Below are 115,343 nucleotides of genomic sequence, written 5' to 3'. Positions count from 1 at the left end.
CGGATGCTCGGCGACGATCGGGTCGACCGAGGCTTCCCGTGGGGCGAGCTGGCCGACGCCGGAGCCTCGCTCGTGATCGGCTCGGACGCCCCGACCGCGCCGTATGCCCCGCTGCCCAACCTCTACGTGGCCGCGACACGCAGGTCGGCGATCGACACCGACCTCCCCGCCAACATCCCGGACAGCGCGATGCGCCTCGGGGACGCGTTGGTTCGTGCCACCCGGGATGCCGCTCGCTCGGCCCGGTGGGAGGACGTGACGGGTCGGCTCGATCCCGGGCTCAGTGCCGACTTCGTCGTCATCGACGCCGACCCGTTCAGGGACGGGCTCGAGTCTCTGTTGAGTGCCCGGGTTCGGCTGACCGTACTGGCCGGCCGGACGGCATACGACGCGGGCTCCGGGAGCGTGGCCCTGTCCTAGCCGCCCGACGCCGAGGACAGCTGACGACTCCGGAGTCGCAGCTGCACCCTCGCGCCGCGCAGCGCGACAGCGCCGGCATACCCCGCCCCGACAGGGAGCTCGGCCAGGGACCATCCCTGGTCGGTCCGGGGGTGCGCACCGTCGGTGACGTCGTGGTCGGTCAATCCATGAGCGAGGCCGGTTCCGATCCCCTTGAGGAGGGCCTCCTTGCGGGTCCACATCCGCGTGAAGTCGGCACTGCGTCTGGTCAGGGGCGCTGCGAGCACGGCATCCCGCTCGCGCGGATGAAGCGTCTCGAGCACGGCCGAGACCACCTCGACCCCGGGAACGGGCTCCACGTCGATCCCGACCGGAGCCGAGGCCACCGCCACGGCAACAAGTCCGCCCGCATGGGAGAGCGAAAAGTGCAGAGACGCAGCGGAATCCATGAGCGTGGGTCGGCCGTTCGGGCCGCCGCACACAGGACATGGATCTCGGCCGAACCGGAGGCACTCAGGGGCGACGCCGAGGCGGGCGCCCAGAATGACTCGGAGTGAGGCATGGGCCACCGTGTAACGCCGGCGGTCGTCGTCGCGGTGAAAGCGCTCCGCCTGCTGCCGTTCGTCCTCGTCGAGGATGCGTTCAGCCGATGGTCCGAGCAGGCCCGAGGTCACAGGAGCCAGCCAGACGTCCACGACGTCACTCAAGCCCTCACTGACGGCCACGATCACCTCGAACCCTATACAGTCGTCTCGAACCCAGAACGTCGAGCCAGGCGAGGTGGGCGATGCCAGACTACGAGAACCAGCCCCACCGAGTCTGCGCGGCCGACGTGGCCGGCCGCTGGTCCTTCTGCGACGACGGCTGGCTCGCCTCTCTCACGCTGGAGCCGGGCAGCCAGGACTCGCACACCGAGGTCAACGGACTCCTCCACAGCGAGCGCTTCGATGACGACTACGTGGTCACCGGACGCGTCGGCGTTGGCGGTCCACGGGCGGTCGAACTGACGATCCACGACTACAACTGGCTCGAGCGTCAGGTCTTCTCCGGCTACCTGACGACCGCCGGCGAGCGCTCCATCTCCGGTGCCAGCCTGTGGCAGGGCACGCCCTACGGTTTCTTCGCCTCCCGCGCCGCCCGAATCCTTCTCGGGACGTACCGCGACGGTCCCGCGACCGCGTCGGACTTCGCCGGCCGATGGTCTGCGGACGTGGAGGGCCTGACGGCCATGGTGACGATCGCGGCGGCCGCAGACGGCGAGTCCTTCAGTGGCACGGGAGTTCTCGGGCCCGATCGCACGGCCTTCCGCATCGACGGTCACCCCATCGCAGGCATCCCTCACGGTGCGACATTGACGTTCACCCATGAGGACGGCACGGTGCGCGAAGGACCTGGCTACCTGGCGTCGCGTCCCAAGGGCGTTGTCTGCGGCTGGACGGCGCGCCCGGGTGACCAGCCGGATCAGTCGGATCAGTCGGACCAGTGGGGTCTGGTGATGGTGCGGTCGTCCTGACCGCGTGGAGGATTGGCGGTGAAGCGACAATGACCTACTTGCAGTTCAATGACGACGAGCACTCGATCTTGGTCGAGGTGACGCCTGCAGACGTGCAGGCCCGCCCGGGCGTGGTCAAGGCGGGGGTGGCGGATCGCATCAACGATGGTCTGGTCAAGGCGCAGACGTCGTTGCAGGCGGCGTTCGGCGCCCTGCTCGAGCAGACGGCCGGATCGTTCGTGCAGGCCGTTCGCCGTCTCGAGGACCCACCGGACAACATCGAGCTCCAGTTCTCGGTCAAGGCGACCGGCGAGCTCGGGAACCTCGCGATCGGCAAGCTGAGCGGCGAGTCGAACTACGCCGTCAAGCTGACCTGGACGCGGCCAGTTCCGTGAGCCCTTCGGTGCCGGGACCGGCGCCGATCTCCGCGGCGCGAGCGTCGGTGGTTCGCGTCCCGTCGGCGACCGAGACGGCTGGTACGGGGTTCATCGTCAGCGAGCGGGAGCGCCTTGTCCTGACCTGCGCGCACGTCGTTGAGTACGCTGGCGGGGGCCCGGGCAGCACCCTCTCCCTCGTGCATCACGCGAGCCGGCAGCTGCTGGAGGCCACGGTCCTGCCGGAGCATTGGCACAAGGATGAGGACGTGGCCGTCCTGCAAGTGTCCCCGGACTCACCGTGGCCGGACGGCACAGACACCGTGCCGTTCTCGATGTCGACCAGCCCGGTCGGTCATGAGGCCTGGACGTTCGGATACCCGCCGGCGAAGCCCGTCGAAGGACTCGTCGGTACCGCTCAGATCGCCGCCGAGATCGCCGACGAGGGCGGCCTGCCGGTGCTTCAGCTGTCCCGTGCTGACGAGATCGTCCCTGGTTTCAGCGGTGCGCCGCTCGTCGACGTCGTTTCGGGCAGGCTGGCGGGCATGGTTGTCGCGATCACGAGCGGGGACCACGGCCGCCAGCTCCGGACGGCCTTTGCGATCCCGGCCAGCACCATCCTCCGGCTGGTTCCCGGACTCGCGGCATCGGACGTCCAGCCGTACTTCGCGCTCGAGACGTTCACTGAGACCCAGAAGGACCTCTACTTCGGCCGTGAAGAGACCGTCGCCCGGCTCGTGACTGCCATCCGCAGACCAGGAACCCGCTTTCTGGCCGTCCTCGGTCCCTCCGGAAGCGGCAAGTCGTCGCTTGTCCGTGCGGGCCTGGTGCCGGCGCTCGCGTCAGCGAATGGCGGGGCCAGCGCGCGCCCGCGGGTCATCGTGACTCGTCCAGCCGACCTGCTGGGGCATCCGTCCGACCCCGCGTCGGACGACGCGAGCGTCATGAGCGAACTGGACCGAGTAGTGCCCATGGGCGACTCACCCGTGCTGCTCACCCTGGACCAGTTCGAAGAGACTTTCGTCGTCCTGCCGCCTGCACAGCGTCGTGCGGTCCTGCAGTGGTTGGCGTCCTTGGTGACCTCGACCCGGCCGGTGACCGTCGTGCTCGTGATGCGTGACGAGTTCTTCGCCGCTCTGGTGCATGAAGCACCCGGGCTCACGCGCGCGTTGGAGGAGGGGCTCCGCACGATCCCTCCGACCCTTGGCCGCACCGATCTGAGTGCCATCGTCACCGGCCCCGCCCGGGCGGTCGGCCTGCGTTTCGAGGAGGGTCTTGCCAAACGAATCGTCGACGATGCGATCGATGCGGCTCCGAGCGCCGACGAGGACACGGCCGCAAGCACCGTCCTGCCGCTGCTGGAGTTCGCTCTGACCCAGCTGTGGGAGCGTCGGGTCGACGGGCTCCTCACCCATCAGGCCTACGAGCAGATCGGGAAGGTCTCTGGCGGCATCGCGGGATGGGCCGAGGAAGCCCTCGCGCGTTTCGACGAGTCGGACCTCCCGCAGGTGCGTCGCGTCTTCCTCGACCTGGTCCACCTCGGCGACGAACGGCACTCAACCCCGGACAGCCGGCGGCGACGAGATCTGACCGAGCTGGCACGTACGCCGGACGAGCTGCCCGACGTGACCGCGATCGTGTACCGGCTCGCAGACGAACGACTGCTGGTCACCCGGCTCGACTCCCAGACGGCCGACGTGCTCGTCGAGCTCGTGCACGACTCCCTCCTGCGCGAGTGGCAACGCCTGCGTGAGTGGCTCGATGACGACCGCAGCTTCCTGATCTGGCGGCAGGACCTGGACCGCGCCCGGGAGAGGTGGGAGTCCTCGGGGCAGATCGGGAACCGGGACTCGGGAGCGCTCCTGCGCGGCCGGACCCTCGAGGCCGCGAAACGCCTCGACCCCATCCAGCTGGACCGCCTGAGCGATGCTCAGCGTGAGTTCATCACCGCGAGCGACGACGCCTGGGTCGCCGAGCAGCAGCGGCTGCAGCGGGCCTTGAGCGAGGCCGAGCAACAGCGCGCCCGGGCGGAGGAAGAACTCGTTCGTGCGGGGCTGCGCGAACAAGCGTTGAGAGTCCGTCTGCTCCTGGACGTCGAGCCCGTAGCGGCCCTCGCCGTGGCCGCCGACACGGTGCTCACCAACCTCGCCGAGCTACCGGACGACCTCATCGACCTCCCGCAGGTGAGCCTGCACGCTGCGCTCCTGACTGCCCGCGAGCTGACCGTGGTGGGCGCTCACCATGCACCGGTGACCTGCATCGCCGCGAGCCCAGACGGTCGCCTCGTGGTGTCGGCCTCGGTGGACACGACCCTGCGCGCCTGGTCTCCGACGGGCCAACCGCTGGGTCAGCCCTGGCAGGGCCACGACGGCGCGGTCACTGCCGTCGCGGTGGATCCGCTCGGCCGGTTCGTCATCTCCGGCTCCGCCGACACGACCCTGCGCGCCTGGTCTCCGACCGGCCAACCGCTGGGTCAGCCCTGGCAGGGCCACGACGGCGCGGTCACTGCCGTCGCGGTGGATCCGCTCGGCCGGTTCGTCATCTCCGGGTCCGCGGACAGGACCCTGCGCGCCTGGTCTCCCACCGGCGAGCCGGTAGGGGCACCCTGGCACGGCCACGACGACGAGATCACCACCATCGGCATCCTGCCCGAGAGAATCGTGTCCGGCTCCGCGGACAGCACCCTGCGCGCGTGGGCGGAGAACGGTGACCCGATCGGGCCGCCGTGGCGAGGACACGACGGTGTCGTCCTGAGCATGGCCGTGAACGTCCCCGGCGGCCTGGTGATCTCGGGCGGTGCCGACCGGAGCATCCGTGTCTGGTCCCGCGACGGCCGCGCCGTCGGGCGGCCGTGGCAGGCGCACGTCGGCGGGGTCAGCGCGTTGACCGTATCGCGGGACGGCCTCGTCCTGGTGTCAGCAGGCGGGGACGGTGTCGTGCGCACGTGGGATCTGTCGGGCCGCGCCATCCGGCCGGACCTCGTCGGACACCAGGGCGCCGTGACGGCACTCGCGCTCGTCGACGACGACCGCCTCGTGGTGAGTGCCGGCGCCGACTCCACCGTGCGCACCTGGGCCCGCGACGGGCATGGTCCGTATGCCGTGTTGTCGGGTGGCGGCACGGACGTGAACGGCGTCATCGTGCTCGACGACGCACGGCAGCTGGTCAGTGCCGGCGCCGACATGCTCCTTCGACGATGGAGCACCTCCGGCGAACCCATCGGCGACCCGTGGGTCGGCCACGACGGCTACGTCTACTCGCTGGCACGCGATGCCGCCGGTGCCCGAATCGCCTCCGCCGCAGCGGATGCGACCGCCCGCGTGTGGGATGCCTCGACCGGCCGGTGCGAGACGGTGCTGAGGGGTCATCGAGGCGCCGTGTATGCCGTTGATGTCAGCGCGGACGGTCAGCTGGTCGCCACCGGCGGCGCAGACGCGACGGTGGTGCTGTGGCGGCCGGACGGCGCCGTGGTCGCCGGACCGCTGACGGGACACCGCGACGAGGTGTGGTCGGCGGTGTTCACTCCTGACGCACGCCTGCTCGCCACCGGGAGCAACGACGGCACAATCCGGCTCTGGCGCCCCGACGGGTCATCCGTCGGCAAGCCGCTGGAGGGACACGAGGCCGGCGTCCGCGACCTGGCGTTCTTTCCCGATGGGACGACACTCGTCAGTGCCGGGCTGGACCGCACGGTGCGACTGTGGGACGTCACGACCGGGGACGCCGTCGCCGAGCCGATGCATGGGCACAAGGGTCCGGTGCACTGTGTCGCCGTCGCACCCGACGGGCAGTCCATCGTCAGTGGCTCGGCCGACGGCACGCTGCGGATCTGGGACAGCGTGGGCAGAGCGGTGAGCGAGCCAGTTCACAGCCATGACGGCGGTGTCTGGCGTGTGTCGCTTGCCCGTGACCGTGGGCTGGTTGCGAGCGCCGGAGCCGACGGCCGGGTGCGGCTGTGGAGGCTGGGCTGGCGAACCTTCCTCGAGATGGCGTGCCTGCGCATCGACGGCCACCCAGCGATCGACGGCAGCTATGGAGCGACGATGGAGCGCGTCAGGGCTCAGGTGCCGCAGCGGCCGTGGGGGGTCTGAGGAACGAGGCCAGCGTTGCCGCCCAGTCGGTATGCCGCGGTCTGAAACCGCGGGCCAGCATCCGTTCCGTGGCGTACCAACGGACCCGGGTGTGGAGGTCGCCCGGAGGCACGTCTCCCGTTCGCACGGTGACGTCGCGACCGGTGAGCTGCGACATCTGGGCGTAGAAGTCGGACCACGCGATCCGGCCAGTGGCCGCGTTCAAGGCACGGCCGGCCGGCTCCTCGACGCAGTCGGCGACGAGGACGGCGAGGTCACGTGCGTCGATCCAGCTGAGGGCCACCTCGGACGGATCGCCCTGCGGAATCGTGAGGGCCTCCCCTGCGGCGGCGGTCCGGTAGAACGCATGACCGGCGCCGGTGCGCAGCTGCCAGCGACAGTACGGGTGCGGCCCCCAGACGAAGGGCGATCTCAGGATCGTCACGCGATCGGGTGCGCCCGAGCCGACTGCCTCGTGTAGCAGTCGTTCCGCGCGCAGCTTTCCACGGACGTAGTCGCCGGCCGACACCTCGGGCTGAAGGACAGCGTCTTCGTCGATCGGTCCCGGCGCCGACCATGGGTAGACGTCCGTGCTGCTCATCAGCACGAACGGCCCGCCAGCCCAGCTGGCGACGAGCTGCGCGACGGCATACGCGTCGTGGTTCCAGTCCCGGAAGGTACAGGCCAGGTGCACGACGCCACGGGTGCCGCGAGCGGCGGCGTCGAGACTCCCGGCATCGGCCAGGTCACCGATGGCCAGCTCGTCGTCGGTGGGCAGCTCCACCAGCATCGAGGTGTCGCGGACGAAAAGCCGCAGCCGGTGACCGCGACGGCGCAGCTCGCGAACGACGAAGGAGCCGATCATTCCTGAGGCGCCGGTGACCAGCAGTGGTGTTGTCGTCTTGCGGACGGGCGCCGCAGTGGATCGGCTCGGCCCGGCAGCCGCAGTGGATCGGCTCGGCCCGGCCGCTGCACGGGAGCGGTCCCGGAGCGTGGACATGACGCCGGCCACGGTCGGATCGTGCAGGAAGGATCGCAGCGTGAGCTGCAGCCCCAGCTCGGCGCGCAGTCGTGCCACCGCTTGTGCAGCCAGGAGGCTGTGCCCACCTGCGTCGAAGAAGTCCTCCGTCCGACCGAGCCGGGGGACGTCCAGCACCTCGCACAGGAGCGTCGCGACGCCCTGCTCCCTGCCCGAGATGTGATCCTCGGTGCCCTCCTCGGTGCCTCCGTCGGCGGGTTCCCGCTGGTGGCCGGAGGTGTCGGGGGCGACAGCCGGCGGAGGCGCCAGCGCGGCGTAGTCGAGCTTGCCGCTGGCCGTGAGGCGGATGTCGGTGCACAGAACTATCCGATGCGGAACCATGACGCGTGGCAGCCGCGACGCGAGATGCGCACGAAGGTCGCCGGGCGTTGCTGATGTGTCCCCGACGACGTAGGCGACCAGCCGCCCAGCCGAATCGCCCTCCTGCTCCAACCGGACCGCGGCTGACCGCACGGCCGGATGGGCGCGGAGCACGGCCTCGATCTCTCCAGGTTCGACCCGTTCGCCCCGGAGCTTGAGCTGCCTGTCGATGCGTCCGAGGAAGAGGAGCGCGCCGTCCTCACGGCGCACCACCCGGTCACCGGTGCGGTACATCCGGGATCCCGCGGTGGGGGTGAAGGGGTCCGGCACGAAGACACGCGCGGTCGGCCCAGGCGAAGCGAGGTACCCGAGCGCCAGCTGGACGCCTCCGATGTAGAGCTCGCCCGCCACGCCCGGTGGAACGGGCTGCAACAGTGCGTCCAGGACGTACAGGCTGCAGCCGGGCATCGGCTGCCCGATGGGCACCGTCTCCCGGTCGTCCGGCTGCACGCGCCAGCCGGCGACCTCGACCGCCGCCTCGGTGGGTCCGTAGAGGTTGTGCACCTGCGCCATCGGGAACGTTCGGGCGGCCTGGTGGGCCAGCCCGGGCCCGAGGGCCTCGCCACTGCAGAAGAGCCGCCGCAGCCGATCCACGCCGGGTGCGCCCGTCGGTGCGCTGCGCACGTGAGTGACCGCGTCCAGGAAGGGTCCGAGGACGGATGGGACGAAGTGGGCGATGGTGACCTCTTGCTCGAGGACCAGCTGTGCCAGGGCATCCGGATCGCGGTGTGACCCCGGGGCTGCCACCACGAGGACGGCCCCTGACACCAGCCCTGCGAACAGCTCCCCGAGAGCGACGTCGAAGGTGAGCGGGGTCTTCAGGAGCACCCGATCCGACGGCCCGATCCGGTGGAGCCGAAGCATCCAGCCAACGCGGTGTTCGATGGCCCGCAGCGGGACCACCACTCCCTTCGGTCTGCCGGTCGAACCGGAGGTGTACATCACGTACGCGGGCCGGTCACCCGGGTCGCTGACCACCGGGTGTCGCAGGCCGTCCGGCCCGTCGAAAGGTGCGAGCGAAGGGGTGAGCAGCGGCATACCGAGCGGGCGCAGCGCTTCCGCGCCGTCGGGCGGGACCAGGACGAGTATGCCGCCTGCCTCGGACAGGTGTCCGCGAAGGCGTTCCAGGGGCTGTTCCGGGTCCAGAGGCAGAAAAGCCGCTCCGGCAGCCAGGACCGACAGCACTCCGATGACGGTGTGGAAGGACGGCCGCGAGCTGATGCCCACGACGCTCCCGGGCCCCACTCCGGCGCTGCGGAGCCGGTCGGCGCATGCGTCGACGGACGCGACGAGCTGTCCTCGGGTCAGGTCTTCGGCGCCGAAACGGATCGCCACGCGATGTGGGTCCGCAGCGGCGAGATGGCGGACCGTCTCGAGGATTCCGGGCGGTGCGCCCGGGTCAGGTCCGTGGGACGCCGCCTGCAGCTTTCGGGCATCCTCGGGTGCCGCGATGTCGAGCCGCTCTACGGTCGTGTCGGGCTCGGCCACGGCGTGCTGCACGAGCCGGACCCACGAGTCGAGCAACCGCCGCGCCGACCCCGACGGGATCACGTCAGTCGCCGTCGAGAGTCTGACTTCGGCCGTCCTGGAGTCGATCCGAAATCCCCAGCACAGATCGAACTTCGTCGTTCCTGTGGCGATCGACCGCTGCCTGAGCGTCGTCCCGCCCAGCCGTGGTTCGAGTGGCTCCATCAGGTCAGCGAGCACCTGGAACAGCGGCGAATGCGAGGGTGACCGGAGTGGGACCGCATCCTCCACCATCCACTCGAGGGGCACCTCCTGGTGCTCGAGAGCGGCGATGACTGCGTCCCGAGTCTGCCGGACGAGCTCGCGGAAGGAGCGGCGGAGGTCCACCATGATCCGCGTCGGGACGGTGTTGACGAACAGACCCACTGCGGAGTCGAGCTGAGGATGGACTCGACCAGACATGGGGACGCCGATGAGCAGGTCCCGCTGCTCCGTGACCCGGGCCAGCAGGGCAGCAGTGGCGGCGAGCAGAACCATGAACGGCGTAGCCCGTTCGGCGCGGGCCAGATCGGAGCAGCGTCCCGAGACCTCCACCCCCAGCTCGTGCGTGGTCTCGGTGCCGAAGGAGGTGCGAGTCGGAGGCCGGGCGCCTCCGTCGGGGAGTGGGAGGACGGTCGGTGCTCCGGCCAAGGTCTCACGCCACCAGCGACGGTGCCCCTCGAGCTGGTCACCTCCGAGACGCTCGGCCTGCCATCGGACGTAGTCCGCGTAGAGCGCCGTCGAGGCCGGAAGCTCCGCGTGGATGTCGCCCCCGCTGCGAGCCAGGTCGTAGGCGAGCGCCAGTGCGTCGAACAATGGCCCGATCGAGCCCGCGTCCGCTACGAGGTGGTGCACGCACACGAGCAGGGCGTCGGAGCCGCCGTCGGAGCTGAGGTCGGAGTGGATGAGCCTCACCCGCAACAGGGGTCCTCGCGCGAGGTCGAAGGGCGCTGTCGCCTCGCGCGACAGAGTCGCATCGATGTCCTTGAACCCCGTCGCCGCGATGACAGCGAAGTCCGGCTCGTCGTACTGCTGCGGGAAACACCACGGCACGCCGTCCACGTCGCGGAAGCTGCTCCGGAGCACCGGCCAGAGCTGCATCACGGCCCGCACCGCCTCACGGAGGGACTCTGGGTGCAGACGAGCCGGGACATCGAAAGCAAGGGCGATCGTGTACGTCGGCGCGCCGGGCTCCAGCTGCTCCAGGTACCACATTCGCTGCTGGGCGGCCGACAGCGGCAGCCGTGCCTGCGGGGCAACACGAGCGATCGGGGGCACGGTTGCCCCGATGCCCGAGAGCCGCCTGCGCAGCTGGTCGAGCTGCCCCGCCGTGAGCCTCGCCCGGAGCTGCTCCAGCTCGTCGCGCGACTCGTCACGGTCAGGCGTGGTCGACATCGCTCCGGCTCCTCGTCGTGGAGGTACCAGTCCAGATTGACAGGTCCTGAGCACGATGCCCAGACTCGTAGCACGAGTCGTCAACCGACGGGGAGGTCGTGTGCGATCGCTTCCCATGCGGGCCGACATCGACGCCGGGCTCGGCGGAAGATGGTCATCGCTGGTGGGTCGCAGCGGCCGGGAATGGTTGTGGCGCAACGATGTTCCGGCTCGGCGAACTGTTCGTCCCGGAGACCCGTTCGTGGACGCGGGTGGTCTCGAGGAGTGCCTCCCCACGATCGGCGGGAGTCCTGACCACGGGGATGTGTGGTGTCGGCGGTGGCACCCAGAAGGCGATGGGCTCATGGTCTCGGCCGACCCATTCACCCTCCGCAGAAGCATCGACGCCGGCGCCTCCGGGATCACGGCGCGCTATCGGTTGCAGGGTCCGCCCGGTGCGCGTTTCGTCTGGGCGGCACACGCAGCGATCGACCTCGCTCGCGGCGCTCGGCTTCTTGTCCCCAACGGACGCGATATGTGGGTCAACGACGAGCACGGCACATCGGACGCCTCGTGGCCCAGCTTTCGGGGCACGGACCTGAGCCGGTTGGACGATGACGACGGCACCGCCCTCATGATCATCGTGCCCGAGCTGCGGACGGTATCGGTTCTGGATGGCGACGACGTTCTCGTCATGACGCTCGGGGTGGAGGAGCAGCCTGCCGGCATCGCGATGTGGCGAAACCTTGGCGGGTGGCCCTCGGACGACCCCTATCGCTCGGTCGTCCTCGAGCCGATGCTCGGCTACTCACCGACCCTGTCGTTGGCTCGTGACGGTGAGGCAGCGGTGGTGCCGCCGTCGGGCGAAGTGACGTGGATTCTGAGCATCGATGGCTGACCTGGAGAGAAGATGATCTGGTGGGAGCGTGACCCGGAGGCGCCGAACTGCCGCGTGGTGGTCAACGACGAGGAGCAGTATGCGCTGTGGCCGCATGACGCCGCCGTGCCGGCGGGATGGCGCGACACCGGCATGACCGGCACTGCTGACGAGTGTGCCGACTACGTCGATCGGGTGTGGACCGACCTGACGCCTGCGAGCATGCGAGCTGACCGCACCGCCGCTGGCAACGCCGGCGTCACGAAGGACCCGTCAGGAGCTGGTTGATCACCGCCTCCTCGATGCGGGCCGCGAGCGCTCGCACTGTCGGGTTGGTGAACACCAGCTCCAGCGTGACATTGCAGTCGAAGTCTGCCGACGCGCGAGCGGACACGCGAACAGCGAGCAGGCTGTGCCCCCCGAGATCGAAGAAGTCGTCGTCGATGCCCACCTGCCCGGCTCCCAGGACGTCGCCGACGATGCCAGCAAGCCGGCGCTCGACGTCGGTCCGCGCGGGAGCGAAGGCGGCCGCGAGCGATGGACGGGTGCCCGACGGCTCGGGAAGCGCAGCCGTGTCGACCTTGCCGTTCGGTGTCAGCGGGAAAGCATCCAGCACGATGATGGTCTCCGGCACGAGGTAGCCGGGCAGCACTCGGGAAACCTGACGCCGTAGCTCTTCTGGAGCGATCGGTGCGACCGCGACGACGTAGGCGACGAGCCGGTCCGGCGCGCGCTCTCCGTGGCCCACGACCAGGGCTTGCCCCACGGCGGGGTGATCGGCCAGGGCTGCCTCGACCTCGGCGGGCTCGACGCGGAACCCGCGGACCTTGAGCTGACGATCGACGCGACGAAGGTATTCCAAGGTCCCGTCGCGACGTCGGCGCCCCCAGTCTCCAGTCCGATACAGGCGGCCCCCATTCGCGCCGTCACCGGAGGCGAAGGGAAGAGGCAGAAACCGCTGGGCCGTGAGCCCCGGCCGCCCGCGGTAGCCGCGAGCCACTCCTGCGCCGGCGATATAGATCTCTCCATGCACCCCTGGCGGAACCGGTTGGAGCCGTTCGTCGAGGACGACCACGGTGGTGCCGGCGAGCGGGCGGCCGATGGCGACCGTCTCGGGTTCGGGCCCGATGCGTGAGATCGTCGACCAGATGGTCGTCTCAGTGGGCCCGTAGAGGTTGTAGACATCGTCGGCAAGGGGCACCAGTCGCTCGGCGAGGCTGCGTGACAGCTTCTCGCCCCCACACATGGCCACTCTCAGGTGCGGCAGCTCCGGACGGAGCACCAGACCCTCCCACGTGGCCGGCGTCGCCTGCAGGATCGTGGCTCCCTGGCGCCGCACGAGCTCGGCAAGCGCTATGGGATCCTGCGCCGTCGCACGATCAGAGACCACGAGTCGTGCACCGGCCAGCAACGGGAGGAACAGCTCGAGGGCCGCGATGTCGAACGACACGGTGGTGACCGCGACGAGGACATCGTCAGGGGCGACGGCCAGCCGCACCAACACGTCAGCGAGCAGGTTGAACAGTGCAGCCTGCGTGATCTCCACACACTTGGGCTCCCCGGTGGATCCGGACGTGTGGATCAGGTAGGCGAGATCCTGGGAGTCGACCCAGCCATCCACCTCAGGCAGCGCCGCATCCGCCGACGGGTCAAGCCGCTCGTCCACGACGACCACAGGTATGCCGTCCGGGACGCCCCACGCGGAGTCGGCCGTGAGGAGGGCGGCCGCGCCGACGCCGCGGACCAGGTTGCACAGTCTGGCGGGCGGCTGCGTGGGGTCGAGCGGCGAGTAGGCGCATCCGGCGAGGTGAACGCCGAGCAGCGCGGCGACCAGATGCGGGCCCCGCTCCAAGCAGACCGCGACCACGGACCCTGGCATTACACCCGCCGTCCTGAGCGCCAGAGCGTGGTCGGCTGCCGCTGCCAACAGCTGACGGTAGGTCCATGAACGTTCGCCGCTCGTGAGCGCGACGGCGTCCGCACGCTGCACCGCCGCCTTCACGAACTCTGCGATGAGCGTGCCTTCTCGGCCGGGCGGTGCTTGCGCGTCGGTCACCTCCGCGAGCTCGGTGGCTCCCACGAGAGGGAGGGCGTCCACAGGCGTGTCAGGCTCGGCGCAGGCCTCGGTGAGGAGCAGCTCCAGGCCGTCGGCCAAGGACTCGATCGTGGCCGGGTCGAACAGGTCCGTGTCATAGGTGAACGCTGCCTCGAGGTGGCTTCCTCGATGGGCGAACGACACCGACACGTCGAAACGGGCGGTGCCGGAGTCGACCCGTTCTGGCTGGGCGACCATCCCGCTCCACGCCGGCATCCGAGGCGCCTGCAGGTCAGCCAGCACCTGGAAGATGGGGCTGTACGCGAGCTCGCGGTCGGGGCGGAGAGACTCCACCAGCTTCTCGAACGGCAGGTCTCGGTGCTCCAGAACTCGCAGCAGAGTGTCGCGCACCCGGCTGACGAGCGCGCGGAACCCGGGCCGACCCGTGAGGCGGATCCGCACCGGCAGCATGTTGACGTAGAGGCCGAAGGACCTCTCGTGCTCGACCGACTCCCGGCCCGAGGACGGCACACCGACGACGACGTCCTCCTGGCCGGTGTACCGGCCCAGCAGGGACGCCCAGCCGGCCAGCAACACCATGAACGTGCTCGCCGAACCCGTCCGCGCGAGCTCCTCCAGGTCGCGGGACAGCGATGTCGGGAAGGTCCGGTAGAGCTTCGCGCCGCAATGACGCTGGACGGATGGACGGGGACGGTCGCACGGCAGCGCGATGAGGGCAGGAGCACCGTCGAGCTCGGAGCGCCAGAAGGCGAGATGGCTCTCCACGATCGCGGGCGAGAGCTCGGCCCGCTGCCGCGCCGCGTGGGCCGCGTAGTCCGCTCCCGTCGACACGGGCGGCGGACGTGGGCCCTGGATTCCGGTGCCGTGGGGCACCGCGTCGTAGGCCTCGCTGAGCTCGTCCCAGAAAAGGTTCACCGACCAGGCATCCGCTACGAGATGGTGGACGCGGAGTAGGAGCACGTGTTCTGTGACGCCGCGGCGAAGACAGGCGAGACGCATCAGCGGCACCTGGTCCAGCGGCACCGGCTCCGCGGCGAGAGCCCGTAGCTGCCGTGAAAGGTCGGCCTCGCTGGGTGATTCGATGAGCTCGACGATGTCGCCGGGGACATCGAGGCACGCGCCCGGCACCCCTTGGTCCATGGTGTAGCGCGTCCGAAGTGCATCGTGGCGGGAGATCACGATGGAGGTGGCTGCCACGAGGGACTCGAAACGCACGTCGCCGTGCACGCGAACAGCGACGGGAATCGTGTTGAGCGGTGTGCCTGGCAGCAGCTGCTCGAAGAACCACAGGCGCTCTTCCGCGAACGACAGAGATCGGGTCTCCGAGCCGGTGGTGGACGTCCCCGGGTCGACGCTCGGCCCCGGGTCGACGCTCGGCCCCGGGTCGACGCTCGGCCCCGGGTCGGCGCGCGGCCCCGGGCGAGCCTCACCCTCCGGCGATCGGTCCCTCACGCGGGCGCTCAGGAGCGCTGGTGTCGGCGCGGCGAACAGCTCTCTGAGCGTCAGCCGAACACCCCACAGCTCGTGAACACGAGCCAGGAGGGCCATGCCGCTGATCGAGTCACCCCCGACGTCGATGAAGTCGTCGTCCATGCCGACGTGGGCGCCGAGGACCTTCTTCCAGCACACGAGCATGTCGTGCGCGTCAGTGGCGGTGTCGAGCTCGTTCGAGGAGTCCGCTCCTCTGTGTCTGGACACTCGCTCAGGATCGGGAAGCCGGGCCCGATCCAGCTTTCCCGTGACCGTGCGCGGGAGTGCTGCGAGCCGGACCACGCGATGCGGGACGAGGGGCTCCGGAACGTGATTGCGCACGTGGGACATCAGCTGGCTGTCCGAGACTCGGCGCCCCGGAGGATCGACGACGTAAGCCACCAGCAATGGTGAGGCGCGACCCCGGTCGACCAGCCGGACTGCTGCGTCGGCGACGTCGGGGTGAGCAAGCAGGATGCCGTCAAGCTCGGCGGCCTCGAACCGAAACCCATGGAGCTTGAGCTGCTCGTCGACGCGTCCCAGCAGATCCAGCCGACCGTCGTCCCAGCGACCAAGGTCGCCCGTGCGGTACATCCGCGCACCCGGGGTCGGGCTGTACGGGTCGGGCATGAAGCTCCGCGCCGTGAGCGAGGGCTGGTTGAGATAGCCGCGAGTGACCCCAGCACCGCCGATCCAGACCTCGCCCGGCTGGCCTGACCGCACTGGGCGGAGCGCATGGTCCAGCACGTGGATGTCGGTGGCAGGCAACGGCATACCCACCGGAATCCGATCGCCGTCAACTGACTCGACCGGGTGGAACGTGCTCGTCATGGTGCACTCGGTGGGTCCGTAGTGGTTCACCACCTCGGCGCAGGGGAAGACGCGGAACGCGCGAGACACGGTCTCCGGGGGGAGGCGCTCGCCACTCACCATGAGCAACCGAACCGTCGAAGCCCAGTGTTCGTCCGGCCCCGGCTGCGCGCACAGCAGCCGGAGAGTGGCGGGCACCAGGCTGGGGAGCAGCGTCACGCCCTCTCCAGCGATCAGCGCGTGCAGCGTCGAGGTCACGAACTGTTGGCCCAGCGGTGGAATCACGCTGCGGCCGCCGACGGTCAGCGGGCCGAACAGGTCGCGGATCGAGGCGTCAAAGGTCATCGCTGCCATCTGAAGGGCGACATCGCCCGACGTCAGGTAGCCCGCGTCGATCAGCCCACGCAGGTATGAGACGGCATTGCGGTGTTCCGTCCCGACCGCTTTGGGCCGCCCCGACGATCCGGACGTGTACGTGATGTATGCCAGCCGGGACGCGTTCCGGGCATCACCCACCGCGTCACTCACAACAACTGCGTGCATGTCTCGTGAGCCGATGAGCCCGTCGGCCGCAGCGTCGTGCCGCCGGACGTGGAGCTGGTCCTTCCTGCTGTGCACCACCACGAGGGCACCTGCCTCGCGCACCATGAGCTCGCGGCGCGCACGTGGTAGGGCCGGGTCGACAGGCAGGTAGACACCGCCGGCCTTCCACACCGCGATCATCGCGACGACGAGATCGACGCCGCGAGGGAGCAGGACCGCAACGACCGGCTCAGGGCCCGCGATGAGCTCCCGCAGCCGTCGAGCCAGGCGTTCCGCACTCTCGTTCAGCGTTGCGTAGCGCAGCCGCCGGTCACCACAGATCACGGCCTCGTCGTCGGGGTGGGCGCTCGCCGCGTGCTCGAACAGCTCGTGCAGGAGGGTCTGCTCGTTCACTGCGGTGCCCCCAGCAGCCGATCCCACTCGTCGTCGGTGATGCTTCCCCCGGACACCACGACACCGACCCGGCTGTTCGCCGGTTCGCCGAGCCGCTCGGACAGGGCGCCGGCCAGGGCGACCGCACCACTCGGTTCGGCGTGGACGCCAAATCGGTCGTGAAGCAGGCGCATCGCAGCGAGGATCTCGGCGTCCTCGACGACGATGATGCGGTCCACGAGCCGACGCACGATGGGAAAGGTCAGCTCTCCCGGCGTGCGGTGCCGCAGCCCGTCGGCGATCGTTGTCGGCACAGGGATCCGCACTCGCGAACCGCGGATCATCGACCGGCGAGTGTCGTCGCCGGTGCGCGGTTCGACACCCACCACACGGCAGCCGGGGCACAGGAGGTGGGCGGCGATGCCAGTTCCGGCCGCGAGACCGCCACCCCCGACAGGGACCACGATGACGTCGAGCCCGCCCGCCTGCTCGAACAGCTCGCTCGCGACGGTTGCCGCACCGCAGACGACACGCATGTCATCCGCGGACCGCACGACGGTCCGCGCTTCCTGACGCGCCACCCGGGCGACGACCTCGTCGCGGTCCTCAGTCTGAGGGTCGTACTCAACGATCCGGGCCCCGGCGTCGGCGATCGCCGTTCGCTTTCCCATCGGGCAGTCGTCGGGGAGAACGACGACGGCACTCGTGCCGACTGCGGCCGCTGCCGTTGCCAGCGCGTAGCCGTGGTTGCCCGACGACGCCGCCACGACGCCGCTGCGCATGGCGCGGGGATCAAGACACAGGACCGCGTTCCATGCCCCCCGGGACTTGAACGACCCACACACCTGCTCGTGTTCGGCCTTCAGGAAGAACTCGGTGCCCTGTCTCTTCAGCCTCAACACGCGAGTCAGCGTGATCGCCGGCTCCAGGCGGCGACACGTGGACGCGAGGTCGGAAGCGTGGATCATGGCACCTGCCGAGCTGATCGGTTGCACCAAGCCTCCCGCGAACGACGCTCCGCGACAATCCGCCACCGGACCGACCCCGCTCAGCCGGTATGGACTCCGACCGCAACACACCCGGTTATCGCAACTCCTGCCGGTTGTAACCGTGTTCAGCTTGCGACTGCTCGGTGTGTTGCCGGCCTATGCCGGCCACCCGGCATACGGCGCGGTCGTGTCGGTCGGGTCGTGTCAGGTCGTGTGGGTCGTGTCATGTCGTGTCTAGAGCATCGGCGGCGCTTCGTGGCCGGTGCGGTGGCCGTCGGCGCGTTCGAGCCGTCCACGGTGGTGCCGGACGACCAGCTCGCGCGCCGTCACGGCAGGGAAGGCGTGGACACGCCGCACCCCGACCGACTCTCCCCGGGCGACGACACGCTCGCCCAGCAGCACCTCGTGTCGGCCGATGAGCTGGCCGTCGACCAGGTCCTCTGCGAGGTCCAGGTGGTCAATCGTCGTCTCCCGCGCCCAGGTGAGGCGAGTTCCGCCCGGGAATGAGTGCGGGGTCGCCGGAAAGGGCGTGCCGAAGCGGCGTCGCAGCTCGGTCGAGGTCGCCAGCAGCCGCTCGCAGTCTGCCGCGTCGAGCTGTCCACGGCGGTCGGGAGGGACGTTGAGCAGCAGGCCCGCTCCCAGCCCGACGGAGCGGTACCAGATCGCCAGGAGGTGTTCGCCGCTCTTGAGGGTCGCGAGGTCGTCGGGCTGCCAGAACCAGTTGGCACGGATGGGCACGTCGCACTCCGGCGGCAGGTAGATCTCGTCCGTCAGGGCGTCCTCGTCCGTGGCGTAGATGCTGCGCGTCGTGGCCCGGGTGACATAGCTGCATGGGTCGCTTGCGAGACCGTCCTCGTTGCCGATCCAGCGGATGGTCGGGCGTCCGAGGTTGAAGACCATCGCCCCGGGCTGATGCCGATCCACGATGTCCATGAACCGGTCCCAGTCGTAGCTGCGCCCCTCTGAGCCGGCGCCGTCGAACCACAGCTCGACGAGATCGCCGTAACGCGTGCACAGCTCGGTCAGCTGGGTCGCGTAGAAGGCGTCGTATGCCGTCGGGTCGGCATAGCATGCCGCGTTTCGATCCCATGGGGACAGGTAGAGACCAGCCCCGAGCCCGGCCGCGCGGCAGGCCTCGGTGAAGTCGCGCACCACGTCCCCTCGCCCACCGCGCCAGGACGACGAGGCGACGGAGTATGCCGTGGTGGCCGTCGGCCACAGGCAGAAGCCGTCGTGGTGCTTGGCCGTCAGGACGGCATAGCGCGCTCCCGCCCTGGCCGCGGTCTCGACCCACTGGTGTGCGTCGTAGTCGGACGGCTGGAAGGTGTCCGGGTGGAGTGTCCCGTCGCTCCACTCGACGCCGTTGAACGTGTTGATCCCGAAATGGAAGAAGAGCCCGAAGCCGGCGCGTTGCCATGCGAGCTGGCCTGGGGTCGGTCGCGGCCTCATGACGCGACGCCCGGCATCACGCGGCCCCTGATGTTCCACTTTCCATGCCTCCCGCCGCTCGGATGCCTTTCACCGATCTTGCCCGCGTCCGGCCTCGACGCTGGGAGACTCGAGGTGGCGCCGGGCGGGCTCGCAACCGGCCAGCTCGCGTCAAGGCGCTCCTCAGGCACACTCCCGGGGAGGGGACAGATGGCCGAGAACAATCTTGCCAAGCCGACGGACATCGGCTTCACGACATTCCAGCACGCGTCTGGGACTTTCACCGCGTGCATCTGCTTGGCCGCGTGGCTCCCGTTCGCCGAGGAGCTCGGGCTGGCCAGGGGCCTCATCCAGCACAACCTCGACATCATCCAGCTGACCGGTGATGCGCAAGCGGCTGCGGGAACCCACCGCCGAGGTGGCGCCTTCGACGTGCGGCAGGACAGCGACGAGTGGGTCGAGCTCTTCCGCGAGATGGGAGCGCCGGCGTCCTGGCGGCGAAACAGCGGCGCGTTCGAACACAGCCCACATGCGCACGGGGTCCTCAATGGATGCCCGCACAACGGCCTCGTGGCCTATCAGCTCAAGGCGCAGGAGGAAGGCTTCAACGGACTCGGCCCGGAAGGCCACGGCGGTCCGGACCCGCACCCGGCGCCAACCGTCCGCCGGTCATGGATCGAGGGCATCACCTGGGCCCAGGAGCAGCTCGCCGGGCTCGCCCAGGGCGGTGGAGGGATGTAGCGGTGGAGGGATGTAGCGGTGGAGGGATGTAGCGATCGCCATTGTCGCTGAGCTCCCCGTCGACGGTCCGAGAGCTCCGCGCGACCGCGTGACAGAACACCGGTCGGGTATGCCGTTCGGCTAGGCCGGCCGGCGGCCGATGACGTACAGCCGCTGGGTCGTCTCACCACGGTCTGGGATGGGCCCACGGACGTACCACTCGACGTCGACGAGCCCGGCGCTCTCGGCTACACGGACCACGAATGCGGGCTCGTGCAGCACAAAGTCGAGCTGGACCTCGTGACCGAACCAGTCGTCGAGATGGCGGACGTCAGCGCCCGCATGCATGCCCAGCACCAGCCATCCATCCGGGGCCAGCGGGCGCACCAGGGCGCCGACCGCGTCCGGGAGCTCGGAAGGTGCCAGGTGGATGAGGGAGTACCAGCCCAGCACTGCCGCCCACCCGGCACTCGTTGCGGGGCGGATCAGGCGCCGAAGGTCGCCGATCTCGAAGCTCCGTCCGGGGAAACGCCGGCGCGCCTCGGCAACCATGACCGGCGAAAGGTCGATCCCCACGGCGTCGGCTCCACCGTCGCCCAGGTATGCCGTCACGTGTCCCGGGCCTGCGCCGACCTCCACCACGGGCCGCCCGTCCGCGTGGGCGATCACGCGGTCCAGCAACCAGCGCTCGAACGGCAGTCCACGCAGCTCGTCGACGAGCCGGTCGGCATACGTGGCGGCAACGGCGTCGTACGACGTCCGGACGCGCGCGTCGCGCGCGTCGGCGCCGTCGACCAGCACTGTCTCGCGGTCGACGGTGGCCGCCGGGGCGGCCTCGGCGTGGTCCGGGACCGGCCCGAGAAGATGGACCCAGCGCCGGTCCTTCTGCCCAGGTCGGCGGTCGAGCTCCTGCACGAGGGGTTCGGAACGGGCCGCCATCCTGCGAAGGGACTCCTCGACCTCGCCCCGGTCAGCGAAGGTGTGCAGCCGTTCGGTGCGGGTGCGCAGCTCACCGGGCGCTTGGGCGCCGCGCAGCAGGAGCACTGTGAGGATGGCTCGTTCGTCCGGCTCGAGTCCGAGCTGCTCGTCGAGGATCTGGTGGTACTTGAGCGTCCGGCGGCCCGTGTCGGACCACACGACGCGGACCAGCCCTCGCTCCCTGAGGTCGCGCGCCGTCCGCTCGACCGTCTCCTCGTCGAGGTCGACGACGGGCTCTCGGTTGCTGGTCTGGTTGCATGCGGCGCGCAGCGCGTTGGCGGTCAGGGGATACGAGGCCGGCACGGTGGCTTGCTTCTCCAGGAGACTGCCCAGGACGCGCTGGTCCGTGGGATCGAGAACAGGGAGCTCGCTCACCCCAACGACTCTAGGGCGATGTCCTCCACGGTCGGATGGGAAGTAGGGGTGGGCTGACGTGTGTGGCTAGATCGGCAGGTCTGAGTTGAGCGGATTGTGCTCGCGCGTCGCCGATTCCGACATCAGCAGCTGTTCGACGATGAGCAGGGTCTGCTCGTCCTCGGTGCTCATCCGTCGACCGAACGGTCCCCGCGCCCGCGCGAACGCCTGCCCGAGCTCGAGCAACGTCGACCGGGCCCGCTCGGCGTCATGCGGACCGGCCCGGTCGAGCAGCCCGACCACGGCGATGAGCCCCGACGCGGTCGGTCGGCCATCGAGGTAGAACTCATCGAGGAGCCATCTGCGATCTGACGCCATAGCCTCCAGGATCCGCCTGCTCAGACCCTCAGCTCTCAACGCGCAGTCGGACACGCAGTCCCAGAAGGCGTTCCGCTCGTCGTCGTCGAATCTCGTGCGGCCCACCAGAGCGCTGAGGATCCACACTCCACCCTGACGCACGGTGAGCCACTCCGACTCGGACCATTGTGTCTCATGCCCTGGCATATCGGTCCGCCTTCTCCCAGTCCGGCCGACGCGCCGGGCCGAACACAGGCCGAGACGTCACTGGCCACCGCCAGGCCGCTCCTTCCCACTATGCCACCGGGAAGCGCCATCCACGACGGCACACCTCAGAGCTGCTGGGCCAGGCCCACCACGTGACCCTGCGGGTCGGCAATGAGCGCGAACGACACTCCCGGGACGGTGACGGGCTCCTGCACAACGCGGCCGCCGAGCCGCGTCGTGTTCGTGATCGCATCGGACATGTCCTCGACGCCGACGAAGAACGTGACCAGGTCGCTGTCGCCCTGAAGTGGGCTGATCGCGGTGTACAGCGCACCAGGGACACCGGTCTCGACGAAGGTGTAGCCGGGAAAGGCTCCTTCGGTGGGGTAGGTCCAGCCGAAGAGCTCACCGAAGAACGCTCGGGTTGCGTCTGGGTCGCTGGAGCGGATCTCGGCGTGCACGATGGGGTGACTCATGATGACCTCCTTGGTTCGCGGGCCACCGGATCGTGAGCTCGCAACACCTTGACGAACAAGCGCCTCCAAAATCGACATGCGTCGGGTTCAGGGCGCGGCGCGGCGGACCGCGAGGCAGCCGAGCCCAGCGCAGGCCACGGCGTGAGCGAGCCGCGTAGGCTTCCCGTATGCCGCAGGAGCCGACCCGCCGCGCGCCTGCAGGCGCCCGCGTCCTCTGGGTCGATGCCTCGGCGGGAGTCGCGGGGGACATGCTCCTCGGCGCACTCGTCGATGCTGGCGTGCCGCTCGAGGTGGTCGTCGCGGCTGTCGAGGCCGTCCTGCCCGATACCGTTGAGATCACTGCCGGCTCGGTCCTTCGGGCCGGCCTCCGTGCGACGAAGGTCGACGTCACGCTGCGGGACTCAGATCGCCGCCACCTGCATCATCACGGGCGCTGGGCGGAGATCAGGGCGCGCCTCGAAGTCTCCGACCTACGGGCCCGCGTCCGCGACCGCGCCATCCGGGTGTTCACGGCGCTGGCGCAGGTCGAGGCACGTGCGCACGGTGTGGCCGAGGACGACGTCCACTTCCACGAGGTCGGCGCGTGGGACTCGATCGGCGACGTGGTGGGGGTCTGTGCGGCAGTCGACCACATGGACATCGACGACATCGTCGTCAGCCGAATCGCCTTGGGATCAGGGACAGTCGGCGCGGCGCACGGCATACTTCCTGTCCCCGTCCCTGCCGTCCTGAGCTTGGCGGCGGGCTGGGAGGTCGCCGCCGTGGGGGACGGCGAGCTGGCGACGCCGACGGGGATGGCGCTCGTGACCAGCCTCGCCGGGAGCCAGGGCCCGCTTCCTGCGCTGCGGGTCGAGGCGGTCGGCGTCGGTGCCGGCACCAAGGACGTGCCCGAGAGGGCCAACGTCGTGCGCGTGGTCGTGGGCGCGCGGGCCGATGCGCTGGGATCGCCGAGCGCGCAGACCTCGGCCGGCGAGGAGCAGGACGGCGACGACCTGCTCGAGGAGGCTCTCGTCGTCATCGAGTCGAACGTCGACGACCTCGACCCGCGCGTCTGGCCCTCGGTCGTCGACGTTCTCATCGACGCCGGGGCGGCCGATGTGTGGCTCACCCCCATAGTCATGAAGAAGGGCCGACCCGCCCACACGCTCAGCGTCCTCGCGCGACCCGAGGACATGCCTGCCCTGCGTGACCTCATGTTTGAGCACACGAGCACCATCGGCGTCCGTGAGCTGGCCGTATGCCGCTGGGCCCTGCCCCGCTCATGGGTGACGGTCTCCGTCGGCGGCCAGGACGTCCGCGTCAAGGTGGCGCACCGCAGCGGTCGGATCGTCCACGTCACACCGGAGTTCCGTGATGTCGAGGCCGCGGCGTCGGCGACCGGACGACCGGTGCGGGAAGTGCTGGAGGGCGCGATTGCGGCGGCCGCGGCCGCCGGCCTCGAGCCGGGAGCGCCCACGCCCTGAGGCCCGTTCCCGGCCAGCGTGGCTGGTGGGACGGGGCGCCCACTCGACGCAAGGGGGCGCGGCCCCGGCGGCACAGACCGCCAGCCCGTCAAGCCCGGAGACCCCGGTCGAGTGGGCGCCTGTTCCCACCGGTAGCAGGCGGGTGGGGTCCGTTGCGCTGTGACGCGTGGGACGGGGCGCCCACTCGACGGCAAGGGGGCGCGGCCCCGGCGGCACAGACCGCCTGCCCGTCAACCCCGGAGACCCCGGTCGAGTGGGCGCCTGTTCCCACCGGTAGCAGGCGGGTGGGGTCCGTTGCGCTGTGACGCGTGGGACGGGGCGCCCACTCGACGGCAAGAGGGGCGCGGCCCCGGCGGCACAGACCGCCTGCCCGTCAACCCCGGAGACCCCGGTCGAGTGGGCGCGCGTTCCCACCGGTAACAGGCGGGTGGGGCCGTTGCGCTGTGACGCGTGGGACGGGGCGCTCACTCGACGGCACGGGGCGCGCGCTCAGCGGCGCGCTTGGTCGCGGGGGGCCGCGATCTGCGCCGCGAGATGCCCGCCGCCGTACCCGTTGTCGATGTTGACCACACCGACGCCCGGTGCGCACGCATTGAGCATCGTCAGCAGCGGGGCGATCCCGCCGAAGGCCGCGCCGTAGCCGACGGACGTGGGAACCGCGACGACCGGGGCGCTCGCGAGACCGGCGACGACGCTCGCGAGAGCACCGTCCATGCCAGCCACGACGACGAGGGCCCCGGCCCGGTCGATCAGCTCACGCCGCGCCAGGACGCGGTGGATCCCGGCGACGCCGATGTCGACGACGAGCTCGACAGGGCGCCCGAGGTGGCGCGCCGTGAGCATGGCCTCCCGGGCGACCGGTAGGTCCGACGTCCCGGCACAGAGGACGACCACGAGCTCGCCTGTGGGAGAAGGCGGTTCGGCAGGCCAGACAACCAGTCTCGCAGTCTCGTCGTAGGCGGCCTCGGCGAAAACCTCGACGACCGCAGCCGCGTGCTCGGCGGACGCGCGGGTGAAAAGCACTGTCCCCGAAGTCTCGCCGGCCGCGTGCGCGGCTCGAAGGCGTCGCGCGATGGCCCGCACCTGATCGGCCGTCTTGCCCTCGCAATAGACAGCCTCTGGATAGCCCCGTCGAGCGCCGCGCTCGAGGTCCAGCTCGGCGACCCCGTCGAGTTGGGTGCCCGGCTCATCGGCCATGGGTCGTCCCGACCAGCGGGAGCGTGAAGGCGCCGGACTGCACGCCGGCGAGGTCGAGGGCGACGAAGCGGAAGCCGGCCGCCTTGACGTCCGCGACCAGTCGTCCGCGAACTTCGGGCGACACCGCGCGGGGCAGGTCGTCCGGGTCCAGCTCGACCCGGGCCACGTCGCCGTGGTGCCGGACCCTGCTGTCCGCGAACCCCAGCCCGCGCAGCGCGTGCTCGGCCGCCTCGACCTGCGCAAGCCGCACAGGATCGACCTCGGTGAAGTGCGGGATCCGCGACGCGAGGCAGGGCGCGGCCGGCTTGTCGGCGTTGGGCAGCCCGAGGGCGCGGGCGAGCGAGCGCACGTCACTCTTGGTGAGGCCCGCGTCGGCGAGCGGTCGAAGCACCGCGTGGTTCGTCGCAGCCCGTGAGCCCGGCCGGTCCGGCCGTCGCGCGTCGTCGGCGTTTTCGCCGTAGGCGAGGACGGACAGATCGTGCCGCTCGGCGACCTCGTCCGAGATCCGGGTGAAGAGCTCGTCCTTGCAGTGGAAGCAGCGGTCGGGGCCGTTGCGGCGGTATGCCGGGTTGTCCCCTTCGTGGGTCGCCACCTCCACGAGCGGGACGCCGAGGTGGGCAGCCACGTCGTGCGCCCCGCGCCGTTCGTCGGCCGCCAGGCTCGGGGAGACCCCGAGCACGGCGACGACCCGGCTGGCGCCGAGAGCCCGGAGCGCGAGCGCGAGCAGGAGGCTCGAGTCGACGCCACCGGAGAAGGCGACGCCGAGCCGCTCGGCCGAGCCGGGCGGCATACGGCGACGGATGGAGTCGGTCACCTGCTCGGCGAGCGAGCCCAGAGGTTCGGGCAGGTCGGCACTGACACTCTGGGGCCCACGCGCGGGAGTGGTCATCTCCCCATCCTTACGCCTCGACCTCGCTTCGGTCACCCGACCACAGCGTGTGGAAGGCACCGGGGCGGTCGACGCGGCCGTAGGTGTGCGCGCCGAAGTTGTCGCGCAGACCTTGGACGAGGGCGGCGGGCAGCCGCGCGGCTCGCACGGTGTCGTAGTAGCCGAGCGCGCTGGAGAATCCGGGCACCGGCACGCCCGCCGCCGTCGCGAGCCCGATGACGCGGCGCCAGGCGTCCTGACGGCCTGCCAGGCCCGCGGCGATGCTCGGTGCGACGAGGAGCGTGCGGAGACCACCGGCGGCGTACTCGTCGCTGATCTGCGCGAGCAGGCGAGCCCGGATGATGCAGCCGCCGCGCCAGATGCGAGCGACCGTGGCGATGTCGACGCCCCAGTCGTACTCCTCGCTCGCTTTGCGGATCTGCTCGAGCCCCTGGGCGTACGCGACGACCTTCGAGGACCACAGTGCGTCGCGGACGTCGTCGACCAGCCGCTGCCGATCTGTCACGGGGACAAGGCGATCCGGCCCGGTGAGCACCCCGCGAGCAGCGTCGCGCACGGCCGTGTCACCGGACGCCGACCGTGCGAAGACCGACTCCGCGATCACCGAGACGGGCACGCCGAGCTCCAGGGCGGTCTGGACGGTCCAGCGCCCGGTGCCCTTCTGCTCGGCGGCGTCGACGATGACCTCGACGAGGGGTCGTCCGGTGGCCGCGTCGACCTGGGAGAGCACGTCCGCGGTGATCTCGACGAGGAAGGAGTCGAGCTCGCCGGTGTTCCACTCGCGGAACACGTCGGCGACCTCGGCTGCCGTGAGACCGGCGGCCGACAGCACGTCGTAGGCCTCGGCGATGAACTGCATGTCGGCGTACTCGATGCCGTTGTGCACCATCTTGACGAAGTGCCCCGCACCGTCCGGCCCCATCCAGGCGCAACAGGGCTCGCCGTCGACCTGCGCGGCGATCGACTCGAGGATCGGCCCCAGCGCGGCATACGACTCCTTCGAGCCGCCCGGCATGATGGAGGGCCCCTCGAGCGCCCCGACCTCCCCACCGGAGATGCCGGTGCCTACGAAGTGCAGGCCGTGCTCACGCAGCGCGGCCTCGCGGCGCCGGGTGTCCTCGAAGTGCGCGTTGCCACCGTCGACGACGATGTCGCCCTCCTCGAGCAGCGGGACGAGCTCGTCGATCACGGCGTCGGTCGGACCGCCGGCCTTGACCATGATGATGATCCGCCGGGGGCGCGCGAGCGAGGCGACGAAGTCCTTGGTCGCCTCCGACGGCAGGAACGTGCCTTCCGAGCCGTGCTGCTCGACGAGCACGCGGGTCCGCTCGGGCGAGCGGTTGTGCAGCGCGACGGCGTGGCCATGACGGGCGAGATTGCGGGCCAGGTTGCTGCCCATGACGGCGAGGCCGGTTACTCCGATGTCGGCAAGATTGCTCACGATGGGCTCCTTTGGAGGAGAAGGACTTTGACGGTGTGCCGGTTGGATGAAGTATGCCGTGTCGCTGCGGGGGCCGTCAGGCGTCCTTACGCCAGCGGCGGCGGAGCGCGAAGGCGGCGGCCTTAGGCCGTCGGTCGCGGGTGAAGACGCCCTTCTTGTTGCCGTCCACCCGCATGATCCCGGAGGTTGTCGCGAAGTCGGCGAAGTTCCAGACCTGCTCGCCCACGACGGCATCGCAGGCGTCGAAGACCCGGTGGTTCATCTCGAGGTAGCCGACCTGGTACTCCTCGCTCCACGGCTGCGGCGTCAGCGAGTGGTTGCCGGCCAGCGTGTCGGCGCCGTACTCGGTGATGATGATCGGCTTGCCCTCGGAGGCCCAGCCCGCGAGCTCGGCCGTCCACGCGAGCTCGGCGCCGGTGAGGTCGCCGGTGTTGACGTACCACCCGTAGTAGCGGTTGAGCATGAGGACGTCCGCGAACTGCGAGACGCGGCAGGTCCCGTGGGGCGAGAGCATGACGTTGACGAAACCGACCGGCCTCGTCGGGTCGGCCTGACGCGCGACATCGAACAACGGGCGGAAGTAGTCCTCGGCGCCCTGCGTGTCGGACTCCGGCTCGTTCGCGATCGACCATACGACGACACTGGGGTGGTTCTTGTCCCGGGCGACCAGCTCTCGGATCGCTTGGGCGTGCACCTCGCGGGTGGTGTCGTTGACAGTCTCCGGCGAGAAGGTCTGGTAGCCCTGCCCGCCGAAGATCCCGCCGCCGAGACCCATGTTGAGCCCGACCGCAGCCGTCTCGTCGATGACGACGATGCCGTGGCGGTCGGCGTAGTCCAGGACGTCCTCGGAGTAGGGGTAGTGCGACGTGCGGAACGAGTTGGCACCGATCCACTCGAGCAGCTCGAAGTCCTGGACGAGGTGGGCGGGGCTGTGCGCCTTGCCGATGGTCGCGTGGTCCTCGTGCATGCCGAATCCCTTGAAGTAGAAGGGGTCTCCGTTGATGAGGAACTCCGCGCCGCGGACCTCGACGGTGCGGATCCCGACGGGCTGGTGGTAGCTGTCGACGATAACGCCCGCAGCGTCGACGAGGCGGACCTCGAGGTCGTAGAGGTAGCCGTGGCCCGGCGCCCACAGGTGGACGTCAGGGACACTGAGAGACCCGGTCGAGCCGCGTCCGGAGGCCACCTCACGTCCGAGGGCGTCGACGAGCGCGACGGAGACCTCGAGCCCGTCGGCTTCCGCAGCCTCGACGCGGTAGTCGACGGAACCGGTTGTCCCCTCGAAGCCGGTGACGACCGTGACGTCCTCGATCCGGGCCGAAGGGGTGGCGACGAGCCACACCGAGCGGTGGATGCCGGCGAAGTTGAAGAAGTCGTGCCAGTAGCGCTGCGCCGGTCCAGACGGGGTCTGCTCGATCACCCCTGGCGGGATGGACTGGAAGCTCAGCGTGTTGTTGACGAGCGCCGTGATGCGGACCGGCTGCCCGGGCGCGACGAACTCCGTGATGTCGGCCTCGAACGGTGTGTAACCGCCCTCGTGGCTCGCCACCTCGTGGTCGTCGACCCACACGATCGCGCGGTGGGTGGCCGACTCGAGGTGGAGCACGACACGCTGGCCGGCCCAGCCACGCGGCACGTGCACCGTGCGCTGGTACCAGATGTCGCCGACGAAGTCCCTGACCGCGGCGTCGGCGGTGAGGTCGTTGAAGCTGGCCGGGACGGCCATGTCGCGCGGCGAGGGGAGGGCTCCGCGGTACCAGCCGGCCTCGCGGCCCTCCGCGCCGACGTCGAGCCGGAAGGCCCAGATGCCGTCGAGGCGCTTGGTCTCTCGGGTGGTCGTGTCCTGGGGGCGCAGCATCGGAGGCCTTTCGTGAAGCGGTCGGGGTTCTTTCCATTGAGTCACCCATCCGCGCACGGGGGCGAGCGATTGCCACCAGTTGCCATGGTTCCTAGATTGGCGAGATGGACCGTCGTCCCACGATCTACGACGTGGCGCAGGCTGCCGGGGTGGCGGCCTCGACGGTGTCACGGGCTTTCGCGAGGCCGGGCCGGGTCAACGCGGAGACGGCGGCCCGGATCTTCGAGGCAGCCGAGGCGCTGGGCTACCGCTCCGGCGCACTCCCGGGGTTGGTCACCTCGCGGACCAGGTCGCTGGCCCTGGTCGTCACCGACATCACGAACCCCTTCTACGCCGACATCATCCGCGGTGCGCACGAGGCGGCCGGGGAGCTCGGCTACACGGTCCTTCTCTCCCACACGCAGGAGGACGCACAGCTCGAGCGCGAGTGGACCGAGCGCGAGCTCCGCGCGGTCGAGGGGGTCCTGCTCGCGAGCTCGCGCATGTCCGACCAGGCGATCCGGATGATGGCCAAGCAGAAGCCCGTCGTCGTGCTCAACCGCCGCCTGCCCGAGGTGCCGAGCATCCTCGTCGACAACGCCCGAGGTGTGCGCCGCGCCGTCGAGCATCTGACAGAGCTCGGCCATGACTCCATCACGTACGTCGCCGGGCCGGAGGCGAGCTGGACGGACGGGACGCGCTGGCAGGCGCTGCGCGAGGCGGCATACGAGCTCGACATCCGGCTGCGGCGGGTCGGACCGTCCAACACCCCGACTGTCCAGGCCGGCTTCGGCAAGGCCCGCGAGGTCGCAGAACAGGGCGCCACCGCCGTCATCGCCTACAACGACGTCATCGCCATCGGCGTCCTCAAGGGGCTGCTCCGGCTGGGGGTCGCGGTGCCCGGCGAGGTCAGCATCGTCGGGTTCGACAACACGCTTCTCGCCGAGATCACCGAGCCGGAGCTCACCACGGTCGCGGCACCCCTGCACGCGATGGGCACGACCGGCGTGCGGAACCTCGTCGCCATGGTCGGTGGCGCCGTGCCGAGCCGGGAGCCGATCGTCATGCCGGTCCGGCTGGTCGTGCGCCGCTCGACCGGTCAGCGGAGCCGGAAGAGGACCTCGCCCGCGTCGGGCACGACGAACGACCCGGCCTCGGCCTCGGCAGCGACGTCGATCGAGTCCGGGTCGACGTAACCAAGGTTTGCGGCACGGCACACGTCCTCGGGGATCCGCGTCGCCAGCGTCACCCTGACCCGCATCCGCTCCTCGCCCGTCTCGGCGTCGTACGTGCCGGCGCCCCCGAGGTGGGTCGAGTGCGCGAGCGTTCCCCAGTGGATGTGCTTGAAGCGGTCCCACTGCTTCACGAAGTAGTCACGGCAGTGGTAGCCGATCTCGTTGATCTCCGGGTGGCTCGTCGAGATCTCGGTGATGTGCGGGGCGTAGAGGATGACCTCGCCGCCGTCTGCGACCGCGGGCTCGAGCTTGTAGAAGCCCTTCGCGCCCGTCCAGATGTCCTCGTACATCGCCGGGATGATCGAGATCACTCGGCGGACCGGCTCGTCGAGGTAGTGGACGTGGGTCGCGGCGCACACCCGGGCCGCGCTGGCCCACGAGGCGACGGTGTCCCCGAACGAGATCGAGTGCAGGTCGAGCGAGCCGCTGGCACCGACGACGCAGAAGGCGAGCTTCTCCGCCGGCACGAGAGCGGCGCCCTCGTTGATGAGGGCCCGCACCGGGGTCACGGCAGTGGTACCGATGATCTCGGCTGACGTGATGAGCGCGCCGATCCAGTGCGAGACGTCGATGATCTCCTGCCCGGCGACGCCGGGGAAGAAGTACTTGTTCCCGCCCGAGATGCCCACGACCTCGTGCGGCAGCACCGGCCCGACGACAAGCGCGACGTCGTGCTCGACGACAGCGCGGTTCAGCAGCACGCGGACGTCCTGGCTCAGGCGCCCCTCGGACAGCTCGGCCAGGCGCGCGGCCGGGATCGTGCCGAGGTCGGCGAACGTCTCGGGCTTCCACCACTCGTGGTTGACCACGGTCATGCCGGGGTAGGTCTCCTCGAGCCGCCCCGGCTCGTAGCCGAGGTGCTTCCCGAGGGCCTCCTCGCTCATCGGCTGGTGCGTACCGAGCGCGACCAGGGTCGTCAGGCGGCTGACCCTGCCGTGCAGGGCCTCGTGGACGGCGCCGACGAGGAGCGGCATCGGGCAGGTGCGGGTGCCGTCGGGCACGAGGATGCACACGCTCTTGCCATCGACATCGGTTGCCGCGAGCTGCGTCGCGATGAAGCCGCGTACCTGCTCCGAGGTCAGGACGCCGTGCTCGTCGCCGAGCCGCGCCGCTCGCCGGGCCGACTGCTCGGGCGCCTCATCGAGCGCCGGCGCCGTCGTCGGCCCGGTCTGCTGGGTCGTGGTCATGCGCCCCACTGTCCGCCCAGCCCTGCGACGTGACAAGGCGCCCGGGCAACTCGTGGCAACACGTGGCGTCTCAGAGGCGTGCCGGTCGACCATGGAGCGCATGACGACCGTCGCAGCAGCCCCACCCCTCGTCCTCGACCCGGACCGGCTCTTCCCCGCCGACCCCGCGACTCGTGCCATCGCGCGCCGGCTGTATGCGGTCGTGCGGGACCTGCCGATCGTCTCCCCGCACGGGCACGTGCCGGCCGAGTGGCTCGCCGACGACCTGCGCTTCCACGACCCGACCTCGCTGCTGGTGTCGCCCGACCACTATGTCTTCCGGCTGCTGCACGCTCAGGGCGTCTCGCTCGAGGATCTCGGCGTCGGCAGCCCCCTCGACGAGGCCGGCTCACGCCGGGCCTGGCGGCTGCTCGGCGAGCACTGGGCTGCCTTCCGCGGCACGCCCAGCCGTTTCTGGATGGAGGCGGTGCTCGGTGACGTCTTCGGCGTGACCCAGCGGCTGACGGCCGAGACGGCCGACCAGATCTACGACGCGATCGCCGAACGCCTTGCCGCCCCGGAGCTCCGCCCACGTGCTTTGATGCGTCGCTTCGGCATCGACGTCCTCGCCACGACGGACGACCCCGCGGACGACCTGCACCACCACCGTCGCCTCCTGGACGACCCGAGCTTCGGCCACCGGGTCGTGCCCACCTTCCGGCCGGACCGGTACCTCGAGCCGGCCCGCCCCGACTTCCCCGGCGTGATGACCGACCTGGCCCGGGCGAGCGGCATCGACACCGGGTCGTATGCCGGGTACCTCGCCGCGCTCGAGGACCGGCGCCGCTTCTTCATCGAGCAGGGCGGGGTGTCGGCAGACCACAGCCACGCCGACGCCGTGACTCTCGAGCTCGCCGCCTCGGATGCGGCCGCCATCTACGACCGGGCCTTGCGCGGCGTCGCCAGCCCGCGGGAGGCGACCGCGTTCCGCCGGCACATGCTGCTCGAGATGGCGCGCATGTCGGTCGAGGACGGCCTTGTCATGACGCTTCACCCGGGCGTGCACCGCGACCACCATGGCCCGACCGCGCGCCGTCTCGGCTCCGACACGGGCCACGACATCCCGGTCGCTGCCGAGTTCACGCGAGGCCTGCAGCCCCTCCTCGACCGCTACGGGACCGAGCCGGGCTTTCATCTCGTCCTCTTCACCCTCGACGAGACCGTCTTCTCGCGGGAGCTGGCGCCGCTGGCCGGCTTCTACCCGAGCGTCTTCGTCGGCGCCCCGTGGTGGTTCCTCGACGCTCCGGAGGCGGTGCGCCGGTTCCGTGGTGCCGTCACCGAGACGGCGGGCTTCTACCGGACGTCGGGGTTCATCGACGACACCAGGGCGTTCCTGTCCATCCCGGCACGGCACGACATGTCGCGACGGCTCGACGCGGCATACCTCGCGCAGCTCGTCGTCGAGCACCGGCTGGAGGAGGACGAGGCGGCCGAGACTGCGGTCGACCTGGTGACGAGCATCCCGCGGAAGGCGTTCAAGCTGTGACCGGCTCCACGAGCTCCGAGGCGTCGTATGCCGCGGCACCCGAGCGCGGCGAACCCGCGCTGTCCGCTGGGGCCCCTCACGCGCTGAGCCGCTCGGTCGCCGGGCGCCCGGCGGCGCCGGTGCGCCAGGTGCACCTCGGGGTCGGCAACTTCTTCCGCGCGCACGCGGCCTGGTACACGGAGCATGCCTCGGACGCGGGGGAGTGGGGGATCGCTGCCTTCACCGGCCGGTCCGCCGACGTTGCCGACGCGCTCTCTGCCCAGGACGGGCTCTACACGCTGCTCGTCAAGGGGCCGCAGGGGACCCGTGCCGAAGTCGTGTCCAGCCTGAGTGCGGTCCACCCCGGTGCCGATCTGGCGGAGCTGCGCGCCTACTTCGCCGACCCGCTGGTCAGCGTGGTCACGTTGACGGTCACGGAGGCAGGCTACCGTCGCCGAGCCGACGGGTCCCTGGACGTCGACTCGACGGATGTGGCCACGGATATCGCTGCGCTGCAGGCAGATCCAGTCAACGGCGTGGTCACGACCACACCCGGTCGGCTCGTCGCAGGGCTGCTCGCGCGACGTGCGGCACTCGCGGGCGCCATCGCGGTCGTGCCCAACGACAACGTGCCCGAGAACGGCGCCATGGTCTCACGGATCGTGAGCGACCTTGCGGCCCAGGTCGACCCGTCCGTCGCGGCGTGGATCGACGAGCACGTGTCCTTCGTGACGACGATGGTCGACCGCATCACGCCGCGGACGACCGCGTCCGACCGACAGGAGGCCGCGGCGCAGACCGGCCACAACGACGCGGCTCCGGTGCCGACCGAGCCATTCTCCGAGTGGGTGCTGGCGGGTGACTTCCCGGCCGGCCGACCGCGCTGGGAGGATGCTGGCGCGAGGTTCGTCGACGACGTGCGGCCCTTCGAGCAGCGAAAACTGTGGCTGCTCAACGGCTCCCATTCGCTCATGGCCTACGCGGGGTCAGTGTTGGGGCACGAGACCGTCGCTGACGCGATCGACGACCCCACGGTGCGGTCGTGGGTCGAGCAATGGTGGGACGCAGCGACACCGCATCTGGAGCTGCCGGCCCACGAGATCATCGACTACCGATCGGCGCTTCTCGACCGCTTCCGCAACAAGAGCATTCGCCACCTGCTCGCCCAGATAGCCGCCGACGGCTCGCAGAAGGTCAGGATCCGCGCCGTCCCGGTCATCCGAGCCGAGCTCGCCGCCGGCCGGTCGGCCTCAGGCGCCACGCGGCTCGTCGCCGCGTGGGTCGCACACCTGCGCGGACACGGGGCACCGGTGACCGACGCGCTGGCTGAAGAGGTCCGGGCACTGGCCGGAGGGTCGGTCGACGAGGCTGTTACTACTGTCCTCGGTTGGCTCGGCATCGACCCGTCGCTCGCGACCGTGGTGGCCGGCCAGGTCGAGGACATCGAGCGCCGGGCAGCACTGTGACACAGCCGGATTCCGTCGTCGCCGGCGGATCACCGGCAACAAGCGGCAACTGATTGCCGCACGCGGCCCAGGGGCCCTGTACTTGAGGCACTACCCGGCAGAAATGCCTTGGCCCACAAAGGAGTTCGGCTGATGGCCACCATCACCACAGAGCAGATCGCTCAGAAGTTCATCGACGAGCGGCTGCCCAAGCGCTCGGTCGCGGGCTATGGTTTCGGCGACTTCGCCAACAACCTGGCCTTCTCCCTCAGCACCGCGTTCCTGCTCTACTACTACACCGATGTCGCCGGGCTCTCGGCCGCGGCGGTAGCCACGATGTTCTTCGTCGTGCGGCTCTGGGACGCCTTCGCCGACGTCTTCGCCGGGCGCCTCGTCGACCGCACCATGACGCGCTTCGGCAAGTTCCGCCCCTTCCTGCTCTTCGGCGCGGTGCCGCTGCTGTTCCTCAGCTTCCTCACCTTCCACATGCCCGAGTCGATCGACGACGGCGCGAAGCTGCTCTACGCGTACGTCACGTATGCCGCTCTGGGACTGGTCTACTCGCTCGTCAACATCCCCTACGGCTCCCTCGCCTCGGCGATGACCCAGTCGGTCAAGGAGCGCGCCAAGCTCGTGGCATCGCGATTCTTCGGCGGTGCGGTCGGCGGCGTCGTACTGACGTACATCATCGCGCCCCAGATCTCCGACCTGAAGGCGCAGCGGAAGACGATCTCGCCCGCGGAGTACCGGGAGCAGGCCCAGGCGATCTTCACCCAGACGACGCTGCTCTTCGTCGCCGTGGGGACGGCGGCATACCTCATCACGTTCTTCCTCTGTCGCGAGCAGGTCGTCAGGACCCAGCCGCGGGTGTCCTTGCGCGACACCTGGGAGACGCTGCGGCACAACCGCCCACTCGGCTACCTCTGCGCCTCGAGCTTCTTCTACCTCGTCGGGCTGTTCGCGGTCGGCGGCGCCTCGGCGTTCTACGCGCAGTACGTCATGGGCGACATCATGTGGCTCGGCCCGGTCACGCTCGTCAACAGCGGCATCTCCATCGTCGCGGCTCCCTTCATCCCGAAGCTGGTCGACCGGTTCGGCAAGAAGGCGCTCTTCCAGTGGTGTGGCCTGTTCACGGTCGGCGGTGGCCTGGCTCTCTTCTTCACTCCCACGGGTGCCATCGCGCCGGCGCTGATCTTCATGGGAGTCAAGGGAATCGGTGCCGCCCTCATCAACACCGTGATGTTCGGCCTGGAGGCCGACACGGTCGAGTACGGCGAGTGGAGGTCCGGCTCGCGCTCCGAGGGAGCGACGTATGCGGTGTTCTCCTTCACGCGCAAGATCACCCAGTCGATCGGTGGCGCGGTGGGCGCCGCGGCCCTCGCCTTCGGTGGCTACGTCTCGGCGTCGGCCGCAGTGCCCAACCCGGATCAGCCCGACTCGGCGATCCTGGCGATCCGGGTGACCATCGGTCTCCTGCCCGCCCTCGCTGCCGCCATCGCGATGCTGATCTTCTGGAAGTACCCGCTCACCGACCAGCGCTTCCGCGAGATCCGGAACGAGACCGAGCTGCGCAAGGCCCGGCAGGGCCACCTCATCGCACCCGACGGACAGGTCATCGAGTAGCGAGCAGGTCCCTCGCCGTGCCCTCTGATTCTGCTCTGTAATGCGGAGCAGAATCAGAGGGCCGCGACGGCGTCCACCTGGGCTGAGGTGTCTCGCGGGTGTCGCGGGTCTGGCGGGTGTGACGGCCAGACGGGTCAGAAGGGCATCGAGATGAACGGCGATGCGTAGGCCTCGTCGCCGACCAGCTGGCTTTCGGCCTCCGGAACCGGGACGCGGTTCATTTCGGCCTCGAGGGTCATGCCGAGAAGACCGACGTCGCCAGCAGTGGCGATGCCCGTCACCTCCGTGTGGGACAGGACCCAGGACACTGTCGCCGTGATGCGCTCCTGGTCGTGGTAGGGCTCGTACCAGGTCGTGTGCGAGTGATCGGCGCCGTCCGGCCAGTTGCGACGCGAGACGGTCTTGATCGTCATCAGACCCGCGTCCTGGCGGCGGACCTCCTCGACGAGGGCCGTGTAGTCGGTGCGGAACTGCTCGGTGCGCCAGAGCACCGGGTTCAGCGGCGTCAGCACCGTCGCGAAGGGGTAGCGACGTAAGGCCTCTCGGTGGGTTGCGGCCGCATCACGACCGTGACCGGTGATGCCGACCGCGCCGACCAGGCCCTCGCTCTGTGCGCGCACCGCCGCCTCGAGCGCCCCATCGGGCCCGGTGGCAGCGTCGAGCTCGGCCAGGTCGCCGATCGCGTGCAGCTGCAGCAGGTCGACGCGGTCCGTCTGGAGCCGTTCCAACGAGGCGTTGATCTCCTGCCAGGCGGCGTCCTTGGCGCGCTGGCCCGTCTTGGTCGCCAGGAAGATCCGGTCCCGGATCTGCGGCATCCACGGTCCGAGGCGCAGCTCGGCATCGCCATAGCTGGCCGCCACGTCGAAGTGGTTGATGCCGCCGTCGAGTGCCTCCTGGATCGACCGGTCGGCCACGTCCTGGGACACCTCGCCCAGAGCCGCCGCGCCGTAGATGAGTACCGAGCTCTGGTGTCCGAGGCGTCCGAGCCTACGCATCTCCATGAGCACCAGCCTCGACCTCCGAGGCGAGCCAGGCAACCCGGCCACCCTCATCCTCGAGACCGCTCCGCCTGATACGAGGCCGCAGACTTCGAGCTGATCTGATGAGGTCTTGATCATGGGCATTTCGTCCCTGGCGCGCTCAACCGACGCCCAGCAGCCTGGTGAGCAGGAGGCACTCATGACGATCACGGCTGACAGCGAGCACATCGACCGGCTGTACCGCGCCACGACCACACCACGGCTGGTGCGGGTGCCACGCCTCACGTTCTTGTGCCTCGACGGGCACGGCGACCCGAACACCAGCCCGGCCTATGCCGCGGCGGTCCAGGCGTTGTACTCGGTGTCCTATGCAGCCAAGTTCGCCGTCAAGAAGGCCGGCGGCCCGGACGTCAAGGTCTCCCCGCTCGAAGGGCTCTGGTGGGCCGAGGACATGAGCACGTTTCTGACAGGTGACAAGTCGGCGTGGGACTGGACCATGATGATCCGCCAACCCGACGCCGTGACCGCTGACCTCGTTGCACGCCTCGCGCAGGAGGCTGTGGCTACGAAGTCCATCGCCGCTGCCGCGGAGCTGAGGCTGGTCTCCTTCGAGGAAGGCGCCGCCGCGCAGGTGCTGCACGTAGGGCCGTACGCCACCGAGGCGCCCACGATCGCCCGACTGCACGAGTTCATCCGAGAGCAGGGGTTCACCTTCGATGGCCCGGGCCACAGCCACAAGCACCACGAGATCTACATCGGAGATCCCCGCCGGTCGGCGCCGGAGAGGCTGCGCACCATCATCAGGCAGCCGTATGCCGTGAGCTGACCGAACGCTGGGTCCCAGGCCCTACCGCGTCCGGCAGGGTGGCCCTGGGGCACCTGGCCTACGGAATCCAGCCGAGGGTGGGTTTCGTCGGCAGATCATGGAGTCATGCCTACGCGATCCCGTCGGGGCTGGATCTCGTAGGCCGATCTGATGTGTGGAGGCTCCGCCGGGGCCGGCGGAGCCTCTCGCTGTCGTCGGACGCGTCCGACGCGTCAGGCGCGTCGGCGCATCATCGGCATCGGCATCGACATGACCGCCATTCCACTCGCGACCACGACTGCACCCACGATCACGTTGCTGAGGATCATCGCCGTCGTGGTGCTGACACCTGCGACGACCCAGGGCGAGATGATCAGCCACACACCGAGCAGCGGGGTCACCCAGCTGAGCACGTGCGTGCGGGCGTAGTTGGTCGCGAACCCGAACGCCAGCATCGTGATCGCGATGCCGACGACCAGGTTGGTGGCCGTCAGTGAGGATGCCGTGGCGTTGAACCCGATGATCCACGCCGAGATCGCCGCATACGCGCCGGCGAGGAAGGTGAGCCCTTCCGCCAGCCATGCCAGCGACGTCTCGGACGCGACCTCGTAGCGCTCACGGAGCGCAACGATGTCGGGGTGCCGTGCCATCGACAGCTGTTCTTCTTCGGTCCTCTCGATCGACATACAGAACACCTCCTGCACGAGAAGACACCATCAGTATGCGCTGGTCGGGGGCGCATGGAACCGGCCGTTATGCGACATCCATGACGTGCTGATCCCGGCTCCGTCGACGGCATGCTTCTGAGGCCGCACCCCGGACGCCGAGGCCGCGCTGCAAGCCGAATCCGCGTACGGCCGCGCCGTCCCCGGGCTATCTTTCGTCTCAACCGGACCTTATGGAACCTCGTCATGACGGCGAGTCGCCGGTCGGAGGCGTGTTGGACAGTCCCACGGTGCAGGCGGCTGAGGCACAACGCCAGTTGCCTGCCGGGATTGTCACGTTCGTCATGACTGACATCGAGTCGTCCACGCGGCTCTTCCGGGAGCTGGGCGATGACTACGTCGGCCTTCTCGCCATCCACACGGGCCTGCTCAGAGAGGCCTTCGCTGCCCATCGGGGCGTCGAGGTCGCCACCGAAGGCGACGCTCTCGTGATGGCCTTCGACGACGCCGCCGAGGCTCTGCGCGGGTGTGTCGACGGCCAGCGCGCGCTGTGGGCCCACCCGTGGCCGCCTGGTGCCGAGATCCGCGTGCGGATGGGGCTGCACACCGCGGAGGCGGCGCCGACGGGGGACAACTACGTCTCGCTCGGGCTCCATCAGGCCGCGCGGATCTGCGCGGCGGCGCACGGCGGCCAGATCCTGCTGTCGGAGGCCACGGCAACCGCGGTGGCGGCGGACCTGCCGGCGGACGTGACGCTGTCAGTGCTCGGGTCCTTCCAGCTCCGAGGCTTCACGGCGCCTGCCCGCCTGCTCCAGGTGTGCCATCCCGAGCTTCAACGCGAGTTCCCGGCGCTGCGGGTCCACGGCGTGGTCCAGCACAACCTGCCGTTCCACAGGGCGGCCTTCGTGGGCCGTGACGACGAGCGGCGCGGCCTGGCCGACCTCATTCGCCAGACGGGGGTCGTGACCGTCGTCGGGCTGGGCGGGGTGGGCAAGACGCGCCTGGCGGTGCAGGTCGCGTTCGACGTGATGGACGAGTTCGACGATGGCGCCTGGCTGGTGGAGCTGGCCGCAGCGACGGATCGGCAGGCCGTAGCCAGCGCGATCGCTGCCGTCCGCCAGGTTTCGGAGGTGCCGGGGCGCAGCCTCGAGGACCTGGTGATCGATGACCTCTCGGGGAAGTCCGCCATCCTGGTGCTGGACAACTGCGAGCAGGTGCTCGACGCGGTCGCGGCCCTCACCGAAGAGCTGACTCAGCGGAGCCCGCACCTCGCAGTCCTTGCCACGAGCCGGGAGCCCCTTGCTATCGACGGCGAAGTCGTCTGGCGGCTGAACCCGCTTCCCGTTCCCGACCCCGCAGCCGCGAACACGGCGAAGGATGTGGGGGCGGACGCCGCTGTCCGCCTGTTCGAGCAGCGAGCGGCACTGGTACGCCCCGGTTTTCGCGTCTCCGACGCGAACGCGGCCGACGTCGCAACGATCGTGCGGCACGTCGACGGCCTACCGCTGGCCATCGAGCTCGCGGCGGCAGCGCTGGCGGACACCTCCCTCACCGGGGTCCTCGAGGGGCTGTCGGACCGCTTCTCGCTGCTCACCTACGGTCGCCGCACCGCGCCAGGTCGTCACCAGACCCTTCGAGCAGCTCTCGAGTGGAGCCTGGACCTGCTCGGTCCCGACGAGCGCCTGCTCTTCGCCCGCCTGGCCGCCTTCGCGCGCACCGGCACGATCGAGGCAGCCGGAGCCGTATGCGGTGTGCCACCTCTGAGCGAACGGTCCGTCCCGCAGCTGCTGCGACGGCTGCGTCGCGGCTCCCTGCTGTCCTCCGGCGACGACATGGAGCGGTGGACGATGCTCGACTCGGTGCATGAGCTGGCCGGCCTAGAGCTGACCGGGTCGGGGGAGGCCGACGAGCTGGCCGCGCGCCACCGTGAGTGGTTCGCCCGCCGCGCCGAGACCCTCGGCCACGACCTCGGCCTGCGCGGGCACGCTCAGGCGAGAGCCGACCTGCTGGCAGACCTGGACAACATCCGTCAGGCCCTGGCCACCGCCGTGAGCGCGGGGGACACCGACGGCGCGATCCGCACTGCTGCGGCCATGGCGCCGTTCTGGGTCTCGCACGGGGACTGGAGCGCTGGGGTCGCCCACCTGCGTCAGGCTCTCGACCTGCCCGATGGGTCCGAGCCCCTCCACGAACCGCTCCGCGGACCGGCCCTGGCCGCCCTCGGGAACCTCCTGATCCTCAAGGGCGAGACGACCGCCGCGAAGGAGTGTCTCCAGCGCGCGGTCGAGATCGCAACCCGTCACAACGACGAGGTCACCCTCGCGCGCTCTCGTTCCGGGCTGGGGTATGTCGCCTTCCGGGGATCCGACCTCGACGGCGCGCAGGAGCTCTGGCAGGAAGCCCTGGGACATGCCGAGCGAGCGGGCGACGAGAGGGTGGCTGCCGGCATACTGCGCAGCCTCGCGATCGCGTCGGGCAGCCGCGGTCGGCAGGACGAGGCGGGTGACCTGCTCGACCGAGCGATCCTCTCCGCGGAGCACGCCCAGGACGACCAGCTGCTGCGCCTGTTGTTCGGCTCGCGTGCGGAGATCGACCTGTGGGTCGGCCGCTACGAGCAGGCGATGGATCTCTATGGCCGGGCGCTCGGTCTCGCCTCGACGATCGGCGACCTGTCGGCCCGGCCCCTGCTGCTGTGCGAGCTCGGCTGGGTCTCCCTCCTCTCCGGCGACCTGGCCACTGCCGAGCGGCTCGCCTCGGAGGCGGTGGAGCTGGCCGAGGACCTCGGCAACCGCAGGACACTGTCCAGCTCGCTGCGCCTGCGGGCGGAGAGCCTCCTTCGGCAGAGCCGCTTCCCGGAGGCGGACGTGGACGTGCACCGGGCCCTCGTCGTCGCACAAGGGCTGGCGGCACCTGCCGAGATCGCGGGTGTGCTCTGCACGCAGGCCTGCATCGCTCTGGAGCGGCGGGACCACGCCGCGGCCGAACGGCTGGCGGAGTCCGCGCTGGCGATGACCACCCTCGGGCATGCCATGCGATCGACCTTTCCGCGATGGGTCCTGGGCGTGGTGGCCCTGGCCCGCGGCCGGCTGGAGACGGCTGCTGACCAGTTCCGCGCGGGTGAGGAGCACCCCGTGACGGAGGCCGCCCCCCGCCATCGCGCCAACAGCATGTGGGGGCTGGCGTGCGTGAGCCTGGCCGCGGGCCGGGTCCCGGAGGCGGCCCGGCTGCACCGCGTCGCGCTCGAGCTCCGACGCGACATGGGGGACCACCTGGGTGTCGCCGAGTCGCTCGTCGGGGCCGCCGCCGTCCTGGCTGAGGCCGACCCGCGTGCCGCCGCCGTCCTGCTCCGCGAGGCCGCGAGGCTGCGCAGCTCATGCGGAGCCGTGACGACCCCGCGTCAGGCCGACGACCTCGCGGCCGTTCGGTCGGCCTCGGGAGGACCTGAACATCTCCTGGAGGCGGATGAGCCTCTCCTGGAGGCAGACCCGGTGGCGCTGGCTCTGCGTGCACTCGAGGTGGTCGAAGGCTCAGCCGGCGCGCTGCCGGCGGACGACAAGGGAGGACAGTATGGGCTGGCTGGAAGGTGACGTGGCGCTCATCTCGGGCGCCGGGTCGGGGCTCGGGCGTGCCCTGGTGGACCGGTTCGTCGCAGAGGGCGCACGGGTGCTCGCGTTCGACCGGAACCCGGAGCGGGTCGCCGCCGTGGAGTCCGCCCACGGCGGCAGCGTGGTGGGAGTAGTGGGCGATGTCACCGTTGCTGCCGACAACGAGCGTGCCGTCGCCGCGGCTCTGTCAGCGTTCGGCCGGCTCGACACGTTCGTGGGCAACGCGGGCCTGTTCGACTATGGCGCTCGCCTGGTCGACACTCCGATGGAGGCCCTCGGCCGCGGCTTCGACGAGCTGTTCGCGGTGAACGTCAAGGCCTACATCCTCGGCATCAAGGCCGCGGTGGACGCCCTCATCGCATCAGGCGGCAGCGTCGTGCTGACGGCCTCGTTGGCAGTCCGAAACGCCGGCATCGGCGGTGTCGTCTACACCGCCTCGAAGCACGCCGTGGTCGGCCTGGTCGAACAGCTGGCCTTCGAGCTCGCACCCCACGTCCGCGTCAACGGCGTCGCACCGGGCTTCATGCGCACCGACATCCGCGGGCCCGGCGCGATGGGCATGGCCGACCGCACTCTGGACTCGATGCCTGACCTCGACCAGCTGGCGCGCGCCCTGCTGCCGCTGCAGTTCCTGCCCGAGCCGGCGGACTACACAGGCCACTTCGTCCAGCTCGCATCGCGCGTCAACGCCGCCGCGACCACGGGAGCCGTGGTCGAGTGCGACGGCGGCTTCTCGGTGCGAGGCATGATGCCTCCTCCCAGCGCGCCGTGAGTGGACGGACCTCTCCCGTCGGAACCTCGTAACGTCGGTCCATGGCGGGAGCGCAGATCAGCTCGCCTTGCGATACGAGGCGAGGACGGCGGCGCGCAGCGACAGGGCCGGTGAGCCGAGCGCCGAAAGGATCCCCGGAACGGTGCCTTCCTGCATTGCAAGCACACCGAGGGTGAGGTGCTCGACGCCGATGTAGTTGTCGTGCAGCGCTTTCGCCTCACGGAGCGCGAGCTCCAGGCTCTGTTTCGACCGCGAGGTGAACCGCAGGTGAGCGCAGGAGGCCGAGCCAGCGACCAGGGGCTCGTCGCTGCGGCGCCGTCTGCGGCGGGCGCGGCGGGCAATCTCGGCCAGCGGCCCCTTACCTCGCGCGGGTCGCCTGCCGCGTCGGGCGGCGAGGTGGTCTCGGGTGAGATCGTCCTGACCGAAGGCCGCTTCGATCCTGGCTCGGACGACGTCCAGGTCGATGCCGATGAAGGCCAGCGCCTCCCGGTCGAGTCCACTCAGCGGGTCGGCTGCCGGGCCTCGCCCGACGGTGCGCAGGATCTCCGCCTCGACGCTCTCGGGCGTGATGCCCGAGCCGCGCAGGACGGCGCCGGCCGGCTCGTCGGCCGCCGCTACCGCGAGGAGCAGGTGCTCGCACCCGATGAAGTCGTGCCCGAGCCGGCGCGCATCCTCCTGGGCCCGGACGACGATGCCGCGGGCCGTGTCGGTGAAGCGTTCGAACATCATCAGCCCCCGATCACACGGCCGTACTTGCGGTGGATGGTCTGCTTGGTGACGCCGAGGCGCGTGGCGATCTCCTGCCACGACCAGCCGAGCTCCCGCGCCTGCCGGACCTGAAGCAGCTCCAAGCGCTCGGCGAGGGCGCGAAGCGCGGCGACCGCGCGCAGTCCGACCTCAGGATCGTTGCTGGCAGCGCCCTCTGCTACCTGGAGTGAGGATTCCATGGTGTCAGCATATGCTGACACGGGATGGTCGTCAACATATGCTGACGGCACGGAGCGTGGCCGGCGCATGGCTCGTGCGGCCAGCCGATACGCCACGGCGCCCAGCCCCAGTCGTGGAGCAGGCCCCCGGTCACCCGCACTCGGAGGCAGGCTGGGTGGTCGCTGTCCGGCTCGGGGGCTTCGTTGCCGAGGGCGCGGACGTGGAGGGTGACGACGTGGACGTCGTCGATGGAGAAGGCGAGGACGGCTTGGGTGAGGCCGGCGCCGTGATGCCCTTGTCGACGAGTCGACGGATCCGGGCATAGTCGGGGTCGCTGCTGTCGATGCCCTGCGCCGCAGTGAGTGCGACACTCGTGATCGTCGACTTCTGGACGCGCTCGATGAGGTCGACGAATGCCGGCAGGCTCTGAGCCGGGATGTCCGTGTAGATGTTGTCCTTGGCGATCTGAAGCAGCCTCGGGTACTCGCCGAGCATGCGAGCAGGGTTGACCTGATTGACAATCGCCTTGATGACGCAGCGCTGACGCTGCTGCCGGAAGTAGTCGTCGTCCGCGGCACGGGTGCGGGCGTACCAGAGCGCGTAGTAGCCGGTGAGGTGCTGGTAGCCGGTCTTGAAGAAGCCCGTCTCGCCGACGACGCCCCCGTGGCCGTCGCTGTGGCCTTCGATCGGCAGGGGCAGGCCGGTGCCGCTGGGCTTCACGTCGATGTAGATGCCACCCATGGCGTCGACGAGCTGCTCGAAGCCTTTGAGGTCGATGACGACGAGGTGGTCGATCCTCAGGCCGACGATCTCCTGGATGACGTCACGGATCTCCCGTCGTCCCGGCACCCGGACGCCGGCGTAGGAGCCCGGGTGGTCGGCGTGCCATTGGTCGGCCTCGGTCCAGACCGCGTTGAGCGAGCAGTAGTCGGAATGGCTCGGGTCACGCTGGAGCCGGTAGCAGCTCGGGGCGCCGTAGATGCCGCTCGGATAGAGCCCCCGCAGCGGGCTGTTCTTGGGCAGCGGTGCGCGAAGGAGGTTGCGCGGCAGCGAGATCAGTGCCGTCCGGCCGGTCTTGGTGTCGATGCTGGCCACGATCATCGAGTCGGTGCGGGTGCCGGTCCGGCCCACGCCGGCGTCGGAGCCGAGCAGCAGGATGTTGACGCGGGACTGGGCGGCCCACGGGTCCTCATTCTCGGCGGCGGGGGTGCCGTGGCCAGGCAGGACAGGCAGTTCGGGCGTGGTGTCGAAGACAGTCGTGATGGTGCTCTGGGTCATCGCGGCATACTCGGCGACCTTGAAGCAGCCCGCGGCGACCGCGGAGACCATGACCGTCGTGAAGCCCGCGAGGATGACGGTGCGGGTGCGGTCGAGCCTCGCCGGCCGCGACCGGACCGCGGTGAGGATGATCGAGGAGCACCACAGCAGGCCGCCGGCGATGGCGCCGATGGTCAGCGCCTGCAGGGCCGTGGGCCGAGCGAGGAGGGACAGCGCCACGTTCGTCACGCCGGTGGTGAAGACGTAGTACGCCGCGGCGGCGATCCCGAGGATCGTCAGGACGAGCAGAGTCCATCCGGCCTTACGGCTGCGGGTCTGCGTGAGGCCCGCGCCCGGAAGGATGGTGCCGAGAGCGGTCAGCCCGAGCGCGCGACGGAAGTCCGCAATCGACTGACGGCGCAGGGCATTCCGAGTCTGCGGCGCCGGATCGTGCGCGTCTGGTTGGGTCATCGCGGCCTCTCATCGGCTCGCACACACGAACCGAGGGACATCCTGACACCCTCCCCTGATAGTCAACTCACGAATTGGTGGAACCTGCCTCACAGCGAGCCGGAAGACGACCGGGAAGCGGGCCCCACCGGTCAGCGCATCGTGCCGTGGAACGGCTTGCCGGGGCAAGCCCCGGTGGTCGCGCCCGCCTCACGTGGACCCAGCCAGCAGCTCGGTCATCGTCACCGCGGAAAGCCCGCGTTGCTGCAGGCCGTCGAGGATGCCGGGCAGGGCCGCCGCCGTCCCGGCATGTCCGAGGTGCAGGCTGACGATGCTCCCGGGGCGGACGGCGGCCAGGGTCCGGTCTTGGACCGCCGCCGCGCCCGGGTCGAGGTAGTCGAGCGGGTCGACGTCGTACGAGATGCACCGGTGGTAGCCCGCTGCGAGCGCGGCCGCGCGGATCGTGCCGGTGCTCAGCTGGGTGCCGGACGGCCGGAAGAGCAGGCCCGCGCTGCCGCGGACCGCTGCCACCGCAGCCGCGCCACGGCTCACCTCGAGGTCGGCCTCGGCGGGCGTGAGGCGTCTCATGGGCCGGTGGCTGTACGTGTGGTTGCCCAGGTCGTGACCGCCCGCGAGGATCGCCCGGCCGAGGCTCGGGCTCGCCTGCAACCACGTGCCGACGGCGAACACGGTCACCTTCGCGCCGTGCGCTCGCGTGATGTCCAGCACGCGGAGCGTGAGCTCGGCCGGACCTGCCCCGTGGAACGTGAGCGCGACGCGGGGCGCGCCGGCGGGTCCCGCCTGGATGTCGGGTCCGGTCGACTCGAGCACCGCGGGCGCGCCCGCGCTCGACCCGGGCGGTATGCCGGAGGGCGAGCCGGGTGCGCTCGGTGCGGTCGTCGTCGGGTGGCCGGCGGTCGTCGTCGGGGCTGACGGCGAGGCCGATGGCGACGGCGACGGCGACGGGGTCTGCGACGACGAGGGGGTGTCGCACGCGTCGAGGCCGACCGACCCGAGTGCCACCGCGGCCGCCGTCATGACGGCGCGGCGCGTGGGGCGGGGTCCGGCGGCCATGCCCGAGTCATACTCCTCGACGCTGGCTTCACCCTGAGAGGTCAGCACGAAGGACGCGGACGAACCACCCAGCCCCGCGGACAGCGCCCGGCGAGCCCTGCGGCATACGAAGCCTGCTTGCGGACGGGCCCGGCCGTGCTCATGCTGAAGGCATGGCCACGGACCTGAACCAGCAGTGGTTCAGCGGGCTCACCGAGCTTCGCTACACCGCCACCCCGAAGCGACTGCGCGCGCTCCTCGACGGTCAGACGGTCATGGACACCCGCGACGCCGTCCTCGTCTACGAGCCGCGTCGCGTCGTCCCCTGGTATGCCGTGCCGCCGGGTGATCTTCACCTGGCGCTGACCGAGCACGACCCGTCCCCGGTGCCCGAGGTCTCCGCTCCGGTGCTGCCGCCTCTGAACAACGACTGGCACACGGTGCCGGGCCGGTCACTCCATCTGGAGGGCCACGGTGAGGTGGCCTTCCGGCCTGATGATCCCGACCTCGATGGCCGGATCCTGGTGCGCTGGGAGCCCTTCACTTGGATGGAGGAGGACGAGCCGGTGATGGGCCATCCGCACGACCCGTTCAAACGGATCGACGTCTTGCGCAGTGACCGCCACGTCCAGGTCCAGGTCGGCGGGGACACCGTCGCGGAGTCGACTCGGCCCGTGATGCTGATCGAGACGCAGCTGCCGGTGCGGTGGTACCTACCGCGCGAGGACATCCGGATGGACCTGCTGACGCCCTCGGACACGCACACGGTCTGCGCCTACAAGGGAGTCGCCTCGTACCTCAGTGCGGACGGCGCCCCTGACGTGGCCTGGTTCTACCCCGAACCGCTCCACGATGCGCTCCCGGTCAAGGACCTCGTCTGCTTCTGGAAACCCGCGACCGTTTTCGTCGACGGTGAGCCCGTGGACACCTCGATGCCTGGCCGTCCCTGACCAGGATCCACCTCGCCTGGAGCAGCTCACGCAGGCCGCGCACCGCGGCCGCAGTTCCAGATCGGTGAGGCAAGGAGATCCAATGGGAAACTGGCAGCTGGACCCGTTCCACACGCCCTCCGAGGCCGGGAGGCGGCATACGTGAGCGGAATTCCTGGGCACCGGGTCATCGTGTTTCTCCAGGAGAACAAGACGACGGACTTCTACTTCGCGACGATGGCGGCGTGGGGCGCCGTCGTCGCAAACACCGGGGCGCTGCTCGCCAACCCTCCGGACTTCGACCAGCCTCATGACCGCAACGCGTGGGTGCACTACTCGATGGGCAACTACCCGGCGCTTCCGGCGCAGGTGGACACCGACGTCGTGATCCCGTTCTACGCCTGGCTGGCCAAGCAGTTCGTCTTCTGCGACCACCATTTCGGGTCGGGGTCGAACTCGACGCCGGGTCACATGCTCGCGGTCGGCGGGCAGATGCCGACGTTGAAGAACCCGCCGTTCACCGGCCCGCACCCGGTCTGGGACCTGCCGTCGATCTTCACCGTCGCGCAGACCGCCGGGGTCGGGTGGGCGGCCTTCCCCGACCAGTCCGGCTACCCCACCAAGTTCTACGCCTCGTTGACCACGGCGCCCGGCAACGCCAACGTGCTCCCGCCCAGCCAGTTCGTCCCGATGGCCAAGGCCGGCACCCTTCCACAGGTCTGCTACGTGTGGAGCCCGGCGGGGTACGACGAGCACCCTCCCTTCGTCAGCCACCCCGACTACGTCACCAAAGGCCATGACCTCGTGTGGCGGCGGGTCCAGGCTGTCATCGACGGCGATGGCTGGCAGGACACCACCTTCGTGCTCACCTGGGACGACTGGGGCGGCTACGCCGACTCGGTTCCGACCCCGGCCATCGAGACGGTCCCCGACGCGCTGCACCCGGACGGGTATGCCGCGATCGGAGGTTCACGCATCCCGCTGGTCATGTTCGGCGGCAAGGTCGGCCAGCACATCGACGCCCAGTGGCACTCGCACGCCAGCATTCCCAAGACGATCATCGACCTGCTCGGCCTGCCGCCGATGCAGGTCCCACGCGTCGACGATGCCCCGTCGCTGGCGCACCTCGTCGACCCTGGCCTGGATCGGCCGGTCCCGCCGGCGCCCGGCGACGTCGTCACCCAGCCCACGCCACCGGACCCGCTGCCCGAGCCCGATCCCACCGCGCCGTGGGCGGGCCCGTTGGGCGAGCCGATGCCGCCGCTGGTCACGCTCGACGGAAGCGTCGTGCCGGCTCCCACCGACGGTCTGGTCCACCGAAGGCCGCCAAGGCCACACAAGCCCCTGTAACGGGCGTCCGACTTGTCCACTCGACAGGCGATTGGACAAGTTTGTTGCGCCGTGCCGCAAATGTTGCCGCCCTTCCAGGCCCGGTCAATACTGGCCGCTCCAGGTTTGCTCCTTTGCGCCGAAGGGAAGTGGCCCATGAAACATCCTCCACGCCTCGTCTCCATGCTGGTCGCTGGAGCCCTTGTCGCCGGGCTCGCGCCCGCACTGGCGACCGGCTCCGCGTTCGCAGACACCTCCGCCAGCCAGCCGGCTGACACGGTGAGTGACGAGCCCGCCGAGGCCTCCCTCCTCAAGGTCGTCGTCCCGGACGGAGCCGCCATCGACCGGCTCGCCGGCCTCGGGTTCGACCTCACCGAGTACACCCGTCCCGTCGATGGTGGGGTCGAGATCCACGTGGTCGCGGATCCCACTGAGGCACAAGAGATCAGCCAGCTCGGCTATCGCGTCGGGGACGCGATCACGACTCCGTCGGACGTCGCTGGTCTGCGGACCCAGCGATCCGCCGCGATCGCCGCCGAGGCTCAGGCCCTGGCCAGCACCGACACACTGACGGTGCTGCGGTCCGAGTGGTTCACCTCCCTGGACGACCAGCGGTTCATCTCGGTTGAGGTCAAGACCGACGCCCCGACGGCCGAGAACATCCTGACGGTGCAATGGGACTCGGGCCCGGGCACCGCCATGGGATCCGGTGGCAGCGCGACCATGTCCCGCTTCGTCGACGCCGGCCAGTACATGTACCACCGCTTCAACGCGCCCATCCCCATCTCCGTCGAGCCGTCGCAGGTCCGCATCACGAGCACCGAGGGCGGCACGGCCACGGCCGCCGTCACGCAGTGGCTCGGTGCGGCGCGGAAGGCGCCGAGCCCGCACTACGTCACCGACTTCGTCGACCACTACATGGACCCGACCGAGGTCTACGGCCGGATCAAGGCGCTCGCCGCCGAGTTCCCGTCGCTGACCGAGCTCGTCGACCTGCCGAACAAGACGAACGGCTACCGCCGGGCGGCGCAGGCCCAGTTCGGGACGGCGACCGCCAGCACCTTCTACGTCACCTCGAAGGCCTACGGATCCGAGGGTGGCAACGACCTCAGCATCGCCCTCGTCAACCCGGGTGCAGCGAGCTCGCCGCTCAGCGTCTCCGTCACCGGCAAGGCCGTCACGGTCACCCTGGCCACCAACGGCTCCGGTGCGCTCAGCTCGACCGCGGCGCAGGTCGTCAGTGCGATCAACGCCAACCCGAGCGCCAACGCGCTGATGGTCGCGAGCACCTACCGCGGCAACGCGGGCGCAGGAGTCGTGGCCGCCGCCGCGAGCACCCGCCTGACTGACAACCTCAACGCGCCGGCATCGGTCTCGCGAGAGCCGTTCCAGATGCAGGCTCTTCGGATCGGCAAGACCCGCAACGGTTCGAAGACCGGTGTCTTCCTCTACTGCCAGGAGCACGCCCGCGAGTGGGTCACTCCGCTCGTCTGTGTCGAGGCGGCGGAGCGGCTGCTGCGCAACTACCAGCTCGACCCGACGACTCGCAAGCTCGTCGACAACCTCGACATCTTCATCGTGCCGTCCATGAACCCCGATGGCGCGCACTACAGCATGTATGACTTCGCCTCCCAGCGGAAGAACATGACGAACTACTGCGACGCGGCCAACTCCGACCCCGCGCGTCGCACCTCGTGGGGTGTCGACATCAACCGCAACTTCTCGGTCGGGTCGGCGTTCGACGGCTACACGGGCGCGTCCACGACGAGCTGCACGTCGGGCACCTACTCCGGCCCAGCTGAGCTCTCGGAGCCGGAGGCCCGCAACGAGGTGTGGCTCGCGGAGACCTTCCCGAACATCAAGTTCGCGATGAACACGCATTCCTACGGCGGCTACTTCATGTGGCCTCCGGGCGCCTACAAGGCCGCCGGCCGCATCCCGCTGCCGCCGGTCGAGCTCGGCACCGAGGAGTTCTTCTGGGCCGCCTCCGACCACATCCTCAGCGCGGTCAAGGCTTGGCGCGGCACCGCGATCTGGCCCGGCCAGACCGGCCCGGTCATCGACGTCCTCTACTCCGCCGCGGGCAACTCCGCCGATGAGCTCTGGTACAACCACGGCATCATCGGCTGGGACTTCGAGGTCGGGGCGGACATGTGGGACCCGCAGACGAAGAGCTACCGGTCCGTCGGCTTCCAGCCACCGTTCGCCGAAGGGCACCAGGAGGCAATGGAGTTCGCCAACGGCCAGATCGGCATCCTCGAGGTGGCGCTGGCCCACGAGACCGACACGACACCGCCCAAGTCGAAGCTCGTGGTGACCAAGCAGGCGGCCGGCCAGACCAGCTTCACCTTCAGCACGAGCGAGCCGTCCACCGTCTACTACACGCTCGACGGGAGCCGCCCCACCCTGAGCTCGCCGAAGCTCGCATCGTCGGGGCTCCGTGAAGGCGCCGGCGCGGTGACCGTCAACGCTCGGACCGAGGTGCGGTGGTTCTCCACCGACATCGCCGGCAACACCGAGTCGCGATACCGGCCTGACGGCAGCTCGCAGAACTTCAACCACCAGCTCGTGGCAGTCAGCTAGGCGCCACCTTTCGTGAATGGTTCCGCCCCCCGGGCGGGGCCGGCCACACACCCGAGGACGGTATGCCGCTGCGCCACCCGAGCGGCATACCGTCCTCTTCTGTGCCATCGGCGTGACAACCTCTCGGCCCTCATGTGCGTCTACCTATTGGTGCAGTCCGACACAAGGGGAGGGGATTGGGCAATGGAGCCTATTCGTCGGAAGGTGGCCGTCGCCGGGGTCGTGGCCCTCGCGGTGGCCGGAGTCGCCCAGGGCGTCGGCGCCCTGGCAGCCAGCGGCGACCCGCAGGTGAGCCTGCGCGTCGCGTCGGCGACGGTCGAGGTCGAGCGGATCGAGGGCGACCCGTTCATCTGGGCGCCACTGGGCACTTATGTCGGGGTTACGGGTGGGCCGCTTCTGGTCGAGGCCCTGCCCGGTGCGGACGGCAACGCCGATCTGTGGCGGGTGCGTCGTGACAGCGCGGGCGGGATACACCGCATCAGCCGGATCCAGACGCCCACACGGGGGTTGATGTTCCTCGGACTGCCCGACTTCGTGAACGTCACGCTCAAGAGCCCCTCGGGCGCGGTCGTCTCGCAACAGAGCCTTGCCTTCTGCCCAGCGGGTGGGTTCTTCGGCGGTGCGTCGATGGCTCGCCTGGACACCAGCGGGCCCGACGAGCCGACCCTGCCGAACAGCTGCGGCTCCGAGCTGACCCGCCATATCGTCTTCGGCCTCGACCAGGGCTGGGCGTCCTCTGTCGGCAACGAGCTCCTGTCGAACTTCACCGGCCCGGATGGGGACTACCGGGTCGACCTGGCGATCGCGCCGACGTATGTCGAGCAGCTCGCCATCCCGGCGGCCCAGGCCCACGGGTCGCTGACCCTGACGGTCACGACGATCCCGTGCCCGTACGACCCTGAGTTCTGCCCGGGCGGCGGCGGGGGTGGTGGAGGCGGCGTCGGGGTCGGCTTGGCCGGCGCAGGCCCGGGCGGGGTCGACACTCTCGTCCGGTCGGCCGCCGCGGACGTCAACGCTCGCGCGGCGCGCACCGCCACGCTCGCGTCCTCGCCTGCACTGCGGACCCTGTCCGATCGCGCCAACCCGACGCGCACCGGCCAGCCCGATGCGAACAACGGCCGCCGCGCCAAAGGGCTCCCCGACCTGGTGCCGCTGCCGGCGTTCGGGATCTCGGTCCGCACGGACGAGACGGGCCGCGACCAGCTCGGCTTCGGCGCCAACCTTGCGAACCTCGGCGCCGGACCGCTCGTCGTCGAGGGTTACCGGCAGGGTGCGGAGCACATGGTGGCCAAGCAGTTCGAGTACCGCGACGGGACGCCGGTGAAGGTCTTCCCCGTCGGTGAGTTCGAGTGGGACGAGCGCGAAGGGCACCACCACTGGCACTTCGAGGATGCGGCGCAGTATGACCTGGTCGCCGCTGACGGTTCGCTGCAGCGCAGCGGCAAGCAGTCGTTCTGCCTGGCACCGACCGACCCGATCGACCTGACCAGGCCGGGTGCGGTGCAGCAGGTCGACTCCGACCGGATGTGGTCGATGTGCGGTGGCTCGGAGGCGATCTGGATCCGTGAGGTGCTCCCGGCGGGGTGGGGCGACACGTACTACCAGGGCGTCGCCGGGCAGGCGTTCGACATCACTGACCTGGCCAACGGCGTCTACACCATCCGCATCACGTCGAACGTCAGCGGTCGCCTGCACGAGAGCAGCACGAGCAACAACGTCTCGACGAAGAAGGTGGAGCTCGGTGGCACCCCGGGTGCGCGTACGGTGACCGAGCTCGGCTGAGCGACGTCGCTGCGAGCCCTCCCCTGACCAGCGGCATACGACGCGTCCCCATCAGGGCCTTCCGGCCCCGGGTCGTATGCCGCTGGGCGTCGTGCGAGCGCGGAGCCCGGCCGCTCGTGGGCCGCTCGTGGGTTGGGCTGTGCTGCGGCGGGACGGGTCGGATGAGCGGAACGGCCTCCGGACGTCTTCCGTCCGGATTCGGTGCGAGTATGCGGAAATGACCTCAGCGATCGACGCCACGGCCACGTGGCCGCAGGCACTGGCATGGCGGATGGAGCGGCACCTGCTCGACCCGCTCGGGCCCGCGTCGGCGGCCGACGTCGTGCGACGGCTCGGTGCGGTGCTGTCGATGGACGAGTCGCTCGCCGATCTCGCTGTCGGCACCCGGAGCACGACGACGCGTCCCGGCGATCTCGCGAAGGCACTGGGGGACGGGTCGGTGATCAAGGCTTTCGCGTTCCGGGGGTCGATGCACTACCTCTCGCCCGAGGACGGCGGTATCTACCTCGCGCTTCGATCGGCAGGTCGGCAGTGGGAGCTGTCGAGCTGGGTGGAGTTCTATCGCCTTGCGCCGCAGGACTGGCCGGACTTCCGGGCTGCGGTGCGGGACGCGCTGAGCGACGGGCCACTGACCATCGCCGAGCTCGGCGGCGCGCTGGCGCGGCGTCGAGAGTACCGGCACCTGAAACCGGTCTTCGACGATGGTGCGGGCACGCTGATCAAGCCGTTGACGTGGCAAGGGGACATGAGCTTCGGTCCACCGCGCGACGGCCAGCACACCTTTCAGCGGCTCGACGGCAACCCGCGGTGGGCCGGCATCCCCGACCTCGAGGACGCGGGCCCGCGCGCCATCAGCGCGTATCTGCGGACCTACGGGCCGGCGACGCTGGACCACCTGCACTACTGGCTCGGCAACGGGCTGAGCGCCGGCCGCAAGCGGCTCGACCGGTGGATCTCGGGACTCGGCGATCGGCTGGTGGGTGTCGATGTCGGGGGCACGACGGCATACGTCGTGTCTGAGGACGTCGAGTCGCTCACTGCGGCGCGGCCGTCGGAGGCCGTGCGGTTCCTTCCGGGGCACGACCAGTGGGTGATGGGTGCCGGCACCAAGGACGTGCGTGTTACCCCTGCCCCGCTTCGGGACGCCATGACCCGCAAGGCCAACCCGATCGTCGCCGGCGGTGTGGTCAGTGGAACGTGGGCGCGCAAGGGCGACTCGCTCGCGATCTCCTGGCAGAGCGGTCGGAAGCGACCCGACGAGGCCATTCAGCAGGAGGCGGAGCGACTGGGTGGCATCCTCGGCATGGACCTTCAGGTGAGACTTGGCTAGAAGTCGGTGAGGTCGGCGTAGATGGCCGCGTGGTCGGACGCCTCCTGCTCCTTCTTCTCCAGTGTCGGGAAGACGTCCCACGGGTCCTTGGTGCGTGGCCCGCGATAGACACCTTTGCGGAACACGCCCCCTCCGGTGACCTTGGCGAAGAGCGGGGGCGACATCAGGATGTAGTCGATCTTGTCCTTCTCGTTTCCGGAGCCGTAGGTCCCCTTGCGGTGGTTCCAGTCGAATGCGGGGTGCTCGCTGACATCAGTGAGGTCTTTGTTGTTGACCAGCGGACGCAGAGCGGGACTGGAGGGGTCGTCGTTGAGATCGCCCGTGATGGCGATGAACTCGATGCCCTCGGCGCGCAGACGCTTGTAGATTGCCGCAACGCGTGTGGCTTGGCGCTTGCGCCGCTTCGCGCCGATGGGGTCGCCTTTGGAGGCGTAGCCCTTGGACTTGAAATGGTTGGCGAGGACGACGAGACGGTTCTTCTGGGGCGTCTCGAAGTGGTACTCGCAGCAGTCGCGCGAGAAGACCGGCCCCACCGCGTCGGTGTCGAAGATGTGCGTACGGAGCTGCACGAGGTTGTACCCATCGGCGGCCATGCAGCCCACGTCGATGCCGCGGGTGTCGTTGCCTTCGACGACCATCACCTCGGGGTATGCCGTGCCGCCGACCGCCGGCAGCATGGCGACGGAGAACATGTCGAGTCCCGGGCGGTTGTCGGCTTCGACGACGGTCAGCACGTGCGCCCCGAGCTCGGTGATGACGCGGGCGGTGTTCTCGGTGGCCTGCACGTTCACCGCCACCGTCTTCAGCTCGACCCATCCAACCCAGCTGGCGCGTCCTGTGGCCACCAGGGTCACCGGCCCGCTCATCGGCCGACGCAGTAGCGAGCCCCGCAGCTTGCGCAACCGGACGAACGTGCCCTCGTCGTCGTTGAGTACTCCCAGACTGTCGAGCTCCGACAGGATCTCGGACTCGAGTCCGGCATAGGACTCGTGCTCGAAGAGCTCGGAGATCCTCGCGTGTGCACCGAGGATCTTCTTCCGGGTTGCGTCGTCCGCCTCCTGGGCGTCCATCGCTTTCGGCCTGGCGAAGAGATTCTCGACGTTGAACGATGCGATCCTCATGGTCTGCTGTCTTCCTTGTCGTCCTGCCCGGTCGTTGGTCGCGCTTTTGGAGTCCTCGCACCTGGTGCGATGCGAAGTGTGGGAGCGGGACTCGGCGCCTTGACGCTCAGGTCGACGTTCTCTCCGTGCGCACTGGCCTTCTCGATCGCCTGTGCCAGCTCGCCGAGCCCCGCCATGAAGGACTTGGCAAGGGCCTGCTGGCTCTGGTTCGTGAACGGATAGCTGGGTGCGGCGTTCAGCGGGCCGTCAAGGTCTTTGGCGTACGACTCGTCGAAGCGCTTGGACAGCGACACGATCGCACCGGACATGAGGGCAATCGAGGTGCGCAGTCGGATCCGGCGATGGTTCTCCCAGGACACAACCCGTCTCCCGGGACCGGCTGAGGGCGGGTCCGGCGGGTTCGTGTAGTAGCTGACGAGCCGCTCGCCGGCGCAACGTCCTCGTTCGGACAGCTTGGTCAGCACCTCCGGCGGCATTGCCAGGTTCATGCCACCCTCTTTGTCGGTGTGCGAGATGTGCACGACGCGGTCGCGGTATCCGGGGACTCGCATCTGGCTGTTGTCGACCCAGTTCTGCATGGCATCGAGGATGCTGTGCAGGAACCATGCGACCCTGCGCAGCCCATGACCTTCCGGCGGGCGTGACCATGACTCGAGCAGTCCGCTGCTGTTCGTCCGCGGCATCCACACGTTCGCGCATTCGTCGTCGTCGTTGACCGGGTGCGCGGGATGGAAGAGGCGCAGGTTGATCCCGAACGTGGGGCGCGACGGCAGCATCGAGTCGAAGTACGAGATCGGGAAGTTCGAGGTGATGCCGCCGTCTGAGAACCATGACGGCTCGAAGACCTCCTCGGTGCCCTGCTGCATGGATCGGTCGACGCTGTGCAGCGGCACGGCGGAGATGAGGATCGGAAAGCTCAGGCTCATGCGCGTGGCCACCACCACCGGAAGATCGTGGGCCGGAGGAAGGGGCACCAACCCCTGCGCGTTCATGTCGCCGCCCTTGTCGATCAAGTGCTTCACCACCCGATCTGGGAACAGCTGCCCGAACTCCTTCGGGTCGAACCAGAAACGGTCGCCCAGGTCGTTAGGCAGCCGATACGGCCGACCCTCTGTCACGTTGGTCGTCTGCATCTCCAGGTTCACCGCCGGCTGCTCGCCTTCTGGTGCCTCCCAGAGATCCCCGAACGTCAACGGCCCCGTGGCCGAGTCGTGCCCGGCGAGCGCATCCAGCCTGTCGGCAAGCCAGTCCGAGAGCGAGTCGCCGCCGTCATAGGCCTTGGATCCGGAGACCAGGCCGAACATGTTCCCCTCGATCGCCTCGCCCCCATCCAGCGCCACCGCGAGCGCCGCACCGACCACCAACCCGATGACGGCCAGCAGCAGCGCGACAACCACACCGATCCAGGTGAGAGGCGACGTCGCGTCGGCAACAAGAAGAGCCGTCACGAGCAGCGCACCCGGCAGCAGACCTCCGACCGGCATCCACCACCGCCGCGACCGGAAGGAAGCAGCGACCGCCCCGACGAGCAGGCCGAGCCGGCTCGCACCGGGCTTGACCGCACGTAGCAGCAAGCCATGGAGGCGGCGCGTGCTGCTGGGCGGTCGGAACAGGTTCACGAGGTTGTCGTCGGCGCCGAGCCAGTCCGGCAGGGCGGCCAGGCCGGGGAATCCGCTGCCTGGGCGCTGGGACGAACGCCCATGCTCGGCAGCGGCGGCCGCCGCGGCTGCGATGGCTCCCGCCGACGTGCCTCCGACATTGCGAAGTCGATAGGCAGTTGCCAGCTCACACACCGCGAGGGGATACAGCACCCCGCTGGTGATGCCGCCTTTCATGATGACGTCGCACTCGCGAGCCGCTTCCTGATAGGCCGCAGCATCCAACAAACGGGCCCTCTTGCTGCCTTCGGCGACCTGGCTTGACACGGTGGACTCCTCGATACGAACGGTCCTTCCCCTCTAAAGAGTCCTCTCGACGCCCATTACGTACATCGGAATCGGCAAGAAAGTCACCATCTCTCTTGCCGGCCCGATGCCGCTCGACCGCGGCGTTCGCCCTCGCGTTGCCGACCCGCAACGGTCGCGTAGAGTCGAGGGGTACCGCGGATCGACGGGCTTCCTTACCGGACATGCTCCCCCGCACGCCAGTCGTGCTGCCCAGGAGTCGGTCTTTGTCCGCGTTGCTGCGTCACACCGCTGACGGGTTCGCCGTCGTCGAGGCCGGGCTGGAAGAAATGCTTGCACGCCAGATGCTGCATCAGACCGGACAGCGTCCTTCCCCGGGCGAACGAACCTCCTGGCGAATGAGTCTCCCTGTACTTGCAGCGGATCTGGTCGGCGCCGGACGCGGCGGCGTCGAGATGCTCATCGAGTACCGGCTGCCGTTGACAAGCAAGCGTGCTGACGTGGTCCTGGCGGGAATGTCGTCTCGTACCGGAGAACCCGCGTACCTCGTCGTCGAGATGAAACAGTGGAGCGAGGCGCACCGGTACGAGGACAGCGATGTCCTCGTGACCGTCCCCAGCTACGGCAAGCGGCCCGTGAGCCACCCGCTGGACCAGGTGCTGGGCTACTGCGAGTACTTGACCGACTTCGTCGCGACTCTGTCACAGCATGACCGTCAGGTCGCTGGAGTCGCGTATCTGCACAACGCGAGCGACGGCGGGGTCCGCGACCTCCTGAGCGGCCAGTTCGACACCCGCGTAAGGATGTTCACTGGACAGCGTCGTGGCGAATGGGTGGCGTTTCTGCAGTCGTTCTTTGCTGCCGGCGATGGGGCAGCCGCGGCCGACGAGCTGCTGTCAAGTCGGGTCGCGCCCTCCAAGCAGTTGATGCGCCTCGCAGCGGAAGAGGTGCAGAAGCGCGAGATGTTTGTGCTTCTGGACGAGCAGCGGGACGCATACAACACGGTCCTGCATGCTGTTGCCAGGGCGAGAGAGGGCAACACAAAGACAGCGGTCGTCGTTGAAGGTGGTCCAGGAAGCGGCAAGAGTGTCATCGCGCTCTCGCTCCTGGGCGAGCTCGCAAGGCAGGGTCGTACTGTTGTCCACGCGACTGGGTCGCAGTCGTTCACCACGACCCTGCGAAAGGTCGCTGCACGTGGCGCCCCGCGGGTTCGGCGGGCATTCCAGTACTTCAACTCGTTCATGGCCGCATCACCCAACGAGATCGAGTGCCTCATCATGGACGAGGCACATCGGATCCGGGAGACCTCGGCCAATAGGTTCACTCGAGCGTCATTGCGCAGCGGCCGTCCTCAGATCGACGAGCTGCTGTCCGCCGCGCGCGTTCCGGTGTTTCTTCTCGACGAGAACCAGGTCGTCCGGCCGGGCGAAATGGGGACCGTCCGCGATATCACGGCCGCGGCGCAGGAGAGGGGCATTGCGGTGACGCACATCGATCTCGACGCGCAGTTCCGCTGCGGCGGGTCGCTGGAGTTCGTCGACTGGGTGGAGCGCCTTCTGGAACTCCGTCCCCGAGGGCCCCGGCCGTGGCAGGACGAGGAGCACGGCTACGCGGTTGAGCTGATGGATTCTCCTGAAGAGCTGGAAGGGTGGCTGAGCAGCCGTCGAGCGGAGGGATATGGCGCTCGAATCACTGCTGGATACTGCTGGAGGTGGAGCGATCCTCGGCAGGACGGTTCCCTGGTCAACGACGTGAAAGTCGGCGACTGGTCGCGACCTTGGAACGTCAAGGGTGACCGCGCCACAGGTGGTGCGCCCCCATCCGCCCTCTGGGCGAGCGACCCTGCCGGATTCGGCCAGGTTGGCTGCATCTATACCGCGCAGGGATTCGAGTACGACTATGGAGGCGTCATCCTTGGTCCCGACTTCGTGCGTAGGGGCGACCGCTGGGTGGCGGACCAGTCGGCCAGCAAGGATCCGGTCCTGACTCGTCGAGGGCAGGTGACAGAGTCCGACTTCGACCGCCTGGTCCGCAACGTGTACAAGGTCCTGCTGACACGGGGAATGCTGGGCGTCGGAATCTACTCGACCGATCGGGAAACGCGAGAGTTCATCGCCAGGTTCGTCTGACACTGCCCTCGCCACTGGAACAGCGTCTACTGGTCGACGGGATCGGTGAACGAGACCGGCTTGCCGGTGGCGTGGGCGTATGCGATCTCCCTGCTCGTGGACTCGCCGATATACCCGCCCGGGTTGACGACCAGAACCCGGTCGGCCAGGTCGATCTTGCGCAGGTGGAGGGCACCCAGCGCGGTCTTCTGCTCGTCCGTGATCAACTCGTCTGCTTGGTGATCCTCGGCGCGCAGGAAGATGGCTGGCGCGACGACGATGACACCCGCGAAGGTCAGATCACGGCTCGCCGCGCTCATCTCGTCCACGAACCGGGTAGAGCCGCAGATGCAGACGATCTCAGGTCGGTCGGGCACGGCTCGGTCCTTCGGGTCGAACGGGAAACCGTCAGTGTGCGCGGAGCCATCACCACGGGCGAACGAGCCAACAGTCTACGTAGGCAGGTGGACACCACGCGGCCGCACCGTCGCAGGCGAGAGGGCCTGGCCCGTGCTGGGAATGACGCTGCTCGACGCCGAAGTCCGGGGTGCACCAGGCTCACCAGCTTCCTTTGGCAACCCGGCCTAGCGGCTCGGGTCGGGCGCCGGTGCCGAGATGGTTCTGCGAACACGCAGCTCGCGCAGGATCGCCTCCTCGCGCGAAGCGAGCTCGATGATCTCGGTGTTGACGGTCCCGACGAAGCCGTAGGGCAGTGAGGTGTTCGCCCTAGTGCCGGGCCGGTGCAGGGGAGTGTGCCGGAGGGCGTCCTCGACCTGCGCGAGCTCGATCATGAGCTCGCTGACAGTGCGGGTCATACCTAGGAGATACCCCTCGCGCCCGCCCCAAGACCGCTGCCCCGCCAGGAAACCCAGGGAGCCGTGCCGTTGCCCTCGGACAAGGACCGGTGGGACCGGTGGGACTGCGCGCTCACTCGACGGTTGGGTCGTCTGTCGTCTGAGGTGGGCGGGCTGCGCCGCGGCCATAGGCTGGGGGGTGTCCGTGTTCGCGAGCACGAATGCTCTGGACCTGTTCACGGCGTGGGTCCCGCTGGCCGCCGCGGCGGTCGTGCCTGCGTACCGCCTGACCCTGGCCCCGCGGCTGGCATCGGGGCGGCTCCGCAGGGGTCGGCCGGTCCGCATTCCCGTGTCGCGCGGCGCGCGGCATGGCGACGATGGCTCCGAGGGGGCGCGCATCTCACGCGTCGAGGGCGACGGCCACATCTTCGGTCCGCGCTTCCACTGGGTCGTGCCGATCTCGGGACTGTCGCTGGTCGACCCGGCGAAGTCCTTCCGGGTCACGGACGAGCGGGACAACGTGGACCGCGTCCACGTCCCCGACCGATGGGGTGCCCCCTTCGGCGCCGCCATGAGCGAGAGCGGTCCGACGTGGTCCGCCAGATCGTGGAGGACGCGCTGGCTCGCAGCGCCGACCTGGACCATGGCGGTGGTCGGCTACTTCGCCGCCATGGCTGCTCTGGCCGGACTGTTGGCCTTCACGAGCACGCAGCACGTGGGAACCGTCCAGGACACGGCCGACAGTGACTGCAGAGTCGCAGTCGTGGATGGTGGCGCCGCGTACACGCAGTGGATGCGATGTGGGTTCGACTTCGGGCCCGGCGATGACCTGACGTTCTACGCGCTGGGCCGCCCGTTCGAGGGGGAGGCCTACCTCCCAGAGATGCTGGTCGCGATGGTCGCCGCTCCCGCCGGGCTGGCCCTCGCCTTCGGGGTCGGGCATGTTGCCTTCGCGGAAGTGCGCCGCCGCCGCATCGCCGAGCGCCGCTACGTCGTCGACGAGGTGCCGGCCACCGCCTTCGACCGCGACAACCTCTGGCTCGACACCTACCTCCCCGAGACGGCCATCCTGCTCGAATGGCCCGACCGCCCGGATGCGCTGGTCGACCCTGAGGAGGTCGACGGGCTAGCGGAGACGGATCGCGCGGAGATTGACGAGACCGAGACGTCCGCCGACGACTCACTCTGGTGGCGGTTCCACGCCGTGCGCGGTGGCGACGGCGGGTGGACACTGCTGCTCGCCCGTGGTGTCGACGCGGACGAACCGGCGACGTGGGTGCTCACACCCGACCGACAACCGGCGCTGCATGGCCTGGCGCGGCTGCCCAACGACCCGCCCTCGTCCGGATGGGTGCGCCTCAACTACCCCCGCTCCGCAGGGCGCGACCAGGCGGGGCAGGTCGTCCTGGACGGGTGGGCGTCCTACCACCGCCTTCGGCGGGTCGACGACGTCACGATCGCCTCCCTCCGGGAAGACCTTCTCGGGCAGCTGCGGGACCGTGACGACGAGCGCGCAAGCCGAGACGGCTGACGCCGCCGGACGCCCACGCGTCAGGACGGCTGACACGGCCGGACGGCATACGGCACACGGCGATTCGGCCGATGGCGTATGCCGTGTCGTCAGGTCGGGCGCGTCCCCGCGGCGTCGGCTCCCTGACGAAAGAAGGCCACGATGCCGTCGACACCATCCAGCTCGGCGAGCAGCCTGGCTGCGCCGAAAGGCGCGTTCCAGAACTCGCCCGTGAAGGGTCCCGACCTGGAGACGTAGGCGTAGGGCTGGGCGTCGTAGCGGTCACCGGGGGAGACGCCATAGGTGGCATCGCCGAGCTCGACTGCGACGTCGAAGTGCTCGGGCCACAGGATCGGGTCGGCGCCCTCGTGAAAGCTCCTCAATGCTCGGTCGCCCAGGGCGAGCGCACGCTCCACCTGTCGAACCGACTCCGAGTCGAGGCAGATGGCCTCGTCGGGACTGACCTTGGGCCCGTCGGGATAGATGTCGTCCAGCCGGCTCGCCTCGAGCCCCAGGCGTGCGGCCGCCTCGGCGAACGTCAGGCCGTCGACGTCGACCGTCAGATCTGCGGTGACGAGCGCCGAACCACTCATCGAGATCATCGGTTCGTCCCGCGTCCGGAAGCCCTGCGCCTGGACCCGGAGCTCGATGGATCCTCCCTGCCTGCAGCGCGGCCCGGCGAGCACGAGCTCGGCGAGGCCGTGCAGGCTGCGCTTGGTCGCGGTGTACGTGTCGGCGGCATTCTCGGTCATGCGGTCCTCCGGCTGGTCTCGAAAGAAGGGCGGGGAGTGGGGTGGCGGTGGGCAGGCAGGTCAACCAACAGAGTTCTCAGCCAAGCTGGGCTCGCAGCAGGGTGACCGACCCGGAGACACCCTTGAGGTCGACGGCGCCGATCTCCTGGAACGTGATCCCGTCCTGCTGCGAGACCTCGGCGACGGCCTCGCTGACGAGCACCTCGCCCGGTCGCGCGTACTCGGCGATGCGCGCGGTGAGGTTCACGGTCTGGCCGAAGTAGTCGCCCTGCTGGAAGAGCACCGGCCCGGTGTGCAGGCCGACATGCGCCGGCGGCAGCCCGGCAGCCGAGACCTCGTCGACCATCTCCAGCGCCGAGCGGACCCCGGGACCGGGGTCGCGGAAGTAGAACATCACGCCGTCACCGAGCCACTTGATCGGCTTGCCGCCGAACCGCACGGAGCCGCGCTGCACCAGCCGGCCCAGGGTGTCGGCGAGGTCCGCGGCTGCCTCGTCGCCGCGTTCCTGGGTCAGTCGGGTGTACCCGGTGAGGTCGAGGAAACAGATCGCCGGTGGCCGGTCCAGCCGGCTGTGGATGCCCGCCTGCGCCATGAAGACCTCGAAGGTCTCGATGAGGTTCGCGGTCCAGGCCCGCGCCTGCTGAGCGTGGTAGAGGCCGAGCAGGGCGCGCTCGGCCAGCGGGGTGCTGAGTTCCGCGAATGCGGCGTTGGCCGCGCCCTCCGGCCCCAGGCCGGCAGCGATCGCCGGCTCCACCACCTCGGAGTTCCACCACCCGCCCTCCGCCTCGGCGATCCGGCGGGTGCTGTCGCCATGGACCCGCAGCAGGTGCTCGATGGCGTTCCTGCGGAACCCGGCGGACACCTGCAGCTCGAGGAACGGCACGACGTCCATCTCGTCCGCGCGCACGAGGTCGTCGGGCGACGGAGGCGCGGAGCCGATCGCCTCCCGAATCGCCATGACGAGATCCACCGGGACACCGGTGCGGTCACTGACCTGCTGGAAGGTCTCCCCGGCCAGGGTCGCAAACCGTTCGTATGCCGCACCGTCGAGGAAGTCGAACGAGAGCGCGCCGCTCCGGAGCCCGGCCACCACGTGCTCGAGAGGGATTCCCGCGTCCTCGAGCGACTTCGCCATGACGACCCGGCGCAGGTCTCCCGGTGAGAGGCGTGCCGGGTCCGCCTGGCCAAGGACACCGAGGCCGAGCAGTCGGTCGAGATACTCCGGCTCGACCCCGATGCGAGCACACGCATCGTCACGTGAGTACGACCTCACGGCGGCAGCCTAGGCGCTGGGTGCACACGCTCTCAGCGGTTTCCCCGGCTAGCTGCGGGTGTCGATGCCGTAGTCGCGTATCTTGCGGTAGATCGTCGCCCGCGAGAGCCCGATGTGCTCTGCCGCCAGCGCCTTGTTCCCGCCGCAGTCCGCGAGCGCCCGCGTGATGGCGTCCCGTTCGATCACCTCGATCGGGGTCAGGGTCCTCCGGGCGACGGCGAGGCACTCCGGGGGCAGGTCCGCCAGCTCGATCTGACCGTGCCGCTTGGCCGCGGTCACGCGGCGCAGGACGTCGCGCAGCTGGGTGACGTTGCCCGGCCACGGATGTCTCGCCAGCTGGTTGAGGGCGGCCGAGCCGATCGTCAGCTCACGTGACGGTGCCTGGGCCTGCAGCAGGGCGGGAACGAGGACGCGGACGTCCTGCGGCCGGTGCCGAAGTGGCTCGAGCACGACGGTGCGGTCGAAGCAGGGGAGGATCTGCGCCTCGACCTGGTGGTTGACGACGGCAGGGTCGTGCGTGGCGACCACCCAGGGCCGGGTCTCGGTGGTCTGCGCGGACTGCTCCATGAACAGCTCGGAGAGCGCGTCGATCACCGATGCAGGCAGCAGCTCGACCCGACGCAGGACGATGGTCCCCGGCTCGGGACGCTGGAGCTCCTCGGCCACCGTCTCGAGCCACGCGCCCGGGTCCTCGGTCGCGGTCGCCGCGTCGAGGGTCCGCAGGTGGGCAGCCGGTGCCTGCGCGTGGTGGATCGCCCGCGCCAACGAGTACTTGCCGACGCCTCGCTCGCCCTGCAGCACCGTCCACAGCCGGGTGCGGTGGGCCTCGCGCATCTGTCCGGCGACGCGCGACCACTCCGGGCTCACGCCGACGACGCCGGGCAGGGGGATCGGTGCGACCGTGCCGGTGGGGCGCGGGGCCGAGCCCGGCTCGGTGAGGTTGATCCGGAAGACACCGCCGGCCAGGCTCGTGCCCACCGACGAGGGACGGTAGTCGAGCCGGGCCACGGCGCCGCTCGGCAGGTCCACGACGAAGGTGCGGGGGCTCAGCTCGCCCAGGGCGTCGCTCGTCCTCGAGACGATCGCGACCCGGTCGGTGGGGTCGAGCCGTTGCTGCGCGAGGCGGTTCATCATGACGATCTCGGGCCCCAGGGCCATGACCGGCCCGGTGGCGTGCTTGCAGGCGGCGAGGTAGTCCCGAAGGAGCGACAGCTCGGTCGCCGAGACCGTGGCCAGCAGCGCGTCCTCGATCTGGGCTGCGATCGAGCGCGCGTAGGCGAGCAGCAGCTCGTTGGAGGCGGAAGCCCCGCAGGTGAGGTCGAGGACGCCGACGAGGGTGCCGTGGATGGGATGCACCACGGGCGCGCCGGCGCACGCGAACATCATCAGCGGCTCGGCGAAGTGCTCGGATCCGACGATGAGGGTCGGGGTGCGCAGGGTGAGTGCCGTGCCGATGCCGTTGGTCCCCACGAGCTCCTCGGCGTACGTGAAGCCCGGGGTGAGGTTGACCCGCTCCAAGGACCTGGCGAGTGCCGGGTCCGTGCAGATCCGGTTGAGCACGTTGCCGGCGGGGTCGGCGAAGATCATGCTCACCGGCTCCTCGCCGAGGGCGGCGGCCGCCCGGCTCATGACGTTGCGCACGAGCGGGATGAGCTCGGACTCGCTGATCTCGGAGACGTAGCGCGGCTCGACCCCGGTGGGGCTGACCCCGGCCCTCGAGCTGCGCTGCCACGACTGCGCGACGACATCACGCACGGTGGGCTCGACCTGCCCGGAGCGCAGGAATGCGTCCCGTGCTCGGACCTCGAGGGTGTCGATGTGTCCCATGGACCAACCTCCCGTGGCACGCATCCGCCTCGTCGCGGGTGCCAGGTGCCAATTTTCACGGCCATCGCCCGGCCGGGGCAAGGCTGCGATGCGCCCGCGAGCGGGCGCGTCTCAAAGTGAGACACCCGGCGACCAGCCTCGAAGCGGCTCCACCGCGCCGGCATATGCCGCTCGAAAGGGAGGCGGGCGGCATACCAAAGGTGCCCTCTCACATTGAGACAGCCGTCACGCCACGGCGCTGTGACGCTCTACCTCACCCGGCAGACGACGCCGTCGCCGGACGGCTCGGTCAGGACGACCGACCGGAGACCAGGAGGCAAGAGTGAGCAGACAGAGTCTGACGAAGGCCCACGCGAAGATCACCGAGCTGTCGTGGGACCCGACGTTCGCGACGCCCGCGACCCGCTTCGGCACGGACTACACGTTCGAGAAGGCCCCGAAGAAGGACCCGCTCAAGCAGATCATGCGGTCCTACTTCCCGATGGAGGAAGAGAAGGACAACCGCGTCTACGGCGCGATGGACGGCGCGATCCGCGGCAACATGTTCCGCCAGGTCCAGCAGCGCTGGCTCGAGTGGCAGAAGCTGTTCCTGTCGATCATCCCGTTCCCCGAGATCTCGGCCGCCCGAGCCATGCCGATGGCGATCGACGCGGTGCCCAACCCCGAGATCCACAACGGCCTGGCCGTGCAGATGATCGACGAGGTCCGTCACTCGACGATCCAGATGAACCTCAAGAAGCTGTACATGAACCACTACATCGACCCGGCCGGCTTCGACATGACCGAGAAGGCCTTCGCGAACAACTACGCGGGCACCATCGGCCGGCAGTTCGGCGAGGGGTTCATCACCGGCGACGCCATCACGGCCGCCAACATCTACCTCACCGTGGTCGCCGAGACGGCGTTCACCAACACTCTCTTCGTCGCGATGCCCGACGAGGCCGCCGCCAACGGCGACTACCTGCTGCCGACCGTCTTCCACTCGGTCCAGTCGGATGAGTCCCGGCACATCTCCAACGGCTACTCGATCTTGCTCATGGCCCTCGCCGACGAGCGCAACCGGCCGCTGCTCGAGCGCGACCTGCGCTACGCGTGGTGGAACAACCACTGCGTGGTCGATGCCGCCATCGGCACCTTCATCGAGTACGGCACCAAGGACCGCCGCAAGGACCGTGAGTCCTATGCCGAGATGTGGCGGCGGTGGATCTACGACGACTACTACCGCAGCTACCTGCTGCCGCTCGAGAAGTACGGCCTCACCATCCCGCACGACCTCGTCGAGGAGGCCTGGAACCGGATCGTCAACAAGGGCTACGTCCACGAGGTGGCGCGGTTCTTCGCGACGGGCTGGCCGGTCAACTACTGGCGCATCGACGCCATGACCGACAAGGACTTCGAGTGGTTCGAGGAGAAGTACCCCGGCTGGTACAGCAAGTACGGCAAGTGGTGGGAGGCCTACAACCGCCTCGCCTACCCCGGGCGCAACAAGCCGATCGCCTTCGAGGACGTGGGCTACCAGTACCCGCACCGCTGCTGGACGTGCATGGTGCCGGCACTCATCCACGAGGACATCGTCGTCGACCAGGTCGACGGGCAGTGGCGCACCTACTGCTCGGAGACCTGCCACTGGACCGACGCTGTCGCGTTCCGCGGTGAGTACGAGGGCCGCGCGACGCCGAACATGGGCCGGCTGACCGGTTTCCGCGAGTGGGAGACCCTGCACCACGGCAAGGACCTGGCCGACATCGTGTCGGACCTCGGCTACGTGCGCGACGACGGCAGGACGCTCATCGGGCAGCCGCACCTGGACCTCGACGACCCGAAGAAGCTGTGGACCCTCGACGACGTCCGTGGGAACACGTTCAACAGCCCGAACGTGCTGCTGAACCAGATGTCCGACGCCGAGCGGGAGGCGCACATCGCCGAGTACCGCGCCAACGGCACCAAGGCCGTCGCCTGACCGGCACGCCAAAACCGGGCTGGCGGCGCCGCCAGGGATGAGTGCCGCCGCCAGCCCCCACCAGCAGCCCCACAGCCAGAGCCAGCGTGAGGAGGCCCTCGTGGCCGACAGACACAAGATCTACTTCGAGCCGGTCGACATCGAGATGGAGGTCGGCGAGGACGAGAAGATCCTCGATGCCGCGTTCCGTCAGGGGATCCATCTCATGCACGGGTGCCGCGAAGGCCAGTGCTCGGCCTGCAAGTCGTACGTCCTCGACGGCGACCTGCAGATGGAGCGCTACTCGACCTTCGCCTGCAACGACGCGGAGGTCAACGAGGGATACATCCTGCTCTGCCGGGCACACGCCTTCAGCGACTGCACGATCGAGCTGCTCAACTTCGACGAGGACGAGCTGCTCGGCGGGTTCGCGATCCAGCAGGTCCGGACCGAGGTGACCGCGATCGAGCCGATGACGCGCGACATCGTCTCGTTGCGGCTCAAGGCGATCGAGCCCGAGGTCTACGAGTTCAAGCCGGGGCAGTACTCCGACATCGGCATCCCGGGCACGGACGAGCACCGCTCCTTCTCCATGGCCACGACGCAGTCGACGCCGGGCGAGGTGGAGTTCCTCATCAAGAAGTACCCGGGCGGACGGTTCTCGGGCCTGCTCGAGGACGGCCTGTCGGTAGGCGACGAGCTCCAGCTGACCGGACCGTACGGCTCGTTCACCCTCAAGGAGGGGCACGTCCTGCCGGTGGTCTGCATCGGCGGCGGCGCCGGGATGGCCCCCATCCTGTCGCTCCTGCGGCATCTGAAGGAGACGGGCAACACCCGGCCGGTCCGCTTCTACTACGGCGCACGGACGGCCGCCGACCTCTTCCTCGTCGAGGAGATCAAGGAGCTGGGGGAGTCGCTGACCGACTTCGAGTTCGTCGTCTGCCTCTCCGAGTCACTGCCCGACGCGGGCGAGGGTATGCCGCTCGGCTTCCTCCCGGAGTCCGGCAACGTCACCGACGTGGTGGAGCGGCGCGAGCCGGAGATCCACCGCTGCGAGGTCTACCTGTGCGGGCCGCCGCCGATGGTGGACGCCGCTCTGACGCTGCTCGACCAGCAGGGCGTCCCCAAGGACCAGGTCTTCTACGACAAGTTCACCAGCCCCATCACGGCCTGACGGTGCCTGACCGTGCCTGACCGTGCCTGACCCTGACTCACCACACCCCACCCATCCCGTCCACACACAACAACGGAGTTGACTGACATGGCGGACATCACCGACCAGAAGACGCGCAGCTTCCCCAAGATCGAGTTCACGGACTCCGAGGCCGGCGCCTTGGACTTCCCGAGCTCGAAGAGCCGCACGTACAACTACTTCACGCCGGCCAAGCTGCGCTCGACGATGTACGAGGACGTCACGGTCGACGTCCAGCCCGACCCGGACCGGCACTTGACGCAGGGCTGGATCTACGGGTTCGGCGACGGCCCCGGCGGCTACCCGCAGGACTGGACCAAGGCCACGTCCTCGAACTGGCACGCGTTCCTGGACCCCAACGAGGAGTGGGACCAGACCATCTACCGCAACAACGCCGCGGTCGTGCGACAGGTGTCGTTGTGCCTGGAGAACGCCAAGCGGGCCGGCGCGTACCAGAACTGGAACCACGCCTGGGTGAAGTTCATCGAGCGCAACCTCGGCGCCTGGATGCATGCCGAGCACGGTCTCGGGCTGCACGTCTTCACGGCGGTCCAGCGGTCCGGCCCGACGAACATGATCAACACCGCCGTCGCCGTCAACGCGGCGCACAAGATCCGGTTCGCGCAGGACCTGGCCCTGTTCAACCTGGACCTGTCCGAGGCCGGCATCGGGTTCGACGGCGCCGCGCACGTCGAGGTGTGGCGCAGCGCCCCGGAGTGGCAGCCGACCCGCGAGGTCGTCGAGCGGCTCACGGCCGTCGGTGACTGGTGCGAGCTGCTGTTCGCGACCAACGTCGTCTTCGAGCAGCTCGTCGGGGCGCTGTTCCGCAGCGAGCTCGTCATGCAGATCGCGGCGCGCAACGGCGACTACATCACCCCGACGATCGTCGGGACCGGGGAGAACGACTACTCGCGCGACCTGGCCTACACCCGCAACCTCTTCCAGCTGTTGACCCGCGACGAGGAGACGGGCGGGGCCAACCGCGTCGTGTTCGGCGACTGGCTCGCCACCTGGGTGCCCCGATGCCTCGACGCCGCCCTGGCGCTGCAGCCGATCTGGTCGCAGCCGTCGGAGAAGGCGGTGACGTTCGCGTCCTCGCTCGAGGCCGCGAAGGACAAGTTCCGGTCCCTGCTCGAGGAGATCGGGCTCGACATCCCGAAGGAGTTGGACAAGTGAGCATGCAGTTCGGATCCGATGCCTCGTTCTCGAACATGTGCGGGGTCACCCTGATGAACACCCCGGTGGGCCGCATCGTGGCCCAGGTGATGGGCAGCAAGCCCGGCGTGGAGCTCACCGAGTACCCCTCGATGATCCGCGTCGACGGCGAGCGAGTCCTCGACTTCGACTACGCGGAGCTGTCCGACGCGCTCGGCGAGGACTTCGACGGCTCGGTGTTCGAGGAGATCAGCTCCACCCACTACGGCCGGATGGTCCACCTCGACGACCGCACCCTGCTCTTCGCGAGCCCCGAGGACGCCGCCGAGTTCATCGGCTTCGACCTCACCGCCCCCGCCGCCCACTGACCCCCCGTCGAGTGGCCGCGTCCCCGACGACGCGGCCACTCGACGGCCCGACCACACGACGAAGTGAGGAAGTCATGTACGAGAAGAACGGCGAGAAGTACTACGTCGTCGACGCGCACGTCCACATCTGGGACGGCCGTGCGTCGAACATCAAGAACGTCCACGGCAAGCAGTTCATCGACTGCTTCTACGACTACCACAAGAACCTCAGCCCGGACGAAGCCCTCTGGGACTACGACACGTACACCTACTACGGCGGTCAGCGTCTCCTGAAGGACCTCTTCCAGGACGGGTACGTCGACCACGCCATCTTCCAGGCGACCTTGCTCAGCGACTTCTACACGACCGGGTTCGGGCAGACCGAGGAGGCCTTCGGCCTCGCGAGCCAGCACCCCGACAAGCTCACCTACAACCACGCGTACGACCCCCGCAACGGCGAAGCCGGCCTCGAGCAGCTGCGCCGTGACGCCGATCGGATGAGCCTCAAGGGCGTCAAGCTCTACACCGCGGAGTGGCACGGCGACTCGCGGGGCTACAAGCTCGACGACCCGTGGTCGCGGCGCTACCTCGAGGAGTGCCTCGAGCTCGGCATCAGGAACATCCACGTCCACAAGGGTCCGACGATCCGTCCGCTCGACCGCGACGCCTTCGATGTGGCCGACATCGACAAGGTCGCCACCGACTACCTCGACCTCAACTTCATCGTCGAGCACGTCGGGCTGCCGCGGCTCGAGGACTTCTGCTGGATCGCGACCCAGGAGTCGAACGTCTACGGCGGCCTCGCGGTCGCGATGCCGTTCATCCACACACGCCCCCGCTACTTCGCCCAGATCATCGGTGAGCTCCTCTACTGGATCGGCGAGGACAAGATCTTCTTCGCCAGCGACTACGCGCTCTGGACGCCGAAGTGGCTGGTCGAGAAGTTCGTCGACTTCCAGATCCCCGCGGACATGACCGAGTACGCACCGATCACGACGGAGCAGAAGAAGAAGATCCTCGGGCTCAACGCGGCGGCGATGTACGACCTCGACGTGCCCGTGGAGCTGCGCCTGCCCACCGAGGCCGGCCAGACGACCGTCGACGTCGCCGCCGGTGCCCGGGAGAGCGTGCCGTCATGAGCGCCGTCGCCATCCGGGCGGCCGTCACCATCGAGACCCAGGTGCTGGCAGCGCTGGCCACGGTGCTCGACCCGGAGCTCGACGAGCCCATCACCGAGCTCGGCTTCGTCCGGTCGGTGGCCATCGACGACGCAGGCGTCACGGTGCACCTGCGGCTGCCGACGTCCTTCTGCTCGCCGAACTTCGCCTACCTCATGGCCTCGGACGCGCAGGACGTCCTCCGCGTGCTGCCCGAGGCCGGGCGGGTGACGGTGTGCCTCGACGACCACCACGACTCGGACAAGATCAACGCGGGGCTGGCGGCCGACGCCGGCTACGTGGGGACCTTCGGGTCTGAGGCGCTCGAGAGTCTGGACGACCTGCGCCAGACCTTCCGGCGCAAGGCGCACACCGCCGCGATGGAGCGCGCCGTGATGGGCCTGCTGCGGGACACCGCCTGGACCGTCGAGGAGCTGCACGAGCTGGCGCTCGGCGACCTGCACTCGGGCCCCCACAAGGACGCGCTGGTCCGGCGCCGGCGCGACATCGCGCTCGGGGTCGGCCCCGCCGACAAGGTGCTGGTCGACGACGGCGGCCGCACCGTCCCGCCCGAGGCGGTGTCGACCCGGCTGCGCTTCGCCAAGGCGGTCCGCATCTCCATCGAGGGCAACGCCCACTTCTGCCGGGGCCTGCTCGCCACCCGCTACGCCGACTCGGACGGCAGCGAGCTCGGCACGTCCGTCACGAACACCAGGAGAGCGTCATGAAGGCCGTCCAGGTCGTCGGGTACCACACCGACCTTCAGATCCGGGAGGTGCCCGACCCCCGGGTCGAGGGACCGCTCGACGTCATCGTCCGGATCGGGGGCGCGGGAGTATGCCGGACCGACCTGCACATCCTCGAGGGCCAGTGGGCCGAGAAGTCCCAGGTGCGCCTGCCCTACACGATCGGTCACGAGAACGCCGGCTGGGTCCACGCCGTCGGCAGCGCCGTGACCAACGTGCAGGTGGGTGACAAGGTCATCCTGCACCCGCTCATCACCTGCGGGCTCTGCCGGGCCTGCCGCTCCGGTGACGACGTCCACTGCGAGAACAGCCAGTTCCCCGGCATCGACACCGACGGCGGCTACGCCGAGCTCCTGCGCACGACGGCGCGCAGCGTCGTCCGGATCGACGACAGACTGGAGCCCTCGGACGTCGCGGCGCTCGCTGACGCCGGCCTGACGGCATACCACGCTGCGGCGAAGGCCGCCCGGGTGACCCGTCCCGGTGACACGTGCGTCATCATCGGGGCCGGTGGCCTCGGCCACATCGGGATCCAGGTGATGAAGGCGATCTCGGGGGCCACGGTCGTCGTCGTCGACCGGAACCCGGAGGCCGTCAAGCTCGCGCTCACCGTCGGCGCCGACCACGGCGTCGTCGCCGACGGCACCCATATCGACCAGGTGCTCGAGCTGACCGGCGGGAAGGGCGCCGAGGCGGTCGTCGACTTCGTCGGCGAAGGCGGTGCGACGTCCGAGGGCGTCGCGATGCTGCGCCGCGCCGGCAGCTACTACGTCGTCGGCTACGGCGAGAACATCGACGTCCCGACGATCGACATCATCTCGACCGAGATCAACTTCGTGGGCAACCTCGTCGGCTCCTACAACGACCTGCAGGAGCTCATGGTCCTCGCGGCCCAGGGCAAGGTGGCGCTGCACACGAGCAAGTACCCGCTGGAGCAGTTCCAGCAGGCGATCGACGACCTCGACGCGGGCAGGGTGCGCGGTCGGGCGATTCTCATCCCCTGACGGCCCGACGGGGTGCGGCGCCGACGCTGCCGCACCCTCCGGCCGGGGCGACCCGGCGGCCGTCTGAATCGAACGAGGAAGGCAATTCCAGTCATGGCAAAGGAACTTCGCTTCAACGAGGAAGCGCGACGACTGCTCGAGTCCGGTGTCAACGCCTTGGCCGACGCCGTCAAGGTGACGCTCGGTCCCAAGGGACGCAACGCGGTGCTGGAGAAGCTCACCGGCCCGCCGACCATCACCAACGACGGCGTCACCATCGCCAAGGAGATCCAGCTGCGCGAGCCGTTCGCCAACATGGGCGCCCAGCTCGTCAAGGAGGTGGCGATGAAGACGAACGGCGCGGTCGGCGACGGCACGACGACCGCGACCGTGCTTGCCCAGGCGATGGTCCGCGAGGGCCTGCGAGCCGTCGACGACGGCGCCAACCCGATGCGGGTGCGGCGGGGGATCGAGCGGACCATCCCGGCCCTCGTCGAGGCCCTGCGTGAGAGCGCACGCGAGGTCGACGACCGGCTGCAGCTCGAGCGGATCGCGACCATGGCCGCGGGCGACGACGACGCGATCGGCAGCGTCATCGCCGACGCGGTCTCCCGCGTCGGGACCAAGGGGATCGTCAGCACGGAGGAGTCCGACACTCCGGGGCTCTCGGTCGACGTCGTCGACGGCATCGAGTTCGACCATGGCTACATCTCGGCCTACATGGTCACCGACAAGGAGCGGATGGAGACCGTCTACGACAGCCCGGTCATCCTCCTGACGAACAAGAAGATCACCCAGGTGCAGGACATCATGCCCACCGTCGAGGTGGCCAAGCGGGCCGACCGGCCCCTGGTGGTCCTCGCAGAGGACGTCGACGGCCCGGCCCTGCAGCTGCTCGTCGGGGGCAACGTGCACGGCACGATGCGGTCCGTCGTCGTCCGGGCCCCCGGGTTCGGTCACCGTCGCGTGGCCGAGCTCGAGGACCTCGCCGTCGCCCTCGGCGGCCACGTCGTCGCGAAGGACACCGGGGTGGAGCTCGCCGAGGTCACCCGCGCACACCTGGGCTCCTGCGACCGGATCACCATCACCGAGCACAGCACGACGATCGTCGGTGGCCACGGCGACCCGATCCTCGTCGATGCGCGAATCGGCCAGCTGGAGAAGCAGTTCGAGCGGGCTCGGATCGACGCGGATCAGGACAGCCTGCAGCTCCGGCTGGCCCGGCTCTCCGGTCGCGTCGCGGTCGTCACCGTCGGGGCGGCGACCAGCGTCGAGCTCAAGGAACGGATGCTGCGGGTCGAGGACTCGCTCGCCGCGACGAGGGCCGCGCTGGAGGAGGGCGTCGTCGCCGGAGGCGGTACTGCGCTCGCGCAGGCCCAGTCGGTGGTCGACCGGGTCGAGCTGATGGGCGACGACGCCGTCGGCCGCGAGGTCGTGCGCCGGGCGCTGCCGGAGCCGCTTCGATGGATCGCGATCAACGCCGGCTACGACGGTGACGAGGTGGTCCGCAGGGTCTCGGCCGGTCCGGTCGGACACGGGCTCAACGCCTTGGACGGCGGGTTCGTCGACCTGCTCGACGCGGGGATCATGGACCCGCTCAAGGTGACCCGCGCCGCCCTGGAGAGTGCTGCCTCGATCGCCGCCCTGCTCATCACGACCGAGACCGCGATCGTCGAGCAGGTCGACGTCAACCCGGGCGCCATCATCGCCCCCGGCTTCGGCGACCTCGCCGAGGGCATGGTCCGTCCGAGCAACATCTACTGAGGTGGGGATGATGGGCGACCAGAGCCTGCTCGGCGGGGTCCTCGCGGGTGTCGCTGTCCTCGTGGCGGTCGTCCTGCCGAGGGTGCTGCTGGGCGCGCATCGCCTCGAGCTGCTCCTGGGCCTCGCCCTGCCGGGCCCGGCGCCCAGGAGTCCGGCGCCTGCCCGGGCCGGTGGACCGCCACGAGAGGGGCCACCACGGGGCCGTATGCCGGAGGGCGGGGTTCGTGGCGGTCCGTCGGGCCCAACCGCTGCGGGCCCCACCCACTGAACCTCGGCCGCTCGGCCCGTCGTGGTACGTAGAGCGGCCGCCCGTCTCGGTGAAGAGCCGAGGCACCACGAAGGAGCCGCCCCTGCGGTGGCACGCGTATCGAAGTGACCACTCGACCTGTGGAGCGAGTCGAGTGGTCACTTCGATACGGGGCGACGCAGCCCAGCGGCCCTGCGCTGCCCCGGGGCGGCTCCTTCGATGTCCGCCCACCGAAGGGCGGGCGCGGTCACCGCCTGACGACGCGAAGTGTCCGGACCTCGAAGGCCCCGAGCTCCAGCTCGAGCGACCCGTCCGCGGCCACCGGTCGTGGTGCTTCGAGGGGCTCCTCGAGCAAGGAGGCCGGCGCGACGCTGAGCACGGCCAGCCCGAACCGGACCCCGCCCTTCGTCCGCCCGCCGAGCGACTCGTAGACCCGGACGACAAGGTCACCGGAGCGGTCGGCGGCCTCCTTGACGCTGGACAGCACGATGCCCTCGCCCTCGACGACGACAAGCGGCTCGAAGCCGTGCTCGCCGGTCACGCGCCGGGCCGGCGTGTTCATGAGGGCCCCCTCGCGGGTCGCGACAGCGGCGTCGGCGCCGATGACCAGGCCGTAGCGGTGGGTCTGGACGCCCTGGTCGGTCCGGGGGTCGGGAAACCTCGGAGCCCGCAGCAGTGACAGCCGCACGGTCGTCACGACCCTGCCATCCACGACGTCGCGGGTGACATCGTGACCGTAGATCGAGTCGTTGACGAGAGCGACGCCGAAGCCGCGTTCCTCCGCGAGCACGAACCGGTGCATCGATGTCTCGAACCTCGCCGCCTCCCAGCTGGTGTTGGTGTGCGTCACTCGCTGGTGGTGCCCGAACTGTGTCTCTGCGGTGACGTGCTCGGCACGGACATCGAGCGGGAAAGCGACCTTGAGGAACGTCTCGGTCTCGTGCCAGTCGGTCTCCTGGTCGATCTCGAGCCCCCTCGACCCTGGCGCAAGCGAAAGTACCTGTCGAACAGTCGAATCAGCAGAGATTTGTCGGTCGACGGTGACACGCGCGACACCGTCGTGAACCTCCGCAGACACCGCGCTCGCCTCGCGGACCGCGGTGACTCGGTTGCGATAGTGCCGGTCCACGTCCCAGGCGTCCCACCGGTTGGGGAGGTCCTGATGGAGCTGCAACAGGTTGCCCGCCGCGCCGGGAGCGATCGCATCGCGGCCGGTGGCGTGGTCCACCGCGGAGGTGATGAGCCCCTCTGGGCTGACGGTCACGGCCACGACTCCGTTGTCGAGCACCCAGCCACCCTCAGGTTCGGCGACGGCTTCGAGCCGAACAGCCGCGGCCTCGCCGGCCCGCTCCGGTGAGGCGTCGAGGACTCCCGTATGCCGTGGGCCCGGCGTCGTCCCTCGGGTGACCCGGGCGACCTGGGCGACCTGAGCGACCTGAGCGACCTGGGCGACCTGCTGAGCTGCGCCAGGTGCCACGTGGTTGCGCTCGAAGGGCGATGCGTTGGCCTCGAGCGCGATGGCGCCTTCGCCGACGAGAGCACGCAGGCTCCGCGCGATGATGGCTTCGGTCGCGTCGCCGACCCGCTGGTACTCGGCCACCGCCTCCCGATGGACCCAGGCGATCGAGGTGCCCGGCAGGATGTCGTGGAACTGCTGGAGCAGCACCTGCTTCCACAGTGCGTCGAGCTCGTCGTGCGGGTAGGGCACGCCGGCGCGGACGGCCGCCGTCGCCGCCCAGAGCTCTGCCTCGACGAGCTGGTGCTCGGAGCGGCGGTTGCCCTGTTTCGTCCGGTGCTGCGACGTCAGGGTCGCGCGGTGCAGCTCGAGGTACAGCTCGCCGACCCACACCGGCGGGTTCGGCATCTCCCGAAGCACCTTGTCGAAGAAGGCATCCGGATGCTCCCAGCGCACCTTCGCGCTGCCTTCGAGGTCAGCGAGGCGGGCCGCTTTGCCGGTCATCTCTCGCGTGGTGCCGCCTCCGCCATCGCCCCAGCCGACGGGTGCGATGGACCCGGTCGCGACGCGGCTCTCCCGGAACTGCCGCGAGGCCTTGGCCACCTCCTCGCCCGACAGCTGCGAGTTGTAGGTGTCCATGGGCGGGAAGTGGCTGAGGACGCGTGACCCGTCGATGCCCTCCCACGCGAACGTGTGGTGCGGGAACGGGTTGACCTGGTTCCACGAGATCTTCTGGGTGAAGAACCACTCGAAGCCGGCCCGTTTGATCAGCTGCGGCAACGCCGGGGAGAAGCCGAAGCTGTCCGGCAGCCACGCGCCGCGGCACTGCACCCCGAGCTCCTCCTCGAAGAACCGCTGTCCGTAGAGGAACTGGCGCACGAGGGACTCGCCCGACGGCATGACAGTGTCGCTCTCGACCCACATGCCGCCGAGCGGCAGGAAGCGCCCGCCGGCCACGGCCGCCTTGACCCGCTCCCACACCTCAGGGCGGTGCTCCTTGACCCACGCGTACTGCTGGGCGCTCGACATGCCGTAGACGAAGTCGTCGGTGTCCTCGATGAGCGCGGCCATCGACGCCGTCGTCCGCGCCACCTTGCGGATCGTCTCTCGCACGGGCCACAGCCAGGCCGAGTCGATGTGCGCGTGGCCGATCGCGGAGATCTCGTGGGCGCTCGCCTCAGCGGGCCGCGACAGCAGATCGGCGAGAACTGCGCGGGCATCGCTTGCCGTTTGCGAGATCCGTTGCAGGTCAAGACGATCCATCGCGTCGTCGAGCGCTTGGAGAATCCGCATGCGGCGTGGTCCGTCGAGGAGCTCCGCCTGCAGCTCGAGGAGCACTTCCACGTCCAGCGCCAGCTCGTGGACGTCGCGGTCGAAGACGGCAAGGTCCATTCGCCGAGTCGTGTAGAGGCGGCGCTCGGAAGCGGTCAGCACGTCGCCCTCCTGGGTGGGCAGGAAGGGGTGGTCGCCGAGCAGCACGGGGTTCGACGCCGCCTCGATGAAGAGCTCGACGGCTTGTCCGCCCTGTGCCGGCTCTGACACGAGTGCCCACTGGCTGCGTGGGTTGAGCGACTTCACCGGCGTGCCGTCGGGCCGGTAGACGAGCCCTTCACACTGGAACCCCGTCAGGTTGGTGTCGAAGCCGAGGTCGACAACGGCCTCGACGCGCTGCCCTGACCACTCCTGCGGGACGACACCGGTGACGCGGAACCACGTCGTGCCCCAGGCCGCCCCCCACATCGTCCCGACCTCGTAGGGCCGGTAGTCGAGCACGAGCCCGTCGGCGGGCGCGACCGGCTCGCCGGGCAGCTCGTGCCACTCCACGGACAAGGGCCGGCGCTCGGCATGGACAGCCGGCCAGATGCGTTCAAGCAGGACCCGGCTCACGCGGCCGGTGGTCAGCGAGGTGTCAGCGTGCACACCTCAGGATCCTTGCAAAGCCGCCGTGAGGTTCGCGTCCTGCCGGGGGAAGTCGTCGGTCACGCGCCGTGGCTGGCCAGGGGCGCGCCCGGGCGCAGGTCGCTCTCCTCGCCGATGTGCTCGTTGGCGCGCCACCCGGCGGCGACCAGCGCAGGGCCGTACTCGCGGGAGTGATGCTGGCAGAGGTCCAGGCAGGAGAGGAGCTTTCGCCATTCCACTCTCGACTCCGCGCAACAACGATCGCAGCGTCGCATGGTGACCTCCTGATGGGCGTCTCGCTGGTCGATGAGGGTTCGGGCCTTCGGGCGGTGGTGCGCTACCCCGCCACTGACCCCCTACCCACGTTCCCCCTCGCGTACACGTGGTCGTCATGACCGCTTGACCGCGGTGGATTCTGATAGTTACTCTGAAATGAGAGAAGCACTCAGAAGAGGGCAACCATCAGAAATGTGCGATGAAGGAGCGTCATGGAACAGATCTACGCCCGACGCTGGTGGGCGCTCGGCGCGGTGGCGGTCAGCCTGCTGGTCGTCGGCCTCGACCTGACCGTCCTCAACGTCGCCCTCCCGACGCTCGCGACCGACCTTCAGGCATCGACCAGCCAGCTCCAGTGGTTCGCGAACGCCTACACCCTGGCGCTGGCCGCGATGCTGCTGCCGGCCGGCCTGACCGGCGACCGGCTGGGGCAGAAGTACGTGCTGCTCGGCGCGCTGGTGCTGTTCGGGATCGGGTCCCTGGCGTGCGCGTATGCCGGTTCGCCCGAGGCGCTGATCGCCGCGCGGGCGCTGCTCGGCATCGGAGCCGCCTTCCTGATCCCGATGTCGATGTCGCTGGTGACGGCGATGTTCACCCCGCAGGAGCGGCCGCGGGCGCTGACCATCTGGGTGATGGCGACCTCGCTCGGGATCCCGCTCGGTCCGGTGCTGGGCGGCTGGCTCCTCGACCACTTCTGGTGGGGATCGGTGTTCCTCATCAACGTTCCGCTCGTCATCGTCGGCGCGGTCGCCGTGACGGCGTGGGTGCCGCGCCTGCCCGGGACCCCGGGTGGCCGGATCGACCTGCCCGGCATCGCGTTGTCCGCCGCCGGTCTGGTCGCGCTGACCTACGGCTTCATCCAGCTCGGGGACCGGGGCTGGACCGACGCGGGCTCGCTCGCCCTGGTGGTCGCCGGGCTCGGGCTGCTGGCGACCTTCGCCTGGTGGCAGGGGCGGACCCCGTCCCCGCTCGCGGACCTGACCCTGCTGCGGACCAAGGTCTTCGGCTGGGGCGCGGTGCTCGCGACCCTCGCATCGTTCGGGTTGATGGGCCTGTTGTTCGTGCTGCCGCAGCTGTTCCAGGCGGTCCAGGGTGCCGACGCGTTCCACTCGGGACTGAGGCTGCTGCCGATCATCGGCGGCATGCTCGTCGGGGCCAAGGCCGCCGAGCAGGTCGCACGGCGCGCAGGCACCAGGGTCACGGTGGCGGTCGGATTCCTGCTCATGGCAGTCGGGCTCGCCATCGGCGCGACCAGCGACGTCGGCGACTCGTACGCGTGGACCGCGACCTGGATGTCGCTGGTCGGCCTCAGCATCGGCTTCACCTTGCCTCCAGTGATGAGCGCCGCGATGGATGCCCTGCCGGCCGGACGTGCCGGATCCGGCTCCGCGATGATCCAGGCGCTGCGGCAGGTCGGCGGCACCATCGGGGTCGCCATCCTCGGCACGGTCCTCAACAGTGCGTACCGCGACCGGCTGGACGTGCGCGGCCTCCCGCCGCAGGGAGCCGAGCTGGCGCAGGGGAGTGTCTCCGCCGGCGTCTCCGCCGGCTCGCCGGCCGTAGCCGACTCGGCCCGCCACGCCTTCGTCCACGGGATGGACCTGGCCCTGCTGACCTCGGCGGGGGTGGCGGTCCTGGCGCTCGTGCTGACGCTGGCGTTCTTCCAGTCGCGTGGTCCCGGCACGCCTCCCGAGACGAGCGCGCCGGAACGCCAGAGAATAGAGGTATGACGGAACCGGGGCTGCGGGAGCGGAAGAAGGCCAGGACCCGCGCGGCGATCCAGGAGCAGGCGATGCGGCTGTTCAGGGAGCAGGGGTACAGCGAGACCACAGTGGACCAGATCGCTGCGGCGGCCGAGGTGTCGCCGGCGACCTTCTTCCGGTACTTCCCGACCAAGGAGGACACCGTCCTCTACGACGCGATGGACCCGATGATGATCGAGGTCTATCGCGCCCAGTCGCCTGACCTGACGCCCATGCAGGCACTACGGCACACGATGCGGGTCGGGCTGGGCCAGCTCACCGAGGAGCAGCTGGAGACCGAGCGAGAGCGGATGCGGCTCTTCGAGTCGTCGCCCGAGCTGCGCCCGCGCATGATGGAGAACTACTACAACACCATCGCCATGCTCGCGGGTCTGGCGGCGGAGCGCACCGGCCGCGAGCCGGGCGACCTGGCCGTGCGGGTCTGGGCCGGCGCGGTCGTCGGCGTGGTGATGGCGGCATACGTCCACTCCGGCGAGAAGCTGGACGAGGCGTTCGGCACCATCGACGAGGCGCTGGCCCTGCTCGAGGCGGGGCTGCCCCTGTAGCACGGTCGGCAAGGGGGCCGCGGCCCGTCCCGGGCAACCTCCGGCCGCCGAGACGGCAGGCTGGGGGAATGATCTACCACCTTGCAGAGCAGCCCGACTGGGAGCACGCGGTCCGCAGTGGCACGTACGCGCGGTCGACGCGTGGCAGCTCGCTCGACGACGTTGGCTTCATCCATGCGTCGTCCGCGGAGCAGTGGCCCGTGGTGCGCCGAAACATCTACGCAGACCTGAACGAGCCCCTGGTGCTCCTGCACATCGACGAGTCCCGCCTCTCGTCACCGGTCGTCGACGAGGTCGGCATACCGGCGACGGGCGAGCTGTTTCCCCACGTCTACGGACCGATCAACGTCGACGCCGTCGTCGGGACCACGGTCCTCCCGCCGCCGCACGCCTGAGCGCCGCCGCACAGCTGCGCGCCCCGGTCGATCTACGCACGTCGCGTATGCTGCTGACGCCAGCGTGAAAGGGGCGCCATGTCTGCGTCGCAGCCGCTGACCGGCCAGAAGCTCAGCCACCGCCCCCTCGGTGTCGCCTGGAACCACGGGTCGGAGTCGGCGAAGCACAACGCCGATCCCGATCTTCAGGTCCACTGGTATGACGAGCACACGGTGATCCTCAGACAGAACAAGGCCATCAACTACGAGGCGCCGTTCCTCTTCCTGCTTTTCGGCTCCGAGTGCGCCCTGCTCGTCGACACGGGCGCCACCGCCTCCCCAAGGTACTTTCCGGTTCGACAGGTCGTCGACGACCTCGTCGGATCGTGGCTCGTGCACCACCGTCGCCTGGGGTACCAGCTGCTCGTGCTGCACACGCACTCGCACCATGACCATGTTGCGGGCGACCCGCAGTTCCAGGACCGGCCGAACACCACGCTCGTCGCAGCCGACCGAGAGAGCGCTTGGGCCTTCCTCGGGCTCGAGGATGCCGAGAGTGTGCGCATCCTCGACCTTGGCCAGCGGGAGCTGGAGGTGATGGCCACTCCGGGTCATGACGCTGCTGCCATCACGTACTACGACCCGTGGACCGGGTTCCTGCTGACCGGCGACACCGTCTATCCGGGCCGGCTCTACATCGAGGACTGGGTCGCCTACTCCCGGACGATCGACCGCCTCATCGCCCTGACCGAGCGGCGTCCGGTCACGCACCTGCTCGGCTGCCACATCGAGATGACCCGCGAGCCGGGAGTGGACTACCCGGTCCGCACGACCTACCAGCCCGACGAGCCGCCGCTGGAGCTGGCGCCGGGCCGCCTGCGGGCGATCCGGTCCTTGCTCGACGAGATCGGGCCGATCCCGGCCCGGCGTGCCGCACCGGACTTCATCCTGTGGCCCGACGAGTGAACGGTATGCCGCCGGGCGCAGAGGCCCGCGTCTCCTCGTCGTAGTCTCTCCCCTTGAGTCGAGTGGGCGCTCCGTCACACCGGTCACCTGTGCCCCACAGGTCACGCGAAAGGTGTGACGGAGCGCCCACTCGACGTAGCGGGTCGAGCACTAGTCCGTCCGCGGCTCGAGCACGACCACCGGCGTCTCGTGGGATCGGAGCGCGGCGTAGCGGTCGATGTCGTTGCCCCAGCCGCTGTAGTCGGCGAATGCCGCCCACAGGCGGTCGCGCTCGGCGCCCGCTGCCGCGCGGCCACGGACCATCCGAGGTCCGTCCACGGTGTCGACCTCGGCGTCCGGAGTCGCCTGCAGGTTCAGCCACCAGGCCGGTGGTGGGTCGCCCCAGCCGTTCATCGCGAGGGTGACCAGCCTGGGGCCGTCCTCGAAGTAGCCGAGGATGACCGCGCGCTCCGTCCCGGATCGACGTCCTGTCGTGCGCAACCGGAGCATCCCGAACGCCCCGCCGCGCAAGGGTGCTCGCAGGGGCCGCTTCCCGCCGCTGATCCGGAAGAGCATCCGGTGCACGCGCCAGGCGCCTCGGATGAACCAGCGCGGCGGGATCCAAGGCTTGGTGGACTTGGTGGGCTTGGTCGGCATGGTGGTCATCGCATCCTCCGTGGCTCCAGCGCGGCGACTCTACGGTGTAGGCCTACAGCGTAGACCTACACTGTAGGAGCTGTCACCCTAGACTTGGACGATGCTTCGTGAGCCAGCGACCGGTGCCCGGCGCCGCGGTGACACCCCGGCTCGCCTGAGCCGGGAGCGGATCGTGGCCGCGGCGGTCGCGATCGCCGACCGCGAGGGCGTCGGTGCGGTGAGCATGCGCCGGATCGGCCAGGACCTCGGCGTCGACCCGATGTCCCTCTACCGCCATGTCCAGGGCAAGGACGGCCTGCTCGACGCGATGACCGACGCCGTCGTCGCGGAGATCCAGCCGGTGGTCGACGCAGGCGGCTGGCAGTCCTCGGCACGGGCGACGATGCTCGCCGCTCGCGAGGTCATGCTCCGACATCCATGGACCGCCGACGTGCTCAAGGCGCGCCCGACCCCGACCCCGGCGGCCCTGCGGCACCTCGACGCCCTCCTGGGCATCCTGCACGACGGCGGTCTCGACGTGGGTCTCGTCCACCACGCGATCCATGTCCTCGGCAGCCGGATCCTGGGCTTCAGCCAGGACCTCTACGACGACAAGGACAACGTCCGTCCGGACTCCGAGGAGGCGGCACAGCAGGCCCGAGCGTGGGCCGCCAGTCTCCCGAGGCTCGCCGAGCTCGCCGTCTCCGTCTCCCACGACGGTGCGCTCGGCGGGTGCGACGACGATGCAGAGTTCGCCTTCTCCGTCGACCTCATCCTGGGGGGCCTCGAGCGGCATCGTCGCGCGGCGTCACGCGCCCGCCGCGCGCCGGCCCGGCAGGACTCCTAGAGCTCGGGCAGCTGGCCGATGTCGCCCGTGCGCGCGACCTCCTCGGCGATGACGCGCAGCTTGCGGTTGGTGTTCTGGCTGGCCTTCCTGAGGATGTCGAACGCCTCATCCTCGCTGACCCTCCGGGAGGCCATGAGGATGCCCATGGCAGCCCCGATCTTGCGAGACGACCGGAGCGCTTCCTCCAGGTGTGATGTCTGCTCTCGGCTGAGGATTCCCTCGGCTCGAAGCTCGGCGATCAGCTCGACGTCGAGATCGGCACGCTCCTCGAGGTGGTCGATCCGGCGGTGGTCGTCGGCCGCGCGGCCCTGGAGCGCGTCGATGTCTGCTCGGTTGATGGACAGGTCGGCGCGCAGCCTGTCGACCTGGTGCTGGAGGTCGCCCTGGTCCTCCTCGAAAGCACGCTCAGACATAGCGCAAGTATCGCCCGCGGAGGTCAGGTCAACCAGACCGTGTCGCAGGTTCTGAGTTCTCTTGAAACCTTCTGAGATCGGCCTTCCACACCTTCTGCGGCCGGTCGTTCTGACCTCATGACAAATGTCATGGGTGAGATGTCCCTGTTCCGCGTTGAGTGAGGGGGCCGTGCGTCTCGCCGGTACGTCGCCATGATCTGGAAGGCATCACCTTTGTCTCGACTCATCCGATCCGCGGCAGCGTTCGCGGGTGTGGCGGCCATCGCCGCCGCGACCGTTGGGGCCGCATCCGCCGCCCCTGCCACCAAAGCGCTGCCCGGAAGTGTTCCGTCGTGGGCCAACGCGGCTCACCGAACCGGCTCGAGCAACAGCTCGACGACGGTGACGTTCCGCGTCTACCTCGACTACAGCGACCCCGCGGCTGCTGCGGCATACGCCAACGCCGTGTCCACCAAGGGCAGCTCGCTGTTCGGGCACTTCCTCACCCCGGCCCAGTTCCGCGCGAAGTTCTCCCCGAGCCAGGCCAGCGTCGACAGCGTGTCGAGCTGGCTCAGGAGCCAGGGCTTCACCGTGGGGGCCGTGCCGGCCAACCGTAAGTACGTCGAGGCGACCGGTTCGGTGGCGCAGGCCGCTGCGGCGTTCAAGACGACCTTCTCGCAGTACACGGTGCAGGGCCACAACGTGCGGGCCAACTCGAGCGCGCTGACCATCCCGGCCAGCCTCGGACAGGTCGAGGGCGTCCTCGGGCTCGACGAGTCGCAAACGCTCGCGGAGCCCGCTCTCAAGCTCCCTGCCCCGGCCGGGTTCCGCAACGCGAAGCCCTGCTCCAGCTACTGGGGTGAGAAGACGACGGCCAACACGCCCCAGACCGGTGTGCCGGCCAGCCCGAACTACGGGTACGCCCCGTGCGGGTACAGCGGCGCGCAGCTGCAGGGCGTCTACGGCGTCGACAAGGTCATCGCCGGCGGCAACTCCGGCGAGGGCGTCACGGTCGGCATCATCGACGCCTACGCGTCGCCGACGATCGAGTCGGACGTCAACACCTACTCGACGCGGCACAACCTGCCGACGTTCAAGCCGGGCCAGTTCACCCAGGTCGTGGCCCCCGGCACCTACAACCGGGCCACCAACAACAAGCAGGACCCGACGGGGTGGGCGGGCGAGGAGACCCTCGACATCGAGGCGGTCCACACGATGGCTCCGGGTGCGAACATCACCTACATCGGCTCGCCGAACAACCACCGCGACATGGACGCCATCATGAACAAGGTCGTGGACGGGCACCTCGCTGACATCGTCAGCAACTCCTACGGCTACGGCGGCGAGGCGCTCCCGACCGGGTACATCAAGCCGCAGGTCGACACCCAGATCCAGGCTGCGGCCGAGGGCATCTCGCTGTTCTTCTCCTCGGGCGACAACGGCGACGAGACCGGCGGCAACCCCGCCGCCGCAGCGTCCGCCACGCCGGACTGGCCCGCTTCGAGCCCGTTCGTCACGGCCGTGGGTGGCACGTCGATCGGCGTCGGGCAGGACAACAGCCGGGTCTTCGAGCTGGGCTGGCAGAGTGGCACATCCACCCTCAAGAACGGCTCGTTCCCGTCGGCCAGCTACCTCTACGGCGCTGGTGGCGGAACGTCCCGCATGTTCGCCCAGCCGGACTGGCAGAAGGGTGTCGTGCCTGACGCTCTCGCCCTCGGCCAGACCAGCGGTGGCCGCAGCCAGAAGATGCGCGTCGTGCCGGACGTCTCGGCCATCGCCGACCCGAACACGGGCATGCTCGTCGGCGAGACGCAGCAGTTCTCCGACGGGGTGTACTACGACGAGTACCGCATCGGTGGCACGAGCCTCGCGTCCCCGATCTACGCGGGCATCTTCGCCCTCGTGGTCAAGGCGGCCGGTCACGACTACGGCCTGGCCAACCCCGCCCTGTATGCCGCGCGCAGCTCGGCCTACGACGTGACGAAGAACGACCTCGCCACGTACCCGGGCACGGTGCGCGTCAACTACGTCAACAGCGAGAACGACAAGAACGGCCTCGCCTACGTCCTGCGCACGTTCGACCAGGACCAGAACCTCACGATCCACGTCGCGAACGGCTACGACGACATCACCGGTGTCGGCTCGCCCAACGGGTGGGCGTGGTTCAACGCGGTGGTCGGCTACCAGGGCTGACCGTCACCACAGAGGTATGCCGCACCAACGGGAGCGGGCCCGGCCATCACGGCCGGGCCCGCTCTCGCCGTCCGCACCGGCCTGACGGCCGGTCTGACCGGCTCGAGCCCGACGGTATGCCGTCTCGTGGAGTCGAGTGGATAGCCTGAGCCCGTGGCCGCGGACCGGACCGACCTGGCAGCCCCGACCTTGGGGGCCGCCCATCGTTCGCTGCGCGACGAGGTGGCGGACGAGCTGCGCGACCGCATCGTGAACGGGACTCTCGAGCCCGGGCAGCGCCTCGTCGAGCGGGTGCTCGCCGAGGAGCTCGGGGTCTCGCGCGTGCCGGTGCGTGACGCGCTCGTCCAGCTCCGGGGCGAAGGCTTCGTCACCGAGGTCCCGCGCAAGGGGGTCTTCGTCACGGCGATGTCGGAGCACGACGTTCGGGAGCTCTTCAACGTGCGAGAAGCCCTGGAGGTGCTGGCGGTCAGGCTGGCGACCGAGGGCACCGACCCGGCCGAGCTGCGACGGCTGCGGGAGATCCTCGACCGGTCCGCAGCGGCGATCCGTGCCTCCGACGTGCTGGAGGTCGGGCGCTGCAACCAGGCCTTCCACGACCAGATCACCGCGATGGCGCACAACGACCTGCTCGCCTCGATCCTCGAGCCCTTGGAGGGCCGGCTTCACTGGCTCCTGCGGCAGAACGACGACCCGAGCATCTTCCACGCTGAGCACGAGGAGATCTATCGGGCTGTCGCCAGCGGCGATGTCCTTGTGGCGCAAGAGGTTTCACTCAGGCATGTGCGCACGAGCCGCGACGTCTGTCTGCGGCTGCTCTCAGCCCGCCAGCATCTCACGTGACCACACCCGACGCGGAGAGCCGCGACTCGGCGAAGCGCGCCTGCCGCCAGGTGCCGGCTCCGAGGACGTCCGCGATCACGCGCACGGCGTCCCACACGTCGGTGTACGTCGTGTAGAGCGGCGTGAACCCGAAGCGCATGAGGTCCGGCGCCCGGAAGTCGCCGACGACGCCCCGCTCGATCAGCGCCTGCATCTTGGCCCACGCGTGCTCGGTCCGCAGGGACACCTGGCTGCCGCGCCGGGCGTGCTCGCGAGGGGTGACCACCTCGACGCCGAGGCCGCGCAGCTCGGTGTCGACGAGCTCGATGAACAGGTCGGTGAGGGCCAGGCTCTTGGCCCTGACGAGGGACAGGTCGACGTCGGCCCACACGTCGAGGCTCGCCTCCAGCCCGGCCATCGACAGCAGCGCGGGTGTGCCGACACGGAATCGGGTGACACCGTCGGCGGGGGAGTAGGGCACGACGAAGTCGAACGGACGGGCGTGTCCGTTCCAGCCCGTCACGGCAGGGCGCGCGGCGTGCTGGACGTCCGCAGCGGCATACAGGAACGACGGGGAACCGGGCCCGCCGTTGAGGTACTTGTACGTGCACCCGACAGCGAAGCGGGCGCCGGCGGCGCCGAGGTCCACCGGCACCGCGCCGACGCTGTGGCACAGGTCCCACACCATGAGGGCGCCGGCCTCGTGGACCTTCCGGGTCACGGCCGGCAGGTCGTGCATCCGGCCGGTGCGGTAGTCGACGTGCGTGAGCACGACGACCGCAACGTCGTCATCGAGTACGTCGTCGAGAACGTCGTCGAAGGCCGGCCCGTCGTCGACGAGCCGGCGCTCGAGGCCCAGCAGCTCTTGGACCGCCTCGATGACGTACAGGTCGGTGGGGAAGCTGGCGCGCTCGGACACGATGACCGACCGGCCCGGTCGCAGCCGGGCCGCTGCGACGACCACCTGGAACAGGCTGCTCGATGTCGACTCGCCGACCACGACCTCACCCGGCCCCGCGCCGATGAGAGGCGCGATGCGGTCGCCGAGCGCGCCGGGCTTGGCGAACCAGCCCGCGGAGTTCCAGCTGCCGATGAGACCCTGGCCCCACTCCCGCTCGACGAGGTCGGCGACGCGGGCGGCCGTGTGGCGGGGGAGGGCACCGAGCGAGTTGCCGTCGAGGTAGATGACGCCGTCCGGAAGGTCGAACCGCTCACGGAACGCCGCGAGCGGGTCCTGCTCGTCGAGCCGGACGCAGTCGTCCCTGGTCGACGGGCGGCTCCGGCCCGGCTCGACGGGGGCCGGGTCGACCTGAGGAGGGGTGGCAGATGGGATCACCGCACCCTCCTCAGGAAGCTCGCGGTCCGCTCGTGCTGCGGGTTGTCGAGCACGTCGCGCGCGGGCCCGTCCTCGAGCACACGGCCCCCGTCCATGAAGACGACGCGGTCGGCGACCTCACGGGCGAACCCGATCTCGTGGGTCACCACGAGCATCGTCATGCCCTCTTCGGCCACGTGCTTCATCACGGTGAGCACCTCGCCGACGAGCTCGGGGTCGAGCGCGCTCGTGGGCTCGTCGAACATCATCAGCGCCGGGCCCATGGCCAGCGCCCGCGCGATGGCCACTCTCTGCTGCTGGCCTCCGGAGAGCTGGCTCGGGTATGCCGCCGACTTGTCTCCCATGCCCACGGTGCGCAGCAGGTCCTCGGCCTCCGTGACGGCCTGCTTGCGCGGTCGCCCGAGGATCTTGACGGGTCCGTAGACGACGTTCTGCAGCACCGTCATGTGGCCGAACAGGTTGAAGTGCTGGAACACCATGCCGATCTGCTGCCGGGCCCGGGCGACGTTGCGCTCGCGCTGCTCGAAGAGCTCGCCGGACCGCAGCTCGTAGCCGACCCGCTCGCCCGCGACCTCGACGACGCCGCCGTCGACCGGGTCGAGGTGGTTGATGCAGCGCAGCAGGGTGCTCTTGCCCGAGCCGGACGGACCGAGGATGCAGACGATCTCGCCCGTGCTCACCGTGAGGTCGACGCCGCGGAGCACGTGGTTGGCGCCGAGCCACTTCTGCACGCCCTCGACCCGGAGCATCGTCCCTGTTGTGGCCAGCCTGGCGGANGTCGTGGCCGGTGTCGTGGCCGGTGTCGTGGCCGGTGTCGTGGCCGGTGTCGTGGCCGGTGTCGTGGCCGGTGTCGTGGCCGGTGTCGTGGCCGGTGTCGTGGCCGGTGTCGTGGTCATGACGCACCTCCGGTGACGGAGCGGCGCGCTCGCCGGCTGCCCGGCTGCGACACGTTGAGCCGCTTCTCGATGAAGTACTGCCCGATGCTCGCGATGGTGACGAGGATGAGGTACCAGAGCGTGGCGACGACGAGCAGCGGCAGGATCTTGAAGTTCTGCCCGTAGATGAGCTGGGCGCGGGTGAGCAGGTCGCTGCCGCCGATCACGGACACCAGCGAGCTGGCCTTGAGCAGCCCGATGAACTGGTTGCCGGTCGGCGGGATGATCACGCGGATGCTCTGGGGGAGCACGATCCGTCGGAGGGCCTGGCTGCGGGTGAGGCCGAGGCTGACCCCTGCGTCGGTCTGCCCCGGCGGGACCGAGATCAGCCCGCCGCGGATGATCTCGGCCATGTAGCCCGACTCGGCGAGCGACAGGGCGCAGAGTCCGGCGGTGAAGCCGGAGATCAGCGTGTTCGTGTCCCGGCCGAGGATCGTCGGGAAGAGCACCGCGAGGTTGTACCAGAGGAGCACCTGGACGAGCATCGGCACGCCCCGGAACAGCCACACGTAGACCCGTCCGAGCGTGCTGGCCACCCGGTTGTCGCTCTGGATCATCAGGGCGACGAAGAAGGCGAGCACGATCGAGATGAGCATGCTGAGGATGGACAGCTGGATCGTGACGCCGACGCCTCGAAGGATCGTCGGGTGGAACATGTACTGGGCGGTGACCGACCAGTCCATGTTGGGGTTCGACCACTGCGACGAGACGAACCAGGCCAGCAGCGCGACGGCGACCACCGCGGTCACGAGCTGCCCGTACCGCCGCCGGCGCCGCGCCCGGACGGGCGCGGACGCCGGCTCGTCGATCTCGGCCGGCCCGCGCACGAAGTGCCTCTCGCTGGGCTGCACGAGCGTCTGCATGGTCAGCTCGTCGCCAGGTTGATGCCGGGAGTGGGCAGGTTGATGACCTCGACGTCCCACTTCTTGAGGATGCTCGCGTAGGTGCCGTCCTCGTGGATCGCCTTGAGGGCAGCGAGGAACGCGTCCCGCAGGGCCGGGTCGTTCTTGTTGAACGTCGCCCCGAGGAACACTTTCTGCTCGAAGTCGACCGGGAGGGAGTCGAGCTTGTTGCCGGTCTCGCGCTGGATGACGGAGACCGCCATGTCGGGCCAGAAGATCGCGTCGACGCGGCCCGAGGTCAGCGCGAGGTTCTTGTCGCTGCTGTTGGGGAACGAGATGAGCTGCGTCGGCGGCTTGCCCTCCTTGGTGCAGGCCGCGGCCATGAGGTCGACGAGTCGCTGGGCGTCGCTGCCCTTGACGTCGCCGATCTTGATGCCGCAGCCGCCGTCGACCGCGCTGGTGATCCCCTTCGGGTTGCCCTTGGCGACCATGAACACGGTCCCGGCGTACTGGTAGTCGAGGAAGTCGACCTGCTCCTGGCGCTTCTTCCGGTCGGTCATCCCGGCGATGGCGGCGTCGAACTTGCCGCTCTGCATGCCGATGAGGAGCTGGTCGAAGGGCACCTTCTGCCAGGTGACAGGAAGTCCGAGCTTGGCTGCCATCGCCTCCATGAGGTCGACGTTGAAGCCCTTGATGCCGGTCTCGCCGATGGGCGTGAAGTTGGCCGGCTCGAAGTCGGGCTGCGTGCCGACCGCGAGGGACCCCTTGTCCCGGTACTTCTGGGGCACCAGCTTGGCCAGGGGAGCGGTCTCGTCGAACCCGCTCCGGGCGCTGGCCGTGGACGACGAGGTCGGCGGCTCGTTGACGCCGCAGGCCGCGGCCCCGAGCAGGGCCACGCCGCATACGGCGGTCACGGCGATGGCGCGGCGGGTCAGCGTGAGGGAGTTGTGGATGGTCATGCTGTGTGTCTGCCTCTCGGCTAGCCGGGCCGCGGGCGCGGCACCGGACCTGGACGTTCGGGTTGTGGTGCTGGGAGACGAGGGGGTATGCCGGGTCAGCCGCACTGGGCGGCCGGGACGTAGTCCTCGTCGGGCTGGTCGACGAACACGCCGGCGTCCTCCATGGCGTCCCACATGCGCGTGACGATCTCGCCTGCGCGGGTGAGGAGCCGGGCCTCGTCGATGTCCATCGCGATGCCGTCGCGGACCTGCCAGTGCCCGTCGGTCATGACGTTGCGCACGGAGAGCCCGTTGGCGTAGAGCAGGTGGTTGAGCGGCTCCCGCGGGGCCGTCCCGACACCGACGAGCAGGCCGCTCACGTCGATGCTCGTGAGGTCGGCCTTGGCGCCGGCGCGGATGCGGCCGAGGTCGGCTCGACCCAGGCCGCGCGCGGCGTTGCGGGTCGCGGCCTCGATCGCGGTGTGGACCGAGGGGCGGACCATCGGGACGGGGGTGGTGTCGCCGAGGAAGTCCGCTCGGATGCGGCCGTAGATCACGGCCAGCTTGAGGTTCTCGATGTAGTCGTTCGAGTGCGTGTCGAGCCCGAGCCCGGAGTTCACCCCGGCGCCGAGAGCCTCGGGCCAGGGCCACTGCGCCGGGGTGACCCCGGCGCCCGTGCCGGACGGGCAGTTGGCGAACGTGAAATGCTCGTTCGCCAGGATCGGGAGGTCGCGGGCGAAGTCGATGCCGAGCAGGTGGGCACCGAACACCCGGACCGAGCCGTCGAAGATGCCGAGGCTCTCGAGCCACGGCACCTCGTCGTGCCCCCACAGCCGGTTGAGGGCGACGGTGTCGGGCTGGGGCGCCCGGCCGTAGCCCGACTGCAGGTGGATGTGCAGGCCGTGCAGCTCGCGCGCCGCCTCCTTCATCGCGAGGTAGGTCTCGGGCGTGTGCACGACGTTCGTCGCCGGGGCCATCATCGGCCGGATCCGGCCGTCGTCGACGCCGTTGATGGTCCGTGCGTAGGCGAGGTTCGCGGCGATCTCGGCCAGGGTGTCCGGGACGGAGTCGAACAGGACCGAGTCGTCGGTGCCTCGCTTCCAGATCGGCAGGATCCGCTTCATCCCCGGGACGGCGCCGGACGGGTAGCCGCGGACGCCCAGCTCGCGCGCGACCCGCACGTAGGACTGCATGGCGTAGAGGCTCTTGGACATCTCGACCTGCGTGGTGCACCCGCCGCGCAGGATCTCGACGAGGTTCAGCGCCGTGACCACGTCGAGGTCCTCGGTGGACAGGTCGTCGAGCATGACCATCGCGTGGAGGAACTGCCGTCCCTGACGCTGCTCGGGGACCTTGCTCATCGGCGTGAGGTTGCCCTCGACGTAGCCCCTCGTGACGAGGCCGCCGGCCACGTGGCTGTGCATCGAGATCAGGCCCGGCAGGAGCAGCTGGCCGGTGAGCTCGATGCGCTGGTCCGTGGAGCCGCGCTGCGGGCGGACCTCGGCGATGACGTTGTCGACCACGACGACCTCGTGGTCGCGAAGCAGTGTGAGCTCGTCGTCCGGACCTTCGGTGAGGACCCAGCTCGGCGCGAGGACGAGGGGCTCGGACGGGCGTCGGCGGGCCTCCGGACGACGGAGCTCGCGCAGGGCCTCCGATCGACGGGCGCGCTCCTGCACGTGCTCCGCCAGCGCGACGGCCTGGCTGTCAATGGTCACGGTGATCCCCCTTCTGGGATGTGCGTGGCAGTAAGTATATGGTCGACCATCGACCACAACAACGGGCCAAATGATTTCATAACGGACTACTTGTTGGGTTTGACTGTGGGTGCAGTGCGACGTGGGCTGTCGGCGGGCGCCTCGGGCGACGGTCAGGCGGTCCAGACGGTCGCGCGGCGCCTCGGGCGACGGTCAGGCGGTCCAGACGGTCGCGCGGCGCCTGATCCCGCTTCTCCTCGTCACCAGCCTCCCCTCTAGTCGAGTGGGCGCTCCGTCACACCGGTCACATATGCCCCACAGGTCACGTGAATGGTGTGACGGGGCGCCCACTCGACGCGGCGTGGCGGCATACGGATGGGCTGGTGGGGCGGGGCGCCCACTCGACGGGGCGTGGCGGCATACGGATGGGCTGGTGGGGCGGGGCGCTCACTCGACCCGGGGGGTTGGGACTGGGCGCTCACTCGACCCGGGGCGGTTGGGGCTCGTCGCTGGGGATGCCTGAGGCGGGGCGGTCGCGACGCCATCGCGCGCGACGACGACACCGCCCTTGACGACGAGCCGGCGCACCGGCCGGGTGGCCACGGCCTCTCCGATGCTCGCCGCGTCGACGAGGAAGAAGTCGGCCGGAGCGCCCGGCTCGATCCCGTGGACCCCGCGGCCGAGCGCCAGGGCGCCCCCGCGCACCGCGACGTCGAAGGCGCTGGCGATCTGCTCGTCGGTGCGAAAGCCACTCCGATAAGCCAGGTGGTAGGTCCGCTCGAGCATGTCGCCGCTGCCGTAGGGACCCCAGAGGTCCCGGATGCCGTCGTTTCCCGCGGCGACGTTGACGCCCTGCGCGGCGAGGCGCTCGATCGGCAGCACGAGAGTGTTGTAGACCGTCGCGGTCACGAGTGAGATCTGCTCCTGCGCGAGTCCCTGCGCGATGCGGTCCGCCTGGGCTCGGTCGACCTCCGCGATCGCGACCGCATGGGACAGCGCGACCCGACCCTGCAACCCGTGGCGACGCGTGCGCTCGATGACCAGCTCCATCGCGTGCGCGCCGAGCGTGCCGCGTTCGTGCAGGTGGATGTCGACCTTGGCGCCGTAGGTCTCGGCGAGGCCGAAGACGAGGTCGAGGTGTCGCACCGCATCGCGCTCGACGGCCGAGGGGTCGATACCGCCGATGCACTGGGCGAGCCCTGCCCGCAGTGCGGCCTCGAGCAGCTCTGCCGTGCCCGGGCGGGTCAGCAGCCCACCTTGGGGAAAGGCCACCTGCTCGATGTCGAGCGTGCCGCTGAGCTCGGCCGCGACATCGCGAACCAGCTCGAGGCCCGCCAGGCCGATCTCCGGGTCGACGTCGGTGTGGGTCCGCACAGCCGTCGTGCCACACGCGACCATCTGCCGGGCGAGCGCTTGGACTGCGTCACGGCCGGGCACTCCGAGCTCCTCGCGCCGGCCCTCACCGTTGGCGATCCGGTCAGCAAGCGCCGGCCCCGCCGAGTGTGGCACCCACGGCCGTCCCCACAACGTCTTGTCGAGGTGGCAGTGTGCGTCGATCAGGCCGGGAAGGATGAGTGAGCCATGTCCTTCCTCGCACCCGTCGTCCACACGGTCGGGCGGGTCGGGCGTGTCGAGCGGGATCGCTCGGCCAGCGGCGGGCACGACTGCGTCGATCACACCACGCTCGATGTGGACGTCGACGGGTGGCTCTTGGTGGCCGAGGCGTACGTTGCGGACGACGAGCGAGCCGCGGTACGGGCTGTCGGACATGCGTCCCTCCATGGGATTTGGACTATGGTAGACCATATTCATCAGACTGCTGAGGCTGGGACCAGGTGCTGGGATCAACTGCTGGTATCTGGAACGACGTGCAAGAACTGACAACAGGGAAAGCGAGCTGGTGATGGCACTCGAAGCAGGCACGACCCTCGGATCGAGGTTCCGCTCACTCCGGGACGAGGTGGCGGACAACCTCCGCGAGCGGATCATCGACGGCGACCTGCCCCCCGGGCAGCGGCTGGTCGAGCGCGACCTGTCGGACGAGCTGGAGGTGTCGCGGATCACGATCCGGGAGGCCTTCCAGACGCTCGCCGTCGAGGGCCTGGTCACGCAGAACGCCCGTCGTGGCGCAGCCGTGACGCCCTTCGGCCGTGACGAGGTGCGCAACCTCCTCGAGCTGCGGGAGCCGCTCGAAGGCCTCGCCGCCCGGCTGGCGGCGCTGCGGCATACGGATCGGGACGCCGACCGGCTGCGGTCGACCCTGACCCTGTCGCGAGAGCTGCTCGACGAGCGCGACTCGCGTGGCGCGTCCGCGGCCAACCTGGCCTTCCACGAGGCGGTGGGTCAGGCCAGCGGCAACCCGCTGTTGCTGTCGAGCATCGTCGGTCTGCACAGCCAGCTGCGCCGGCTCTTCCGAACCACGCCCCAGCTGCAGCGCGACCACGTCGACGAGCATGCGCGGATCCTGGACGCGATCCTGGCCCGCGACCCGGAACGTGCCGAGGCGCTGTCGCGGGCGCACCTGCAGTCGGCGACTGCGGTGACCATGGAGCACTTCGGCAGCTAGCAACGGCGTCTCCGGTCTGATGTCTCCACTGGGTCTGATCTCTCCAGGTGTCTTACACATTCGTGACGGTCGTCACGAGCGAGCAAGACCGAGGCTAGAGGCAGACCGGGCGACCTGGCAAGGCCAGTCCGCGGACTGTCCGGTCCGTGGCCAGGTGTCGCGGGCGCTCAGCGCTGCCGGACGCGCAGGACGCCGGTCAGCATCGGGAGAGTGAACTCTGCCTCAACGCCGTATCCACCGGCTTCGGCGGGCGGCATTCGAGGCTGGTCATCACGCTCGCTGGTCCCCGCGCTGTCGGTGCGACGTGGCAGCCTTCGAGTGTGGAGATTCGATACCTACAGCCCGAAGGTCTCGTGCGGAGCCCGGCGTTCAGCCACGCCGTCGTCATCCCGCCCGGCGCGACGACGATCTACGTGGGTGGCCAGAACGGTGTGGACGAGAGCGGCAAAGTCGTTGCGAGCGATGACGTCTCGGCCCAAGCGGTGCGGGCCATCGACAACGTCGAGACCGCTCTCGGTGCCGCTGGGGCGACCCTTGGGGACGTCGTCGCCTGGACGGTGCTCATCTCGGCGGACGCCGACCTCGGTGCTGCCTACGGGGCGATCGCCCCGCGGCTGGCGCGCGCGGGCGCGCCGCCCCTCGTGACCGCAGCGCGGGTCGCCGGTCTGGGCGTGCCCGGAGCGCTCCTCGAGGTCAGCGCCATCGCAGCGATCGCCGACGGCTGAGCCTCGGCGCCCCCCGAGATGACGTGGCGCCGCTACCCTTTCCGCCATGCCGAGCGAGACTCGCGGTGCCTTCAAGCGGTGGTTCTGGCGTCCGCCACGGCCTCATGGGGACACCGTCGCCGACCGCACGGTGAGCTTCCTCGAGCTCTTCTACGACCTCGTCTACGTCGCCGTCATCTCCCAGGCGGCGCACCATCTCGCCGAGCATGTCTCGGCTGTGGCCGTCGCTCAGTTCGCCGTCGTGTTCGGCCTGATCTGGGTGGCGTGGATCAACGGCTCGCTCTACATCGAGATCCACGGTCGCGACGACGGACGCACCCGCAGCGTCGTCTTCGCTCAGATGACCATCCTGGCCCTGCTGGCGGTCTTCACCGGCCACGCGGCTGACGAGAGCGGTCCGGCCTTCGCCCTCGTGTATGCCGTCTTCCTGGCCGTCGTGACCTGGCTGTACTCCACCGTGCGGCGTGAGGAGCGCCGCGACCGACCCGAGTACGTCGGGGAGACGGGTCGCTACGTGACCGGGATGAGCGTCGCGGTCGTCGTGATCCTCGGCAGCGCCTTCCTGCCCGCCGGGCCTCGGATGCTCGCCTGGGCGGCAGTCGTCGTCGTGTGGTGCGCCTTCATGTTCGCGTTCGGTCGAGCGACGGTGAGCCTCAACCGCGGCATGCCGCCCACCGATTCGCTCGTCGAGCGGTTCGGGCTGTTCACCATCATCGTGCTCGGCGAGGTCGTGTTCGGCGTGGTCAACGGGACGTCGTCGGCAGAGCACGACGTCAAGACGATCACCACGGGGCTGATCGCCTTGTGGATCGGGCTGGGCCTGTGGTGGATCTACTTCGACCTCGTCGGCCGCCGGTTGCCCCGGGACGAGGGTCCCGCCATCGCGAGCTGGCTGCTCAGCCACCTGCCCATCACGCTGTCGGTCGCCGGTGCCGGCGCGGCGATGGTCAGCCTCATCGAGCACGCACACGAGTCGCGGACACCGGCGAGCACCGCGTGGCTGCTGGCCGGCGCCGTCGCCGTCGGGCTCCTCGCGCTGTCCGTCACCGAGCGGACGCTCGAAGACGCCCGGCTGCTGTCCGCCGTCTACCAGCCGGTGAGCGTGGCCATGTGGGCCGGGGCGGCCGCGGCGCTGTTGGTCGGCTGGGCGCGGCCCGCGCCCTGGCTGCTGGCGCTGCTGCTCGTGGCGATCCTCTGCGTGCTGTGGGTCTTCGCCGTTCGCCGGTTCCTGAGCGCGAACGCGTGGGGCCAGGAGCAGTCCCACGCCGGCTAAGCGCACTCGGCTGACCCGCGGGCGGGCCGGAGCGGCATACCCGACTTGTCCGGGGCGGCAGCACGAGCCAGCGCGAGCCAGTTCGCGTCAGGAAGGCCGGCAGGAAGGCCAGCAGGAAGGCCGGTTGGACGTCCTGAGAAGATTCCGGCAGGGGTGTCCGATCGGGGCGCTCGCGTTCGTAGAAGGGGTGAGCGGCCGCCACGACGGCGGCCCCGAACCACAGGAGATGACGAAGATGCAGTACCTGGTTTCCGTGATCGACGACCTCACCGGCTCCGCGACCTCCAGCGAGATGGCCGCCATCGACGAGTTCAACGAGGGGCTCCAGGCCGCGGGCCACTGGGTCTTCGCGGGTGGCCTCGGGGCGCCGAGCACGGCCACGGTCATCGACAACCGTGACGGTGAGGCGATCTTCACAGACGGCCCCTTCGTGGAGACGAAGGAGTACCTCGTCGGCTTCTGGATCATCGAGGCCACCGACCTCGACGTCGCGCTGAAGCTCGCCGCGGAGGGATCGAAAGCCTGCAACCGCAAGGTCGAGGTGCGCCCGTTCCAGTGAGCGTGGCCGACGCGCGGGTGGCGATCACCCAGGCCCACCACGACGAATGGGCTCGGGTCGTCGCGGCTCTGACCAGGCGGTTCGGTGACCTCGACATCGCGGAGGAGGCGGCGGCCGAGGCGTTCGCGACCGCCGTGGAGCGGTGGCCGAGCCACGGCATACCTCCCAACCCCGGTGCGTGGCTGACGATGACCGCCAACCGCAAGGCCATCGACCGGATCCGGCGCGAGAGCAAGCGGGACGACAAGCACAGGGAGGCTCAGATGCTGTCCGACGAGCGGCCTGAGCCCCGCGGCGCCCTCGACGACGATCGTCTCCGTCTGGTCTTCACGTGCTGCCACCCGGCGCTCGCGATGGACACGCGGGTGGCGCTGACCCTGCGCATGGTCGGCGGGCTGACCGTGAGCGAGATCGCGCGCGCGTTCCTGGTCCAGGACGCTGCCATGCGCCGGCGGATCACGCGCGCCAAGGACAAGATCAAGGCGGCGCGCATCCCTTACCGCGTGCCGTCCGCGGAGGAGCTCCCGGCTCGCGTCGCCGGCGTGCTCGCCGTGCTCTTCCTCGTCTTCAACGAGGGCTACCTGGCGACCGGACCCGAGGCCGACCCGGTTCGCCACGACCTGACGGCCGAGGCGATCCGGCTGACCCGCCTGGTCCGAGCCCTCCTGCCGAACGACGGTGAGGTGGCCGGGCTGCTCGCACTGATGCTGCTCACCGAGGCCCGTCGGGATGCGCGCGTCTCGTCGACCGGAGAGCTGGTGCCCCTCGACGAGCAGGACCGCGGGGCGTGGGATGCCGCACTGGTCGAGGAGGGGCACCGGCTGGTGCGCGAGCGGCTGGCCACCGGGGCTGCTCCGGGGCGTTACCAGATCCTCGCCGCGATCAACGCGGTGCACACCTCAGCGCGTGACGTCCGGGACACCGACTGGTCGCAGGTCGTTGCCCTCTACGACCAGCTCGTCCGCCTCGGCCCGTCGCCGATCATCGCTCTCAACCGGGCCGTCGCGGTCGCCGAGCTGGACGGCCCGGACGTTGCCCTGGCGATCCTCGACCGGCTCGATGACCGCCTGGCCGGCTACCACGCCTTCCATGCAGCCCGCGCGGACCTGCTTCGCCGCGTCGGGCGTAGCCAGGAGGCGCGCGCCGCGTACGACGAGGCCATCAGGCTCGCGGGCAACAGGGCCGAGGTCGCTGCCCTCAGCCGCCGTCGCGACCAGCTGGCCTGAGTTCTGAGTAGCGTCGGAAGTTCTCAGTGGTGTCGGAAGTTCGGAGTGGTGTCGGAAGTTCGGAGTGGTGTCGGAAGTTCGGAGTGGCGTCGGAAGTTCGGAGTGGCGTCGCAGGGCTCCGGCGTCGCTAGCCTTCGACGCGACCGCTGAGCACGAGCCCGGAACGCGCTGTCGGATTCGGATGCCGCCGTTCGTGGAGAGGGTGGAGGGTGGCCACGGAGGCCATCCGGCAAAGGAGGAGACCATGACCGAGTACCTCATCGCCTTCAACGGCGAGTGGGTGCCAGAGCACACGGACGAGCAGCTCCGCGAGAAGGGCAGGACGGTTCGCGCGCTGGTGGACGAGATGAAGGCTGCCGGGGTCTTCATCTTCACCGGCGGCCTGGACGACGAGGCGCCGGTGTTCAGTGTCGATGCCTCGAGCGGCCGGCCGCTGTTCACCGACGGTCCGTTCGCCGAGTCCAAGGAGCACCTGGGCGGCTTCGCCGTCGTGGAGGTGGCCGACGAGGAGGCGGCGCGTCACTGGGCGGGACGGATCGCGCAGGCCTGCGGCTGGCCGCAGGAGGTGCGACGCTTCCGGAGGCCGTTCGAGCCGCTGGAGACTCCTTGACGGGGCCTGCGGGCGTTCCGGCGGCGAAGCGCAGCGCCGGAACGGCGAGCCCGGCCGACAGCGGTGAGGCGGTCACCCGCGCCCACCACGAGGAGTGGGCCCGGGTGGTCGCCGCTCTGGCCAGGCAGTTCGGCGATCTCGACGTCGCCGAGGAGGCTGCGGCAGAGGCCTTCGCGACCGCCGTCGAACGGTGGCAGGCCGATGGCGTCCCGCCGAACCCGGGTGGGTGGCTCGTCACCACCGCGCGCCGCAAGGCGCTGGACCGGATCAGGCGCGAGACCAAGCGCGAGGACAAGCAGATACAGGCCCAGCTGATGAACGACGTCCAGCCCGATCCGGTGGGTGCCGTCGAAGACGAGCGGCTTCGACTGATCTTCACCTGCTGCCACCCGGCGCTCGCACCGGAGGTCCGCGTGGCTCTGACGCTGCGCCTGGTCGGCGGTCTCACCGTGGCGGAGATCGCCCGCGCCTTCCTGGTGCAGGAGGCCACCCTCGGGCAGCGGATCACCCGTGCGAAGGCCAAGATCAAGGCGGCCCGCATCCCATACCGGGTGCCCAGCGCGGAGGATCTGCCGCGACGGGTCTCCGGCGTGCTGGCCGTCCTCTATCTCGTCTTCAACGAGGGCTACCTGGCGAGCGGCCCGGACACGGACCCGGTGCGACACGACCTGATCGGCGAGGCCATTCGCCTCGCCCGGCTGCTTCGTGAGCTCCTGCCGGACGACGGCGAGGTGGCCGGCCTGCTGGCGCTGATGCTGCTGATCGAAGCTCGTCACACCGCCCGCGTCTCGCCGGCCGGCGAGCTGGTCACCCTCGACGAGCAGGACCGTGGAGCCTGGGACGCCGTGCTGGTCGCCGAGGGTCATCGGCTGGTGATGGAGCGCATGGCCTCGGGCCAGCCCCCGGGCCCGTATCAGCTCCTGGCCGCCATCAACGCCGTGCACAGCGAGGCCCGCGACGTCCGCGACACCGACTGGTCGCTCATCGTGACCCTCTATGACCGGCTCGTTCGTCTCGACCCGTCGCCGATCGTCGCCCTCAACCGAGCCGTTGCCGTCGCGGAGCTCGACGGTCCCGACGTCGCTCTCGCGATCGTCGACCGCCTCCAGAGCGCGCTGGTCGACTACCACGCGTACTTCGTGGTCCGAGCCGACCTGCTGCGCCGGCTGGGCCGCGACCAGGAGTCCCGGGCGGCATACGACAGAGCCATCGAGCTGGCGGGCAACACCGCCGAGCGGGCGTTGCTGACCCGCCGCCGTGACCAGCTCGGCTGATCCTCAGCTCGGCTGATCCTCAGCTCGGCTGATCCTCAGCTGGTCGTCGATCCCCGGCCGAGCGCCTTGCGCAGCCACAGCTCGATGCCCGCGATGTGCACGGTCGACCACGACCGAGCGACATCGGGCTCGCGGGCCGCGATGGCATCGACGATGGCGTGGTGCTCGGCCATGGTGCGCTCGACGGCGTCGGTCTGGGTCAGGCCGCGCCACACCCGCGCCCGCTGCGTCGGGCCGGTCAGGCTGTCCAGCAGCGAGCCGATGACGGGGTTGCCGGAGCCGTTGGCGATCGTGCGGTGGAACTCCATGTCGGCGGCCACGAGGTCGTCGATCGAGGGCGCCTCGTCGATCGCGGCGAGCTGAGCGCGCAGCGCCACGATGGCCTCGTCGCTCATGCGCAGCGCCGCCATGGCGGTCGCGGCCGGCTCGATGATGCGGCGGACCTCGAGGAACTGCAGGACGGTGTCGTCCTGGTGGAAGTCGACGACGAACTCCATCGCGCCCATGAGCAGCGACGGCTGCAGGCTCGTCACATAGGTTCCGTCGCCTTGCCGGACGTCGAGCACGTGGATGAGGGAGAGGGCTTTGACCGCCTCGCGAAGGCTGTTTCGGGACAGGCCGAGCCGGTCCGCGAGGTCGGCCTCGCGAGGCAGCCGGTCGCCCGGCCGCAGGTCGCCGGAGACGATCATCTCCTTGATCTTGGTGATCGCCTCATCGGTCACGGCCATGGGAGTCAGCCTTCTGCGCTGTGGGTGGGTGGGACTGCTTGCAGCGTAGGGCAGCCGGGCGTGCGCCCAAGGGGGGCGGCGACACGCCCGGCTGCCCTACGGAGGGGGTCACTGGTAGAGGACGGCCTGGATCTTCGGGTCGTTGATGTTCGTCTTGTCGTACCAGTAGAAGCCCGTGTCGATCGACTTCTCTAGGCTCTCGCCCTTGATCGCCTTCATGGCGGCCTTGACGAGCTCCTCGCCCATGCCGACCGGGTTCTGCGTGATGGCGCCGGCCATGAGACCGGAGTTGATCGCGTCGATCTGGGCCTTGCCGGAGTCGAAGCCGACGATGGTGATGCCGGTCTTGCCCGACTCCTGGACACCCTTGACGACGCCGATGGCCGAGCCCTCGTTGGAGCCGTAGATGCCCTTGACGTCCGGGTTGGCGGCGATGATCGACTTGGTGATGTCGGCGGACTTCGCCTGGTCGCCGTCGCCGTACTGGACAGGCAGCAGTGTGATGCCGGGAGCGTTGGCCTTCATCCAGTCGATGAAGCCGTCGCGACGCTGCTGGCCCGTGAGGCTCGTCTGGTCGTGGACGACCATGGCGACCTTGCCCTGGCCGCCGAGCAGCTCGGACATGTGCTTGGCCGCCTCGGCAGCGGCCGCCTTGTTGTCGGTGGCAGCGGTCGTCAGGGGCACGTCGGACTCGACGCCGGAGTCGAAGGCGATGACCGGGATGTTCTGCGACTTCGCCTGCTGCAGAAGGCCTTCGGCCGCCTTGGAGTCGAGCGCGGCGAAGCCGAGCGCGGCCGGCTTCTTCGCGATGGCGTTGGTCAGCATCGTGATCTGAGCCTCGACCTCCTTCTCGGTCGCCGGGCCCTCGAAGGTGATGGTGGCGCCCTGCTTGGCCGCCTCCTGCTCGGCCCCCTTCTTCACGGCCTGCCAGAACTGGTGCTGGAAGCCCTTGGAGACGATGGCGATGTAGGGCTTGTCGCCGCCGGCGCCGCCGGTGGAGCCCGAGGAGCTGCCAGTGCTCTGGCCACACGCGGCGAGCGCGAGGGCGAGCGCGGAGACTGCCGCGGCCGTCAGGACATGACGTCTGCGCATGGTGGTACTCACTTTCTACAGTGGGTTTCTTACCGTGGTGAATGGCCAGCTGGCCGTGGGTTTTCCGGCTCGCACCGGAGATCAGGTCGCCGCCCGCTTGCGTGCCATGTCGGCGTAGACGGCGACGAGGATGACGACCCCGAGGATGACGTTCTGCCATTCCTGGGGGATGGACATGAGCTGCAGCCCGTTGTTGAGCACGGAGATGATGAGGGCGCCGATGACGGTCCCGACGATCGACCCCTTGCCGCCGGCGAGCGAGGTGCCGCCGATGACGACGGCCGCGATGGCCTGCAGCTCGTAGCCGGCCCCGGTCGCCGGCTGGGCCGACCCGAGCCGGGCCGAGATCATCACGCCCGCCAGGCCCGTGAAGAGACCCGCGAGGGTGTAGATGACGATCTTCCACCGGGCGACGTTGATGCCCGAGAGCGCGGTCGCCTCCTCGTTGCTGCCGATGGCGAACGTGTAGCGGCCGAGGATGGTGCGGCGGATGAGTATGCCGGCGACGATGGTCGCGATGATGAGCACGAGGACGGCGTTGGGGAAGTTCACCCCGGGGATGAGGTTGCCCGTCGACAGCTGGAGGTAGCCCGGGGAGTCGTTGAAGTAGATGGGCGCGCTGTGCGAGACCACCAGGGCCAGGCCCTGCGCGACGAGCATCATCGCGAGGGTTGCGATGAAGGGCGGCAGGCCCAGTCGGGCGACGTTGACACCGTTGACGAGGCCGATGAGCCCGCCGAAGGCGATGGTGAGCAGGACTCCGACCGGCCACGGGATGTGCCAGTTGACGATGAACTGGCCCGCCATGACCGCGCACAGGGCCATCCCGGTGCCGATCGACAGGTCGATGCCGCCGGTGATGATGACGAACGTCGTGCCGAGAGCAAGCAGGCCGATCACGACGGTCGAGAAGAGGACGTTGACGATGTTGCCGTAGGTCAGGAACGTCGGGCTGGCGACCGAGAAGAAGATGCCGATGACGACCAGACTGGCGAACGCGAGCAGCTGCTGGAGCCGGTCGCGCAGGGTGGAGGTCGGACCGGTCGGTGGCGCGCTCACGGCGCGCGTCGGCGACGTGGTGTCAGTGGTCATGGCTGTCCTGCCTCGTATGCCGTGTGGTCGGGCTTCGGGTCGACCGTGCGGTCGAGGTCGGGCTCGTGGGACTCGTGGGAAGCGTTGGGCCCACCGGGCTGGTCGGGCTGGTCGGGCTGGTCTGGCTGGTCTGGCTCGTCTGGCTCGTCTGGCTCGTCTGGCTCGTCTGGTCGCAGGGTGGCCAGGTGCATCACGCGCTCCTGCGTCGCCTCGTGGTGCGACAGCTCTCCGGTGATGCGGCCCTCGCTCATGACAACGACCCGGTGGGCCATGCGCAGCACCTCGGGCAGCTCGGACGAGATCATGATGATCGACTTCCCTTGCGCGGCAAGGTCGTTCAGGAGACGGTAGATCTCCTCCTTGGCGCCGACGTCGATGCCGCGGGTCGGCTCGTCGAAGATGAGCACGTCGCAGTCCTTGGTCAGCCACTTGGCGATGACGACCTTCTGCTGGTTGCCGCCGGAGAGGTTGCGCACCGCCTGGCGGGTCGACGGGGTCTTGATGGCCAGACCTGCCACCGACTGCGCCGCCGCGGCAGCGACCGCCTTGTCGCTGACGAACCCCCTCCGGGAGAACCGGTCGGCGAGCGAGGACAGCGCGATGTTGGTCTGCACCGACTGCTCGAGCATGAGACCCAGGCGCTTGCGGTCCTCGGAGAGGTAGCCGATGCCGAGCTCCGCCGCCCTGGCGGGGTTGGCGATCTGGACCTGGCTCCCGCGGAGCGTGACGCTGCCTGCGCTCACCGGGTCGGCGCCGACCAGCGCCCGGGCGACCTCGGTGCGGCCGGCGCCCATGAGGCCCGCGAAGCCGAGGATCTCGCCCCGGCGCAGCTCGAAGGTGACGTCGCGCAGCAGCGACTTGGTCGACAGCCCGCGCACCTCGAGGACCGGCTCACGGTCGTCGCGGACGTTCTCGGGTCGTGCCTCGGTCTGGATAGTGCGTCCGACCATCATCGAGATGACCTGGGGGAGCGAGGTGCCCGCGGTGTCGACCGTGCCGACATAGCTTCCGTCGCGCAGCACGGTGATGCGTTGCGAGATCTCCTTGAGCTCGTCCATCCGGTGGGAGATGTAGATGACGCCGGTCGTGGGGCTGACGAACCGCCGGATCAGACCGTGCAGCACCTCGACCTCGGCATCGTTGAGGGCAGCGGTCGGCTCGTCCATGATGAGGACCCGGGCGTCGTGCGACAGGGCCTTGGCGATCTCGACCATCTGCTGCTTGGCGACGGTCAGCGAGCCGACCAGAACCCTCGGGTCGAGGGCCAGGCCCAGGCGGTCGAGCAGGTCGCCTGCCGCGACGTTCAGCTCACGGTCCCGCGTGAAGAAGCCGGCGCGGCGCGGCTCGCGGCCGATGAACACGTTCTGCGCGACCGTGAGGTCGGGCATGAGGTTGAACTCCTGGTGGATGATGCTGATCCCGAGGTCCTCGGCATGCTTGGGGCTCTCCGGCGTGAACTCCTGTCCGGCGAGGCGGAACCGTCCGGCGTCCGGCGCATAGATGCCCGAGAGCAGCCTCATGAGCGTCGACTTGCCCGCGCCGTTCTCACCGACGAGCGCGAGCACCTCCCCGTGGCGGAGATCGAGATGGACGTCGCGCAGCGCCTGGACGCCGGGGAACCCCTTGCTGACGCCCTCGAGCTCGAGCAGCACGGCCGGGCCACTGCTGGCGGAGCCCGTCACGCTGGAGCCCGTCACGCTGGAGCCCGTCACGCTGGAGCCCGTCACGCTGGAGCCCGTCACGCTGGAGCCCGTCACGCTGGAGCCCATCACGCTGGAGCCCGTCACCGGGTGGCCTCGGTCTGTGCCTGGGTCACGAGGCCCTTGCGGTAGACGGCGTTCCCGTACACGCGAGTCTCGCCGGTGCGCAGCACCAGGTGGGCCTGCTTGACGAGTTCGTAGTAGTCGAAGCGGTCGACGAACCGCACGTCGTCGAGCGCCGCTCCGGCTGCCGTCGCGAGCTGCTCCTGCACCGCGAGCACCGAGCCGTCGCCTGAGGTCATGAGGTCCAGCGCGGGGGTGTCGTCGGGCGGCAGCACCGACCGGACCGCCGCGAGCACCTCGGGCGAGGTCGTGCCCGGCAGGTCGATGACGACCCGGCCCAGACGAGCCGCCGGAAAATGCGCGTCGACGACGGCGACAGAGTCCGAGTGCCCCATCGCGTCGAGGTGGAGCAGCACGGGCCCGGTCAGGAGCGGGTTCACTCCTTGCAGCAATCCGATCACATCCTTGGAATCGTTCAGTGGTGCGAGCCGCTGGAAGGTCAGGCGGGATCAAGTCCCAGTCGATAGGTGCGTGATCCGGTGCGCCACCACAGGTCCTCCTGCTCGTCCGGGCTCAGCTCGCCGATGAGCTCGCCGAGGACCATCACAGTGCCTGCGTAACCCGATCCGGTGACGGTGATCGGCCAGTCGCTCCCGAACATCAGACGAGAGGTCCCGAAGGCGTCGAGTGCGATGTCCCAGACGCTGCGAACTGCCTCGGTAGACCAGGGCTGGCCGGCCAGTTCCAGTCCGGACACCTTGGCGACGACGTTCTCGTGCTGGGCGACGTCCCGCACCGCTCGCTCCCAGGCGTCCAGGTCACTGGTGCCGCGTGGGGGCTTGGCGAGGTGGTCCACGACCAGGACGAGGTCGTCGACAGCCTGTGCCGCCCGGCGCGCGCCCTCGAGCTGCCTCGGGAACGCGTCTGGCACGTCGAGCGGGATCCCTTGAGCAGCAAGGATCTTCAGTGTCTGTTGCACACCGGGTAGGCCAAGCACGTTGTCACGTGGGTCGTCGTGGACGAGCTGCCGGATGCCGCAGAATGCCGGTGACGCAGCCCATTCGGCCAGAGACGCCTCAGCACCATCCGGGTCCTCGAGGTCGACCCAGCCGACGACGCCGGCGACCCAGTCATGGGCCTGCGCGACCGCCAGCATCGCGCGGGTGTCGGCGGCGGAGTCAGCCGCCTGGACAAGCACGGCCCGGTCGACTCGCGCCGAGCGCAGCTCGGCCTCGGCGCGCTCGGGGGTGAATGCGGCATACAGCGGTCCGTGGTCCGGCGTGAGCCACGTGTAGACGCCGAGGGCGGGGTCCCACAGGTGCAGGTGCGTGTCGAGACGCAGCTCGTCCGCGGTCACGTGGTCACCTCGTGGCTGCGCTCCCCGAGCAGGCCCTCGGCGGCGAGCGCCTGCCACAGCGCCGGGTCGGGGGTGGCGGCGGCCCGTTCGACGTTCTCCCGCACGTGGTCAGGGGTGCGGGCGCCGAACACGACCGAGGTGACCGCGGGGTCGAGGGCGGCGTAGTGCAGCGCGGCCGTGGGCAGGTCGGTGCCGTGCGCCTCGCATACGTCGGCGAGTCGCTGGGCTCGGGCTACGAGGTCGGCAGGCGCGGCGGTGTAGTCGAACGTGCCCGAGGGCCGCCGGGTCGCGAGCAGCCCCGAGTTGTAGACGGCGGTCGCGGCGACGGCGATGCCGCGCTCGCGGCACAGGGGGAGCAGGCTCCGAGTGGCGGTGTGGTCGATGAGGGTATGCCGCCCGGCGACCATCAGCTCGTCCGTGACCTCGTGCGAAGCGCCGGCGAGCAGCGCCGACTCGTCCATGGAGCCCACGCCGACGCGGGTCACGACGCGTTCGTCGCGCAGCTCTTCGAGGGCGCGCAGGCCCAGGTCGATGGCAGCTGCGGCGTCGGGTGACTTCTCCGGGTCGTGCAGGTAGAGGGTGTGGACGTGGTCCAGGCCCAACCGGTCCAGCGACTCGGACAGCGACGCTCGCACCCCGGCCGCGGTGAAGTCCCAGACCCGCGTGAGGTCGCCCGGCACGTCGAACAGGTCGGGGTCGCGCTCGGCCCCGCCGGGGTTGGGACGCAGCAGACGCCCGACCTTGGTGGACACGCGCACCTCGCTTGGCGGCATACCCCGCAGGAAGGCGCCGAGGCGTCGCTCTGCCAGCCCGAGGCCGTAGTGGGGTGCCGTGTCGAAGGACCGGATCCCGCACTCCCAGGCCGTCTCGAGCACGATCTGAGCCTCCGCGTCGCTCATCACGCGACCGAGGTTGCCCAGCGTGGCGGTGCCGAGGGTGAGGGACCGGACGGGAAGGCCCGAGGGCAGACTTATCGGCGGACTCATCGGAAGGCTCATGAACGTGGAGGGATCTCGTACGCGGAGATGCTCGCAGGGTGCATCTCGGTGGAGGCCCCCGGGGTGGTCGGAGCCAGGTAGTGGCCATCGCGGATGACGACCGGCGTGACGAAGTGCTCGTGCAGATGGTCGACGTACTCGATGACTCGCCCGTCCGTCGTGCCCGAGACGGCGACGTAGTCGAACATCGACAGGTGCTGCACGGCCTCGCAGAGGCCGACACCGCCCGCGTGCGGGCACACCCGAACGCCGAACTTGGCGGCAAGCAGGAGGATGGCGAGGTTCTCGTTGACTCCGGCGACTCGCGTCGCGTCGATCTGGAGGACCTGGATGGCGTCTGCCTGGAGGAACTGCTTGGCGAGGACGCGGTTCATCATGTGCTCGCCCGTCGCGATCGGTATCGGGGCGAGGGCCCTGGCGATCGCGGCGTGGCCGAGCACGTCGTCCGGGGAGGTCGGCTCCTCGACCCAGGCGATGTCAGGCGCGTCGAGGGCGCTCACCCACCGGATCGCCTCTGGGACGTCCCAGCGCTGGTTGGCGTCGATGGCGATGCGGATGTCGTCGCCGACAGCCGCGCGCGCGATCTCGAGGCGGCGGCGGTCGTCGTCGAGATCTGCGCCAACCTTGAGCTTGATCTGTGAGAACCCTTGTGCGACAGCCTCTTTGGCGAGCCGCTCCAGCTTGGCGTCGTCGTAGCCGAGCCAGCCGGGGGTGGTGGTGTATGCCGGGTACCCGCGCTCGGTCAGCCGCGCGGTGCGTTCGGCCCGGCCGGGCTCTGCCGCCCGCAGAATGGCGATGGCCTCGTCCCGGGTGAGTGCGTCGGTGAGGTAGCGGAAGTCGACGCAGTCGACGATCTGCTCTGGCGTCATCGTCGCGAGCAGCTGCCACAGGGGCAGCCCGGCGCGTTTGGCCTTGAGGTCCCACAGCGCGTTGAGCACGGCGCCGATGGCCATGTGCATGACGCCCTTCTCCGGGCCGAGCCAGCGCAGCTGGGAGTCGTGGACGAAGCGCCGGGACGTGGCCCCCATGTCCTCGAGCATCGGCTCGGTCTCCTCGCCGACGAGGTACTCGCGCAGCGTCTCGATCGCGGCGACCTGGATGTCGTTGCCCCGGCCGATCGTGAAGACGAAGCCGTGGCCCTCGAGGCCGTCGTCGGCGTCGGTCACGAGCCGGACGTATGCCGCGGAGTAGTCAGGGTCGGGGTTCATCGCGTCGGACCCGTCCAGCATGAGCGACGTCGGGAAACGCACGTCGTGAGTCTGCAGGGCGATGAACCGGCTCATGTCTCTCCTCGTCGAGTGGGCTTGCGCTATGAAACATCCGATCTTTAGGGTGCGTCAAGTGCCAATATTGCGCCGGGTGGCGGCATGGCTCCCCATGCCTCATCCACGTGCATCCATAGTTCACGCCAACGACGTCGGAGGTCTGTTGTGAGACTTGCTCGGTTCGGCCCCATCGGCGCGGAGATCCCCGCGGTGCTGCACGACGGCCTCTGGAGGGACGCCCGTCCCGCGCTGGCCGCGCGGCCGGAGCTGGCGGACGACTTCGGTCCGGCGTTCTTCGCGCACGACGGGCTCGAGCACCTCGCAGGCGCCCGGGCCGACCTCGCGCCGCTGGACGTCGGCGGGCTGCGGCGAGGCGCCCCGATCGGTCGGCCGGGTGCCGTGCTCTGTATCGGTATGAACTACGCCGCCCATGCCGCCGAGTCAGGGTCGCTGCCGCCGGAGCAGCCCGTGTTGTTCCTCAAGCTGCCCAACACGGTCGTCGGCCCGGACGACGATGTGCCGATCCCACGGGGCAGCATGAAGACCGACTGGGAGGTGGAGCTCGGTGTCGTCATCGGGCGCAGGACCTCCTACCTCGACTCGCCCGAGGATGCGCTAGCGCATGTGGCCGGCTTTGTGGCCGCGAACGACATCTCGGAGCGCCACTTCCAGCTCGCCGTGTCCGGCGGCCAGTGGAGCAAGGGCAAGTGCTGCGCCGGCTTCAGCCCGACCGGGCCCTGGCTCGTCACGCCGGACGAGGTCGAACACCAGGATCTCCGGTTGCGCAGCTGGGTCAACGGCTCGCCGCGCCAGGACTCCTCGACCGCTGACATGATCTTCGACGTCGCGACGATCGTGCATCACCTGAGCCAGTTCCTCGTGCTCGAGCCCGGCGACCTGGTGCTCACCGGGACGCCGGAAGGCGTCGGGCTCTCGGGCCGGTTCCCCTATCTCGCGGCCGGCGACGTGTGCGAGATCGAGATCGACGGATTGGGCCGGTCCCGTCAGCAGTTCGTCTGAGCCGCAAGCATTCTCACTTCAAAGGAGCAGCATGAAGGACTTCGATGGGATGGTTGCCGTCGTCACGGGCGGAGCGTCGGGCATCGGCGCAGCGGTGGTCGCCGAGCTGGTCGACCGTGGTGCCCGGGTCGGCATCCTCGACCTTGATCCGACCGGCGTGACCGAGACCGACGCGGTTGCTGTCGCGCGCTGTGACGTCGGCGACGACGACTCCGTGCGCGCTGCCGTCGAGGCAGTGGTCGGACGTTTCGGACGGCTCGATGTCGTCGTCAACAACGCGGGCATCGGAGCCCAGGGTGCCGTCGGCGACAACCCGGACGACGAGTGGCACCGGGTGTGGGATGTCAACGTCGTCGGCATCGTGCGCGTGACGCGCGCCGCACTCCCGTATCTGCGCGTCTCGCCCAGCGCGGCCGTTGTCAACACCGGCTCCATCGCGGCGACCCAGGGCCTGCCCCAGCGGGCGCTCTACTCGGCCAGCAAGGGCGCGGTGCACGCGCTCACTCGAGCCATGGCGACCGACCACCTGCAGGAGGGCATCCGCGTCAACGCGGTCGCCCCCGGCACGGCCGACACGCCGTGGGTCGCCCGGCTTCTGGACAAGGCGGAGGACCCAGCGGCAGAGCGTGCGGCTCTCAACGCACGCCAGCCGCATGGTCGTCTCGTGTCGGCCGAGGAGGTCGCGGGTGCCGTTGCGTACCTGGCGTCGCCGAGGTCGGGCTCGACGAACGGGGTCTGCCTCGCGGTCGACGGCGGCATGGACAACCTCGTGCCACGCCCCCGGTCCTGACCGCTGATCCTCGGAAGGAGTGATGCCCGTTCACGGGCGTCGCCGAGGTCGGGCTCTGAGAACGGGGCCTGCCTCGCGGTCGGCCGGGGCATGGTCAACCTCGTCCATCGGCCCCTGATTATGACCGATTGATCCTTTTCCTCCCCGGCGACGTCTCTAGGGGCTGCGACACCTCTGAGAAAGAGCCACCTGCCGTGAAACGGCTGTTCACCTTCGGAGTGCCCGTACGAAGGCTCCAGGGAACAGCCTTCACCGTGTCGAAAAGGGAGGAACCATCCATGCCTAGCCAACTGGTCCGCAGTTTCGAGCTCAACGGCGAGCCGGTGACCGTCACCGTCCCGGACGACACCGAACGCCTCCTCTATGTTCTTCACGAGCGGCTCGCCCAACGCGGCCCGCGGTTCGGGTGCGGCATCGCGCAGTGCGGCGCGTGCACCGTGCTGGTGGACGGCGCCATCATGCGGTCGTGCGTCGTGCGCCTCAACACCGTCCCCGAGGGCGCGCAGGTTCGCACCCTTGATGGGCTCGGCACGCCCGAGGCGCCGCATCCGATGCAGTCCGCCTTTGTCGACAAGCAGGCTGCCCAGTGTGCGTTTTGCGTCAACGGGGTTGTCATGGGTGCCATCGGTTGGCTCGAGCAGCGGATCGCCGACGGTGCTACCGATGCACCATCCCGCGCGGAGATCGCCGACTTCCTGTCGGGCTCGCTACCGGGCTACACGTTCAACTACCTGTGTCGCTGCGGTGCGCACCCGCGCATGCTGGACGCCATCCACGCCGCCGCAGCCGAGATGACCGGGCGGTGAGGGGCGTGGGCTCCATCGATATCTCCCGCCGCGTCATGCTGACGGGGACCGGCGCGATCGTTGTCGGCTTCTCCCTCGGCACCGCGTTAGGCGTCCCCGCGGCCGAGGCGCAGAACACCCCCGGCCCAGGCGAGCTTCGCGTCGATCCGACCACGCACGCGAGTTCTGACGACGCCTGGCTCATCCTCACCGCAGGCCGGACGACGATCTACAGCGCCCGGGTCGAGCTAGGCACCGGCACACAGACCGCACTCACGCAGATCGTCGTCGAGGAGCTCCGCCTGGGCATGCAGCGGGTCGACTTCGTGCAGGGCGACACCATCCTCACGCCGTCGGCCCTGACCGCTGGCAGCAAGTCGATCCAGGACGGCGGGCCGCTCCTGCGGAGAGCCGCCGCGACGGCATACGTCGCATTGCGCCATCTTGCGGCCGACTACCTCGGCGTCCCCGCTGACGACCTCACCTCCGAGGCGGGCAAGTTCGTCGTCCGCGGGACCAACCGGTCGGTGTCGTACGAGCGGCTGCTCGCCCGCGCGAACGTGCTGCTGACCACGTCCGACACTGCGCCGACGCTGCCACCCTCCGAGTACCGCGTCGTCGGCACCGATGTGCCCCGAGTCGACCTGCCGGACAAGGTATTCGCCCGTTTCGAGTACGTCGCCGACGTCACGCTCCCGGGAATGCTGCACGGCCGGCTGATCCGCCCGGCCGGCCGCAACGCGCAGTTCGCCGGCATCACACCTGAGTCGCTCGCCCGCACGCAGGCGATCCCGGGCTTCGTCGCGGTCGTCCAGAAAGGCAACTTCGTCGGGGTCGTGGCTGACAACGAGTACGCCGCGACGCTGGCTGCCGCTCCCGCCACCGGCCTCGTCGTGCAGTGGACGGCCGGCCCCGGTCTGGCGCCGATGGCGAGCCTCGAAGCCGAGCTGCGCAAACCCGAGAACCACTACGGCACGTTCGTCGACGTGGCCACGGGCGACTTCGGGGCGGCATACTCCGGCGCGGCGCGCAAGCTCAGCGCGACCTACTTCACGCCGTACCAGATGCACGCCTCGATGGGTGCTTCGTGCGCCGTCGCCGACGTCCGGTCCGAACCCGACCCCGAGACCGGCGTCCTTGCGACCATCTGGTCTGGCACGCAGGGGGTGCACAACCTCCGCGGCGCGATCGCGACGCTGCTCTACGGGGGCAACGTCGACGTGACCACGGTCCACGTGAAGTACGTCGAGGCGTCGGGCTGCTACGGACACAACGGTGCCGACGACGTCGCGGCCGACGCGGCTGTGATGTCGCAAGCGGTGGGCCGCCCGGTGCGTGTGCAATGGACTCGGCAGAACGAGCACGGCTGGGAGCCGCTGGGCGAGGCTGCCGCCCACGACCTTGAGGCCGGCGTGACCGATGGCAAGGTGGTCGCCTGGCACCACCGGCTCTATGCGCTGACCGCCAACAGCCGACCCGGCGGAAACAACCCCGGCACCCTGCTGGCCGGCACGCTGATGGGCAACCTGCCGGCGGACCTGCCTGCCAACTCACGCAACTCCTCGGGTCGTAACGAGCCGGTGACCTACGCGATCCCCAACCACCTGACCGACTCCAAGCTCGTGAAGAGCTTCGCGACGACCGGACCGACCTCGCGCCGCGCCAGCACTCCGCTGACCCACACCTTCCTGCGGACCACGGCCCTGCGGTCGCTCGGTGGCTTCTCGAACTCCTTCGCCAACGAGTCGTTCCTCGACGAGGTCGCCCACGCTGCCGGACTTGACCCGCTCCAGGTTCGTCTCGAGCTGCTCGCTGACGACCCGCGGGCCACGGCGGTCCTGCAGGCCATCGCGGATGCCTGGAGGTCGCGGCCGCCCGGCGGCGACGGCGACGGCGCCGGGCTCGGCTTCCAGCAGTATGAGCGCGTCGAGGCCTACGCGGCTGCCTACGTCGAGGTGACGGTCGGCGCCGATGGAGCGGTCCGGGTCACCCGGGTCGTTGTCGCTCACGACTGCGGCCTGATCATCAACCCCGACGGTCTGCGCAACCAGATCGAGGGCAACGTCATTCAGGGCATCAGCCGAGCGCTACGCGAGGAAGTCGCCTTCAGCCCAGAAGGCGTCACCAGCGTCACCTGGGAGGGCGCGAATGGCTATGCCCCGATCCGCTTCAACGACGTGCCGCCGATCGAGTGCATCCTCATCGACAGGCCGGACCAGCCCGCCTGGGGCGCTGGTGAACCGACCATCGGAACCATCGGCGGCGCGATCGGCAACGCCGTGTATGCCGCGACCGGGAGGAGAGTCCGTCGCTTGCCAATGACCCCGGCGCGGGTTCTCGCGACTCCTGCGGACTGAGGGATGACATCGGCGGACGACTGATGCCTAGACCGCGGCGCCCGTCGGATCCAGGCGATGGTGGCTCCGGCGGGTGCCGTGGTTGCGACGTGGCGCGCAGTGCGACGGGCCGTCGTCACGTTGGGGCAGCGCTGGCGCGGGCCTCCTGCACCTGATGCGGCACGAAGGCATGTCGGGGCTACGCTGGCGACAGACCTCCTGCACAGGACGCGGCACGAAGGCATGCCGGCGATGGGGCCGCTGCGCCGGCTGTAGCCCGAAGGCATGCCAGGGCGGCGCCGGCGACCGGCCCGTGCGCGCCGTGCACGAGGCATGCCGATGGGCGTGCCTGGGGCCCCGCCGGCGGTGGGCGGGGTGTGGGGCGGGGCAGCTAGAGGTGCCAGGTGATGCCGGTGTCGGTGGTGGTGGCGGTGAGGTTGCGTTGGTGCACGAGGGTGTGGTGTCGGCCGCAGAGGAGGGCGCCGTTGGTCAGGTCGGTGGGGCCGCCGTCGGCCCAGTGGGTGATGTGGTGGGCTTCGGTCCATTGGGCTGGGATGGTGCAGCCGGGGTAGGAGCAGCCGTGGTCGCGGCGGGCCAGGGCGTGGCGTTGGGCGGGGGTGAAGAGGCGTTCGG

Annotated in this window: 94 protein-coding genes (1 of these 94 running past the window's edge); 49 read left to right on the top strand and 45 right to left on the bottom strand. The window is 69.6% G+C overall.

The features are described 5' to 3' along the window. Positions 1–420: the 3' end of an amidohydrolase gene (locus ACYVLP_RS12090; RefSeq protein ID WP_460627594.1), read on the top strand. Its footprint begins 1,218 nt before the window's first position; 420 of the gene's 1,638 nt are visible here — the last part of the coding sequence; its start codon lies off the left edge, out of view; its stop codon occupies positions 418–420. Here the strand turns inward: ACYVLP_RS12090 and ACYVLP_RS12085 are convergent. Beyond that, positions 417–1,106 carry a 4'-phosphopantetheinyl transferase family protein gene (locus tag ACYVLP_RS12085; RefSeq protein ID WP_460627593.1) on the bottom strand — a complete coding sequence of 230 codons (690 nt, stop codon included), beginning with the start codon at positions 1,104–1,106 and terminating at the stop codon, positions 417–419. The genes ACYVLP_RS12090 and ACYVLP_RS12085 overlap by 4 nt on opposite strands. 80 nt (positions 1,107–1,186) lie before the next feature. On the opposite strand from ACYVLP_RS12085, the gene ACYVLP_RS12080 reads away from it, so the two are divergent. From ACYVLP_RS12080 to ACYVLP_RS12070, 3 genes are read left to right on the top strand one after another with little or no spacing between them, the layout of a single operon-like run. Then, positions 1,187–1,912 (top strand): hypothetical protein, encoded by a 726-nt coding sequence (locus tag ACYVLP_RS12080; RefSeq protein WP_460627592.1) that lies wholly within the window; start codon positions 1,187–1,189, stop codon positions 1,910–1,912. 29 nt (positions 1,913–1,941) lie between these two features. Then, positions 1,942–2,286: a CU044_2847 family protein gene (locus ACYVLP_RS12075; RefSeq protein ID WP_460627591.1), complete on the top strand. Its 345-nt coding sequence runs from the start codon at positions 1,942–1,944 to the stop codon at positions 2,284–2,286. Continuing rightward, positions 2,283–6,356, top strand: a complete 4,074-nt coding sequence (locus ACYVLP_RS12070; protein ID WP_460627590.1) for an nSTAND1 domain-containing NTPase — start codon at positions 2,283–2,285, stop codon at positions 6,354–6,356. The genes ACYVLP_RS12075 and ACYVLP_RS12070 overlap by 4 nt, the downstream gene beginning before the upstream one ends. On the opposite strand, the gene ACYVLP_RS12065 is transcribed toward ACYVLP_RS12070, so the two are convergent. Further along, the gene (locus ACYVLP_RS12065; protein WP_460627589.1) at positions 6,319–10,635 is read right to left on the bottom strand and encodes a non-ribosomal peptide synthetase; all 4,317 of its coding nucleotides are present in this window, start codon (positions 10,633–10,635) and stop codon (positions 6,319–6,321) included. The genes ACYVLP_RS12070 and ACYVLP_RS12065 overlap by 38 nt on opposite strands. A 343-nt stretch (positions 10,636–10,978) precedes the next feature. Here ACYVLP_RS12065 and ACYVLP_RS12060 point away from each other — a divergent pair, with 343 nt between their 5' ends. Beyond that, positions 10,979–11,512, top strand: coding sequence for a hypothetical protein (locus ACYVLP_RS12060; protein ID WP_460627588.1), 534 nt, complete (start codon positions 10,979–10,981; stop codon positions 11,510–11,512). 12 nt (positions 11,513–11,524) lie between these two features. Then, positions 11,525–11,779 (top strand): MbtH family protein, encoded by a 255-nt coding sequence (locus ACYVLP_RS12055; protein ID WP_460627587.1) that lies wholly within the window; start codon positions 11,525–11,527, stop codon positions 11,777–11,779. On the opposite strand, the gene ACYVLP_RS12050 is transcribed toward ACYVLP_RS12055, so the two are convergent. The 3 genes from ACYVLP_RS12050 to ACYVLP_RS12040 all read right to left on the bottom strand — a co-directional run bounded on the left by ACYVLP_RS12050 (position 11,751) and on the right by ACYVLP_RS12040 (position 19,180). After that, positions 11,751–16,763: an amino acid adenylation domain-containing protein gene (locus tag ACYVLP_RS12050; protein ID WP_460627586.1), complete on the bottom strand. Its 5,013-nt coding sequence runs from the start codon at positions 16,761–16,763 to the stop codon at positions 11,751–11,753. The two genes, ACYVLP_RS12055 and ACYVLP_RS12050, sit on opposite strands and share 29 nt — an antisense overlap. Further along, the gene (locus ACYVLP_RS12045; RefSeq protein ID WP_460627585.1) at positions 16,760–17,710 is read right to left on the bottom strand and encodes a pyridoxal-phosphate dependent enzyme; all 951 of its coding nucleotides are present in this window, start codon (positions 17,708–17,710) and stop codon (positions 16,760–16,762) included. The genes ACYVLP_RS12050 and ACYVLP_RS12045 overlap by 4 nt, the downstream gene beginning before the upstream one ends. 255 nt (positions 17,711–17,965) lie before the next feature. Beyond that, the gene (locus tag ACYVLP_RS12040; protein ID WP_460627584.1) at positions 17,966–19,180 is read right to left on the bottom strand and encodes an alpha-L-fucosidase; all 1,215 of its coding nucleotides are present in this window, start codon (positions 19,178–19,180) and stop codon (positions 17,966–17,968) included. A 189-nt stretch (positions 19,181–19,369) separates the two neighbouring features. Between ACYVLP_RS12040 and ACYVLP_RS12035 the strand changes: the two genes are divergently transcribed. After that, positions 19,370–19,900, top strand: a complete 531-nt coding sequence (locus ACYVLP_RS12035) for a hypothetical protein (protein WP_460627583.1) — start codon at positions 19,370–19,372, stop codon at positions 19,898–19,900. Between the two features lie 120 nt (positions 19,901–20,020). Here the strand turns inward: ACYVLP_RS12035 and ACYVLP_RS12030 are convergent, their stop codons facing one another. The 3 genes from ACYVLP_RS12030 to ACYVLP_RS12020 form a co-directional block, all read right to left on the bottom strand. Next, on the bottom strand, positions 20,021–21,232 hold the full coding sequence (locus tag ACYVLP_RS12030) for a DUF480 domain-containing protein (protein WP_460627582.1): 1,212 nt from the start codon (positions 21,230–21,232) through the stop codon (positions 20,021–20,023). A 66-nt stretch (positions 21,233–21,298) separates the two neighbouring features. Next, complete coding sequence (locus ACYVLP_RS12025; protein WP_460627581.1) at positions 21,299–21,775, bottom strand: hypothetical protein; 477 nt, start codon at positions 21,773–21,775, stop codon at positions 21,299–21,301. A 125-nt stretch (positions 21,776–21,900) separates the two neighbouring features. Continuing rightward, positions 21,901–22,251: a VOC family protein gene (locus ACYVLP_RS12020; protein ID WP_460627580.1), complete on the bottom strand. Its 351-nt coding sequence runs from the start codon at positions 22,249–22,251 to the stop codon at positions 21,901–21,903. A gap of 167 nt (positions 22,252–22,418) precedes the next feature. Between ACYVLP_RS12020 and larC the strand changes: the two genes are divergently transcribed. Continuing rightward, a complete protein-coding gene (gene larC / locus ACYVLP_RS12015) occupies positions 22,419–23,714 on the top strand; it encodes a nickel pincer cofactor biosynthesis protein LarC (protein ID WP_460627579.1) in 1,296 nt (431 codons plus the stop codon). A 489-nt stretch (positions 23,715–24,203) separates the two neighbouring features. On the opposite strand, the gene larB is transcribed toward larC, so the two are convergent. The 4 genes from larB to uidA form a co-directional block, all read right to left on the bottom strand. After that, positions 24,204–24,911 carry a nickel pincer cofactor biosynthesis protein LarB gene (gene larB, locus ACYVLP_RS12010; RefSeq protein WP_460627578.1) on the bottom strand — a complete coding sequence of 236 codons (708 nt, stop codon included), beginning with the start codon at positions 24,909–24,911 and terminating at the stop codon, positions 24,204–24,206. Then, positions 24,901–25,800, bottom strand: coding sequence for an ATP-dependent sacrificial sulfur transferase LarE (gene larE, locus ACYVLP_RS12005; protein WP_460627577.1), 900 nt, complete (start codon positions 25,798–25,800; stop codon positions 24,901–24,903). Before larE ends, larB begins: the two co-directional genes overlap by 11 nt. 10 nt (positions 25,801–25,810) lie before the next feature. Further along, positions 25,811–27,241, bottom strand: coding sequence for an NADP-dependent phosphogluconate dehydrogenase (gndA, locus tag ACYVLP_RS12000; protein ID WP_460627576.1), 1,431 nt, complete (start codon positions 27,239–27,241; stop codon positions 25,811–25,813). Between the two features lie 76 nt (positions 27,242–27,317). Further along, positions 27,318–29,099 (bottom strand): beta-glucuronidase, encoded by a 1,782-nt coding sequence (gene uidA / locus ACYVLP_RS11995; protein ID WP_460627575.1) that lies wholly within the window; start codon positions 29,097–29,099, stop codon positions 27,318–27,320. A 104-nt stretch (positions 29,100–29,203) separates the two neighbouring features. Between uidA and ACYVLP_RS11990 the strand changes: the two genes are divergently transcribed. Further along, positions 29,204–30,274 (top strand): LacI family DNA-binding transcriptional regulator, encoded by a 1,071-nt coding sequence (locus tag ACYVLP_RS11990; protein WP_460627574.1) that lies wholly within the window; start codon positions 29,204–29,206, stop codon positions 30,272–30,274. Here ACYVLP_RS11990 and ACYVLP_RS11985 read toward each other — a convergent pair. Continuing rightward, positions 30,178–31,500: a lactate racemase domain-containing protein gene (locus ACYVLP_RS11985; RefSeq protein ID WP_460627573.1), complete on the bottom strand. Its 1,323-nt coding sequence runs from the start codon at positions 31,498–31,500 to the stop codon at positions 30,178–30,180. The genes ACYVLP_RS11990 and ACYVLP_RS11985 overlap by 97 nt on opposite strands. A 100-nt stretch (positions 31,501–31,600) precedes the next feature. Here ACYVLP_RS11985 and uxaC point away from each other — a divergent pair, with 100 nt between their 5' ends. From uxaC to ACYVLP_RS11970, 3 genes are all read left to right on the top strand, one after another. Continuing rightward, a complete protein-coding gene (gene uxaC, locus ACYVLP_RS11980; protein ID WP_460627572.1) occupies positions 31,601–33,025 on the top strand; it encodes a glucuronate isomerase in 1,425 nt (474 codons plus the stop codon). Further along, positions 33,022–34,470: a mannitol dehydrogenase family protein gene (locus ACYVLP_RS11975; RefSeq protein WP_460627571.1), complete on the top strand. Its 1,449-nt coding sequence runs from the start codon at positions 33,022–33,024 to the stop codon at positions 34,468–34,470. Before uxaC ends, ACYVLP_RS11975 begins: the two co-directional genes overlap by 4 nt. A 132-nt stretch (positions 34,471–34,602) precedes the next feature. Next, a complete protein-coding gene (locus tag ACYVLP_RS11970) occupies positions 34,603–36,072 on the top strand; it encodes a glycoside-pentoside-hexuronide (GPH):cation symporter (RefSeq protein ID WP_460627570.1) in 1,470 nt (489 codons plus the stop codon). A gap of 134 nt (positions 36,073–36,206) precedes the next feature. On the opposite strand, the gene ACYVLP_RS11965 is transcribed toward ACYVLP_RS11970, so the two are convergent. Continuing rightward, positions 36,207–37,073 carry an aldo/keto reductase gene (locus ACYVLP_RS11965; protein ID WP_460627569.1) on the bottom strand — a complete coding sequence of 289 codons (867 nt, stop codon included), beginning with the start codon at positions 37,071–37,073 and terminating at the stop codon, positions 36,207–36,209. Between the two features lie 115 nt (positions 37,074–37,188). Between ACYVLP_RS11965 and ACYVLP_RS11960 the strand changes: the two genes are divergently transcribed. Further along, on the top strand, positions 37,189–37,878 hold the full coding sequence (locus tag ACYVLP_RS11960) for a GyrI-like domain-containing protein (RefSeq protein WP_460627568.1): 690 nt from the start codon (positions 37,189–37,191) through the stop codon (positions 37,876–37,878). Positions 37,879–38,090: 212 nt separating this feature from the next. Here ACYVLP_RS11960 and ACYVLP_RS11955 read toward each other — a convergent pair whose 3' ends face one another. Further along, a complete protein-coding gene (locus ACYVLP_RS11955) occupies positions 38,091–38,543 on the bottom strand; it encodes an SPW repeat protein (RefSeq protein ID WP_460627567.1) in 453 nt (150 codons plus the stop codon). Positions 38,544–38,866: 323 nt separating this feature from the next. Here ACYVLP_RS11955 and ACYVLP_RS11950 point away from each other — a divergent pair, with 323 nt between their 5' ends. Next, complete coding sequence (locus ACYVLP_RS11950) at positions 38,867–42,109, top strand: ATP-binding protein (RefSeq protein WP_460627566.1); 3,243 nt, start codon at positions 38,867–38,869, stop codon at positions 42,107–42,109. Next, positions 42,090–42,899 (top strand): 3-(cis-5,6-dihydroxycyclohexa-1,3-dien-1-yl)propanoate dehydrogenase, encoded by an 810-nt coding sequence (hcaB, locus tag ACYVLP_RS11945; RefSeq protein WP_460627565.1) that lies wholly within the window; start codon positions 42,090–42,092, stop codon positions 42,897–42,899. The genes ACYVLP_RS11950 and hcaB overlap by 20 nt, the downstream gene beginning before the upstream one ends. Positions 42,900–42,956: 57 nt before the next feature. Here hcaB and ACYVLP_RS11940 read toward each other — a convergent pair whose 3' ends face one another. The 4 genes from ACYVLP_RS11940 to ACYVLP_RS11925 all read right to left on the bottom strand — a co-directional run bounded on the left by ACYVLP_RS11940 (position 42,957) and on the right by ACYVLP_RS11925 (position 46,607). Next, on the bottom strand, positions 42,957–43,628 hold the full coding sequence (locus ACYVLP_RS11940) for a Clp protease N-terminal domain-containing protein (protein WP_460627564.1): 672 nt from the start codon (positions 43,626–43,628) through the stop codon (positions 42,957–42,959). After that, a complete protein-coding gene (locus ACYVLP_RS11935) occupies positions 43,628–43,846 on the bottom strand; it encodes a helix-turn-helix domain-containing protein (protein ID WP_460627563.1) in 219 nt (72 codons plus the stop codon). Before ACYVLP_RS11935 ends, ACYVLP_RS11940 begins: the two co-directional genes overlap by 1 nt. A gap of 130 nt (positions 43,847–43,976) precedes the next feature. After that, complete coding sequence (locus tag ACYVLP_RS11930; RefSeq protein WP_460627562.1) at positions 43,977–45,554, bottom strand: LCP family protein; 1,578 nt, start codon at positions 45,552–45,554, stop codon at positions 43,977–43,979. A 189-nt stretch (positions 45,555–45,743) separates the two neighbouring features. Then, on the bottom strand, positions 45,744–46,607 hold the full coding sequence (locus ACYVLP_RS11925) for a polysaccharide deacetylase family protein (protein ID WP_460627561.1): 864 nt from the start codon (positions 46,605–46,607) through the stop codon (positions 45,744–45,746). A 152-nt stretch (positions 46,608–46,759) separates the two neighbouring features. On the opposite strand from ACYVLP_RS11925, the gene ACYVLP_RS11920 reads away from it, so the two are divergent. The 5 genes from ACYVLP_RS11920 to ACYVLP_RS11900 all read left to right on the top strand — a co-directional run bounded on the left by ACYVLP_RS11920 (position 46,760) and on the right by ACYVLP_RS11900 (position 54,539). Continuing rightward, positions 46,760–47,536, top strand: a complete 777-nt coding sequence (locus ACYVLP_RS11920; RefSeq protein WP_460627560.1) for a DUF427 domain-containing protein — start codon at positions 46,760–46,762, stop codon at positions 47,534–47,536. Positions 47,537–47,677: 141 nt separating this feature from the next. Beyond that, positions 47,678–48,865: an alkaline phosphatase family protein gene (locus ACYVLP_RS11915; RefSeq protein WP_460627559.1), complete on the top strand. Its 1,188-nt coding sequence runs from the start codon at positions 47,678–47,680 to the stop codon at positions 48,863–48,865. Positions 48,866–49,000: 135 nt separating this feature from the next. Next, positions 49,001–51,427 carry a M14 family metallopeptidase gene (locus ACYVLP_RS11910; RefSeq protein ID WP_460627558.1) on the top strand — a complete coding sequence of 809 codons (2,427 nt, stop codon included), beginning with the start codon at positions 49,001–49,003 and terminating at the stop codon, positions 51,425–51,427. A 183-nt stretch (positions 51,428–51,610) separates the two neighbouring features. Continuing rightward, positions 51,611–53,209, top strand: a complete 1,599-nt coding sequence (locus ACYVLP_RS11905) for a lysyl oxidase family protein (protein ID WP_460627557.1) — start codon at positions 51,611–51,613, stop codon at positions 53,207–53,209. A 217-nt stretch (positions 53,210–53,426) separates the two neighbouring features. Continuing rightward, entirely contained in the window at positions 53,427–54,539 is a 1,113-nt protein-coding gene (locus tag ACYVLP_RS11900; protein WP_460627556.1) for a DNA glycosylase AlkZ-like family protein, read from the top strand. Here the strand turns inward: ACYVLP_RS11900 and ACYVLP_RS11895 are convergent. Both ACYVLP_RS11895 and ACYVLP_RS11890 read right to left on the bottom strand, forming a co-directional pair. After that, a complete protein-coding gene (locus tag ACYVLP_RS11895) occupies positions 54,536–55,660 on the bottom strand; it encodes an endonuclease/exonuclease/phosphatase family protein (protein ID WP_460627555.1) in 1,125 nt (374 codons plus the stop codon). The two genes, ACYVLP_RS11900 and ACYVLP_RS11895, sit on opposite strands and share 4 nt — an antisense overlap. Further along, a complete protein-coding gene (locus ACYVLP_RS11890; protein WP_460627554.1) occupies positions 55,657–57,585 on the bottom strand; it encodes a patatin-like phospholipase domain-containing protein in 1,929 nt (642 codons plus the stop codon). Before ACYVLP_RS11890 ends, ACYVLP_RS11895 begins: the two co-directional genes overlap by 4 nt. Before the next feature lie 245 nt (positions 57,586–57,830). Between ACYVLP_RS11890 and ACYVLP_RS11885 the strand changes: the two genes are divergently transcribed. Continuing rightward, positions 57,831–59,693: a DNA/RNA helicase domain-containing protein gene (locus tag ACYVLP_RS11885; protein ID WP_460627553.1), complete on the top strand. Its 1,863-nt coding sequence runs from the start codon at positions 57,831–57,833 to the stop codon at positions 59,691–59,693. A 26-nt stretch (positions 59,694–59,719) separates the two neighbouring features. Here ACYVLP_RS11885 and ACYVLP_RS11880 read toward each other — a convergent pair whose 3' ends face one another. After that, positions 59,720–60,049, bottom strand: coding sequence for a hypothetical protein (locus tag ACYVLP_RS11880; protein WP_460627552.1), 330 nt, complete (start codon positions 60,047–60,049; stop codon positions 59,720–59,722). A 207-nt stretch (positions 60,050–60,256) separates the two neighbouring features. Further along, positions 60,257–60,487 carry a hypothetical protein gene (locus ACYVLP_RS11875; protein WP_460627551.1) on the bottom strand — a complete coding sequence of 77 codons (231 nt, stop codon included), beginning with the start codon at positions 60,485–60,487 and terminating at the stop codon, positions 60,257–60,259. 178 nt (positions 60,488–60,665) lie between these two features. On the opposite strand from ACYVLP_RS11875, the gene ACYVLP_RS11870 reads away from it, so the two are divergent. Further along, positions 60,666–61,997 (top strand): hypothetical protein, encoded by a 1,332-nt coding sequence (locus ACYVLP_RS11870; RefSeq protein WP_460627550.1) that lies wholly within the window; start codon positions 60,666–60,668, stop codon positions 61,995–61,997. Positions 61,998–62,086: 89 nt separating this feature from the next. Here the strand turns inward: ACYVLP_RS11870 and ACYVLP_RS11865 are convergent, their stop codons facing one another. The 3 genes from ACYVLP_RS11865 to ACYVLP_RS11855 all read right to left on the bottom strand — a co-directional run bounded on the left by ACYVLP_RS11865 (position 62,087) and on the right by ACYVLP_RS11855 (position 65,828). Beyond that, positions 62,087–62,728: a hypothetical protein gene (locus ACYVLP_RS11865; protein ID WP_460627549.1), complete on the bottom strand. Its 642-nt coding sequence runs from the start codon at positions 62,726–62,728 to the stop codon at positions 62,087–62,089. Between the two features lie 76 nt (positions 62,729–62,804). Continuing rightward, the gene (locus ACYVLP_RS11860; RefSeq protein WP_460627548.1) at positions 62,805–64,001 is read right to left on the bottom strand and encodes an adenylate/guanylate cyclase domain-containing protein; all 1,197 of its coding nucleotides are present in this window, start codon (positions 63,999–64,001) and stop codon (positions 62,805–62,807) included. 48 nt (positions 64,002–64,049) lie between these two features. Then, on the bottom strand, positions 64,050–65,828 hold the full coding sequence (locus ACYVLP_RS11855) for a sigma-54-dependent Fis family transcriptional regulator (RefSeq protein ID WP_460627547.1): 1,779 nt from the start codon (positions 65,826–65,828) through the stop codon (positions 64,050–64,052). A gap of 322 nt (positions 65,829–66,150) precedes the next feature. On the opposite strand from ACYVLP_RS11855, the gene ACYVLP_RS11850 reads away from it, so the two are divergent. The 9 genes from ACYVLP_RS11850 to ACYVLP_RS11810 all read left to right on the top strand — a co-directional run bounded on the left by ACYVLP_RS11850 (position 66,151) and on the right by ACYVLP_RS11810 (position 75,379). Further along, on the top strand, positions 66,151–67,788 hold the full coding sequence (locus tag ACYVLP_RS11850) for a ferritin family protein (RefSeq protein ID WP_460627546.1): 1,638 nt from the start codon (positions 66,151–66,153) through the stop codon (positions 67,786–67,788). A 100-nt stretch (positions 67,789–67,888) separates the two neighbouring features. Next, complete coding sequence (locus ACYVLP_RS11845) at positions 67,889–68,941, top strand: FAD-binding oxidoreductase (protein WP_460627545.1); 1,053 nt, start codon at positions 67,889–67,891, stop codon at positions 68,939–68,941. A gap of 87 nt (positions 68,942–69,028) precedes the next feature. Next, positions 69,029–70,135, top strand: coding sequence for an aromatic/alkene monooxygenase hydroxylase subunit beta (locus ACYVLP_RS11840; RefSeq protein ID WP_460627544.1), 1,107 nt, complete (start codon positions 69,029–69,031; stop codon positions 70,133–70,135). A 2-nt stretch (positions 70,136–70,137) separates the two neighbouring features. Beyond that, entirely contained in the window at positions 70,138–70,482 is a 345-nt protein-coding gene (mimD, locus tag ACYVLP_RS11835; RefSeq protein WP_452267596.1) for a propane 2-monooxygenase effector subunit MimD, read from the top strand. 74 nt (positions 70,483–70,556) lie between these two features. Continuing rightward, complete coding sequence (locus ACYVLP_RS11830; RefSeq protein WP_460627543.1) at positions 70,557–71,600, top strand: amidohydrolase family protein; 1,044 nt, start codon at positions 70,557–70,559, stop codon at positions 71,598–71,600. Then, positions 71,597–72,346, top strand: coding sequence for an iron-sulfur cluster assembly protein (locus ACYVLP_RS11825; protein ID WP_460627542.1), 750 nt, complete (start codon positions 71,597–71,599; stop codon positions 72,344–72,346). Before ACYVLP_RS11830 ends, ACYVLP_RS11825 begins: the two co-directional genes overlap by 4 nt. Further along, complete coding sequence (locus tag ACYVLP_RS11820) at positions 72,343–73,368, top strand: NAD(P)-dependent alcohol dehydrogenase (protein ID WP_460627541.1); 1,026 nt, start codon at positions 72,343–72,345, stop codon at positions 73,366–73,368. Before ACYVLP_RS11825 ends, ACYVLP_RS11820 begins: the two co-directional genes overlap by 4 nt. 93 nt (positions 73,369–73,461) lie before the next feature. After that, positions 73,462–75,111, top strand: coding sequence for a chaperonin GroEL (groL, locus tag ACYVLP_RS11815; RefSeq protein ID WP_460627540.1), 1,650 nt, complete (start codon positions 73,462–73,464; stop codon positions 75,109–75,111). A 10-nt stretch (positions 75,112–75,121) separates the two neighbouring features. After that, a complete protein-coding gene (locus ACYVLP_RS11810) occupies positions 75,122–75,379 on the top strand; it encodes a hypothetical protein (protein ID WP_460627539.1) in 258 nt (85 codons plus the stop codon). Positions 75,380–75,605: 226 nt separating this feature from the next. Here the strand turns inward: ACYVLP_RS11810 and ACYVLP_RS11805 are convergent, their stop codons facing one another. Beyond that, positions 75,606–78,734 (bottom strand): alpha-mannosidase, encoded by a 3,129-nt coding sequence (locus ACYVLP_RS11805; RefSeq protein ID WP_460627538.1) that lies wholly within the window; start codon positions 78,732–78,734, stop codon positions 75,606–75,608. Positions 78,735–78,793: 59 nt separating this feature from the next. After that, positions 78,794–78,988 carry a DUF7455 domain-containing protein gene (locus tag ACYVLP_RS11800; RefSeq protein WP_460627537.1) on the bottom strand — a complete coding sequence of 65 codons (195 nt, stop codon included), beginning with the start codon at positions 78,986–78,988 and terminating at the stop codon, positions 78,794–78,796. A gap of 213 nt (positions 78,989–79,201) precedes the next feature. Between ACYVLP_RS11800 and ACYVLP_RS11795 the strand changes: the two genes are divergently transcribed. The 4 genes from ACYVLP_RS11795 to ACYVLP_RS11780 all read left to right on the top strand — a co-directional run bounded on the left by ACYVLP_RS11795 (position 79,202) and on the right by ACYVLP_RS11780 (position 82,637). Next, entirely contained in the window at positions 79,202–80,719 is a 1,518-nt protein-coding gene (locus ACYVLP_RS11795; protein ID WP_460627536.1) for a DHA2 family efflux MFS transporter permease subunit, read from the top strand. After that, positions 80,716–81,297, top strand: a complete 582-nt coding sequence (locus ACYVLP_RS11790; protein WP_460627535.1) for an acyl-CoA-like ligand-binding transcription factor — start codon at positions 80,716–80,718, stop codon at positions 81,295–81,297. Before ACYVLP_RS11795 ends, ACYVLP_RS11790 begins: the two co-directional genes overlap by 4 nt. Before the next feature lie 68 nt (positions 81,298–81,365). Then, positions 81,366–81,692: a DUF952 domain-containing protein gene (locus ACYVLP_RS11785; RefSeq protein ID WP_460627534.1), complete on the top strand. Its 327-nt coding sequence runs from the start codon at positions 81,366–81,368 to the stop codon at positions 81,690–81,692. Positions 81,693–81,770: 78 nt separating this feature from the next. Further along, positions 81,771–82,637: an MBL fold metallo-hydrolase gene (locus ACYVLP_RS11780; RefSeq protein WP_460627533.1), complete on the top strand. Its 867-nt coding sequence runs from the start codon at positions 81,771–81,773 to the stop codon at positions 82,635–82,637. Between the two features lie 150 nt (positions 82,638–82,787). Here the strand turns inward: ACYVLP_RS11780 and ACYVLP_RS11775 are convergent, their stop codons facing one another. Beyond that, complete coding sequence (locus tag ACYVLP_RS11775) at positions 82,788–83,282, bottom strand: nitroreductase family deazaflavin-dependent oxidoreductase (protein ID WP_460627532.1); 495 nt, start codon at positions 83,280–83,282, stop codon at positions 82,788–82,790. Positions 83,283–83,373: 91 nt separating this feature from the next. On the opposite strand from ACYVLP_RS11775, the gene ACYVLP_RS11770 reads away from it, so the two are divergent. After that, complete coding sequence (locus ACYVLP_RS11770) at positions 83,374–84,099, top strand: TetR/AcrR family transcriptional regulator (protein WP_460627531.1); 726 nt, start codon at positions 83,374–83,376, stop codon at positions 84,097–84,099. Here ACYVLP_RS11770 and ACYVLP_RS11765 read toward each other — a convergent pair. After that, positions 84,096–84,512 carry an ANTAR domain-containing protein gene (locus ACYVLP_RS11765; protein WP_460627530.1) on the bottom strand — a complete coding sequence of 139 codons (417 nt, stop codon included), beginning with the start codon at positions 84,510–84,512 and terminating at the stop codon, positions 84,096–84,098. The genes ACYVLP_RS11770 and ACYVLP_RS11765 overlap by 4 nt on opposite strands. Positions 84,513–84,725: 213 nt before the next feature. Here ACYVLP_RS11765 and ACYVLP_RS11760 point away from each other — a divergent pair, with 213 nt between their 5' ends. Both ACYVLP_RS11760 and ACYVLP_RS11755 read left to right on the top strand, forming a co-directional pair. Then, the gene (locus ACYVLP_RS11760; protein WP_460627529.1) at positions 84,726–86,684 is read left to right on the top strand and encodes a S53 family peptidase; all 1,959 of its coding nucleotides are present in this window, start codon (positions 84,726–84,728) and stop codon (positions 86,682–86,684) included. A gap of 153 nt (positions 86,685–86,837) precedes the next feature. After that, positions 86,838–87,524, top strand: a complete 687-nt coding sequence (locus ACYVLP_RS11755; RefSeq protein ID WP_460627528.1) for a GntR family transcriptional regulator — start codon at positions 86,838–86,840, stop codon at positions 87,522–87,524. On the opposite strand, the gene kynU is transcribed toward ACYVLP_RS11755, so the two are convergent. From kynU to ACYVLP_RS11725, 6 genes are all read right to left on the bottom strand, one after another. Continuing rightward, positions 87,517–88,839, bottom strand: a complete 1,323-nt coding sequence (gene kynU, locus ACYVLP_RS11750) for a kynureninase (protein WP_460627527.1) — start codon at positions 88,837–88,839, stop codon at positions 87,517–87,519. The two genes, ACYVLP_RS11755 and kynU, sit on opposite strands and share 8 nt — an antisense overlap. Then, entirely contained in the window at positions 88,836–89,588 is a 753-nt protein-coding gene (locus tag ACYVLP_RS11745; protein ID WP_460627526.1) for an amino acid ABC transporter ATP-binding protein, read from the bottom strand. Before ACYVLP_RS11745 ends, kynU begins: the two co-directional genes overlap by 4 nt. Positions 89,589–89,731: 143 nt before the next feature. Next, positions 89,732–90,637, bottom strand: coding sequence for an amino acid ABC transporter permease (locus ACYVLP_RS11740; RefSeq protein ID WP_460627525.1), 906 nt, complete (start codon positions 90,635–90,637; stop codon positions 89,732–89,734). A 2-nt stretch (positions 90,638–90,639) separates the two neighbouring features. Continuing rightward, positions 90,640–91,575 (bottom strand): ABC transporter substrate-binding protein, encoded by a 936-nt coding sequence (locus ACYVLP_RS11735; RefSeq protein ID WP_460627524.1) that lies wholly within the window; start codon positions 91,573–91,575, stop codon positions 90,640–90,642. Between the two features lie 95 nt (positions 91,576–91,670). After that, positions 91,671–93,272, bottom strand: coding sequence for an amidohydrolase family protein (locus tag ACYVLP_RS11730; protein WP_460627523.1), 1,602 nt, complete (start codon positions 93,270–93,272; stop codon positions 91,671–91,673). 426 nt (positions 93,273–93,698) lie between these two features. Continuing rightward, the gene (locus tag ACYVLP_RS11725) at positions 93,699–95,021 is read right to left on the bottom strand and encodes an amidohydrolase (RefSeq protein ID WP_460627522.1); all 1,323 of its coding nucleotides are present in this window, start codon (positions 95,019–95,021) and stop codon (positions 93,699–93,701) included. Positions 95,022–95,154: 133 nt separating this feature from the next. Between ACYVLP_RS11725 and ACYVLP_RS11720 the strand changes: the two genes are divergently transcribed. From ACYVLP_RS11720 to ACYVLP_RS11690, 7 genes are all read left to right on the top strand, one after another. Further along, a complete protein-coding gene (locus ACYVLP_RS11720) occupies positions 95,155–95,817 on the top strand; it encodes a GntR family transcriptional regulator (protein ID WP_460627521.1) in 663 nt (220 codons plus the stop codon). 320 nt (positions 95,818–96,137) lie between these two features. Then, positions 96,138–96,542 carry a RidA family protein gene (locus tag ACYVLP_RS11715; RefSeq protein ID WP_460627520.1) on the top strand — a complete coding sequence of 135 codons (405 nt, stop codon included), beginning with the start codon at positions 96,138–96,140 and terminating at the stop codon, positions 96,540–96,542. A 46-nt stretch (positions 96,543–96,588) separates the two neighbouring features. Beyond that, a complete protein-coding gene (locus ACYVLP_RS11710; protein WP_460627519.1) occupies positions 96,589–97,815 on the top strand; it encodes a low temperature requirement protein A in 1,227 nt (408 codons plus the stop codon). A 235-nt stretch (positions 97,816–98,050) separates the two neighbouring features. Then, positions 98,051–98,374, top strand: a complete 324-nt coding sequence (locus ACYVLP_RS11705) for a YciI family protein (protein ID WP_460627782.1) — start codon at positions 98,051–98,053, stop codon at positions 98,372–98,374. Positions 98,375–98,376: 2 nt separating this feature from the next. Beyond that, positions 98,377–99,600, top strand: coding sequence for an RNA polymerase sigma factor (locus ACYVLP_RS11700; RefSeq protein ID WP_460627781.1), 1,224 nt, complete (start codon positions 98,377–98,379; stop codon positions 99,598–99,600). A gap of 244 nt (positions 99,601–99,844) precedes the next feature. Next, positions 99,845–100,210 (top strand): YciI family protein, encoded by a 366-nt coding sequence (locus tag ACYVLP_RS11695; RefSeq protein WP_460627518.1) that lies wholly within the window; start codon positions 99,845–99,847, stop codon positions 100,208–100,210. Beyond that, positions 100,207–101,484 (top strand): RNA polymerase sigma factor, encoded by a 1,278-nt coding sequence (locus ACYVLP_RS11690; protein ID WP_460627517.1) that lies wholly within the window; start codon positions 100,207–100,209, stop codon positions 101,482–101,484. The genes ACYVLP_RS11695 and ACYVLP_RS11690 overlap by 4 nt, the downstream gene beginning before the upstream one ends. A gap of 35 nt (positions 101,485–101,519) precedes the next feature. Here ACYVLP_RS11690 and ACYVLP_RS11685 read toward each other — a convergent pair whose 3' ends face one another. From ACYVLP_RS11685 to ACYVLP_RS11650, 8 genes are all read right to left on the bottom strand, one after another. Then, positions 101,520–102,212 (bottom strand): FadR/GntR family transcriptional regulator, encoded by a 693-nt coding sequence (locus ACYVLP_RS11685; RefSeq protein ID WP_460627516.1) that lies wholly within the window; start codon positions 102,210–102,212, stop codon positions 101,520–101,522. Positions 102,213–102,320: 108 nt separating this feature from the next. Then, on the bottom strand, positions 102,321–103,304 hold the full coding sequence (locus tag ACYVLP_RS11680; protein WP_460627515.1) for a substrate-binding domain-containing protein: 984 nt from the start codon (positions 103,302–103,304) through the stop codon (positions 102,321–102,323). An 81-nt stretch (positions 103,305–103,385) separates the two neighbouring features. Beyond that, positions 103,386–104,396 carry an ABC transporter permease gene (locus tag ACYVLP_RS11675; RefSeq protein WP_460627514.1) on the bottom strand — a complete coding sequence of 337 codons (1,011 nt, stop codon included), beginning with the start codon at positions 104,394–104,396 and terminating at the stop codon, positions 103,386–103,388. After that, on the bottom strand, positions 104,393–106,183 hold the full coding sequence (locus tag ACYVLP_RS11670) for an ATP-binding cassette domain-containing protein (RefSeq protein WP_460627513.1): 1,791 nt from the start codon (positions 106,181–106,183) through the stop codon (positions 104,393–104,395). The genes ACYVLP_RS11675 and ACYVLP_RS11670 overlap by 4 nt, the downstream gene beginning before the upstream one ends. Then, complete coding sequence (locus ACYVLP_RS11665; protein ID WP_460627512.1) at positions 106,180–106,611, bottom strand: RbsD/FucU family protein; 432 nt, start codon at positions 106,609–106,611, stop codon at positions 106,180–106,182. The genes ACYVLP_RS11670 and ACYVLP_RS11665 overlap by 4 nt, the downstream gene beginning before the upstream one ends. Positions 106,612–106,658: 47 nt before the next feature. Further along, complete coding sequence (locus tag ACYVLP_RS11660) at positions 106,659–107,516, bottom strand: amidohydrolase family protein (protein ID WP_460627511.1); 858 nt, start codon at positions 107,514–107,516, stop codon at positions 106,659–106,661. Further along, positions 107,513–108,514: an aldo/keto reductase gene (locus ACYVLP_RS11655; protein WP_460627510.1), complete on the bottom strand. Its 1,002-nt coding sequence runs from the start codon at positions 108,512–108,514 to the stop codon at positions 107,513–107,515. The genes ACYVLP_RS11660 and ACYVLP_RS11655 overlap by 4 nt, the downstream gene beginning before the upstream one ends. Continuing rightward, complete coding sequence (locus ACYVLP_RS11650) at positions 108,511–109,797, bottom strand: enolase C-terminal domain-like protein (protein WP_460627509.1); 1,287 nt, start codon at positions 109,795–109,797, stop codon at positions 108,511–108,513. The genes ACYVLP_RS11655 and ACYVLP_RS11650 overlap by 4 nt, the downstream gene beginning before the upstream one ends. Before the next feature lie 147 nt (positions 109,798–109,944). Between ACYVLP_RS11650 and ACYVLP_RS11645 the strand changes: the two genes are divergently transcribed. The 4 genes from ACYVLP_RS11645 to ACYVLP_RS11630 all read left to right on the top strand — a co-directional run bounded on the left by ACYVLP_RS11645 (position 109,945) and on the right by ACYVLP_RS11630 (position 114,731). After that, on the top strand, positions 109,945–110,799 hold the full coding sequence (locus tag ACYVLP_RS11645) for a fumarylacetoacetate hydrolase family protein (protein ID WP_460627508.1): 855 nt from the start codon (positions 109,945–109,947) through the stop codon (positions 110,797–110,799). A 31-nt stretch (positions 110,800–110,830) separates the two neighbouring features. Then, positions 110,831–111,589, top strand: coding sequence for an SDR family NAD(P)-dependent oxidoreductase (locus tag ACYVLP_RS11640; RefSeq protein WP_460627507.1), 759 nt, complete (start codon positions 110,831–110,833; stop codon positions 111,587–111,589). 194 nt (positions 111,590–111,783) lie between these two features. After that, positions 111,784–112,395 (top strand): (2Fe-2S)-binding protein, encoded by a 612-nt coding sequence (locus tag ACYVLP_RS11635; RefSeq protein WP_460627506.1) that lies wholly within the window; start codon positions 111,784–111,786, stop codon positions 112,393–112,395. 5 nt (positions 112,396–112,400) lie between these two features. After that, positions 112,401–114,731: a xanthine dehydrogenase family protein molybdopterin-binding subunit gene (locus tag ACYVLP_RS11630; RefSeq protein WP_460627505.1), complete on the top strand. Its 2,331-nt coding sequence runs from the start codon at positions 112,401–112,403 to the stop codon at positions 114,729–114,731. A 370-nt stretch (positions 114,732–115,101) separates the two neighbouring features. Here ACYVLP_RS11630 and ACYVLP_RS11625 read toward each other — a convergent pair. After that, on the bottom strand, positions 115,102–115,343 hold a 242-nt coding region (locus tag ACYVLP_RS11625), incomplete at its 5' end, for an HNH endonuclease signature motif containing protein (RefSeq protein ID WP_460627504.1).

Source organism: Intrasporangium mesophilum (assembly GCF_054783095.1).
This window is presented reverse-complemented; position numbering and strand designations above follow the sequence as displayed.

Bases quoted from the DNA above. Each gene is read 5' to 3' on its own strand.
- ACYVLP_RS12080 (WP_460627592.1), top strand. From the start codon at position 1,187: ATGCCAGACTACGAGAACCAGCCCCACCGAGTCTGCGCGGCCGACGTG.
- ACYVLP_RS12075 (WP_460627591.1), top strand. From the start codon at position 1,942: ATGACCTACTTGCAGTTCAATGACGACGAGCACTCGATCTTGGTCGAG.
- ACYVLP_RS12065 (WP_460627589.1), bottom strand. From the start codon at position 10,635: ATGTCGACCACGCCTGACCGTGACGAGTCGCGCGACGAGCTGGAGCAG.
- ACYVLP_RS12060 (WP_460627588.1), top strand. From the start codon at position 10,979: ATGGTCTCGGCCGACCCATTCACCCTCCGCAGAAGCATCGACGCCGGC.
- ACYVLP_RS12055 (WP_460627587.1), top strand. From the start codon at position 11,525: ATGATCTGGTGGGAGCGTGACCCGGAGGCGCCGAACTGCCGCGTGGTG.
- ACYVLP_RS12045 (WP_460627585.1), bottom strand. From the start codon at position 17,710: ATGATCCACGCTTCCGACCTCGCGTCCACGTGTCGCCGCCTGGAGCCG.
- ACYVLP_RS12040 (WP_460627584.1), bottom strand. From the start codon at position 19,180: ATGAGGCCGCGACCGACCCCAGGCCAGCTCGCATGGCAACGCGCCGGC.
- ACYVLP_RS12035 (WP_460627583.1), top strand. From the start codon at position 19,370: ATGGCCGAGAACAATCTTGCCAAGCCGACGGACATCGGCTTCACGACA.
- ACYVLP_RS12025 (WP_460627581.1), bottom strand. From the start codon at position 21,775: ATGCCAGGGCATGAGACACAATGGTCCGAGTCGGAGTGGCTCACCGTG.
- ACYVLP_RS12020 (WP_460627580.1), bottom strand. From the start codon at position 22,251: ATGAGTCACCCCATCGTGCACGCCGAGATCCGCTCCAGCGACCCAGAC.
- larC (WP_460627579.1), top strand. From the start codon at position 22,419: ATGCCGCAGGAGCCGACCCGCCGCGCGCCTGCAGGCGCCCGCGTCCTC.
- larB (WP_460627578.1), bottom strand. From the start codon at position 24,911: ATGGCCGATGAGCCGGGCACCCAACTCGACGGGGTCGCCGAGCTGGAC.
- larE (WP_460627577.1), bottom strand. From the start codon at position 25,800: ATGACCACTCCCGCGCGTGGGCCCCAGAGTGTCAGTGCCGACCTGCCC.
- uidA (WP_460627575.1), bottom strand. From the start codon at position 29,099: ATGCTGCGCCCCCAGGACACGACCACCCGAGAGACCAAGCGCCTCGAC.
- ACYVLP_RS11990 (WP_460627574.1), top strand. From the start codon at position 29,204: ATGGACCGTCGTCCCACGATCTACGACGTGGCGCAGGCTGCCGGGGTG.
- ACYVLP_RS11985 (WP_460627573.1), bottom strand. From the start codon at position 31,500: ATGACCACGACCCAGCAGACCGGGCCGACGACGGCGCCGGCGCTCGAT.
- uxaC (WP_460627572.1), top strand. From the start codon at position 31,601: ATGACGACCGTCGCAGCAGCCCCACCCCTCGTCCTCGACCCGGACCGG.
- ACYVLP_RS11970 (WP_460627570.1), top strand. From the start codon at position 34,603: ATGGCCACCATCACCACAGAGCAGATCGCTCAGAAGTTCATCGACGAG.
- ACYVLP_RS11965 (WP_460627569.1), bottom strand. From the start codon at position 37,073: ATGGAGATGCGTAGGCTCGGACGCCTCGGACACCAGAGCTCGGTACTC.
- ACYVLP_RS11960 (WP_460627568.1), top strand. From the start codon at position 37,189: ATGGGCATTTCGTCCCTGGCGCGCTCAACCGACGCCCAGCAGCCTGGT.
- ACYVLP_RS11955 (WP_460627567.1), bottom strand. From the start codon at position 38,543: ATGTCGATCGAGAGGACCGAAGAAGAACAGCTGTCGATGGCACGGCAC.
- ACYVLP_RS11950 (WP_460627566.1), top strand. From the start codon at position 38,867: ATGACTGACATCGAGTCGTCCACGCGGCTCTTCCGGGAGCTGGGCGAT.
- hcaB (WP_460627565.1), top strand. From the start codon at position 42,090: ATGGGCTGGCTGGAAGGTGACGTGGCGCTCATCTCGGGCGCCGGGTCG.
- ACYVLP_RS11940 (WP_460627564.1), bottom strand. From the start codon at position 43,628: ATGATGTTCGAACGCTTCACCGACACGGCCCGCGGCATCGTCGTCCGG.
- ACYVLP_RS11935 (WP_460627563.1), bottom strand. From the start codon at position 43,846: ATGGAATCCTCACTCCAGGTAGCAGAGGGCGCTGCCAGCAACGATCCT.
- ACYVLP_RS11930 (WP_460627562.1), bottom strand. From the start codon at position 45,554: ATGACCCAACCAGACGCGCACGATCCGGCGCCGCAGACTCGGAATGCC.
- ACYVLP_RS11925 (WP_460627561.1), bottom strand. From the start codon at position 46,607: ATGGCCGCCGGACCCCGCCCCACGCGCCGCGCCGTCATGACGGCGGCC.
- ACYVLP_RS11920 (WP_460627560.1), top strand. From the start codon at position 46,760: ATGGCCACGGACCTGAACCAGCAGTGGTTCAGCGGGCTCACCGAGCTT.
- ACYVLP_RS11910 (WP_460627558.1), top strand. From the start codon at position 49,001: ATGAAACATCCTCCACGCCTCGTCTCCATGCTGGTCGCTGGAGCCCTT.
- ACYVLP_RS11905 (WP_460627557.1), top strand. From the start codon at position 51,611: ATGGAGCCTATTCGTCGGAAGGTGGCCGTCGCCGGGGTCGTGGCCCTC.
- ACYVLP_RS11900 (WP_460627556.1), top strand. From the start codon at position 53,427: ATGACCTCAGCGATCGACGCCACGGCCACGTGGCCGCAGGCACTGGCA.
- ACYVLP_RS11895 (WP_460627555.1), bottom strand. From the start codon at position 55,660: ATGAGGATCGCATCGTTCAACGTCGAGAATCTCTTCGCCAGGCCGAAA.
- ACYVLP_RS11875 (WP_460627551.1), bottom strand. From the start codon at position 60,487: ATGACCCGCACTGTCAGCGAGCTCATGATCGAGCTCGCGCAGGTCGAG.
- ACYVLP_RS11865 (WP_460627549.1), bottom strand. From the start codon at position 62,728: ATGACCGAGAATGCCGCCGACACGTACACCGCGACCAAGCGCAGCCTG.
- ACYVLP_RS11855 (WP_460627547.1), bottom strand. From the start codon at position 65,828: ATGGGACACATCGACACCCTCGAGGTCCGAGCACGGGACGCATTCCTG.
- ACYVLP_RS11840 (WP_460627544.1), top strand. From the start codon at position 69,029: ATGGCGGACATCACCGACCAGAAGACGCGCAGCTTCCCCAAGATCGAG.
- mimD (WP_452267596.1), top strand. From the start codon at position 70,138: ATGCAGTTCGGATCCGATGCCTCGTTCTCGAACATGTGCGGGGTCACC.
- ACYVLP_RS11830 (WP_460627543.1), top strand. From the start codon at position 70,557: ATGTACGAGAAGAACGGCGAGAAGTACTACGTCGTCGACGCGCACGTC.
- ACYVLP_RS11825 (WP_460627542.1), top strand. From the start codon at position 71,597: ATGAGCGCCGTCGCCATCCGGGCGGCCGTCACCATCGAGACCCAGGTG.
- ACYVLP_RS11820 (WP_460627541.1), top strand. From the start codon at position 72,343: ATGAAGGCCGTCCAGGTCGTCGGGTACCACACCGACCTTCAGATCCGG.
- groL (WP_460627540.1), top strand. From the start codon at position 73,462: ATGGCAAAGGAACTTCGCTTCAACGAGGAAGCGCGACGACTGCTCGAG.
- ACYVLP_RS11810 (WP_460627539.1), top strand. From the start codon at position 75,122: ATGGGCGACCAGAGCCTGCTCGGCGGGGTCCTCGCGGGTGTCGCTGTC.
- ACYVLP_RS11800 (WP_460627537.1), bottom strand. From the start codon at position 78,988: ATGCGACGCTGCGATCGTTGTTGCGCGGAGTCGAGAGTGGAATGGCGA.
- ACYVLP_RS11795 (WP_460627536.1), top strand. From the start codon at position 79,202: ATGGAACAGATCTACGCCCGACGCTGGTGGGCGCTCGGCGCGGTGGCG.
- ACYVLP_RS11790 (WP_460627535.1), top strand. From the start codon at position 80,716: ATGACGGAACCGGGGCTGCGGGAGCGGAAGAAGGCCAGGACCCGCGCG.
- ACYVLP_RS11785 (WP_460627534.1), top strand. From the start codon at position 81,366: ATGATCTACCACCTTGCAGAGCAGCCCGACTGGGAGCACGCGGTCCGC.
- ACYVLP_RS11780 (WP_460627533.1), top strand. From the start codon at position 81,771: ATGTCTGCGTCGCAGCCGCTGACCGGCCAGAAGCTCAGCCACCGCCCC.
- ACYVLP_RS11775 (WP_460627532.1), bottom strand. From the start codon at position 83,282: ATGACCACCATGCCGACCAAGCCCACCAAGTCCACCAAGCCTTGGATC.
- ACYVLP_RS11770 (WP_460627531.1), top strand. From the start codon at position 83,374: ATGCTTCGTGAGCCAGCGACCGGTGCCCGGCGCCGCGGTGACACCCCG.
- ACYVLP_RS11765 (WP_460627530.1), bottom strand. From the start codon at position 84,512: ATGTCTGAGCGTGCTTTCGAGGAGGACCAGGGCGACCTCCAGCACCAG.
- ACYVLP_RS11745 (WP_460627526.1), bottom strand. From the start codon at position 89,588: ATGCTCCGGGTCGAGGGCGTGCAGAAGTGGCTCGGCGCCAACCACGTG.
- ACYVLP_RS11740 (WP_460627525.1), bottom strand. From the start codon at position 90,637: ATGCAGACGCTCGTGCAGCCCAGCGAGAGGCACTTCGTGCGCGGGCCG.
- ACYVLP_RS11735 (WP_460627524.1), bottom strand. From the start codon at position 91,575: ATGACCATCCACAACTCCCTCACGCTGACCCGCCGCGCCATCGCCGTG.
- ACYVLP_RS11725 (WP_460627522.1), bottom strand. From the start codon at position 95,021: ATGTCCGACAGCCCGTACCGCGGCTCGCTCGTCGTCCGCAACGTACGC.
- ACYVLP_RS11720 (WP_460627521.1), top strand. From the start codon at position 95,155: ATGGCACTCGAAGCAGGCACGACCCTCGGATCGAGGTTCCGCTCACTC.
- ACYVLP_RS11710 (WP_460627519.1), top strand. From the start codon at position 96,589: ATGCCGAGCGAGACTCGCGGTGCCTTCAAGCGGTGGTTCTGGCGTCCG.
- ACYVLP_RS11705 (WP_460627782.1), top strand. From the start codon at position 98,051: ATGCAGTACCTGGTTTCCGTGATCGACGACCTCACCGGCTCCGCGACC.
- ACYVLP_RS11695 (WP_460627518.1), top strand. From the start codon at position 99,845: ATGACCGAGTACCTCATCGCCTTCAACGGCGAGTGGGTGCCAGAGCAC.
- ACYVLP_RS11685 (WP_460627516.1), bottom strand. From the start codon at position 102,212: ATGGCCGTGACCGATGAGGCGATCACCAAGATCAAGGAGATGATCGTC.
- ACYVLP_RS11680 (WP_460627515.1), bottom strand. From the start codon at position 103,304: ATGCGCAGACGTCATGTCCTGACGGCCGCGGCAGTCTCCGCGCTCGCC.
- ACYVLP_RS11675 (WP_460627514.1), bottom strand. From the start codon at position 104,396: ATGACCACTGACACCACGTCGCCGACGCGCGCCGTGAGCGCGCCACCG.
- ACYVLP_RS11655 (WP_460627510.1), bottom strand. From the start codon at position 108,514: ATGAGCCTTCCGATGAGTCCGCCGATAAGTCTGCCCTCGGGCCTTCCC.
- ACYVLP_RS11650 (WP_460627509.1), bottom strand. From the start codon at position 109,797: ATGAGCCGGTTCATCGCCCTGCAGACTCACGACGTGCGTTTCCCGACG.
- ACYVLP_RS11640 (WP_460627507.1), top strand. From the start codon at position 110,831: ATGAAGGACTTCGATGGGATGGTTGCCGTCGTCACGGGCGGAGCGTCG.